The 115,343-nt window shown below is 42.5% G+C and carries 70 protein-coding genes and 2 tRNA genes (1 of these 72 running past the window's edge); 58 read left to right on the forward strand and 14 right to left on the reverse strand.

Annotated elements, in window-relative coordinates; all coding sequences use genetic code 11:
* Positions 1-341: 341 nt before the first annotated feature.
* From H6679_00030 to H6679_00050, 5 genes are all read left to right on the forward strand, one after another.
* Positions 342-1,463, forward strand: coding sequence for a carbohydrate kinase family protein (locus tag H6679_00030; GenBank protein ID MCB9492644.1), 1,122 nt, complete (start codon positions 342-344; stop codon positions 1,461-1,463).
* Positions 1,464-1,496: 33 nt separating this feature from the next.
* Positions 1,497-2,522: a hypothetical protein gene (locus H6679_00035; GenBank protein ID MCB9492645.1), complete on the forward strand. Its 1,026-nt coding sequence runs from the start codon at positions 1,497-1,499 to the stop codon at positions 2,520-2,522.
* 248 nt (positions 2,523-2,770) lie between these two features.
* Positions 2,771-4,636, forward strand: coding sequence for a 30S ribosomal protein S1 (locus H6679_00040; GenBank protein MCB9492646.1), 1,866 nt, complete (start codon positions 2,771-2,773; stop codon positions 4,634-4,636).
* 2 nt (positions 4,637-4,638) lie between these two features.
* Positions 4,639-5,046: a nucleoside-diphosphate kinase gene (ndk, locus tag H6679_00045; GenBank protein MCB9492647.1), complete on the forward strand. Its 408-nt coding sequence runs from the start codon at positions 4,639-4,641 to the stop codon at positions 5,044-5,046.
* Positions 5,047-5,134: 88 nt separating this feature from the next.
* Positions 5,135-6,196 carry a hypothetical protein gene (locus H6679_00050; GenBank protein ID MCB9492648.1) on the forward strand — a complete coding sequence of 354 codons (1,062 nt, stop codon included), beginning with the start codon at positions 5,135-5,137 and terminating at the stop codon, positions 6,194-6,196.
* A gap of 70 nt (positions 6,197-6,266) precedes the next feature.
* Here H6679_00050 and H6679_00055 read toward each other — a convergent pair whose 3' ends face one another.
* The 3 genes from H6679_00055 to H6679_00065 form a co-directional block, all read right to left on the reverse strand.
* Positions 6,267-6,983 carry a superoxide dismutase gene (locus tag H6679_00055; protein MCB9492649.1) on the reverse strand — a complete coding sequence of 239 codons (717 nt, stop codon included), beginning with the start codon at positions 6,981-6,983 and terminating at the stop codon, positions 6,267-6,269.
* A 158-nt stretch (positions 6,984-7,141) separates the two neighbouring features.
* Positions 7,142-7,555 carry a DUF2177 family protein gene (locus H6679_00060; GenBank protein ID MCB9492650.1) on the reverse strand — a complete coding sequence of 138 codons (414 nt, stop codon included), beginning with the start codon at positions 7,553-7,555 and terminating at the stop codon, positions 7,142-7,144.
* A gap of 48 nt (positions 7,556-7,603) precedes the next feature.
* Complete coding sequence (locus tag H6679_00065) at positions 7,604-8,557, reverse strand: RluA family pseudouridine synthase (GenBank protein MCB9492651.1); 954 nt, start codon at positions 8,555-8,557, stop codon at positions 7,604-7,606.
* Between the two features lie 199 nt (positions 8,558-8,756).
* On the opposite strand from H6679_00065, the gene mgtE reads away from it, so the two are divergent.
* The 6 genes from mgtE (at position 8,757) to H6679_00095 (ending at position 13,407) form a co-directional block, all read left to right on the forward strand.
* Positions 8,757-10,121, forward strand: coding sequence for a magnesium transporter (gene mgtE, locus H6679_00070; protein MCB9492652.1), 1,365 nt, complete (start codon positions 8,757-8,759; stop codon positions 10,119-10,121).
* A 132-nt stretch (positions 10,122-10,253) separates the two neighbouring features.
* Positions 10,254-10,329: transfer RNA gene (locus H6679_00075), tRNA-Lys, on the forward strand.
* A gap of 17 nt (positions 10,330-10,346) precedes the next feature.
* A tRNA-Glu gene (locus tag H6679_00080) sits at positions 10,347-10,423 on the forward strand.
* Positions 10,424-10,592: 169 nt separating this feature from the next.
* On the forward strand, positions 10,593-11,876 hold the full coding sequence (locus H6679_00085) for an ankyrin repeat domain-containing protein (protein ID MCB9492653.1): 1,284 nt from the start codon (positions 10,593-10,595) through the stop codon (positions 11,874-11,876).
* Between the two features lie 84 nt (positions 11,877-11,960).
* The gene (locus H6679_00090) at positions 11,961-13,004 is read left to right on the forward strand and encodes a beta-lactamase family protein (GenBank protein ID MCB9492654.1); all 1,044 of its coding nucleotides are present in this window, start codon (positions 11,961-11,963) and stop codon (positions 13,002-13,004) included.
* A 133-nt stretch (positions 13,005-13,137) separates the two neighbouring features.
* Positions 13,138-13,407 carry a hypothetical protein gene (locus tag H6679_00095; protein MCB9492655.1) on the forward strand — a complete coding sequence of 90 codons (270 nt, stop codon included), beginning with the start codon at positions 13,138-13,140 and terminating at the stop codon, positions 13,405-13,407.
* Positions 13,408-13,459: 52 nt separating this feature from the next.
* Here H6679_00095 and H6679_00100 read toward each other — a convergent pair whose 3' ends face one another.
* Positions 13,460-14,134, reverse strand: a complete 675-nt coding sequence (locus H6679_00100; GenBank protein ID MCB9492656.1) for a hypothetical protein — start codon at positions 14,132-14,134, stop codon at positions 13,460-13,462.
* Between the two features lie 278 nt (positions 14,135-14,412).
* Here H6679_00100 and H6679_00105 point away from each other — a divergent pair, with 278 nt between their 5' ends.
* The 10 genes from H6679_00105 (at position 14,413) to H6679_00150 (ending at position 24,758) form a co-directional block, all read left to right on the forward strand.
* The gene (locus H6679_00105; GenBank protein ID MCB9492657.1) at positions 14,413-16,887 is read left to right on the forward strand and encodes a valine--tRNA ligase; all 2,475 of its coding nucleotides are present in this window, start codon (positions 14,413-14,415) and stop codon (positions 16,885-16,887) included.
* Complete coding sequence (gene ybeY, locus H6679_00110; protein MCB9492658.1) at positions 16,887-17,339, forward strand: rRNA maturation RNase YbeY; 453 nt, start codon at positions 16,887-16,889, stop codon at positions 17,337-17,339. Before H6679_00105 ends, ybeY begins: the two co-directional genes overlap by 1 nt.
* Positions 17,340-17,347: 8 nt before the next feature.
* Positions 17,348-18,097 carry an RNA methyltransferase gene (locus H6679_00115; protein ID MCB9492659.1) on the forward strand — a complete coding sequence of 250 codons (750 nt, stop codon included), beginning with the start codon at positions 17,348-17,350 and terminating at the stop codon, positions 18,095-18,097.
* A 94-nt stretch (positions 18,098-18,191) separates the two neighbouring features.
* Positions 18,192-18,839, forward strand: a complete 648-nt coding sequence (locus tag H6679_00120) for a hypothetical protein (GenBank protein MCB9492660.1) — start codon at positions 18,192-18,194, stop codon at positions 18,837-18,839.
* Positions 18,840-19,002: 163 nt separating this feature from the next.
* Positions 19,003-19,845, forward strand: coding sequence for a hypothetical protein (locus H6679_00125; protein ID MCB9492661.1), 843 nt, complete (start codon positions 19,003-19,005; stop codon positions 19,843-19,845).
* Positions 19,817-21,064 (forward strand): cell division protein FtsA, encoded by a 1,248-nt coding sequence (gene ftsA / locus H6679_00130; GenBank protein ID MCB9492662.1) that lies wholly within the window; start codon positions 19,817-19,819, stop codon positions 21,062-21,064. The genes H6679_00125 and ftsA overlap by 29 nt, the downstream gene beginning before the upstream one ends.
* 25 nt (positions 21,065-21,089) lie before the next feature.
* Positions 21,090-22,442, forward strand: coding sequence for a cell division protein FtsZ (gene ftsZ, locus H6679_00135; protein ID MCB9492663.1), 1,353 nt, complete (start codon positions 21,090-21,092; stop codon positions 22,440-22,442).
* A 132-nt stretch (positions 22,443-22,574) separates the two neighbouring features.
* A complete protein-coding gene (locus tag H6679_00140) occupies positions 22,575-23,183 on the forward strand; it encodes a class I SAM-dependent methyltransferase (protein MCB9492664.1) in 609 nt (202 codons plus the stop codon).
* Positions 23,180-23,950 (forward strand): class I SAM-dependent methyltransferase, encoded by a 771-nt coding sequence (locus H6679_00145; protein MCB9492665.1) that lies wholly within the window; start codon positions 23,180-23,182, stop codon positions 23,948-23,950. Before H6679_00140 ends, H6679_00145 begins: the two co-directional genes overlap by 4 nt.
* A gap of 34 nt (positions 23,951-23,984) precedes the next feature.
* Complete coding sequence (locus tag H6679_00150; GenBank protein MCB9492666.1) at positions 23,985-24,758, forward strand: methyltransferase domain-containing protein; 774 nt, start codon at positions 23,985-23,987, stop codon at positions 24,756-24,758.
* 54 nt (positions 24,759-24,812) lie between these two features.
* Here the strand turns inward: H6679_00150 and H6679_00155 are convergent, their stop codons facing one another.
* Positions 24,813-25,739, reverse strand: coding sequence for a DMT family transporter (locus H6679_00155; protein ID MCB9492667.1), 927 nt, complete (start codon positions 25,737-25,739; stop codon positions 24,813-24,815).
* 141 nt (positions 25,740-25,880) lie between these two features.
* Here H6679_00155 and H6679_00160 point away from each other — a divergent pair, with 141 nt between their 5' ends.
* From H6679_00160 to pgeF, 4 genes are read left to right on the forward strand one after another with little or no spacing between them, the layout of a single operon-like run.
* Complete coding sequence (locus H6679_00160) at positions 25,881-26,777, forward strand: A/G-specific adenine glycosylase (protein MCB9492668.1); 897 nt, start codon at positions 25,881-25,883, stop codon at positions 26,775-26,777.
* A gap of 5 nt (positions 26,778-26,782) precedes the next feature.
* Positions 26,783-28,153, forward strand: coding sequence for a hypothetical protein (locus H6679_00165; protein ID MCB9492669.1), 1,371 nt, complete (start codon positions 26,783-26,785; stop codon positions 28,151-28,153).
* A 27-nt stretch (positions 28,154-28,180) separates the two neighbouring features.
* Positions 28,181-29,326: an ankyrin repeat domain-containing protein gene (locus H6679_00170; protein MCB9492670.1), complete on the forward strand. Its 1,146-nt coding sequence runs from the start codon at positions 28,181-28,183 to the stop codon at positions 29,324-29,326.
* A 54-nt stretch (positions 29,327-29,380) separates the two neighbouring features.
* On the forward strand, positions 29,381-30,130 hold the full coding sequence (gene pgeF, locus H6679_00175) for a peptidoglycan editing factor PgeF (protein ID MCB9492671.1): 750 nt from the start codon (positions 29,381-29,383) through the stop codon (positions 30,128-30,130).
* Here pgeF and H6679_00180 read toward each other — a convergent pair.
* Positions 30,121-31,404, reverse strand: a complete 1,284-nt coding sequence (locus H6679_00180) for a serine hydroxymethyltransferase (protein MCB9492672.1) — start codon at positions 31,402-31,404, stop codon at positions 30,121-30,123. The two genes, pgeF and H6679_00180, sit on opposite strands and share 10 nt — an antisense overlap.
* Before the next feature lie 160 nt (positions 31,405-31,564).
* Here H6679_00180 and H6679_00185 point away from each other — a divergent pair, with 160 nt between their 5' ends.
* From H6679_00185 to H6679_00315, 27 genes are all read left to right on the forward strand, one after another.
* Positions 31,565-31,996, forward strand: coding sequence for a hypothetical protein (locus tag H6679_00185; protein MCB9492673.1), 432 nt, complete (start codon positions 31,565-31,567; stop codon positions 31,994-31,996).
* Between the two features lie 23 nt (positions 31,997-32,019).
* On the forward strand, positions 32,020-32,670 hold the full coding sequence (locus H6679_00190) for a hypothetical protein (GenBank protein MCB9492674.1): 651 nt from the start codon (positions 32,020-32,022) through the stop codon (positions 32,668-32,670).
* Positions 32,671-32,688: 18 nt separating this feature from the next.
* Entirely contained in the window at positions 32,689-32,937 is a 249-nt protein-coding gene (locus tag H6679_00195; GenBank protein ID MCB9492675.1) for a hypothetical protein, read from the forward strand.
* Positions 32,888-33,250 carry a hypothetical protein gene (locus tag H6679_00200; protein ID MCB9492676.1) on the forward strand — a complete coding sequence of 121 codons (363 nt, stop codon included), beginning with the start codon at positions 32,888-32,890 and terminating at the stop codon, positions 33,248-33,250. The genes H6679_00195 and H6679_00200 overlap by 50 nt, the downstream gene beginning before the upstream one ends.
* A 57-nt stretch (positions 33,251-33,307) precedes the next feature.
* On the forward strand, positions 33,308-33,730 hold the full coding sequence (locus tag H6679_00205; protein ID MCB9492677.1) for a hypothetical protein: 423 nt from the start codon (positions 33,308-33,310) through the stop codon (positions 33,728-33,730).
* A 12-nt stretch (positions 33,731-33,742) separates the two neighbouring features.
* On the forward strand, positions 33,743-34,108 hold the full coding sequence (locus H6679_00210) for a hypothetical protein (protein ID MCB9492678.1): 366 nt from the start codon (positions 33,743-33,745) through the stop codon (positions 34,106-34,108).
* Positions 34,109-34,468: 360 nt separating this feature from the next.
* Entirely contained in the window at positions 34,469-35,968 is a 1,500-nt protein-coding gene (locus H6679_00215; GenBank protein ID MCB9492679.1) for an FAD-dependent oxidoreductase, read from the forward strand.
* A 125-nt stretch (positions 35,969-36,093) separates the two neighbouring features.
* Complete coding sequence (locus tag H6679_00220; protein ID MCB9492680.1) at positions 36,094-38,604, forward strand: hypothetical protein; 2,511 nt, start codon at positions 36,094-36,096, stop codon at positions 38,602-38,604.
* 3 nt (positions 38,605-38,607) lie between these two features.
* The gene (locus H6679_00225) at positions 38,608-40,203 is read left to right on the forward strand and encodes an ATP-binding protein (GenBank protein ID MCB9492681.1); all 1,596 of its coding nucleotides are present in this window, start codon (positions 38,608-38,610) and stop codon (positions 40,201-40,203) included.
* Between the two features lie 407 nt (positions 40,204-40,610).
* A complete protein-coding gene (locus H6679_00230) occupies positions 40,611-42,074 on the forward strand; it encodes an AAA family ATPase (protein ID MCB9492682.1) in 1,464 nt (487 codons plus the stop codon).
* Between the two features lie 72 nt (positions 42,075-42,146).
* Positions 42,147-43,415, forward strand: coding sequence for a hypothetical protein (locus H6679_00235; GenBank protein ID MCB9492683.1), 1,269 nt, complete (start codon positions 42,147-42,149; stop codon positions 43,413-43,415).
* Entirely contained in the window at positions 43,412-44,869 is a 1,458-nt protein-coding gene (locus H6679_00240) for an AAA family ATPase (GenBank protein MCB9492684.1), read from the forward strand. Before H6679_00235 ends, H6679_00240 begins: the two co-directional genes overlap by 4 nt.
* A gap of 115 nt (positions 44,870-44,984) precedes the next feature.
* Positions 44,985-45,593 carry a hypothetical protein gene (locus H6679_00245; GenBank protein ID MCB9492685.1) on the forward strand — a complete coding sequence of 203 codons (609 nt, stop codon included), beginning with the start codon at positions 44,985-44,987 and terminating at the stop codon, positions 45,591-45,593.
* Between the two features lie 148 nt (positions 45,594-45,741).
* Positions 45,742-46,017, forward strand: coding sequence for a hypothetical protein (locus tag H6679_00250; GenBank protein MCB9492686.1), 276 nt, complete (start codon positions 45,742-45,744; stop codon positions 46,015-46,017).
* A gap of 368 nt (positions 46,018-46,385) precedes the next feature.
* Positions 46,386-47,336: a hypothetical protein gene (locus H6679_00255; GenBank protein ID MCB9492687.1), complete on the forward strand. Its 951-nt coding sequence runs from the start codon at positions 46,386-46,388 to the stop codon at positions 47,334-47,336.
* A 261-nt stretch (positions 47,337-47,597) separates the two neighbouring features.
* Positions 47,598-57,506 carry an ankyrin repeat domain-containing protein gene (locus H6679_00260; GenBank protein MCB9492688.1) on the forward strand — a complete coding sequence of 3,303 codons (9,909 nt, stop codon included), beginning with the start codon at positions 47,598-47,600 and terminating at the stop codon, positions 57,504-57,506.
* A gap of 43 nt (positions 57,507-57,549) precedes the next feature.
* The gene (locus H6679_00265) at positions 57,550-61,188 is read left to right on the forward strand and encodes a hypothetical protein (protein MCB9492689.1); all 3,639 of its coding nucleotides are present in this window, start codon (positions 57,550-57,552) and stop codon (positions 61,186-61,188) included.
* 260 nt (positions 61,189-61,448) lie between these two features.
* On the forward strand, positions 61,449-65,420 hold the full coding sequence (locus H6679_00270; GenBank protein ID MCB9492690.1) for a hypothetical protein: 3,972 nt from the start codon (positions 61,449-61,451) through the stop codon (positions 65,418-65,420).
* Between the two features lie 222 nt (positions 65,421-65,642).
* Entirely contained in the window at positions 65,643-68,255 is a 2,613-nt protein-coding gene (locus H6679_00275) for a hypothetical protein (GenBank protein MCB9492691.1), read from the forward strand.
* A gap of 291 nt (positions 68,256-68,546) precedes the next feature.
* Positions 68,547-69,602, forward strand: a complete 1,056-nt coding sequence (locus H6679_00280) for a hypothetical protein (GenBank protein MCB9492692.1) — start codon at positions 68,547-68,549, stop codon at positions 69,600-69,602.
* A 45-nt stretch (positions 69,603-69,647) separates the two neighbouring features.
* Positions 69,648-72,428: a hypothetical protein gene (locus tag H6679_00285; protein ID MCB9492693.1), complete on the forward strand. Its 2,781-nt coding sequence runs from the start codon at positions 69,648-69,650 to the stop codon at positions 72,426-72,428.
* 17 nt (positions 72,429-72,445) lie between these two features.
* Entirely contained in the window at positions 72,446-75,763 is a 3,318-nt protein-coding gene (locus H6679_00290; protein MCB9492694.1) for a hypothetical protein, read from the forward strand.
* A gap of 38 nt (positions 75,764-75,801) precedes the next feature.
* Positions 75,802-79,662, forward strand: a complete 3,861-nt coding sequence (locus tag H6679_00295; GenBank protein ID MCB9492695.1) for a hypothetical protein — start codon at positions 75,802-75,804, stop codon at positions 79,660-79,662.
* A gap of 65 nt (positions 79,663-79,727) precedes the next feature.
* The gene (locus H6679_00300) at positions 79,728-80,489 is read left to right on the forward strand and encodes a hypothetical protein (GenBank protein ID MCB9492696.1); all 762 of its coding nucleotides are present in this window, start codon (positions 79,728-79,730) and stop codon (positions 80,487-80,489) included.
* Positions 80,490-80,629: 140 nt separating this feature from the next.
* Positions 80,630-81,703 carry a hypothetical protein gene (locus H6679_00305; protein ID MCB9492697.1) on the forward strand — a complete coding sequence of 358 codons (1,074 nt, stop codon included), beginning with the start codon at positions 80,630-80,632 and terminating at the stop codon, positions 81,701-81,703.
* Positions 81,704-81,787: 84 nt separating this feature from the next.
* Positions 81,788-93,205, forward strand: a complete 11,418-nt coding sequence (locus tag H6679_00310) for a hypothetical protein (protein ID MCB9492698.1) — start codon at positions 81,788-81,790, stop codon at positions 93,203-93,205.
* A 93-nt stretch (positions 93,206-93,298) separates the two neighbouring features.
* On the forward strand, positions 93,299-94,450 hold the full coding sequence (locus H6679_00315; GenBank protein ID MCB9492699.1) for a hypothetical protein: 1,152 nt from the start codon (positions 93,299-93,301) through the stop codon (positions 94,448-94,450).
* A 36-nt stretch (positions 94,451-94,486) separates the two neighbouring features.
* On the opposite strand, the gene H6679_00320 is transcribed toward H6679_00315, so the two are convergent.
* The 4 genes from H6679_00320 to hflB all read right to left on the reverse strand — a co-directional run bounded on the left by H6679_00320 (position 94,487) and on the right by hflB (position 97,695).
* Positions 94,487-95,080: a VOC family protein gene (locus H6679_00320; protein ID MCB9492700.1), complete on the reverse strand. Its 594-nt coding sequence runs from the start codon at positions 95,078-95,080 to the stop codon at positions 94,487-94,489.
* A gap of 82 nt (positions 95,081-95,162) precedes the next feature.
* Positions 95,163-95,441, reverse strand: coding sequence for a 30S ribosomal protein S20 (gene rpsT / locus H6679_00325; protein ID MCB9492701.1), 279 nt, complete (start codon positions 95,439-95,441; stop codon positions 95,163-95,165).
* A 31-nt stretch (positions 95,442-95,472) separates the two neighbouring features.
* Positions 95,473-95,670 carry a 50S ribosomal protein L28 gene (gene rpmB, locus H6679_00330; protein MCB9492702.1) on the reverse strand — a complete coding sequence of 66 codons (198 nt, stop codon included), beginning with the start codon at positions 95,668-95,670 and terminating at the stop codon, positions 95,473-95,475.
* 99 nt (positions 95,671-95,769) lie between these two features.
* Complete coding sequence (gene hflB, locus H6679_00335) at positions 95,770-97,695, reverse strand: ATP-dependent zinc metalloprotease FtsH (GenBank protein ID MCB9492703.1); 1,926 nt, start codon at positions 97,693-97,695, stop codon at positions 95,770-95,772.
* A gap of 420 nt (positions 97,696-98,115) precedes the next feature.
* Here hflB and H6679_00340 point away from each other — a divergent pair, with 420 nt between their 5' ends.
* On the forward strand, positions 98,116-99,693 hold the full coding sequence (locus H6679_00340) for an ankyrin repeat domain-containing protein (GenBank protein MCB9492704.1): 1,578 nt from the start codon (positions 98,116-98,118) through the stop codon (positions 99,691-99,693).
* 223 nt (positions 99,694-99,916) lie between these two features.
* Complete coding sequence (locus tag H6679_00345) at positions 99,917-100,228, forward strand: hypothetical protein (GenBank protein MCB9492705.1); 312 nt, start codon at positions 99,917-99,919, stop codon at positions 100,226-100,228.
* Between the two features lie 206 nt (positions 100,229-100,434).
* Here the strand turns inward: H6679_00345 and H6679_00350 are convergent, their stop codons facing one another.
* From H6679_00350 to H6679_00365, 4 genes are all read right to left on the reverse strand, one after another.
* Complete coding sequence (locus H6679_00350; protein MCB9492706.1) at positions 100,435-101,787, reverse strand: hypothetical protein; 1,353 nt, start codon at positions 101,785-101,787, stop codon at positions 100,435-100,437.
* Between the two features lie 11 nt (positions 101,788-101,798).
* Complete coding sequence (locus H6679_00355) at positions 101,799-102,587, reverse strand: hypothetical protein (GenBank protein ID MCB9492707.1); 789 nt, start codon at positions 102,585-102,587, stop codon at positions 101,799-101,801.
* A gap of 196 nt (positions 102,588-102,783) precedes the next feature.
* Positions 102,784-103,203 (reverse strand): biopolymer transporter ExbD, encoded by a 420-nt coding sequence (locus H6679_00360; GenBank protein ID MCB9492708.1) that lies wholly within the window; start codon positions 103,201-103,203, stop codon positions 102,784-102,786.
* 9 nt (positions 103,204-103,212) lie between these two features.
* Positions 103,213-103,908, reverse strand: a complete 696-nt coding sequence (locus H6679_00365; protein ID MCB9492709.1) for a MotA/TolQ/ExbB proton channel family protein — start codon at positions 103,906-103,908, stop codon at positions 103,213-103,215.
* 518 nt (positions 103,909-104,426) lie between these two features.
* Between H6679_00365 and H6679_00370 the strand changes: the two genes are divergently transcribed.
* The 4 genes in view from H6679_00370 to H6679_00385 are tightly spaced (at most 56 nt apart) and all read left to right on the forward strand, a layout consistent with a single transcriptional unit that may run on beyond the window.
* The gene (locus tag H6679_00370) at positions 104,427-106,748 is read left to right on the forward strand and encodes a hypothetical protein (GenBank protein MCB9492710.1); all 2,322 of its coding nucleotides are present in this window, start codon (positions 104,427-104,429) and stop codon (positions 106,746-106,748) included.
* 43 nt (positions 106,749-106,791) lie between these two features.
* Positions 106,792-110,439, forward strand: coding sequence for a hypothetical protein (locus H6679_00375; protein ID MCB9492711.1), 3,648 nt, complete (start codon positions 106,792-106,794; stop codon positions 110,437-110,439).
* A 56-nt stretch (positions 110,440-110,495) separates the two neighbouring features.
* A complete protein-coding gene (locus H6679_00380) occupies positions 110,496-113,948 on the forward strand; it encodes a hypothetical protein (GenBank protein MCB9492712.1) in 3,453 nt (1,150 codons plus the stop codon).
* Between the two features lie 45 nt (positions 113,949-113,993).
* On the forward strand, positions 113,994-115,343 hold the 5' portion of the coding sequence (locus tag H6679_00385) for a hypothetical protein (GenBank protein MCB9492713.1). It continues 453 nt past the right edge of the window; only the first 1,350 of its 1,803 coding nucleotides appear in the window; it begins with the start codon at positions 113,994-113,996; its stop codon lies beyond the right edge, outside the window.

Here is a 115,343-nt window from a genome sequence, read left to right on the forward strand (position 1 = left end):
AACTCTCCATATCTAAAATTGACTAGGATCCTTTATTCAGGAATTTTCCATATATTTCAAAGATAATTTAATTTTTTCGCCTCTCATTTGCTGAACATGGGATAAATGATACACCCATATTTTGGAAATTACAATACCCAATTTAAACTTTTTTAAAATTTCTTACATCTTTCCCTTAAATACATACATTTTAGTCCTCACTGAAAATCAAAAAGCTCAGTATGGGTAACTCCATAATAGCCTCTAGTAAAGCAAATCCAAAAAATCGTTTATCAATGATACACCTTTATGCTACACATAGAAGAAACATTATTTTTATTAAAACTTTAGAAAGAAAAACTATGAAAGTTCTAACAATCGGTGGAGCAACGCGAGACCTTTTTCTGGAATGTGAGGGCACCGACATCATGACAATCAGCAGGGAAACAGAACGTCGTCATTATATGCTTTTTGAATCCGGACAAAAAATAGAAGTTGATAACATTGCATACCATACGGGTGGCGGTGGAACCAACTCAGCGGTCTCATTTGCTCGCCTCGGGTTTGATGTAGCCGCTTTCTGCTGTTTAGGTAATGATTATGACGGCAAAAAGATAACCCAGACATTAGAAGAAGAAAATGTCTCTTCAGAGTTTATCTGTATTTCCGACCAATATACAACGGGACGCTCATTCATTATTAACTCACAACAAGGTGAACGTACAATCTTTGCACATCGTGGAGCAAACAGTTTTTTAAAACTAAGTGATATCCCTAAGGACTACTTAAAAGAATGCACCCAACTCTACATTACCTCTTTAAGCAATGAATCAGCAAAGCTGCTTCCTGAAATTTGTACATTCGCCAAACAACATAATGTTCCCATAGCCATAAATCCAGGAACAAGCCAATTAAAATATGGTCTATTTACCCTTAAAGACTCACTTACAAATATTGACATACTCATCATGAACGGTGTTGAAGCAAAACTTTTCATGCTCGCGCTAACCGAAACTGACAACTCATACAAACAGGCCCTAGAAAGCTCCCATCCTCGTCCATCGAGTTACTCCGATCAAAATAGAAACGAGCCCTATCTTGTTACACAGCCACTTTTATATGAAGACTTTTGCTTTAGCACACACAAATTTTTCAAGCAAGTCATGAACTTTGGCCCCAAAATAGTTGTCATAACCAATGGCTGCAATGGGGTTTATGTAGCAGCAGAAAAAACAGTTTTTTTCTGCCCAAGCCTTGAGATTGATGTAGTAGACTCTGTCGGGGCAGGAGACTCGTTTGGATCAGCTTTTGTTGCAAGCTTGATGTACAAGCAAAGCATTGAAGACGCACTCCGTGCCGGAATCGCAAACAGCGCTTCAGTCTTATCACAATTAGGCGCAAAAACCGGACTCCTAACAAAAGACGAACTACAACAAGCAACACAAAAATTGCCTAAACAAAAAGTACAAACTTTTGACCTGTAAACTTTGATGGCCATATTCAGTTATATCAATTCCTTGATAAAGACACTCAGCAATAGAACTTACCTGTACATCACCATCTCTGATGACAAGCTTGCTATCTATCACCTACTCAGACGCAAACTGTCGCTCACCACACATAACCACCAAATAATACCTTTAAATAATACTCAAGTTTATGATGAGAAAATTTACAACCTAACAAGCCTAAAGGATTATGTTTCAACCTTTATAATCAAAAACAAACTCAACAACCCCTGTACTTTCGTCTTTATTGATACACACAGCAAAGCTATGCAACTGCTGACCCTTCAGTTAACACTTATGTTGAGCAAGGCGCCTCTTAACCTAGAATTCATAACAACAACTCCAATCATGACAAATGACAAGCCCGGCTACCTCTCTTCTTTGTCACAACAAAAAAACTTACTTCAACTACTATGTCCCTCATGGCATACCCAGATACTGCCGTGGGCTACCAGCTTTGTACTAACACTGACCATTGGCCTGACGGTATTACACAACGTCAAAAAGAACACAAAAAAGCAACATGATCAAACAATTGAATTGCTCACACAAAAGCAAACTGAGTCAGATCCATTACGCTCACAACTCTCAGCATTTCATAAAATAAAAAAAGAAAACACCGAGTTAGAGCAACGCCTGAGCAAGGCACAACGTATTAAAAAAAAGATGCTCACCCATCTGCAATTCTTGATTGATATTGCCCAACAATTGCCAGAAAGCAGTAGGCTAATCTCTCTACAAATCGGAAGAAAACAAATAGTTACAAAAAACAAAAGTACCAAGCCCCACTGTCATCACTATGACCCGACAAAAAAAGAAAGCCAAGGCGCCCTAAAAGCCAAAAAAGCTCACGCCAACACTCCCTTTCTTATTGAAGGGTATGCCGCCTCTTCAACCACACCCGCTCAATACGCAGATAATCTAGGATCGTGCAAATCCATACAATCCTGCGAACTTATAGCGGTGAAAAAACAGAAAGGAAAGTCCCGCCCAAATCAATTCCGCTACAAACTCTCTGGCAAACTTGTGGCATAAGAAACAAAATCCTCTGGAAAATCAAGCCTGATTAACGACACTTTTTATTTGTACAGCCCCATTGCTGCTTAACGTTTTTTCTGCTATCATGGTGCATGCAAATAGCATTTTGACAACACATGAAGAAGGTGCAAAATAATACAAAATGCACAGCATAAACAAAGTAAGTTTAACCCTTTTACCCAGAACGATGCTTTCAGTGCAGTAAATTCGCATACTGCAAACATCGTGCTGCAAAGGACCTTTTTATGTTGAAAAACAAAAACATCATGTATCAAACACTGCTCATGCAAGAGCTGGTGGACAATGAACTCAACCTCAGCAATGACAAAAAAGCTGAACTCGACCAACTCTATGAAGATTTTGGTCAAAAATTTCAAGTAGGAAAAATCATCACAGGTAAGGTACTATCCAAAGAAGGTAACGGTGTTACCGTTAGTATCGATTACAAATCTGATGGCTTAATTCCCTCATACGAGTTTTCTGACTACGAGATCAAAAAACTTGGTATTGGTAACGATATTGAAGTTATTTTGGATCGCCTTGAAGACGAAAGTGGCTCTGTTGTCCTTTCGTACCAGAAAGCAAAATCACTCAAAGCTTGGGAAAAAATTGCAACACTTGCAAACAACGATGAACCAGTTCGTGGCATCGTTACACATAAGGTTAAAGGCGGTTTAAGTGTCGACATTGGCATCCCAGCATTTTTGCCTGGCTCACAAGTTGACACACAACGCGTAACTGACTTTGATCAGTTTGTTGGTCAAGAAGTTGTATGCAAAATCCTAAAAATCAACAAGAAACGTGGCAACGTTATAATTTCACGCAGAAAGTATCTTGAAGAGCAACGCTTTGAAGATCGCAAGAAAGCACTCGAGTGCATTAAAGAAGGTGAGATTGTACAAGGTATTGTTAAAAACATTACCAGCTACGGTGTATTTGTTGACGTTGGAGGAATCGATGGCTTGCTGCATATCACCGACATGTCGTGGGGCCGCATCTCTCACCCAACCGAACTTGTTAAAATTGGCGACAACATCAGTGTCAAAGTCATTTCATTTGATAAGCAGAATGAAAAGATTTCACTAGGTATGAAGCAACTAACCCCAAATCCTTGGGAAAATGTTGCCCAGAAGTATCCGATCGGCAATAAAGTTAAAGGTCGCATTTCAAGCGTCACTGACTACGGCTTGTTTGTTGAAGTTGAAAAAGGTGTTGAAGGCCTCGTTCACATTTCAGAAATATCATGGACTGAGCGCATTGCAAACTTATCTAAGTATTACAACGTTGGTGATGAAATAGAAGCACTCGTTGTAGCTCTAGACAAGGATAATCGCAGAATGTCACTCAGCATCAAGCAAATGAAAGAAGATCCTTGGAAAGCGATTAGTGAGCAATTCAAAGTTGGCGATAGCATTGAAGGTAAAATTACCAACATTACAGACTTTGGCTTGTTCGTACAGCTTGCAGAGGGTGTTGATGGCCTTGTACATATTTCAGATATTTCATGGACTGATCACGTTTCACATCCAAGCGATCGCTACAAAAAGGGCGACACAGTAAAAGCAACCATCTTAGCTATTGACTCTGAAAATCGTAAAGTCTCGTTGGGCATCAAGCAACTTGAGCAAAATCCATGGACACAGGTTGCCCAAGACTATAAAGTTGGCGATATGATTGAAGGTACCGTTTCTAAAATTACTAACTTCGGCGCTTTTGTAAAACTTGAGCCAAGCGGCATAGAAGGCCTTGCACACATCTCAGAACTTGCAGATAAAGAAATTGCAAAAGTAGAAGACATTCTTAAAGTTGGACAAAAAGCAACATTTAGAATCATCAAAGTCAGCCCTGAAGAACGCAAGCTTGGTCTCAGCCTTAAAGAGCCTAAAGCTCAACAACGCACATCAGAAGGTGAGCAGGTAGCTCAAGAGAGCGAAATCGTTGCTAAGCCTAAACAGACAAGAGCTCCAAAGGATGACGTCAAAAAAACTGCAGCTGCAAAAACAACTGCTCGTGAAGGTGTACGTGGCACATTGCAACAAGCACTCGAAGAACATGCTGCAAAGATGAAAGACGACGTCCCAGCTGATTCTGAAAAGAAAGACGAAGAATAATGATGGAAAATACACTTGCAATTATTAAGCCTGATGCGGTTAAAGCTAAAAATACTGGCAAAATCATCGACCGTATAGAACAAGAGGGCTTTAACATTATCGAAATGAAAAAAATGCATCTGCAACGTAAAGACGCTGAAGCATTTTATGCGGTGCACAAAGATCGCGGTTTTTTTGGTGAACTGGTTGATTTTATGTCATCAGGTCCAATTGTAGTCATGGCTCTTGAAAAAGAAAATGCTATCGCCGCGTGGAGAGACTTGATGGGGGCTACTGATCCTGCAAAGGCCGCTGACAATACAATTCGTAAGTTGTTTGGCGCCAATGTTGGCGAAAATGCAACACACGGCTCAGACGCACCAGATACAGCAAGAGAAGAACTCAATTTCTTCTTTCCTAATCTTAGCTAAATAAAAAAAGGCCCTCCAAGTTTGGAGGGCCTTTTTTTATAGGCAATTCAATCAAATAATTCGTAACAAATAAAAAGGAGAAAAACTCATGACCATGACAAGAAGTTTAATCTTGCTCACCTCCTTACTACTTTTTATTCCCGATGCTCAATCTGCCGAAAAGCGTAAGTCAAATAAAAAGGATCACCCTTCTGTAGGCGCGACAATCAAGCGTAAGTGTATACTCAACGGCGCGCCACTCCTACCAAATACCAGTTATCAAGCAACTCCCAAAGAAGCCCTAAACAAAGCAGCTCATGTCCTTGAAAGCCTCTTTAGTGAATGCCCAGAGTGTACCTTCTCTCAGTACAACAGGCACCCTCACACCGTAGTACCATCTGAAGCTAATCTCGTATGCACGGGGTGCCGTATAAAATTTACAAAAGGGGACCTTGTAACACTCACTGCACGATCGATCATCAATAACCTGAGCATACGATCAAACGAACCACATGGTATTTATTGCCAAAGATGCTGTGAATTCAGACATACTGGCCTTGAATCTGTTCAACACTGCATCCTGCACTACTCCCCCCAAGATCTAGTACTGCTGCAAGAAGGTAAAACTATAGAATATTTTGTAGATTTATTTAATAAAACTCGAAAAAGTATCTGTCGGCATTGTATGATGCAGGCATACCTTTTATTACAAGACTTCCTTACTGACATCAAAAACTATGGGTTCATTGCGATTCTTTCAGAATCAATCGCCTTTTGTGCAAGAGGGGGTAATCTGTCAACATACCGCCCAGGCATTGAGCACCTGCTCACCATTCCGGGTATTAGCTCGACTATAACAGGGCTTCAAAATGTAGTACTTAATACCCCAGACCTCAACTGCAAAGATCTTTCCCGTAAAGCTACTCATGCGTTGCTAGCAATGGCTATCACATCATCATATGTGGCAGCAGGCTTCACCATTCAAAAGCAAAAAAATCCTCTACCAACGCCACTAACCATACTTGTAGCATTTGGTTTATGGCTTCATCAAACAATGGTACAAGAAGACCTCAACGGTGAATTGCACAAATTTTGCTATGCAAAAATACAGCTCTTGCTGGCTATAACCGCCACATTTTATCTACTGGGGCTAGGTACATTACTCTCTTAGACATATAAAAAAAGTCCCCCGGGTTTTCTTTCGGGGGACTAAAACTAGAAGATACTATTATTAAAAAAAGCTACTTACAACCACACGCTTCTTTTGCAAGTTCATAATTTTTTTCAACCTGTTTCCAGTCAATAACACTCCACCATGCGGTGATATAATCAGGACGCTTGTTTTGATATTTGAGGTAATAGGCGTGCTCCCAAACATCTAGTCCCATTATTGGAAAAAGTCCATCCTCAAACGTCGCATCTTGATTTCCCGTCGAGCTGACCACTAGCTTACCATTGCTGTCTACACATAGCCATGCCCAACCACTACCAAATCTACTTTGTGCAGCTTTATTAAATGATTCTTTGAGAGCATCAAATGAACCAAGATCCTTGTCAATTTTGCTCGCAAGTTCGCCAGATGGCTGCCCACCTCCATTGGGACTCATTACTTTCCAAAAGAGGGAGTGATTAAAATGTCCGCCACCATGATCACGCACTTTACTTGCAAGCTCTTCAGGCATGCCGCCAAGTGAACTCAGCAATTCTTCAAGTGTCTTACCATGATACTCAGTGTGAGGCTCAAGTGCTTTATTCAAATTACTAACATAAGCCTGATGATGCTTTGTATGATGCAACTCCATGGTTGGTGCATCAAGGTGAGGCTCAAGTGTGTCATACGCGTAATCAAGCTGTGGAAGACTATATGGATATTTATAATCTGAAAAGTGCTGTTTTTTAAAGCACGTCTTGCAAGACCATTTGGTCCAACATTTTTTGACAGGACAACCACCACACATAAAATAAAGCGCTGCCCACAAGCCTACAATACCTACCACAAAACCAATTAAAAACGGGCACATTTTCATAAAATCCCCTCACAGAAAAGGTTACCTAATAAACAATTACTGCAAGTGAATATAGAATCAATAGCGTGCAAATGCAACTTAAATTGGTTTCAATATAGATATTTTATCAACAACGCAAGTCCCAGATTAAACATACATCCCCAGACAATATCTACTGTTAATAATGAAATGTTTGAGTGGGCCATAACCGCAAAATTTGTACATGCATAAATCCCATACGTGATCAATCCCCAAAATAGTCCATACATGCACGAAGTAATCCAGGAACATCTCTTCAGATATGGAAGCAAAAAGACAAGCTGACCAGAAACTACCAGCACCCAAACAGCCACGGCTGCAAACCAATGAAGCGCCCCCATCTGGGTAGCTGGACGCATTAACGGCCCATAATTTGTTTTATAAAAATCGCTAGCAACAACACCAATCCAAACCAGCTCAACGGTCGCTGCAACACAACAAAGCGCTAAAAATCTGATACCAGCATAAAGAAACGTCATTCTCATACGAACTCCCTTTTTTATTTATCGTATAAATGACTGAGAAAGAAAAAGCTAGATTTTTTTCATTCGGCCAAGCAACGCCTGAAAGTCACGTGGTAATGGACAGGTATAATGATATTTCTTACCACCATATTCAAACTCAAGCGTTTGAGCATGCAATGCCTGACGAGCAATAAGTTTTGATTTGCTACCGTATAGCCCATCACCTACGATGCTATGTCCCAGCGCAGTCATGTGAACACGAATTTGATGGGTCCGACCAGTTACAATTTTTGCCTCTACTAAAGCAAAATCTTGAAAATATTCAAGAACCCTGTAGTACGTTAACGCAGGCTTGCTTGCAAAACCCATATGTGACATACGTTGCGGTTGCATTGGATTTCTACCAATCGGATAATCAATTTTACCTTCTTGAGGAGGATTTCCGTGAACAAGCGTGACATATGTCTTATTCATGGCACGGTCTTTAAACATGGCTGCCAAGTCAGTTTGAGCTTTGCGGTGACGTGCAACCAGCAAAAGCCCGGACGTCTCTCTGTCAAGGCGATGCACAATCCCAGGACGAGCAGGATCATCAAAGTCACTAAATTCCTTGTACCGCGCAAGCAAACCATTAACTAAAGAAACCTCATCTTTGCTACTTCGAGCTTGGTGAACAAGAAGCCCCGCAGGTTTGTTAACCACGATAAAGTCTGGCTGCTCATCAATAATTTCAAATTTAACGTCTGCTGGCTCAGAGTTTGGCTGCCAGTAACGAAACTCAATAGTGACGTGATCATTTAGTCGGATGGTTGTACCCGTCTTGCTGACAATCCTTTTGTTGACACTAACGCATCCTTCTTTAATCAAATCTTGCAAATAAGAACGTGAGTGGTCGGGAAATTTACCAAGCAAAAACTTATCCAGACGAAGTCCAGAATCTTGCTCTTGATCACAAATAATGAAACTTGGTGTTTTCTGAGCACCATTAATCATAACTACTTCACCATAACTAAAGATAAACATATACTGGTTACTTTCCCGTGGTTGCGGGATAAAGCCCCATACCCAAAAAAAGTAATTGTCTTTTATTATACATAATTTTATATTAGTTGTAAATTTAGCAAGCAACAAAAAGTGTGCTATAATCGCATTTGTATACCAACATCACGTCCAAAAACACGAGAGTATCAGCGTTAACGGCTAGTCTAGAGCGAGGCCTTCTATGTTAAAAATTACTGAAATTATTAATCAAATTGTCGATAATATTTCAAGCATCCTCAAAGAGGATAGTCCTCTAGGCAAGGACCTCTGGAGAACGCTGACCCAGCAACACCCTGCTGATATTGCCATGATCATCAGCAAGCTGGACGACGACAAGCAAATCAAACTTTGCAAAAAATTACCCCGTGATTTACAGGGGGTAGTTTTTGAAAAAATTCCTTCTACGCTGCAGGCAGAATTACTAATAAAATTTAATACTGACGAAGCAGCCTTTATCATGAAAGGCCTTCATGCCGATGATTTGATCGACCTTTTTGAACATTTATCAGATCACGATTTAATCAAATACCTCAAGCTACTGCAGACCAAACAGCGTAGCCAGCTTATTTCGCTTCTGAACTTCCCCCCAAATTCCGCCGGCTCTCACATGCACAGTGACGTCATCACGTTACAGGAAAATTTTACTGTTAAAAAAAGTATCGCTTTGCTTCAACGTATGGAGCTACAAACAGAGCTTTTTGAGCGAATTTATGTAACCAACAAAAATAATATTTTGATTGGCTATATCACCCTTGAACAACTTGTTTTAAATAAACCAGAAACCCCCCTTTCAGAAATTATCCATCTCAACGAGCTTCAGGTGTATGCTTACGAAGACCAAGAAGAAATTGCAAGCCAAATGCGCCACTATGATTTGCTGTATGTACCTGTAGTAGACGAAAAAAATCATTTCTTAGGTGTCATAACCGGGGACGATGTTTTTGACATTATCGAAGAAGAAGGCGAAGAAGATTTATATAAAATATCTGGGCTTTCTCCCGCAAAGGACGGTTATTTTGCTACACCTGTTACAACTTTAATCAGACAACGTAGCGCTTGGCTCGTGCTACTCCTAATATTCCAAAGCTGCTCAAGTTTCATTCTCTCACAATACCAAGACCTACTTAACAAATATGGCATGATAGCGGTATTTCTAACTATGCTCATTGGTACTGGTGGAAATGCTGGCAACCAATCCGCAACATTAGTCATTCGTGGTTTTAGCACACGCGAAATGAATCGACGCAATACATTACAAGTGCTGCGACGTGAGTTTGGCATGTCTTTAGTTATTGCCTCACTTCTTGTATTTGTAAGCTTTGGCCGTGTTTATTGGGCATACAACAATCTATTAGGCGCTTTAACTGTTAGTTTCTCTTTATTCCTTATTGTCATCACATCAATGACCCTAGGGACCCTAATACCTATCCTACTTGAACGTTTCGATTTTGACCCAGCCCACTCTGCTGCACCTTTTTTAGCAACCCTTATGGACGTACTTGGTGTGCTAATTTACTGCTTTATTTGCAGTAAAATACTACAATAGATAGGCTAGTAAGCTTTATCCACAACCTTGTGCTTTCAATACTACCTAGAACTCAAACAAATCTTTATCTTTTTTCTCCTTTTTTTGTTGACAAAGCTCGGCCAATCCTATAAATTTCTTCACATGGTGAGCGAGCCGCTAGCTCAGTCGGTAGAGCAACAGCCTTTTAAGCTGTGGGTCGTAGGTTCGAGTCCTACGCGGCTCACCATTCTTTTGAAATTGTACGTCCCCATCGTCTAGTCGGCCTAGGACTCAGGATTTTCATTCCTGCAACAGGGGTTCGAATCCCCTTGGGGACGCCATTTTACGTCATCGGCGTACTCTAGTGTCATAATTCAAATAGTTTTTTGTATATCACAGACGTATTTTTTACTGCCTAAATTCTGTAAATAACTAATAAATTCAGTTATAAAATTTTGTTTTAAAAGTTAGAATTTTATTATTTATAAACGCTTGATTGAAGGTCTCATAATGAAATCTATAAAAAATATTACTTCATTAATGATTGTAGGATTGCTGCTCGTTGATACAAGCTTTGCATATACCGATGCTGAGCTTCGACTGGCAAAATGTATTAAAAAATTCGACAGATCTGATTCAAAATTAATACAAACAGCTGAAAAAGGTAGTTTGAAGGATCTGAAAATCGCTTTAAATGATTCCGGAGTCAAGATTAACGAAGTAGGTCAACTATCCGGCATGACAGCATTGATGTATGCTAGTAGAAATGGTAATAAAGATATGGTTGCATTGCTTCTTAATAAGGGCGCTTGTCCTCATGTTAGAAGTCGCTGGGGTGATAATACAGCTTTAAGAGAAGCCGTAAAAGGAAACCATAAAAAAATTGTAAAACTACTACTTGATACACCTTCTAAAAATAGTGATCTACTTAGGCTTAGCCTTGGATATGCTTTGATAGAAGCCGCTAAAAATGGCTATCAAGATATAGTAGAGTTGCTTCTTGCTAATGGCGCCGATCCTAACGTTAAAGGTGATCCTGACGCCCAGAGTTGCATAACATCCACTACGGCTTTGATAGAAGCTTCTGGCCAAGGCCATACAAACATTGTCAAGCTGCTTCTTTCTAAAGGTGCCAATCCTAATATTGAAACGAGTGCAACATCCACTACCGCTTTACACCAAGCCTCTAGCCAAGGCCATACAGATATCGTCAAATTACTTCTTGCCAATAATGCTGATCCTAACATTAGAAATATATGGGGCGCTACAGCTTTGGAACTTGCTAAACGTGAAAAACATAAAAAAATTATTGCACTGTTTAAAGGATCTACCGTAGCTTTAGACGATGCACTCATGAGTGCCATAGTAAATGGCGATGCCAAAGCTGTTAAAGCTCATATTGATGCGGGCGCTAACGTTAATACTAGGGATGGGAATAATAATCCTGCTCTTAATAAAGCTGCGGAAAAAGGCTATACCGAAATTGTTCGTATTCTCATAGATGCAGGCGCAGATGTTAACGCTACGGACGCGTTCGGTTTAACAGCACTCTTTTTTGCTATAGACAAAGGCTATGTTGAAACTGTAAAAATTCTTATGGCTAAAGGCACGGCTCAAGACAGCAAGGGCTTGGAAGATGCTTTTATGAGTACTGTATACAGAGGTAATGCTGAATTGGTGGAAGCCCTTCTAAATGAGAGGGCTAGTAGTATGCGCAAAGATACTCTAGAAACAGCCTGTATGATGACCAGAGACAAACGAATTATTAATGCTATTAAAGAAGTTCTACAATAATCAAAGCTGGCCTGTTTGAAACAGATTACCAGTAGGCCAGCTTTTTTGTTATTCATGTGACTTCGTCTTGGTTTTTAGATGCTTGTGAAGAATAAACTATTACTCATTCTTTTCGCTGTTATTCAAACAACCTCAGCATTCAATAACAAAAAGATAGCTGAATATTTGCAAAACAAAAAAGATTTCAGCGGAGCAATACTTATCTCGCATAAAAATTCAGTTATTTTCAAGCAATATTACGGATTTGAAAATCGAGAGCTTAAAATAGCCAACAACAGCAAAACACAATTTCCCATAGCATCTAATACCAAAATTTTCACAGCAACCGCTATTATGCTTTTGCAAGATAAAAAATTATTGCAAGTAACCGATAACATAAGCAAATACATTCCTGAAGCTCATAATTTTACATCTGTAACTATACACCATTTATTAACGCATACTTCTGGCATACCCTGTTATTATAAAAAATGGGCTGATATTTGCTCCTGTAAAAATTTAGACAACATAATTAGGCAAATAAGCACATGGCAACAAGAATTTATACCGGGCTCATCATATCAATACTCAAACACCAATTACTTATTGCTAGCTCATATTATTGAAAAAGTTTCTGGACTGCCATACTATGATTTTTTGATGAAAAATATGTTTCATCCATTGAATATGCACAACACTAACAGCGTCAGCACTGATGACATTACCAAAATAGCTCGTGGATACATCTCAAACAACAATAATATTACTAAATCACCCCTGATCACAAGCCCACTAACGTTAATCGGCAATGGGGACTTATGCGTCAGTTTAGATGACCTGCACATTTGGCTAAAAGCACTCTTCTCATCAAAGATTATCACCAAACCGAGTCTTGATATTTTAGCAGCAAAACAAACAGCACTCAGTCAACACAGTACCCGTGCTCATGGTTATGGCTGTTTTATTGATAAAAAAGACAATAAAACGGTTGTTGAACATACAGGGGCTTTAATTGGATTTTTATCAAAGTTCATGGTTTTCCCTGATGATGATATCATGATCATCATTTTGACAAATGTAGAAAATTTAGAAATATTTTCTGAAATTGAAAAACAGATTCCTAATATGCTTTTTTCTGATGGTGAATAAAATACTGCTCAAGGTATTTTGATCAGCAAAAATCAAACACTTGAATTATCTCAAGCTTTTTTGCTACCGTTGACAAAGTCAAGCATATGACTTTTAAAATTGTCTTTAAAGTAAAATAAGGGGAGAACCATCGATGGAAAACAATAATAATAAAAATAACAAAAACGATAACAAGCCGTCATCAATGTTTACCATGCCAAACACCTCTATGCTGCAGGGCCTGCTTGCATTTATTTTTGGTGTTATTTTAATCGTTATGTCATACAAAATCATCTTAAATATGCTTTTTTTCATTGCCGGATCAATGTTCGTCTATTACGGGCTCGTACTTCTTAAAATTGACAATGCTACACACTTTATTGATAGCTGCATGCAAAAGCTTAGAAGCTTTATTAACCGCTAAGAAAAGGGCCTTCTCCTGAAGGCCCTTTTCTTAGTCAAATTCAACTCTAGTTTTAACTTCTTAATTTCATATCATATACCGCAAGAAACGCAAACAAGGTCATAAGAACCAGGTGCGTCTTAAAACGGGCCGTTGCATGACGCATCATAATAGTGTTAGAACCCAGACGGGCAAGAGCTCGAACCACGTCGCACGTAAGCTTTTTCTTTGTATCAGTCTGGAATGTGCGCACTATTCCCGCGCCCGAAGACAACAAAGGTAAATAATAGCTAACAAGGGCATCAAAGGCTTGCTCACACTCAATCTCAACCTCCTTGGACATATCATCACCACCTTGCAATTTTGATTTGCTCGCAATAGATTGCCAAATCGACTCTCCCAATATGGTACCAGCCAACGTGTTACACAAGCAAACAATGGCATACAAGCTACCAAAGACTTGGTAGTGGACAAAATCATTAGTATGATCACGATTGTAATATTCAAGCCCGTGAATACCAACACGCAATGAATTCACAAGCGTATCAAGCAAAGCCGCAAACTTTTTATCCTCATTCTTTATAAGAACCTTATTTGTCTCAATGCTCAGCGGTAGCTCAAGGAACGCCACTATCCTTCCTACAGCCTCCGTTGTAGTCAACTGGGCTTGGATGGAACTGCCCACAAGAGAAAATAAAAAAATGGTAGAGCTAAAAACATACAAAGCTCTTTTTCTATAGATCTTCATAATCAAGCTAGAAATCCCTTTATACAAAACACACTCTGTTATTACAGACCCTTCAAGTCAACACAGAAAAAATACTTTCGTCAAATATCACTCGCTCAGTAGGTGTTTTGTTGATTAATAATTTCAAAATGAAAAAAATACCATCATGCAATTAATATGCAGCCTTCCACTCACGTAAGCCATTCAAACCCTTTCAAATATATGGTAATTTGAGTGTATGCAAAATAACAAACTCAAGAATAGAGATTTATCCTTATTCAACGACGAGGACCCAATCCATGAGCATGGAAAAACAATACAAGAGTGCTGATTGCGAGCAAGAGATAAAAGATTTTTGGCAACAAGAACGTGTTTATGCATTCACCCAAGATGAAACCAAACAAACTTTCAGCATCGACACCCCTCCTCCCACTGTGTCGGGGGTGCTGCATATCGGCCATATCTTTTCATACACTCACACTGATTTGATCGCTCGCTACAAACGAATGAGTGGACACAATGTTTTTTATCCCATGGGTTTTGATGACAATGGTCTACCAACAGAACGCTTCGTAGAGAAAAAAAATAATACTAAAGCCTTTTTAATGCCACGCTCAGAATTTATAGCACTTTGTCTACGTGAAACACATGCGGTAGAGAAAACATTTGAAGAATTATGGCGCTCAATGGGACTCTCGATTGATTGGGACAAAGTATACTCAACTATTTCAGAAAAAGTACGAAAAATATCACAATACTCATTTGTCGATTTGTACAATAAAGGTATTGCATACAAAAAAGAAGAGCCTGCACTGTATTGCACGACATGCCGAACCTCCGTTGCCCAAGCAGAGCTTGACAATATCGAACAAGCATCAACATTCAACGATCTTATTTTTACTTCAGAGGATGGTGATCGCTTAACCATAGCAACAACACGCCCAGAACTTTTACCGGCATGCGTCGCCATTTTCTTTCACCCTGATGATGAGCGCTACAAACACCTGTGCGGAAAATATGCGGTTACACCCGTTTTTGAAAAAAAAGTTAAAATTCTACCTGATGACAAAGTTGATCCCGCAAAAGGAACCGGCCTTGTTATGTGTTGCACGTTTGGGGACCAAACTGACATTTTCTGGTTTAAAAAGCATAACCTTGATTATGTATACCTTATCGGGATGGATGGCAAATTTACGCGGGAAGGTGGATTCCTACACGATAAACGTGTACCAGAAGCACGCAAACTAATTATTGAAGAACTTAAAAAAGAAGAGCTCTTGCTTAACCAAAAAAACATAACACACAGCGTCAATGTCCACGAGCGCTGTAAGCAAGAAATTGAATATGTAATTTTAAACCAATGGTTTATTAAAATTTTAGATTTTAAGGACATTTTCATCGCTCAGGCTGATAAAATTAATTGGTATCCCGCTTACATGAAAGCCCGCTATATTGACTGGGTTTCAAATTTAAACTGGGATTGGTGTATTTCTCGTCAGCGTTTTTTTGGCATTCCCTTTCCTGTTTGGCACTGCCTAGATTGCGGCCATGTTATTATGGCTAATACAGATGACCTTCCTGTCGACCCACAAGAAACCCCGGTCCCAGGTGGAAAATGCGAAAAATGTTCCAGTACAAATATTCAACCCGAAACCGATGTTATGGACACCTGGAACACTTCAGCACTAACACCACAAATTAATGCCAACTGGCCAGAACAAAGCCCCGATAACTTAAGCATACCAATGAGCATGCGCCCCCAAGCTCACGACATCATCAGAACCTGGGCATTTGATACCATCATCAAGGCACACTTCCATCAAAATACAATTCCATGGAACGATATTGTTATCTCAGGCCACGTACTTGCCGGCAAAGAAAAAATATCCAAGTCAAAAGGCAATAGCAAAATGTCGCCCGATGCACTGCTCTCAGAATATCCAGCTGATGCTGTTCGTTACTGGGCTGCTCATGGTAGATTAGGCCAAGACACTGCATTTAGTGAAAACCAACTAAAAGTTGGCCAGCGACTTTTAACAAAACTGTGGAACGCATTTCGCTTTTGTGAGCAAAGCTATGAACAACACTATACAAGCCACAATGAGCACTATATTAAACAACACAGCACACTCAGCCAATGGCTATTGCACGAGTTAAGTAAATCATATAAAAGCTATCAACAGTTTTTCCAAAATTATGAATATCACTTTGCACTTGAGACAGCAGAAAAGTTTTTTTGGCATATCTTTTGCGATAACTACCTTGAACTCATAAAAGATCAGATCTTCAATCCTGACCAATACTGCCCAGAAATTATAGCCAACACTCACTATGTGCTCTACGAGGCTGGCTTTGCAATACTACAGATGTTTGCTCCTTTCACACCATACATTACTGAAAATCTCTACCTTCAATTTTTCAGCAAGCACGAACAGGTGCGTTCTCTACATCTCACACAATTTGACAATACACGATATGAGTACAGCTTTGAAAAGAGTACGGGTGTCATGAACAAAATACTAGATATTGTCGGTCAGGTCAGAAGACTAAAAAGCGAAAACCAAATATCGCTCAAGCAAGAAGTTGAACAGTTAATTCTCTACTGCAACGATCAAGCACTACTGGAAGAAATCGCACAGCATGAAAGACTTATATCCGGTATTAGTAAGGCAAAAACATGTCTGTACAAAAACAGCACCTGCGAGGGATCTCTCATGCAAGAAGATAACCAAAAGTATACTGCTCACATAAAAATTGACGGCCCTGCACTATAATGATCACCATCAAAAACTTTCAACGAAAATTCACTGTCAATAGCAAGGATGTACAAACAACTGTACACGCAATGCTGGAAGCTATCGGTTACGTCGACTTTGACCTGAGTATTGTTTTTGTAAGCAAGAAAAAAATTCGAGAACTTAACAAACAATACCGCTGCAAAGACAGAGCAACCGATATACTCTCTTTTCCCTTTCACGACATCAAAGCAGGAGAAAAAATTACCATCCAGCATGAAGATGAAAAAAACTTGGGCGACTTAATCGTCTGCCCAGAGTACACGGCACAGGATGCTGCAACAAACTGGAGCTGTAGCTACCTAGAACGTCTCCCAGTGCTCTTGGCGCATGGTATAGCTCATCTTCTTGGCCATGACCACATAAACGACGTTGATTACAAAAAAATGCAAAAAATAGAACATATGATGCTCAAAGCTGTACGTAACTGAAAGACCCAATGAAAAAACAAGTAAAGAAAAAAATTGAAGGCGAAATCCTTTATGGTGCGCATCCAATAATTGAGATGCTCAAAGCAAAAAAACGTAAACTCATTTCAATTTATACAACAAAAAAAGTACCCAAAGCTTGGGACCGCATTGCGCCCCACCTACCAAAACGTGTCCCAAACATCCAGTATGTCGAACGCAGCGTCCTGGATCGGCTTGCCGGAAGCACGGAGCACATGGGTGTTGTCGCATGGGTAACACCTTTCAGATTTTGCAAGGCAATTTTTACACCTGACAAAAAACCTTTGATCTTACTTCTTGATGCTGTTCAAGACGTACGCAACTTTGGAGCTATCCTACGCTCAGCCTACTGCATGGGAATCAATGGCGTTGTCATTTGTAAAAAAGACTCTGCACCGCTTAATGCTTCAGTTTTTAAGGCGTCTGCGGGCTTGGCAGAATATTTGGATATTCATCTTGCACCATCAATGGCACATGCTGTTACCCAGCTCAAACAAAATGGCTACGAAATGTACATGGCCGTACTTGATGGAGTTGATGCAACACAAGTCAGCTACCACAAGGGAAGCTGCCTAGTTATCGGCAACGAAGCGACTGGCATTGCAAAAAACATACGCAAAGAAGGCACACTCATCACCTTGCCCCAGCGCAATCCAGAAATATCTTACAATGCATCTGTCGCATCAGCTTTATTGATGTTTACTGTCGCTCAAAAAATGAACATTTTACCTAAGATTTAACCGTTACTTTGCTTTTCCCAAATTGTTTTACTATCCTTGCCTTCACGAGTTTATGATGATCGATTTTTTGACACTGCAAGAAAAAAGAAAAACTATGATCAAATGTAAGAAAATACTGTTGTCATTGTTGTTTGCCGGTAGCGTATTTATACATTCATTTTGTAGTGGTACCAACACAATGCAAATTGCTCATTTTGGCTCAAGCGTTGCTGCCCCCGCATGCAACCTAGCTGTAATGTGGGGCAGGAATCTTCGCCCTCAAAAGGCAACTGTCCTAAAATTAGTAGCCTGTTTTTTTCGCATTAGTGAACAACTCGCCGCCATAAACTTACAAAAAGGTAAGAGTCCAAGTATTGACCAACTTTACTGGATTACGCATTACCTGATTTCCGCTTGCCAAACAAGCCATGAACTGGCCACAAAGGATTTCACTCAAGCCCCAGATCTTAGTGATCCGAGAGTAGCTTTTTCCAATAACATTTTAATTAAGCTTTATATGAGCAATCTGTTACTGCTAGAAATGTGGCTTGCTAAAAAAAGCTGCGAAGCCCAAGCAGAACTCCTATGGAGCAAAGACTTTGAAAATCGTCCAGACCTTGAGTTCTTACTATTGATGCTCCGCAATCTAAGTGAAACCGCTATTAATGCGGACAAACCTCTTGAGCTCAATATGCTTCATCTTGGCATCGTTCTCTCAATCATTTCATGGATGCATCAAGTAAATAAAAAAACCATGAACTAGTTCAGCTGCTCAGGCACTATAAAAAAATTAAAAGTCCCTAGTTTTGGTGATTATTAGGGACTTTTGTCTTAAGAGATTTGCTTTTTTCTCTCACATTATGCTAACGTTTGAGGGTAGAAATGGAAAACGTAGTACTAATGAAGTGTTTTAGCTATGGACAAAGATGGAAAAAAGACGGGTCTATCAAACAATCAAAAAAGGGCTTGTACTGACAATTGTCACCGGCACAATTGCCCCACCCGTTTTCCTAATCGTTAAAAAAACATTTAATGATCAGCTCGAACGATTGTACCAGCACTTCACACCCGTACGCGTAGCATTCAACTTTTCTGACTTATACAACCAAGAAGTAGCCGACGAACTTATCGAACTCATTAATCAAAAGGCCACAACAACCAGCTTTATAAATTTAGACAAACAAGAACTTTGTAACACGATTAAAGAAAAGTATCCTATAGTCAATCACATAGAATGGTCATTTAATTCAGATCGCACGTTACAAGTAATTATCAAAGGCCTGGTTCCCAAACTTGTAATTAATAATAAATACATTTTAACTCAAAGTAGATCTCTTTTTGCTTTACACTGGTTCAAGGATTTCGACCTTGAAAACAGTCTACACATTACGCTTGATAACAAGCTTATCAGCGAGCAGGTATCACAAAAATTATATGCCTTTCTTACAACCCTGAGTTCACAAATCCATAGTGAATTCATGGTAGAGTATAATGACCCTTCTCAGATTTTTTTATTTCCCAAGAAAGACAATCCTCAATATCACATCCTTGTCGATGAAAAAAGCATAACGGATCATGCTAAATTAAAGTTTGCTCATACAGCCTTTGAGCAATATATGCATGACCATTTTAACAAGACAAAAACTAAGCCTTTTGTAGCAATTGACGCACGCTTTAAAGATCGCGTGATTATAAAAAAATTAAAGGGAGCCAAAGGGGGAGGTAAGCATGAAAAGAAAAATGCTTGCAGATCACTTCACAGCAATTGACATTGGCACCACCAAAATTTGTGTACTGATCGGCAAAGTTGATTCAAAAAATAATATAGAAATACTTGGCATAGGCCACCATCCGTCGTACGGCCTAAAGAAAGGTGTCGTAACAGATATTGGACAGACAGTAAATTCGATTAAAAGCGCCATAAATCAAGCAGAAGAAATGGCAGGCGTCAGGGTTGAGACAGCAACCGTTGGAATTTCTGGCGGACATATTAAATCATTTAACTCTACAGGTGTTGTTGCTATCAAAAACAAAGAAGTTAGCCAAACCGACATTGACCGGGTCATTGACGCTGCCAAGGCCATTCCTATCCCCGAGGATCAATACATCCTGCACATATTACCTCAATATTTTCGCATCGACGGCCAAGAATATGTTTTCGACTCGCTTGGCATGTATGGGGTACGACTTGAAGCACAAGTTCATATCGTTACTGGAGCAGTCTCTTCGGCTCAAAATATCATTAAAGCATGTGAGCTTGCTGGCATAATCGTCGGTGATATTGTGCTTGAACAAATTGCATCGGCTGATGCGGTCCTTACACAGGCAGAACGTGAAATGGGCGTTGGTATTTTAGATATAGGCGGCGGAACTTCAGATTTTGCAATTTATAAAGACGGCCGGATTCGACATTCAAAAGTTATTCCTTTAGCTGGTAACCACTTCACTAACGACATTGCCGTTGGCCTCAACATACCTTTTAAAAAAGCAGAAGCACTAAAACGCATGTACGGATCAGCATCGCAATATACTTCCAAAGAACAACCACAAAATGAATATCTAAAAATTAATCTAGGCTACGAAGGAGGCATCAAACATATAGCCCGTCATGATATTGACCAAATTCTTTACTTTCGAGCTGAAGAAATTTTAGATATGCTTGCAGACGAAATCGTACAATATCGTCTCAAAGCATTTATGCCATCTGGCCTTGTGCTCACCGGTGGAGGATCCCTTCTTGCCCATCTAAAAGATCTCGCCTCACAAAAATTATCCATGGCAACTAGAATTGGAACACCCGAGTCACTACAAGAAGATATGCAAACAGCCATCCCTGATGTAATTAAAAGTCCAATTTATTCGACGGCCTATGGGCTCTTGCTGTACGCTATTAAAGATGTTGATGGAAAAGAAATCATTAAAAGTGACCACTCAGTCTTTACCGGAGTTATGAAAAGAATGAAGTCGTGGATTTACGATTTTTTTTAAATGAAGAAATAAGAAGGGGAAAGGTATGATCGAACTTAACCTTGAAGAAGAACTAGTTGACACATCGGGCGTTAATTTAAAAGTTTTAGGTATCGGAGGTGCTGGTGGCAATGCTGTAAATAGTATGATAAGCAGTGGAGAACTTGACCATGTTAAATTTATTGTTGCTAATACAGATGCACAAGCACTCAATCTCTCGCAAGCCAAGCAAAAACTCCAGCTGGGTAAAAAAATTACTAAAGGTCTTGGCGCAGGTTCAAACCCCGACATTGGAAGACGTGCGGCCGAAGAAGATATTGAAACAATAACGGAACACATTGCCGACTCAGACATCTTATTTCTCACAGCTGGCCTTGGCGGTGGTACCGGCTCAGGCGGCATACCTGTTGTCGCACACATTGCGCGTGAAATGGGTATTTTAACAGTAGCCATTGTCACTAAGCCTTTTGTCTTTGAAGGCAAACGCCGCATGCGCCAAGCAGAAGCAGCACTCGAACAACTCAGACGAGCAGTAGACACACTCATTGTCGTACCCAATCAAAAACTTTTACAAATCGTTGACCAAAAAATTTCTATGCTCAATGCGTTTGCACTCTCAAACGATATCCTAAAACAAGCAATTAAAGGTATCTCTGACATCATCACCAAAGCTGGCCACATCAATGTTGACTTCTCTGACGTAAAGGCAATTATGAAAGACACCGGCATTGCTATGATGGGAACCGGCAAAGCCTCAGGCCCTGACAGAGCCGCTCAAGCAGCGCGTCACGCCATTAGCTCACCACTACTTGAAAACGTTGACATTAATGGTGCAAGCGGTGTCCTGATCAACATCACTGGTGGACAGGATCTTGGATTATATGAAATTAACGAAGCTGCATCTCTCATTTATGAAATGGCAAGTGAAGATGCAAACATTATTTTAGGCTCAGTCATTGATGAAGCTATGGAAGACTCCATCATGATTACCGTCATAGCAACAGGATTTGATGGCCAACATCAAACACAACAGACGGAACAAGAAATTTACTCCACAGCTCAACCCGTCACACGCGAGCCACAGCCAATACACCAAGCACGTCAACCATCCCATACACCACGCACCCAGCAAGAAGTTGTTCATGAGCTAACTAAGCCTCAGGTACACGTTCAACACACTGAGCCGACCAAGCAAGAAAGCCCAAAGGGTTACGCCCAATCAACTACCATCCCTGAAATGCATATTGATTTACAAGACTACGATGTGCCAACCTTTTTACGCAAAAAGGCCCAAGAACAACAAGAAACAAAATCTGAGCAAAGACTTGAGCAAGCAGAACAGTCAACCCCCGATGAAAACGCAACAACTCTAACAGAAACGCAGCAATTGCACGAATAATTTGAGGGCGCATTCTTGCGCCCTTCTCTTTTATCGCATTGCTATTTTTTTGCATTTTTTTTCTTTCATTTTTAGACTCAGCTTAACGGTTGTAATAATTGAATGTAAATTTTACAAAGCTAAGGTTCTATCATGAAAAAAATTTCACTCCTGTCATTATCCCTGCTCACTTTTTTAACCATGCAAGCTGCAGAACACCTCCTTAGCCAAAATCAAAAACTCAACAGTGTAGATCCAATTGTTCAAACGTGGCTACAAACAGTAGAAAATAAAAATGTTTTAGTAGTAGGCAATGAAAACAATCTTCTTTCAATTCAAGCTCTACGTAGTGAAAAGCCAGCATCAAGTGTCGCTCTTTTGATTAAACCAACAGATAAAATCGACATTTTATACTCTATGGAGCGCAACCTACAAATACATAAAAATGATTTCTCACGTCTTTTATTAGAAGAAAACAGCTTTGATTCGATGATTATAGTAGATGAAATAACAGAATTAACCCATGAACAAACAAGAACCTTTTTAGATTGCATGCTCAAAGTTCTCAGACCATCAGGAACAATAACCATCATTGTGTCGCAAGAAATTTTTTATTCAAATCTTAAAGATACCCTAAAAAAAGCCCAGTTTAAAATGGAACAAAAAGTTAACCGATATCGAGCCGAATACAAAACAAACAATTCTGGCATTAGCTGCTTGCGCTACGCAATTACCGCAAGCAAACCTGACTTAACTCAATGAACAAACTAGCTAAAATACTGTTAGTGGGATTACTACTCGCTCAGGCGCAATTGTTAAACGGTTCTGAAAAAAGCTTCAATCAAATGAATACACCAAAGAGCACGGGGTTTAATATTTGCTGGGGTAGTACATACTGCGAGCAGTGGGTCAAGCAGGCTCAAAATAAAATGCTTCTTGACCTCAGCTACTGTTTTAGCCCTTGGTCGCTAAAAGCGCTTGAAAATGGAGCCGAACATGTAACTTTTATCGACATTACACAAACTGATTTACGCGACATGCAAGATCGTGCTTACGCACAAGATTTTTCTAAAAAAATATCATGCGTATATGCGGACTTTACCCAAATAAGCTTTTTTAGAGACAGCTTTGATTCTATCTTAATGTCACATATTCTTGCATTTCTCAACCCAACAATGATCCAAAAAACTTTGAATAATGCTTATACCTGGCTTACACCGGGGGGCACACTGTTTATAATCACTACATCGGCCGAAGCAATAGCCCTGAAAAAATACAAAGCTCTTTACGGTAAGCGAGAAAAGGGCAAATTCGCTCAGATTGATTTATCAAAAGAACTTTCGCAAGTAAACCACATCCCCACCGTACACAGCATTATTGCATGTGACGATTTAGTTGCTATGCTAAAATCTATCGGATTTGAGATCATCACCAATGAAAAATTTTCAATATCACACAAAACCGAAAAAATTTCTGGCGTAATTTCAGAGTTTTGTGCCGTTGTCGCAAAAAAGCCAACGGAAAACTAACATCCATATTCCTTACTCAAAAAAGGGAGATCTAATGAAAAAAATAGCTATCGCGATGTTTTGTTTAGCAAGCATTTCGTTAAGCGCAGCAGAAAAGCCAACGAATACACAATCATTCGAAAGTGGCCTGCACCAGTTCACACCAACAGACAATAAAATTGGTTACTTTATCCATGGCCCTAATGATATTTGCAATCAATGGGCGCTCTTTTCCAAAGGTAAAAGAGTAGTGGACGCTGGCTGCGGAGACGGCTACTGGACTTTAGAAGCATTGCGACAGGGCGCAAAAAAGGTTTTTGCCATTGACAAGTGCCAAAGCCACATTCATAAAACGCAGGAAACTACAAAGTTGTACTACACGCAAGTCACTTACCATCACGAATCAATAATGGACATAGATCTTCCAATTGACTCGGTTGATGCAATACTATTTTGTCATGTTTTAGCATACCTGAGCCCAGCTGAAATTAAAGAGCTCATACTTAATACAAAAAACTGGCTAAAGCCCGGGGGGAAAATATTTATTGTCACCACATCAATTAACACTGAAGGAAACGAACAATTTAATGCTTGTAAAAAAGAGTACGAAGAAAAAATCGTAGCAAACCCATTGAGCTTTGTTGCAATTAATTTTCACAAATATATGGAACAAACAAAAAATATTCTTCCTGAATGGCACAGCCTAACATCACCAAGAAGCCTTTCTATGATGCTTCAAGATTGGGGATTTGAAGTTGAAGCATGTCATGACATTACCATTGGCATTAGATCAAAATTCTGTGGCGCTATCGCGGTCAAACCAAATTAAAAAGAAGGCCCCGATTTTCTTCGGGGCCTTCTTTTTAAAAAAACAAATTCTAATCTATCGTTGCCTATGCAACATACGCTCGCGCATCAAACTAGCAAGCTCTTCTTGGTAAAACAAATATACACCAAACAAAATAACCATCGCCGATGTTACTAGGTTTGTTGTTAATCTTTCATGTAAAAATGTATATCCAAAAAAGGCCACAAATATTGGTACTGAAAAACCCGCAAGTGAAACGAAATTTGCCGAGTGAATTCTTAAAAATGTTGCATACATGGTGTATGCAATAATGTTACCAACAAAAACAGTGTAGGCAAAAAGCAAAATCCACTGCCAAGAAAAACTAAAGCTAATGGTTGCGTAATTATCAACAAATGTCGATAAGCACAACGCCAGCACACCTGAAATGCTCATCATAACACCATTAAGCTCTGCTGGTGCATAACGCTCTCGCTTAAGCATGCTTTGTGCAAGCAGCCAACCATATCGCCCAATAGCCATGGCAGCAAAAGCTGCAAGCTCAGGAAACGAGAAAATTAGGAATGCATGGAACCCTTGTTCTGACGTGTAGTTTGAGTAACACAAGATCATAGACCCAGAAAATCCAACCAAAATACCCAAAATCTTTTTAAAGTTGAGTCGGTCGCTAAATAAAAAATATGAGTAAATTGCTGTTACAAACGGATCAAGACTGCCAATAAATGCAGCCTTACCAGACGGCATGTATTTCAGAGCAAAGGCTTTACAAAGCGAAGGCACACACGTCGTAAAAAGTGCAGCCAGCATAATCTTGAAAATATCATCCTTTAAATATTTCCAACGTAGACGAGGAGAGGTCCGGTAGTACATAAACCACAAAATGAGACCCGCCGTAAGCATACGAATGCCAACAAAAAACGTCGGAGGAACACTTGCAAGTAATACCTTATTTGCTGAAATAGCGCTTGCCAACAAAGCAAAGCCCAAGAAGATGAAATACATACTAGTCCTAACATTTTTAAATTTATGCGATAGACTATCCACACAAGAAAACTTAGTTTACAAAGCTTAAGTAGTTTGTCCAAAAATAATATCGTAAAACAATCGTCTTAACAAAAAAGATTTACATTTCATTGAAAAAATATGCAATTGTCATTTTTTAAAGAAAAAAAAGCCAGTAGGCCTGAAGCTCACCTTACTTATCAGTTTAGAAGTGAAGGCCTCTCTGAAAATATCATCAAACAATTTCAAGAGCTCATTTACAGTTTTTATAATCAAAGGCGACGCTCTTTTGCCTGGCGCGATCATATCGATCCATACCATGTTGTCGTCTCTGAAATAATGCTACAACAAACACAAACAGACAGAGTAACTAAAAAATTTGAGCAATTCATAACCACTTTTCCATCGTTTACGCTACTTGCTCAAGCATCATTTGACGAGGTGCTACGAGTTTGGAAAGGACTTGGATACAATCGCCGAGCCCAAGCACTACAAAAAATTGCACAAAAAGTTGTCTCAGAATTTGATGGACACCTACCATCTGATGAGCTTGTACTTGAAACGTTTCCCGGTATTGGCAGGGCAACCGCACGCTCAATTGTGTCTTTTGCCTATAACAAGCCCGTTAGTTTTATAGAAACGAACATCAGAACTGTTTATATCTATTTTTTCTTTCATGATCAGCTCGGTGTTAGTGATAAACAACTCATGCCGCTTATTGAAAAAACCTTAGACCATGAAAATCCACGCGACTGGTATTACGCACTTATGGACTACGGGGTAATGCTAAAAAAAGAAGTTGGCAACTTGTGCAAACTCAGCGCACACTACACTAAGCAATCCAAATTCGAAGGTTCTGATAGGCAAATTCGTGGTCAAATTTTACAGATACTTCTTGATCACGGTTCACTCAAACAAGCAAAGTTGATTCATGCGATAGGAAAAGAAAAAGGGAGAATTATCAAAATCATTGACCAACTCATACAAGAAAAATTTATTCTTATCGATAATGATACCTTAAAAATTCAATCCTCATAAATTTTATGAAAAATTTTATACTTACCCTTCCTGCGATGATGCTACTATTTCTTTGTATCCATGCGACAGAAGATCCTTTATGTAAATATCCTACTGGGGATACTCTAAAAAATATCAAAGTACTTGAAGCTGTGGAACACTCATTGGAATCTATTCAAGATAAAAAAATCCTCAGCACAAAAGTTTTTAACTATTTTCGGAGCTTCCCGGACAACGCAATTACAGCTGTTTGCTTGGGGAATCTACAAACCACTCTCGAGGAAAAACTAACTTTACGTAAGATACTCGATGATTTTTTAACTGAAACAGGTAAAAATGCTTTGCTTAGTAAAATCATCTCACATGCATCATCTGGCGGCGCAAATACAGTAGCTAAATGCTTATATGATTTACACGAAGAGTGTTATATAACAACTAGCCAACTACCTATGACAATCACTCTAATCAAAAACCCTTCCGTTGATCCATACTATCGTGGATATTTTTTTTGTTTGTTAGATGAGTCAGTAGCACATAAAGTTTTGGCTTGCGATGTATATTTAAATACTGAAACGACAAAGTTTATAAGAGGAATGTGTCGTGCAGTGCCTTTTACCGATTGTCATAACTTTTTATACCTGGCTCATGATATTATTCGCAGAGCTTTACAGCAATCTCCTCAAGATTGTGCACAATGTTTCATACTTTTTAACAAAAATATGTATTTTCGGTTTTACCTGGACAAGCTTATTCAAGATTGGCAAAATCAGATTGTAGATCTTATAGACAATCCAAGCCTAACCCCATACAACCGAGGTTATCTGTTTGGGCTACTAAGCGCACACGGAATCTACAACATCCCAGAACCTCAGCTCTCTCATGCCTGGTGGGGTGTGAAAGAAGATGAAATAAACTTTGCCCACGGCTTTATCGCAACCTGTGACAAAAACCAACCACTAACTAACTTGAGCGAAAAACTCTATCTCGCATTATTTGAAGTAACATTATCTTACGCAAAACTACGTAACTTTGTGGTAACACCCTACAATCAATGGTTAGATCAACCCACATTCCAAGATCTCTCCAGCATTCCCGTTGACGCCATTTATGGTTATATTCATGATGCAATAAACTTCAAAAACTTAGAAGCCTTAGAATTTCTGTTAACCCATCCAAAGCTGAACATCAATAAACAATTTGCTAACGACCGTGAAGAAACTATTCTGCATGAGACAAGAGATCCTATTTTTTTTATCTATTTGGTCAAACAAGGAGCCAATCCTCATGCAAAAAACATCTATGGCAAAACACCTTTAGACACAATTAAGTACTGGAGTCCGTGCAGTTATGCAAGCTTAAAGCTCGCAGTAGAAAAACTTGAAACAGAACAACTATGAACCTACAGTGAAGGCCAATAATCGACTATGATTGGATGCAATATGCCTGTAAAAAGAAAAAAATTATTTATTGCTGCGCTGTTCTTTTTAACTGAGGCTCATCCAGCAGATCATTTTACACACCCAACAACAAATTTTAGCAAGCAGTCACCTCGCTTAACTCGACAGTTACGGGCAACTATTAATAAATATTACATACCAATTTGCTCGTCAGAAGACGAGCAAATTAAGTCTATGCAGACAATACTTGGCCGTGTTGCAACGCTAAAAAATAATAACCTCATAAGTCCCGACTGTTTTGAATTATTCACTCATGATCATCAACTGGCAATTTCCGGTCTCTTAAGCGGAAAACTAGCTATCTCACAAAGTTCTATATCTGAAAAATTGTACCTGTTTTACACAATAGCACCATTTTTAACACTCAACGGAAAAATTAACTTCATAACACAAATTATCGGAGAAATGTACAACAAATGCCGCAATCAAACTGCTGAGTGCTTTGTTTTTTTAAAAAAATACTTTCTTTTGAACAAAGAGCTTGCAATGCACTTTAAAGAAACCATTGTTCGTCTAATTGGTACAAACAGAGTGTATTCCTACAACAGAGGCTTTTTGCTCGGCATGGTTGATCTGCTCGACTTAACAGATATTCCAGAACCCCAGCTCTCCCCAATAGAATTTTTCTCAAACGTTGCAAGAATGAATATTGCAAAAGGATATCTAGCCGCAACCGACTACAAAAAACTACGTACATCTTATTCTAACGACCTTACGCTTGATTTATCCTCGGTAGAAGAATGCCACCAAAGTATTGAAAAATCTATCAGAGAACACACAGTAATAAATCTATCCCCCAGCTATTTAAGACAATACCTTAACATTAACGGACCTCACGACTATGTGGCAGAAGCCGTAAACTACTCTAACCCCACAGCTCTTAAGCTTTTAATAGAACTTGGAGTACCTCTGAACAAACCCGATCCAAACTGGCAAACACCACTGCACGTAGCTGCAAGCCATGGCAAAATTGAAATTATGACACTGCTATTAGGACATGGAGCAAAACAATACTTGCGTGACATGAATGGAAAAATACCGGTAGAACTTGCAAAAGAAAATGGTTACCTAATTTATTGGCTGGAGGCAATGAAAGGAGTTGGAAGGAACTAAAGTCATTTGCTTGTTATCTACATTTAACGTATGATTTTTTTATAGGGCCAAAACATGCTACAAAAACAAACAGAAAAAATTATGTGTAGTTTTACCAAGCCACACTTTTCAATTTTTTTCGGTACAAAGCAAAATTGTAATGCAGCATACAATTCTCCCGAGTTTCAAACACAATGTCAGAACCTAAAAGAAGAGTTTAAACTCAAACAAGTAATTTTGCTCAAACAAACACACTCTGTTCAGGGCGTTGTTGTTGAAAAGGAAAAGAAGAAAGATAAAGAGATTATTCTCTTTGAAACTGAAGGCGATTTTTTAGTCACTAACAAACCAAATGTAGGCATCGGCATCATTACCGCTGACTGTCTTCCCATCATTGCCTGGTCAGAAGAACATAAGGCCCTTGGCATAGCGCACGCTGGTTGGCGTGGCAGCATGCAACAAATTGGCAAAAAAATGATTGAGCGCATGCAAGATCGTTTCAATATAGCACCGCAAGATCTAAACATTTATTTTGGGCCAAGCGCCAAATCATGCTGCTATCAGGTGCAAAAAGATTTTTTAGATTATTTTGACTCAGTCGACACACAAAAAAAATGCATCGTCGAACGCAACGGCAACTTCTTTTTTGACCTGCCAACACTCAATAGAATGCAACTAACTAGCATGGGAATAGATCCAAAGCAGATCAACACCACACAAAACCTGTGTACACTGTGTCACAAGCAATACCATTCATATCGTCGAACCAAAGAGCAATACTCACGCCAGGTCAGCATGACCTGGCTTCATGACGCTTATAACTGAGCCTGTATTGTGGTCGCTTTACCCGGAATAATGTTTTTTTGGTAGACGGGGAACTGAGCACAAAATGCATCTACTTTTTGAGCTATCTCATCGAGGTACTTCTGGTTTTCCCTGTGCTCAATAGCCTCATTAATCCAGTAAGCTAGTTCACGTGCCTCTTGTTGCCCAAACCCACGTGTCGTGATGGCCGGAGTACCAATTCTAATCCCACTTGTAACAAGCACTGATTTTTTATCAAAAGGAATCATGTTACGGTTCACAACAATACCACATTGCATCAATGTTGCTTCAACCTCTTTGCCGGTCAACGCCTCATTACCCTTTTTACTTGTTACATCAACTAAAAACAAATGAGTATCCGTACCTCCAGAAATTATGCGATAACCGCACTCGTGCAGTGTATTTGCCATCGTCTGAGCATTGACAACCACCTGCTTTTGATAATCTTTAAAATCTTGGGTCAACGCCTCCTCAAATGCGGCGGCCTTAGCTGCAATAATATGCATAAACGGTCCACCCTGAGTACCCGGCATAACTGCCTTGTCAACCTTAACACCCCATTCAGCCTTACTTAAAATAATGCCCCCACGCGGGCCACGCAGTGTTTTATGTGTCGTGCTGGAAACAACATCGGCGTGTGGCACTGGGCTTGGAATAACACTTGCAGCCACAAGCCCCGAAATATGTGCCATATCAACAAAAAGAATAGCACCCACCTCACAAGCAACACACTCAAGTCGGGCATAGTCAATTAAGCGGGAATAGGCAGATGCTCCAACAACAATCATTTTAGGCTTATGTTGATGCGCAAGACGAGCAATACCGTCATAGTCAAGTTGCTCAGTTTCCTGATCAACGCCGTAAGAAATGAAATTGAAGTATTTACCTGAAAAATTAACGGGATGACCGTGAGTTAAATGCCCTCCAGCACCTAGGTCCATACCTAAAACAGTATCCCCAGGCTTAAGAAAGCTGAAATATACGGCCCAATTAGCACTCGATCCAGAATGAGACTGCACATTGGCGTATTCTGAACCAAATAATCTATTTACCAGATCAAGGGCATGAGACTCGACTTCATCAACAACATGACACCCTCCGTAGTATCGTTTTCCCGGATATCCTTCAGCATACTTATTTGTAAGGACTGATCCAGAGGCACTCATAACACGCTCACTGGCATAATTTTCCGATGCAATCAAATTAATTTCGCTCTCTTGCCTGATTCTTTCCCTACTAATCAGTGTTTCAAGATATCCAGAGAAGTCTTTCATTGCTCACCTTTTTATCACGTTACATAGATCATTTTTTCGCTTTTACCGTCTTAATTTATTGACTATTGGTAATTAAAGATAGTATCTTTAAGAGTAGTTATACACACAATTAGTCAACGTATTTTTGTAGTATACCATCTCTTTGAAAACGGAGAAAGTCATGAAAAAGCTCATTCTTACAGTTCTCAGCTTGGCACTATTAAGCCCTCACTTTGCATCATGTCGACATGGCGGAGCAGCCGTTGCCGGTGCTTTTGGGGGACTGGCTCTAGGAACTATGCTTGGCACCGCCGCTGCAAACTCCAACAACTCATCCAGAGCTGAACGAGAAGCTATTAGAGCACAAGACCGTGCTGATCAACTACAACGCGAGCAGCAACAAGATCGTCTCGATCAACTTCGCCGCGAACTTGACCAGCAAAACAAAGACCGCCAAATGCAAGAGCAAAAATTGATACAAGAGCAGCTGATGCAAAAACAACAAACCCAACCAGTCAGCGACACGATGGTCATGATGCTTATGTTTGTGGCCTTGTTGCTTTTCTTCGCAGTTGTAGGCCTGAGCATTTTGGTTTTAAGAAAACGAAAATAATTTAAAAAGGTAAGAGAATAATAATGGTGAGTATCATCTCTTTTATCAAAAGCACATTTCACACGCTTGTCATGCTACCAACAACTGTTCCATATGCTTTCTACTCACGCAACGCCTATAATTTAGCAATAGTTAGCTCAAGTCTTTTAATGACAATCACCCCGCCGCTACTTTTGCTATTTATTTTTCTGGTTTTTACCAACACGATTACACTTCAAGCAACAACGCCTGCCGCTACATATTCTCGAAAAAAGTTCATTGTCCTAACAATCGCTAACATTATCTGGTTTGGCACATTGTGTTCTATCTTTTTTTACCAACTAATGAGCACTGGCACCAATATTGTTCAGCGTTTTGGCGTTTTTTTATGGAGCATGAGCTCGATTGCAACTAGCGCAGTCATCGCCTTCATTTTAATCAATTCAGTACGCAAACAATTTAGCGCAGAAAGTGAACGATACAAAAATATGAGCTTGCTCATATTAATTATCGGATTCTTTATCTGGGTAAGTAGTTCATCATTTTTCCTCTGGCACGATATACACGCACAAAATAATCCAGGACTTGTAAAAATTTTGGCTACATCCGGCATGATGAGTGCTGCAGTACTCAGTATTGCACTCTTGATTATGCTGACCCAAGAAAGAAGAAAGAAAACCATAACAACCGTTTAGAAAAGGAGTTTATTTACCATGTTTACGGAGATGTTTGGCGGCTGCACAATGTGCGGCGTTAATTTTTTTATCGTCATCCCAATACTTGTGGCAGCCCTTGGACTTTTCATGTGGTGGTGTTGCTGTAAGTGCAAAAAAAACAACACGCCTATGCAAAAAGGAAGCGGATCAATTTCTAACAATTCAAACGTGCCTCATGCAGGCAGGGAGCAAAAAAATGGTTGTGAACAAAAATGCAACAACAAAAACGACAATAACTGTCAGTAAAATTCTCCTGGTCCTGTGCTTTTTAGGTGTAGCGCCACTACAAGCAGGACGCGGCGGCGACTCATTTGCCGGCGGATTTGTAGGTGGAACAATGGGGGGGCTGCTTTCAGGGGCTATGGTTAACGCAGGCAGTCGTAGCAGCGGTAGTGGTTCAGAAGCAAAAGCTGACGCTGCGCTGCAAGCAGTAAACAGACTCGAAAGCGCTATCAAAATAGACCTACAAAACCTGAGCAATCAGATAAACAACCTTGCAAACCAACTCAGAGAAGCTGAAAGAAAAATATACAAACTAGAAGCAAAACTTAAAGAGTAACCAAAAATAGGCTGTTTTTTTGACAGCCTATTTTTCATATAAATAACTGGGAAACGTATGAAAAATGTAACAAAAAAGCTACTGGGGTTGGGGTTCTTTGCACTGTTGTGCCTGAGCAGTTTTTGCCCTGACCTTGAAGCCCGCCGCAGACACGGTGGATGGCGTCGAGGTCACGGTGGAGGATACCACTCAAGAGGATACCATTACGGGCGTAGACACGATGGTGGATATGCCGCTGGCTTTGCACTGCCTTTAATGTTTGGGGCAATTGCAGCATCTGCTGCAGCTTCATCAAGTGCAAGCAGCGCATCAGAGGGTAACGTTGAACTTGAAATATTCAAAAAAGATGTCGAAATAGCCAGCGAAAAGCTCAACGCTTTTTTCCAGTCAGTTAAAAATAGCCTGGAAAACATCGACAAGCGAACAAAAGACTTAGAAGACGATATGAACAAACTCGTCGCTAAAATTGAAAAAAAGTAAGGAGAATAAACAATGAATAATACGCTCAAAAAAATATTCTGCTCAAGCATACTCGGGTTGTGCTTGCTCACATCAACCAGCAACGCCGGCTTTGGGGTCTATTTTGGCTCAGGCAGTTACGCTCACCCATACTATGGCTACTACTATGGTTACCCATCCTACAGCCTTGGCTGCAGCAGATTCTCTTATCCAATTTTCACTAGCTACACTGTAGACTCATCTTCAATCAGTGACCTCAAGTCTAAGCTGAGCAGCATGATGTCAAAGACAGCCGATTTTGCTGAAAAAGTAAAAAATGATTTGGAGTTTTTGGACAAACGAATCAAAGGCCTTGAAGAAGGTATGACTAAATTAATTGAAAAGGTAGAAAGTAAGTAACACCGTCTTCTATCTTTTTAAGAATAGGCCTCGTTTTTTAACGGGGTCTTTTTTTTTATCTGTGACTATCATTTTTTATACGCTAGCAAAAAAAGATAGCTGAGTGCTATAGTTCTTGCAAAAGCTTCCTGCATTGCCTACATTGGGTCAATGCTGCTATAAATTCTATGATTTTACAGCAGCATAAAAACTTACAAACATGTTACGCGTCGCCCCGGACTTGATCCGGGGGCCAGAACTAGGCTTCACCTTGATTTAGATCCCGGCCCGCAGGCCGTGATGACGAGCTAAAAATCATAGCAATATAACAAACTTGAAAAAGAAGAAGAACACTGAACTTCCTGATGAAAAGGGATCACTATGAAAAACCTAAAAAACTCACATTTTTTAAGCACTCTGCTTCTAATTCTACTTCTACCAGGCTGCCTACAGTCATCTGAAAAAATTGAAACAGGCCAGGACCAGGCAGTTCCAGCTGTTGTACTAGGTGGAGGCATTGCCGGCCTGACAGCAGCTGTGTATCTAACCCAGGCAAATATCCCAACACTTGTAATCGAGGGTCCAAAGCCCGGTGGTGCATTAGCGCAATCACACTCAGTGCGTAACTGGCCGGGGGTGCTCGATGCGCCAGGAGAACAAATTACAAACAATATCAAAAAGCAGGCTGAAGCCGGAGGCGCACAGATCATGCAGGAACGGGTCATCAGTGTTGACTTCACACAACGCCCGCTAACCATAACAACACAAAACATCGCAGATCCGAACAAAAAACGTACCTTTACCACACATACATGCATTATTGCAACAGGTACAGAGCCAAATTTACTTGGAGTCCCAGGCGAAACTGGCCACGACGGGTACTGGGGACGTGGCGTTAGCAACTGCGCAGTATGTGAAGGGTCTTTGTGCAAAGGTAAAAAAGTTGGCATCGTTGGTGGCGGTGATGCAGCCATTGTCGAGGCAAACTACCTTGCCGATCTTGCCAGCGACGTTACCATCTTTATTCGCAAAGATCACTTCAGAGCAAAAGATGTAAAAGCAAAAGATCGTGCTCTTGCCAACGATCATGTCAAAGTACGCTTTAACACGCGTGTACAAGAAATGCTTGGCAGCCAGACTAAACTGACCAGCGTCACACTGCAAGACACACAAACGGAACAAACCGAAAACTTCGAACTCGACCAGCTTTTTCTTGCCATCGGCTCACAACCAAACACTGCCCTTTTTAAGGGCCAGCTTGACATGGACGAACGAGGCTTTCTCAAACTTGTTGATCATCAACAAACCAGCGTGCCAGGAGTCTATGCAGCTGGCGATGTTGCTGACGCAACCTTTGTCCAAGCTGTTACTGCCTCTGGCGCTGGCTGCAGTGCAGCGCTGATGGCACAAAAATACCTTGAACAACACGAGGTTGACTTACTTAGAGGAGCACGAAACTTACAACAAGTAGTATCAGCTCATCCCCGACATTTTCTAAAAAACAAACTTCCAGAAATTGGTAACAAATCAGATTGGCAAAGCCTAGTTATCAATGCAAAAAAAATAGTACTCGTCGACGTTTATGCAGACATGTGTACATCATGCAAAGCAATGCTACCGGTCATAGAACAACTTGCATTCAACTACACTCAAGACCTTAATGTTGTCAAACTCAACATCAGCTCAACAGAACTTGACTGGGCTCAAGCTTTTGAACAACTTGGCGCAAATGAACTTGACTCAGTCCCAACCTTTCTGCTTGTCAATAACGGCAAACTCGTGGCGCAGCTTGAAGGCGAGCAGCCTAAACGTGCCTTCCAGGATCTTATTGACAAAATTATTGATAAACAGGGGGGAATAGATACACAAACCGAAATCTAAAAACCCATCAAAAAACGCCAAAATAATTTTTTTTGCTTTTCATTTCTTTGTCTATAGACTAGTCCTACTTTTTTTAAAATTCAAAAAAGCTTGATTACCATATAAAAAAACAATCGGGAAGGTTCATGCAAAAAACGTACAAAGCACTTTTTGCTTGCCTCTTTTTTAGTTTTCTATCACTAAGCAAAGCCTTTTGTGCTGAAAGAAAGAAGCCACACACTGCAACGCCAATTACAAATGCTTTTACCGCTTGGGCTAAAGACTCGGCAAAAAGTCTCATTTCCAAGGATAATGAAGCTGAAGGCACAAGCTATGAAGATGTCCAGACAATAATAGGACAACAAACCCCCGCAAGCTTGATTGAGGAAATTAAGCAGCATGCTCGCTCAGGTAGGACTATTTCTGAAGAAGATCGAAACAAGTTCAAGCAAGAACTTGCAAAAGATGGCTTGGGTGTCTTATTACTCTTGGCTTGGGACAAATTAGAAAATTTAGACGAAACAACGGTAGCAACATTAGTCCCCTATCTTGAAAAAATCTCAGCCCCACTTGGCGACGGCTCAAGCTACAAAATTGCTGAAAAACTCCCCTCACTGCAACGCACCTTAACAAGGTTATCACAAGAAAGCGTCGAGAATAAAGCCTTAATCGCACAGTTTATACAGGAATTGTATCAAACAACACCTCTGTGTGGTGACGCAAAAAAAGCAAAAAAATTACCCGAAGGCCAAACACCAGCTCTGGCACGATACACATTAAAAGAATTGTGCGATAAAGCTGCTGAAGTCGGCTTAAATCGCACAACCCTTGCAGACACAATTGCTGAGCTTGATTTAGACGACTTTGCACAAATTGCTGTAGGTAAAGAACTGGCACGGGAAATAGGAAAAATTAGTTCTGCCGATCTCAAGAATCCCCATAAGCGAAATGAATTAAAAGAAAAACTAGAAAAACGCAAACAAGAACTTGAAGTGGACCTTAAGCCAATTTGGGAACAAGAAAAGCAAGTCGATGATAAGATCAAACAAGCAGTCACTGAACAAAGACAGCTAAAAAAAAGAATTGAAAGTCTCAAGAGAGAAGCTAACAGGCTAAGATGGCAAACATGGAGGAGTAGAGATTCGCAACCTATAAGAGACAGAATTAATGAAATTGATTCGCGTGATATACCTGAATGCGAGCGTGAAATTGCCAGTCTCGAGAGGCAGCTGAATGGAAACGGGTGGGAGGAAGGCTTAAAATCCACGGCCAAAAGACTCTCAGAGCAAGAACCTAGAGCTCGAGCCCTTTTAAGCCAAATTGGCTCTTTCGAACAATATATAGACCTTGAAAAAAGAAAGGCTATAAAAGAAAGCGTCATCCAGTTTATCAGACCAGCAGAACCAGAAGACCCAAAAGCCTTGGATTGCTCGATAACTGAGGAAGAAGAAAAAGAAATTAAGCAGCTGCTTAAAGAGTGTAACAAAGATCTTCGTCAAGAAATTGATGATCTTATCACCAATAAAAAACAACAAGATTTTAATAACACCACGCTTGCAAGCCTCACACTAGAAGATGACAATGCGAGTTTGCGCTTAGCGCTTAAAAACAGTGATCTACTCAAGGCTGGTTTTTTGGGCGCTGAAGTATGCACTGCATTTTTTGCTTTTAAAAAATACGTCGCACTCCTCGACCAACACTTTCTATCAAAACTGCAGTCAATGCCAGACGATGTTTTAGATAACCTTGCAAGACTAGCTGAACTGCAAGAAGAAGAGTTTCAGATTGATTTTTATAACACTGAACGCTTATTGTTAGCGACGAAAATGCTTTCCTACTTCGAAGTTCCTCCGCTTTCGTATCAAATGATTTTTATCGGTGCAAGCAGTATTTTACAAACAATATTACTTGAACGCTCAGAACAGCGCCAGAAAGATGCCCTTGTCGATCGTCTTGGACAAGCCGCAGGTAAGAATAAACTCATGGCAGCCTCAATCAAAAGCATTATGGATGGGAAATTGGACATAGTGAGCAAGGACTCATTTAAAACATTAGCCCAATATGGCATGCCAAACCTGCTCCCTAACTCTAGCTTTGATGATAAAGCCATAGAAATTTCACTTTTCGATCTGTTTGAAATCATAAACCCCTTGTTTTTATGGCCAGACAAAATTGTCTATCGATCATGGAAGCAGATCAACAGCATTCTTTTATTTGGACTTCAAATATGGGAGCAAGCTGAGCAAGACAAAGACTTTCTTTCTTCTTTCACTCCCTACTTGCTTTCTCTGGCCGAAATGGCACTTTCAGACAGAGCTGGTGATGTATTACAAACATGGGGATTTTTGAAAGCAGCAGAACAACATAATCAACGTTGTAGCACAGCACTTATCAACCATATACTGAAAAATTATGCCGGCTACAAAGAGTTTTTACAAAAGCAATCTGTTGTTGACCACAAACAAAGAAGCCTGGCAAAAAAACACTTTATTAAAGCAGTTGAAAAAACCACACATGTTCCATTTATGACCTGGTTTACTCAATATAACTTGCAAGCAACAGGTCATCGAAACCAAGGGAATCTTTTAGCTACCCTTATTTTATTTGGATTGATAGCAAAAAATATTTATAAATATAAGACCAGCAACGGAAGGTAAAAAATGAAAAAAAGTCTAAGAATTATTTGCATACTTGCTCTCTCATTTACATCTCCACTGTTTTGCGCAGATAACAGTGCCTTTTGGAAAGCTATTGGAAAGACTGTAGGCAAAGTCATTGATGCTGGTGTAGAGGCTGCTGAAAAAATGACTCAGGGTCCTCAGGATCAAATTGATAGATTAAATAGAGAAATAGATAAACTCAAGCATGAAGCCGCAACTCTTACAGAAGGAACGCCAGCACACAACAACGTTCTAGAGCAAATAACATTAAAAATGGCTGAGATTAAAACTCACCAAAATAATTTAGCTCAACGCAGCGGAATGGTAAATACAATGATGGGCTCTTTAACGCAGGCGGCATCATCAAAAATTAACGACCTTGAAAAAGAGCGTGATAATCAGCGTGAAATTACAAAGCAAGTAGCTATCGCTAAGAAAAAACAAGAACTTAAGCAACAAGGCGCTATGGAGCGTTTGCAGTTTTTCCTCCAACCTCAAAACCTGAGCCGAATTGCATTTCTTACAGGTATGACTGGTGGCGCACTCATTGGAACGTACTTTATGACTAAGTTTTTATACGTTTATCTTGAAAAACAAATCGGCCGACCAAAGCTTGTACGTGAGTCATCAATCTATGACCACACCCTCTGGACAATGTTTAAAGAAGTTATGGGCATTGAAGTTAAAGCAATGAAAGATGAAATCTTTTCATTTGACAACTTGATTATGGACCCAGAACTCACACGCAAACTCAAACTCTTTGCCGACATGACCAAAAACAAACGCTCCATTGGTCTGCCGTACCAACACCTTATGCTGTACGGTAAGCCAGGAACGGGTAAAACTATGTTTGCTCGAATTTTGTCGTACCACTCAGGCATGGACTACGCCATTATGTCTGGCGCTGATTTTGCACAGTTTAAAGAAGGTGAAGACATCACTGAACTGCACAACCTGTTTGACTGGGCTGAACAAAGCAGTAAAGACGGCCTGATCATTTTCATCGACGAAGCGGACGCGGCACTCAGAAGCCGTAGAGAACTTAGTGAACGCGGTGTTAAGCTTGTTAACGCATTCCTTTCGCGCACAGGTACTAGCTCTAAGCACTTCATGCTTATTTTTGCAACTAACTACCCTGATGACATTGATGCTGCAGTACTTAGCCGTGTTAACAAAAAAATCAACATTCCGCTTCCAGGGCACAATGAACTGATCGGGATTTTGAACTTGTACATGAAAAAATACCTTATCGACGACATTCGCGTCATCACCATCGATGATGAAAAACAAGAATGTGGTCTTGAACTTGATCCTGAAATCACTGCTCCAGAGTTTGTTTCTTTTGTTGCAAAGCAGATGAAAGGTTTTTCTGGTCGTGAAGTTGAACAGTTTGTTGATGAGGTACGTTCATGCGCTTACGCTACTCCAGACCTAACGCTTACAAAAGCATTGTTTGTTGACTGCATGCACGATAAGGTTGCGCAACACAAAAATGCTTCACGTTGGGACAAAGCAGGGCAGGCATCGTTTGAACAGCATGTTTATAGTGAGCCCAGCGCTACTACAACAACACCCGTAGCCGCAGCTGCTGCATAAATAATCAGAGCTAACTAGTTGAGCAGCCCTCCAAATTGATCATGGAGGGCTGCTTTTTTTTGATGTCCTAAACCCTCGTTACAACACTATTTTTTCAGAGGCGTCATCTCTGACTCCGATCGGGGATCCACGATTAGGCTTGGTCTTTGGGAATTGCCCCTGGATCAGAGTCCAGGGTGACGAGATTGAAAAGTCAAATACACCTTATTTTAAATACAGCTAGTAAAAACATTACTTACTCAACAACTAACTTTTTGCACACTTTCAAGCGATTTTGCATTTCTGGCCGTTATCTATAGACTATTGCTACTTTTGACTTCAAGGCCGCACAATGGCTCGATAGGCAACGTATATTTAAGATCTACTAATCAATTTAATGTATAAAATATATAAAATAGAGAAATCGTATGAATATAAAAAAAACAATTTTGTTTAGTATACTTTGTGCAGTCGCCTTTACCGGTACAACATCAGTTGTTGGCTTTGAAAGAATCCCGGACTCAGTTTGGCAAGTGCGTCTCAAAACGAAAGAAGAGTTTGTCAAAGAATATCACTTAAAAGTGTTAGAGCTTTCAAAAAAGCAAAATCGCACAGATGCAGAAGAAGTCGAACTGGCAAGCGCAAAAAGAATGCACGAACACTACGAAGACGAGGTCAAACAATACAAAAAAATTGCAGCAAGCGGTATGGACGACGATCTCGAGCGGGACAGAAGAAGGGCTCAAAATCAAGATGCTGCTGATGCATTTGCTGACAAATACTTTAGAACAGACAATTTACTTAAAACCGGCGCTCTTATCACCATGACCGGGGGTGGCCTATTTTTGCTCTACCACCTATCAAAGTTCGTCAATCACTACCTAGAAACAAAGCTTGGCAAACCAAAGTTGGTTAGAGAAACTTCCATGCACAGCCAGAGCGTATGGAGCATGATTGCAAAAACTTTTGGCTATGAAATGGCCATTACACCAGACAAGCTCTACACGTTTGACAATATCATCTTCCCCCCAAATCTTTTCAAAACACTTAAATCATTTGCAGACATGACCAAAACAAAGCATGAAGTTGATCTACCCTACCAAAACCTGCTTCTGTACGGACCGCCTGGTACAGGTAAAACATTGTTTGCAAAAACATTAGCATACTATGCAAATGTTGACTACGCCCTGGTAAAAGGTCCTGACTTTTTTCAATTTGAAGAAGGCCAAGACATTCTCGAATTTAACAACCTGATGGACTGGGCTGAACAAAGCGAGCGTGGCATGATTATTTTTATCGACGAAGCAGATGCTGTGTATGGCAGCCGAACGGCTGGAAACCACAGAGAGCGTCGTCTAGTTGAAGCATTTTTGTCTCGCGTTGAAAAGGGGCACAAAAAATTTATGTTTGTGTTTGCGACCAATCACCCAAGCAGCCTTGATGAGGCAGTACTTGACCGTATTCATCAAAAAATACCGGTGGCGCTACCTGGAGAAAGTGAGCGCCTGAGAATGCTTAAACTCTACATCAAGCAGTATTTGAGAGAAGATGTACGCCAGATTTTGATTGAAGGCAAACGCCAAGAATGCGGACTTAACGTCTCACGTAAGATAAACGACGAGTTCTTACAAGGCATTGCCCAACAGTTGGAAGGCTTTTCTGGCCGTAACATTAACGATCTTGTCGATGATGTTAGGTCACATGCTTATGCCACAACGCACAAGAGTGTTACCCCAGAACTGTTCAGCTTGGTCACTAAAGAACGCATTAGGCAACATCAGTCCAAACAAAATTGGGAAACAAAGCCAGAATATTTTGATCCAGACAAGCTCAACGAGCTGGGCATAACCCCAGAGCAAGCAGCTGAACCAACAGCAGCCCCAGCTGCATAAACAACAAGCTTTTGATGAGGGTGGAACTAATGAATGCCACCCCCAAAATCCCTTAAAACCAAACACCCCCGTATGGTTACAAAAAAAAGAAACGTTTTTCTAACACTCCTTTTTTGTCTTTTTTTATGCCTCAAGCCAATTCATTGCAGTGATGAAACTATTTCTGCATACGACATAGAGTCAGTCGATACAGATAATCTTGATCGAGAAATAGCACGTCTTACGCACGAACTCAACACAGCAGACTACAAGCAAAAACTTGAAGACAGCATCTGTGGCAGTCAGCAGCAAAGTTTTAACAACACCATCCTGGCAAGCAAAACTTTTGACGATGGCAAAACCCGCTTAACCCTTGCACTCAAAAACAGTGATCTCATCCTTGGTAGTTTTTTGTTTGCTGAACTAGCTTTTTCATGGCTTGTACAGCAACAGTTTACGCAAATCATGCAACAGCAGCTGATCACCAAACTCATAGCCTTACCCAATGAACTTGAAACTGATCTTGAACACCTTGCTGAGTTACAAACAACAGAAGGCAATGATGAAACCAAAAACCATGTAACTGAGAAACTAGCGACATATTTTTTGCCTGAGTTCTACTCAAAAGAGTATGCTTACACGATTGGCGCAAGCATTGCAAACACACTTTCACTTCGCCTCTCTCAGATATGGCATGACAATTTTCTGCTTACACGAAGCAGCAAGGCGGAACATCTTGGCTGGGTGGCGTTTTTATCTGTTATCCAAGCAGCAATAAAAAGAGCCGACCTAAAAAAAGAAAATCTACAAGAGAGCATTCGCTTTGTTGCACCGGCTCTCATGCCCCACATTCAGGAACTTGATAGTGTTCATATCTCGTGTTTTGACCTCCTGCAAATACTCTGTCCCGTACAACTCACGCCCACCAACACCATGGTCAGACTTTGTGAACTGCTTAACAGCAAGCTCTGCCCAGAAGACAGCCTATTGCAAGTTTTTAATAGCACGTTTGTTAAAGATATGATTCAAACGTGTGGTTTTGTGTGGTCAATCCAGACACAAAATAAACAAAGTGTTCAACGCTTTATCCAAGATATAACGCAAAATTATCCCACCTATCAAGGGCTTTTAAAAATAATTCATACCAAAAATGCACCTACCAAAGCATTGGCGTTACATGAACTTTCCCACATCGTTGAAAAAACCCTAAATAAGCCGTTTTTTGCTTTACTTGACCAACAAAACAGAACCGCCTCCCTAGGCAAAGTTCTCGTCCTTGGACCAATAACACTGATCTTAATTCTTCCAATTGTTATAAAAATGATACCAGCAATTACATCATACCTGAGGCAACTAACATGAAAAAAATGACGCTCACGATTCTTATATTTTTTAGTCCTTGTCTTGCCAGTGAAGGAACCATCCAAACGTTGCTTCGCGGCTATACTGATATGGTCACAAGAAAAATAGAACAAAAAAAAGAATATCAAAAAAAAATAGAGGATCTCGAAAAAAAAGGTAATGCTGATAAAGAACTTGACCAAGCAAGAGAGGAGCTACAAATCATCTCAAACTGGTTGGTACACTGTGACGAAACAGTCATGCAAAATGGCACCAAGTACCTTGAAAACCAAATAGGTATAAGCGAAAAAAAGATTGAAGGTGATATCCGAATCAAGGAAGCTGTGGCAACGCAGCGAGAAAAAAGTAGAGAATCACTAGAATTTTATAAACTATTGCTTAAACCTAAAAGCCTGGGCAAAATATCGCTTTTTGCCAGTCTGTTAGGTGGCAGTTTGATCAGTGCCTACTTCGCGAGCAAATTTTTACATACATACCTTGAAACACAGATTGGTAGGCCAAAACTCATACGTGACTCATCCATCTACCAGCACACAATCTGGAGCATGCTCAAAAAAACATTTGGCGTTGAAGTTGAGCAAGTCAGGGATGCCATTTTCTCGTTCGATAATCTCATTCTTCCCCAACAACTTACGCACCAGTTAAGGCATTTTGCACAAATCACCAAGAACAAACATCTTTTAGGCCTGCCTTACCAGCACATCATGCTTCACGGCAAACCTGGAACAGGCAAAACTATGTTTGCACGGATTTTATCCTACTTTTCAGGCATGGACTATGCCATTATGTCTGGCGCCGATTTTGCACAGTTTAAAAACGGCGAAGATATTGCTGAACTTCACAATTTATTTGACTGGGCCGAACAAAGCAAAAATGGCCTCATCATTTTTATAGACGAGGCAGACGCGGTGTTTAGAAACAGAAAGTTTCTTGATAAACAGGGCATAAACTTAATTGACGCATTCCTATCTCGCACTAACGCAAGCTCCAAACACTTCATGCTGGTATTTGCAACAAATTACCCTGAAGACATTGACTATGCAGTTTCAAGCCGTATCAACAAAAAAATTAACATTCCACTCCCCGGTCATGACGAGCTTGTACGTATGCTCGAGCTCTACATACAAAAATATTTACGCGACGATATCCGTGTTGTTGCCACGGAAGGACAAGAAGTAGAATTTGCCTTGACTATTGACGCTGGTATTGATCATGAATTTATCGTACAAACGGCTAAGCTTATTGAGGGCTTTTCCGGTCGAGAGGTTGATCAATTTATCGATGAAATCAGATCAAATGCCTATGGGACTGATGATCTGACGGTAACAAAAGAACTCTTCATTGAAGCACTTTATGACAAGCTCTCACAACACAACGAAAGTATGGCTTGGCAAGAAAAAACAACACATATTCAATTGCCTAACATTTTACCATTAGCACCATCAGCAGCATAAATCTATTGTTTTTTTAAGACCCTCGTGGTACATTTTTTACATGAGGGTTCACACTCATAACATGGTTGCGTTCGGCACAAGGCACTGTTTATTTTTTCAGGAGGAGAGGAATATTATGAAAAAGAACAGAGTAATCTACTGCACACTTGCAATATCTGCATTAACAAACATTAATACCCATGCAAACATGTTTTCCAATATCCGGGAGCAAATCAATCAAGAATTTGACCGAATTGAAACGCTTATCGAATCAGAACTTAATGCCCTAGAGCAACGATCTATCGTCCCCGAACGAGAAAAAACTATATCTCTGGCTGCTTACAAACCGCAAGAGCAATGGGATCAGGACCAATCAAATCTGACGATCAGCATCCCACTCCCAGGCTTCAAGCAAAAAGATATTTCAGTTACCATCAGTGAAACGCTTGAAAATGAAACAGTAACCAAACGTACCCTTGACGTATTAGCTAAGGGTAAGGTAATAACCCAAAAGCACGCGATTTCCAACAAAGACGGACACACCACGCAAACCCATGCAGAACACCATGTCTCCGCGAAAACTTCTTTCTTGACCAGTGATGGACGCTTACAAAAAATTTGCTACACAGACGGCAATGTACAGCTTAATCTTCAGCTCCCAGAAGGTATAAACACCCAGGGGTATGAGATGTCTTTTGAAAACGAACAACTAACGTTGCTATTTAAAAACATCAACAATACCTAAACCAAGCCATAAATAAGCTCTACATTCTGTACAAATCATTGCTTTTTAAATACCAAATTGTGTAGTCTAAAGCCATAACAAGACTTAGGCCAAACAATTTTTCACTCACTTACCAGTAACCCTCAGCCTTTCAAAAAAGGAGTATCTCATGCAGAAACTACGCGGAACGTTTATGGCACTACTCGCAGCACTAAGCCTTTGCTCACCCCTAGCGGTACGAGCAGAAGCTACAAATGATGAACTTATGGATAAACTTGAAGAAATGCACAATGATATAAAAGAGATCCGTAATCATCAACAAGAAATGAAGAAAAAATGGGAAGAGAAAAAGGAAAAGTGGAAAGACAAAAAGGGCAAACACCACAAGGCTAAAGGTAAGGGCAAACACCGCAAAGGCAAGGGCAAAGGCGGATCCTCAGACTAAAAACCGACCACTCATTCTCAAAATTGGTATAAGCCTCAGGGAAATCTCTGGGGCTTATTTTTATTGGTACCCTCCCCTCATCTCTGTTATTTACCGTATTCGGGAACCAAATACGCCCATTTTATTTAAATTTCTTATTGAAATTATTGACTTTAGGGTCTGAAGGTATGGTAAAGTCTTATTAGAGCAGTAGAAACTATGTAAAAAGGTAAAGGAAAATAACGATAGGAGGGCTTTATTATTTAAATACTATTTATTACTAAATGTTAATAAATAGGGGGAGAATAATAACCTCCTGCCGTTTCTGGAAAATTAACGTTTTAGAAAAGAAGTATATTAAAATCCCAAAATAATAAGGGGGGAACCTTATGAAAAACGTACGCAACATTATAACACTACTCGCAAGCCTTGTGCTTTTTGCAGGCAGCGGGCTCAGCGCAGCAGAAGCAGTCACTAAGGCTGACTTTGATGCACTTGCCAGCCAAGTACAAAGCCTTGAAAGCATCATTGAAAAATACCATAAAGAAGTAGAAGGCTTTGCAAAAACTTTTGAGTCACAACTGACTGACTTTAACGAAAGCGTCGATGAACTCCAAAAAACTGCAAGCAACATTGAAACTCAGGTCGATGAAGTTCAAAAAGCTGCTTCAGAAATCGAAGCTGCACCATCTTCAGCACCAGCAGCGGCCCCAACTCCTGAAACACCTGCAACCGCTGAAACACCTGTAGTTCCTGAAACACCTGCTGAAGCTGAGAAAAAAGAAGCTGCAGCCAAAGAAGAACAAGAGGAAGAAACTGGCCGTGGTCGCAGACGTACTAGCAGACGCGGAGAACGCGCAAGCAGCCGTGGCGAAGCCGGAGCAAGCGCACGCGCTAGTTCTCGCGGCAGCCGAAGAGGTGCTCGCGGCGAAGCTGGCGAAGCAACTGGACGCGCTAGCAGAGGCGGTCGTGGCAGACGCGGTGGTGAAGAAGCTGGTAAAACTGAACGTGCCGGCCGTGGCAGCAGAGGCGGTCGTGGCGCAGCTCGCGGTGAAAGCGCACGCGGTAGCCGAAGAGGTGCTCGCGGTGGTGACGCTGGCGAAGCAACTGGACGCGCTAGCAGAGGCGGCAGAAGCGCACGCGGTGGAAGCGCACGCGGTGAAAGCGCACGCGGTAGCAGACGTGGCGGACGTGGTGAACGTGGTGGCGACAGCGGCAGAACTGCTCGTGGCAGCAGAAGCAGCGGACGTGGCAGCAGAACCAGAACTCGCGGCGCAGCAGCAGAACCAGCAGAAGAAGCCGAAACAAAAGAAGCTACAGATATGCCTGACGAACTATAATTTAGATTTAAAAAGCTACACTTGAAACACACTCTCTACACTCAGAACGGAGGTCGGTAATTTCTATCGACCTCCGTTCTGTTTTTTGTATTGGCATAATCTCGACTTTAATCGGTAATTTATTTCTAGATAAGTTCTTTAACACACCTTCCCCAAGCAACATAAACAGTCAAACACTTGACCATATGGCAGCATCTTTTGCTAAGGTGCAGAAAACAATCTGAAACAAAATTAAGTGTTTATCTATATAAGGGGAAATGTATGCTTCACACAGGACAAAAAACAAGGTTCTCAAGCATCCTTCTTTTGCTTTTTGGTTTTCTTTACCTACCCACAACAGTTTTTGCCCAAGAAGAACTTAACGAAAATCTTTTGACGGCTGTTGTTCGCCAGAGACTGAGCGGGGTCCAACAGGCGCTACGCGCTGGCGCTGACGTTAACGCGTCAAACAGAATTGGCTCTGCACTCGTTAATGCAGCATTTTTGGGCGGTGATGATATTGTTTTAGAATTGCTTAATGCGGGGGCTAACGCAAGCGCGGCAGAAAGCGGTACCAACATTAGTGTGCTCGCACATGCTTTTACCGCAGTACTACCTGTCAGTACTCTTGAACGTATTTTACAAGCAGGCGCTGATGTTAACATGCAAAATACCATCAACGGATCATCGGTCATGCACTTGGTGATGAGATACGGTCAAAACTACTACGGTGATAATAAAGATGCAGTTTTAACCGCAATTCTTGCACAAAACCCCAACCTCAACATTTTTGATAACCAAGGAAAGACCCCACTACATATTGCCTTTGAAAACGAAAACGCTGGAGATTTTGCAACATTGATCAGTAACGGTGCCGACGTTAATGCTAAAGCTCAAACGGGCCAATCAGTACGCGAATTATACGATGCACTCATACAACAAGGCAGTACAACCCTAACCCCTAGCACACAACAATTTCTAAAGGCAATCGCCCAAGATATGACACGTCAGGCACCTGGCAGACCACAAAAAACTCCAGAAGAATTAAGTCAGGACTTGCTAACTGCTATCAATGTAGGAGATCTTAATCTTGTTCGACAAGCACTTGATGATGGCGCTGATGTCCAAACAAGTGATCGTTTTGGCTCTGCACTTTTTAATGCTATTCTTTCACCAAACCGTTCAGACAACATCATCACTGAAATCATCAACCGAGGTGCCGATACCAATGCGCGCCGCCCTCGCTCTGAAGAGTCTGCTTTAATGCTCAGCCTACTTGAGGGAATTTCTATTGATATAATCAGACTTTTACTCGCTAACGGTGCTGATGTCAACTACCAACAATCACGCTTCTTCAAAGAAACTGCCCTACACATTGCTGCAAACTACCCTCAACTCAATATTTACCCAAATAATAATCAAGAAATAATTCAACTGTTGCTCAATAATAATGCAAACCCCAATGTTTTTGACCGATCAAAAAGTAGCCCACTACACATTGCTTTCTACAACCGAGACATACAAACATTCTCGCTTTTAATGAACAATGGGGCTAATCTTGACGCCAAAGCCGAACGTGGCTTATCAGTACGCGAATTATACCAAGACCTCGTTGCCCAGGCACCTGCAGACGCTAACACACAGAGCTTTTTAAAAGCTATTGCTCAACATTTTCCATCACCAAGAACCCCTGAAGAACTTAGCCAGGATTTGCTGCAGGCAATTGAAGATGGCAACCTTTCAGACCTCAGACAAGCCCTCAATGCTGGTGCAAACATTGAAACAGCAGACTCAGATGGCACTGCACTACTTAATGCGATTACTTCCCCAAATATGTCACCAGACATCATCGCCGAACTTGTCAATCGAAACGCAAACGTCAGAGCAGTTGTCCCTCACACGCAAGAGTCTGCACTCATGCTTGCGCTCCTTGAAGGGCTGCCTCTGGCAACCATCAGGCTGCTCGTAGAAAATGATGCTGACCCCAACTATCAACAACCAAGTTTTTACCGCGAAACAGCCTTGCATATCATTGCAAACCATGAACAACTCAACATTTATCCAAATGATAATAATGCTGTGCTTCAGCTTTTACTCGATAACGGTGCAAACCCCAACGTCTTTGACCGCTCCAATAGCACCCCACTGCACATCGCCTTTTACAACCGAAGTGCTCAAACTTTTTCCGCGTTGGTAACTGGCGGTGCCGACCTTGACCAAAAAGCTGGACGTAACTTGTCAGTACGTGAGTTGTATCAAGACCTTGTTGCACAAGGCCCAAGACGACCTCAAGAGCAAGGATTTTTAAAGGCTATTGCATCACACTTCCAGGCACAAGCACCTCAGGCTGTCCAAAAAACACAAGCTGAACTTGATCAGGCACTGCTTGATGCCATCAATGCTGTAAATATTAATGATGTCAGACAAGCACTTAGTGATGGCGCAAATATTGAGGCAAAACGTAATGACATGCCTGCTCTTTACTACGCCGTCAGCATTGCACGCAGCAAATTCCAAAACAACCAAGACCACACGGGCATGGATGCAATCATCAGTGAACTGATAACGCGCGGTGCAGACGTTGATGCAATGGAGCGTGGCTCTGGTTATTCAGAACCATACTTAATGAAAGTCGACGACAGTTACGGAATCGTCCGAGAAGGCCCTATTGGTGCCGCTCCAAGCACACTCGCCCTATTGCTTAATCGGACCACAATAATCAACACATTCTTTCAAGGTTCATTCTTAATCAATTTCGTTCGAAAAAATGAAACCCTTTATACCTCCGCCCAAATCGAACAAATTTATGATCTCATTTTTGCTTCAAGCGTTAGTCCAGCGGCCAGCCTCAACCTTTCTGATAACTCTGGCATAACAGCACTGCATCAGGCCTTTAGAAACAGAAGCGTAATTAACGTCAGAAAACTAATAGAAAAAGGTGCCGACATTAACTACGCTGTAGGCCAAGGAAGAATTCCACCAGTACTTGATCTTTACAACCAAGACCGTCAAAGCACTGACCCTGCTGTGCAGACATTTATCAAAGCTGTTGCACAGTACTTCCCTGCTCCACAAAGAACTCAAGCCGAGGTTAACAAAGAGCTTCTTGATGCTATCACACGCAATGACTTAAACACAGTGACAGACCTATTTGCAGGAACACCCGCTCCAGAAACCGAAACAACCAACAATGTTGGAACTGCCCTTGCCAACGCCGTTACACAGGCGGTAGCTCGCAATGAACAAGGCAGATCTGTTGCTACTCTCAATCAAATAATTCAGCTCCTTATAGACAATCGTGCTAACGTCAATGCAGTTCACCCAACATCACAAAAATCTATTTTCCTGCTGGCATTTGGTGCACCTGAAAGCACGCTTAAAAAACTTGTAGATGCTGGTGCCGATGTTAGTTATCAAAAACCCCAACGACCTGGCAACACCTTTCTGCACGAGCTCGTTAAACGTGGAGTTGTCCAATATTCCTTCTACGACTTTCCTCTCATCACCGATCGTCCAAACAGAGCAAACGTTAAAGCATTTTATGAAACTGAACTTGGTAAGGTGTATAAACTTCTTTTTGATAACAACGTTAATGTCAATGTCCAGAATCAAAACACTCCGCCTGAGACTCCGCTATCAATAGCCATCGATAGACGCTCACCACTTATTTTTGAAGAGCTTTTAGCCTATGGAGGCCAAGTTGGCCAAGTAGAACGTGACCTGTATGATGAATATCGTCGGGATGGCATTGCAACATCGTTTTTAGATATGATTGCATCACACTTCCCTGCCCCGCAAGACGCTCCAACAGGCTGGCATGTTGATAATGGGCGAGCAATGTACAATGACGTTGACGCCACAGGCCTTGCACCTGGTTTTGCAAGAATAGAAGTAGCAAGCGATGGAAGAGTTTGGGGACAAGGCACTGATAGCAGAATTTATGCTCGGCTTGGCATCACCTCAAGTAGTCCACAAGGCACTCGTTGGCACGAGGTTGGTCGCAACATTGATGCTAACTCACTTGTCATTAAAACGGTAGGTGGTGATGAAGTATTTGGAGCCACACACAATAACACCAACATCGTAGCTGAAGCAGGAAAAAATATGCAGCCGGGGTGGACTGAAGAAAGTAATTACAAAAATACCTCTAGCTTTACATATCCACCGGTAACATACATCACAGAGAGCAAAACAGGTCCTTATCGCTGGCAGCTGACCACCAATGATCGAAGCGTTATCGCCTTTACCTCTGACCAAATGGCATGCAGAGTTAATCTTGCTACAGACGCATATAATACGGAAAATCGTTATGAAATTTTCCTGAATACCTACTATCTAAATAGATATGTAAACATCATAATGAAGTATACCGCTGGACGAGGTTCACCTGAGCAACTTATGATGACCGACAGCAATCCGAACTCATCAGGCCCCCACAATCTCTGGATAGCACCGATCGTTTCAAATAATACGCTTCAACTTATCATTGGCCAAGGTAATAACCCAGGCGATAGTAATGAAATCATTGCACGCGTTACTGACGATAATAATCCTCACACCAATGCTCGCTATTTTGCCCTTACTGGTGAAGTAAATTCTCAGCCAACACGATTTACAAATATCAGGCAAGTTACAACAACAAGCCCATTAGACTTCTCTCCGGTAGTACCAGCAGGCCCAGATGAACTTTTCAACGCTATTGATGCAGGAGATCTTGCAGCAGTTAGACAAGCGCTTGATAGAGGTGTCGATATTGAGGCAAAGCGTAATGGCACCCCTGCACTTTACTACGCAGTAAACATCGCTCGCGATAAGTTCCAAAATAATCAACCATACAATGATGTGGAAAACATTATTCGAGAATTACTCAGTCAAGGAGCTGATCCCGATGCTGTTGATAATGCCTCCTCAGGTATAAGAGAGCCATTTATTGTCAAAACAACAGACTCAACTATAACTGTTGGGCTTCCTGGTGGTGTGCTTGGTGCTGCACCAAGCACTGTTGAGCTCCTGGTTGACGCCGTCAGCGATATTAATGTAACTGACTCTACAAATCAAAGAAATAGCTTCATGACAAATTTTATACAAAAAGGTGAAGATCTCTACACGCCTGCACAAATTCAGGAAATTTATAACATACTTTTCGACTCAAGTATTGTTAATCCCGCTCCTAGTCTTGAAATAACTGGTCGTTTTGGAAGAACAACACTTCTGCACACGGCTTTTTTCAACGGAAAAACCGTTCACTTTTTACAACTTATGAGTCATGGAGCCGATGTCAACGCCACAAATGCGCAAAACATGTCGGTCCTTGACTTGTACCGTGATTATCGCGTCCAGGGAAGAGAGACCGCTTTCTTAGATTCTATCGCCCAACACTTCCCCGCTCCACAAAGAACTCAAGCCGAGGTTAACAAAGAGCTTCTTGATGCTATCACACGCAATGACTTAAACACAGTGACAGACCTATTTGCAGGAACCCCCGCTCCAGAAACCGAAACAACTAACAATGTTGGAACTGCCCTTGCCAACGCCGTTGCACAGGCGGTAGCTCGCAATGAACAAGGCAGATCTGTTACTACTCTCAATCAAATAATTCAGCTCCTTATAGACAATCGTGCTAACGTCAATGCAGTTCACCCAACATCACAAAAATCTATTTTTCTGCTGGCATTTGGTGCACCTGAAAGTACGCTTAAAAAACTTGTAGATGCTGGTGCCGATGTTAGTTATCAACAACCCCAACGACCTGGCAACACCTTTCTGCACGAGCTCGTTAAACGTGGCGCCGTTCAATATTCATTCTCGGATCCATCACTGCTTAGCAACCCCACAAGTGACGCTAATCTTAAAGCATTTTACCAAACCGAGCTTGGCAAAATTTACAGACTTCTTTTTAGTAATAATGTTGCAATCAACACCCAAAACCAAAATACACCACCAGAGACGCCTCTTTCAATAGCTATAGAAAAAAGATCACCTCTCATTTTTGACGAACTTCTTGCTAATGGAGGGCAAATTGGACAAGTAGAACGTGACATGTATCAAGACTACCGCACCAACAACATATCAACAGCATTTCTTGATATTATTGCATCACACTTCCAGGCACAAGCACCTCAGACTGGCCAAAAAACACAAGCTGAACTTGATCAGGCACTGCTTGATGCCATCAATGCTGCAAATATTAATGATGTCAGACAAGCACTTAATGATGGCGCAAATATTGAGGCAAAACGTAATGATATGCCTGCTCTTTACTATGCCGTCAGCATTGCACGCAACAAATTCCAAAACAACCAAGACCACACGGGCATGGATGCAATCATCAGTGAACTGATAACGCGGGGTGCAGACGTTGATGCAATGGAGCGTGGCTCTGGTTATTCAGAACCATACTTAATGAAAGTCGACGACAGTTACGGAATCGTCCGAGAAGGCCCTATTGGTGCCGCTCCAAGCACACTCGCCCTATTGCTTAATCGGACCACAATAATCAACACATTCTTTCAAGGTTCATTCTTAATCAATTTCGTTCGAAAAAATGAAACCCTTTATACCTCCGCCCAAATCGAACAAATTTATGATCTCATTTTTGCTTCAAGCGTTAGTCCAGCAGCCGACTTCAACCTTTCTGGCATGTTCGGAAGAACAGCGCTTCATCAAGCCTTCACAGACAGAAGCGTAATAAACGTCAGAAAACTAATAGAAAAAGGTGCCGACATAAACTACGCACTTGGTCACGGCAGAGGTCTACCATCCGTACTTGATCTTTACAACCAAGACCGTCAAAGCACTGACCCTGTTGTGCAAGCATTTATTAAAGCTGTTGCTCAATATTTCCCAGCACCACCAAGAGCCCAAGCAGAACTTGATCGTGATCTAATCGGGGCATTACAACAAAATAATCTTACAGATGTCAGACAAGCATTTTCTGATGGCGCAACTATACAGGCAACCGATGGTGATGGTTCAGGTGTTGTTATCAATGCAATCAGAGGTATTGTTCTTAAAGTCATTAACAATGACGCTAGCGATAACCAAGTACTTCGAGAAGTTCTTGATCGTGGAGGCCGTCCTAATGAACTCGAAGCTGGTAGCAACTACTCACCACTCATGCGTGCTCTAGGCGCACCCGCTAGCACATTTCAAATACTCCTTGACGAACAAGCTAACATTGATTATCAACTCCCAGCTAGTGCAAGAAGCCAAGCAGGCATGAATATCATGCACATGATGTTTGAAGGCAGCGAATACTATGGCGATAGAGAGACAGATGAATTAGCTGTCTTTGATCTCCTTGTTGCTCGTGGTGCGCAAGTTAACGTTCTTAATGGCCGGGGCGAAACACCTCTGCACTTAGTGTTCAAGATGAATATGGATTTGTATCCTAACAGACGCCAAATAATTTTTGACAGACTTATCGCAGCTGGTGCCGACATTAATCTCAAAGCATCTGGCGGACAGTCCGTTGCTGATCTGTACAACGCTGACCGACAAGCCGGACGTAGAACAGATTTCTTAGACTCAATCGCGCAACATTTCCCTGCAAGCCGCGGCTCGAGGGGCGTCCCTGGAGGAGGTGGGCCACAAGCAGCTGCTAACTTTGCATGGACGGCAACCAACGGCAGTGGCTGGAGCTTAAGTGACGATGATGCGCCAACAGTCACTGACGTTCACAACACGCGCTATGACAAACTTGATGGAACAAGCCTTGACATAAGCGATTATGGAGGTGGCAATAAAAGAATTATTTATACAACAGATGCAGGTAATGACGTTGATCTGACTGACTCACGAAACAACCCTGGGCTGGTAAATTTATTTGTTATTACCGATACTGACACGTACGCAAAAAAAGTCTGGGGTCAAAATAATAAAGGACAGATTTTTGCTCGACATGGTATCACTCAATCTAATCCACAGGGTACCGGTTGGATCATGCTTGGCACCTTTGAACCAGGCTCCTTGCAAGTCAGAACGGTCAACGGTGATCAACTATTTAGTGCAAATTATGTTAGAGCATCACGTGCGGATTGGCGCTCACCTCTAGTACTTACACAAATTGCAAACCCTCCCGTCATCGTTGCCGAAACAGGACGATCAACACAAGCAGACTGGGTCGACATACAAACATATAAGAGTTCAAACGAAATAAAACTTTATCCAATAAAATACTGGCAAATAAGTAGTGATGCAGGACCCTACCGTGATGCTTGGCAAATACCTGCAACAGGTAGTCACCAAATAACGTTTACCTCAAATACACCTCGATGCTTGCTTCATTTTGTGGAAGAAAAATTTCAACTAAATAAACAATATCTGATCAGCTCACTTGGATATGGCCAAGACGCTGGAAACATAAGAAAACTAGACAGTGGTTACATAGACAATGACTTTACTGCAGACGTCAGACTCCACACCCCATCAGGACAAAACGAATATAAATTTTGGATTCAAATTTTGCGACAAAACAATTCGCTTGAAATTGTTTTTGGTCAAGGTGAAAATCCTGGAGACATCAATGAAGTAATCGGCCGTAGTACCGATAATAATCCACTCAATATTAGACACTTCTTCTTTGAAGGACCCACACCACTAACGAATGATATTTACCACTACACAAATATTGCCGTCGAACCTGTAACAACTCCTACACCGTCCACACAAACAACAGCTACAAACTTCGTTTGGACTGGAGCTGACGGTAGTGGTTGGAGACTTGGCGACACACTAGGATCAGACGGAGAACGAAACATTATATATCGTACTACCGCTGGCAACGAAATTGATGTTACCAATAATTTGGCAAGAATGGGCACAGGACTCAAAAGCCTATTTGTTGTTAATGATGGACAAACTGTCTGGGGGCAAAAAGCTGATGGTAAAATTTTTGCACGCTTTGATATAGCCAGTCAAAAACCTGAGGGTTCAGCATGGGGGGGACTGGGTGAACAGTTTGAGCCTGATTCTTTAGCGCGCGACACTATTAATGGTAACGATGTATTTGTTGCACGTTATAATGGCATCGATATGGTCGCAGAAGCTGGAACAAGTTTTCATCCTGGTTGGGTAGAACGAACAAACTATCAAAATCAAAATACAGTCACAGTATATCCAATCGGACACGTTTACAAAACAACCGAAGCTCCGTACCGCTGGCAACTTTCAACTCGAGCTAGAAGTTTTATAACATTTACGTCAAGTAGTCCACGATGCTTCGTCAGTTTTTGCGATCAACAGCAGGCAACCCTCACCAGATATCAAATAGACATAAACAGCTTTGAGCAAGGCGTAAACAAAATATACATTACCAAGACACGTGCACCGGGGCAAATACCAACATTTCTTGCCATTGTAGATGGAGGCAACACCCAACTGACTGGCCCGCAAAACTATTGGGCTGGAGCAATTGTAAAAAGAAACTCAGTCGAGCTCGTCGTCGGACAAGGCAATAATCCCGGCGATCCAAGCGAGGTAATTGCACATACAACTGATGATGACAATCCGTACACAAACGTCAGGTACATCTCATTTGGACTACCTCCACTTAGCACAACGCCGATAACCTTTAGTAATATTTCTGAATACATAAGCCCTCGCGCAATTAATTTTTCACAAACTGGCCCACTCAGCAGCTATACCTATCAACTGCCTGCTCCAGGCGAACGCCCAGGCTTTGCACCTTATCAATGGGAACTAACAGGCAATGTTGTAACGCTCTCTTTTGAAACAGATCAACCAAGCGTTCGAGTTAATCTTTCTCCAGACCAAACTGATGATCAAATATATCAAGTACAACTCCCTGGTGCAGGGCCTACCGATGCTGCAAGCATTATAAAATATGACGTTAATGCACCAAGTAATCCCGTCGCTATGTTATTTGGCCCCCGACAAGTAGGCCACATGACTCCAGCAGAAGTGTCTTCTGGAAATGCAAAATACTGGATACGAATTGCAAAAAGCTCCGGCAGCATAGACATTCGTGTTGGCAAGGGTGACGCTGGCCGTGGAGAATTTATGAGCGGTACCGATACTGACAACCCATTCGATGTAAACTGGGCTGCACTTGCCGGCTACGGGGCAAGGACAAACTTTACCAACATAGAACTTACTGAAATTACAAGAGGTAGAGGATCAACAGTCAGAGGCGGCATTCCACTAAGAGGTGGCACCCAACTCGGTATATAATATACAACTTATCCTTCAAGTATTTTAATAGAGGAATCAATCTATGAACCATCACGCTATTACGTATAAAAATAATTTGTTGACCATAATAATTTTATACTTATTTTCAACGTTTATCTGCACACTGCAAGCAAATCAGCAGCTCGGACTTCAGCGGTTCGGGCCAGCGGCAAGTCAATTACTCACCACACGACCAATGCCAATGCTGCTCACATATGGAAGTACCATAAAAATAAAAAACTCTGCATTGGTTGATACAACACTACGCAGTTTTGGAAAGGCCTATTATCACAACTACAATTCGCCGGGAATAAACAATCCTGACAACAATTTACGTACCTCATACCAAATGAGCGTTGGGGGCTCGCTCTCTTCAGACCAAACTGAGCAAGGCGCTGACGAATGGAAAATTAAAGCAGCCCATGGTCAAACAAAAAATGATGGTGAGATTGTACAGCATGGTGACGTTATTAGACTCGAGAACGTCAAATACAAAAAAAATCTTCACTCTCACTGGCTACCAGCAGCAGGTCTTAAATATAATCAAGAAGGTGGTTTTTCTTTCAATAATGATTTTTACCATGATGAGTTTTCAAATTATTTAACCTCCGCCTTTATCAACGCCAGCCATAAACCTCAAGAGGTAACGCTGTTTGGAAACAACGGGGAAGGCGATGGCAATGACAACTGGACCATAGAATATGAAGGTCAGAAGATCAAACTCAAACACGGTGGGGATCGTTACCTATATATTCCCGGTGTTACATTTGGCTATGACGGACAAGATAGCGACAATACCCGCAAACTCGAGCTTGTTGTTGCAACCGTCCGGAAACAAGATCTCAAGAATTTTTTGTCTAGTGATGTGTCTTTTGCAGGACTAGCAGAATTTGATGTTGAAGTTGTAAGATCAGCAATATTTGCACCTGCCATACAACCTCAACCATTAGCAATACAACCCGGGCTACCACTTGGTCAAATGGAACCATCACCAGCCATGCTTGAAAAGTTGCTAAAAGCCGCCACTGCTCAGGAAAGACTTACTCCTCAAACATTTACACAGCTCCCATCACTTGGATTTAACATTGCCGGAGCATGGTACGGCCTGGAAGGCGAACAAAACAATGTTGATATTGGATCAATGTTACAACAATTACTAGTTTTGAACCATCAACTTAGTATCCCTAGTGACCTTACTAAAGGACTACAATCTGTAGCCTTGGAACCACTCTCTGACCCAGCACCAGGAAAACAAAAAATTCTTGCCTACAATCTACAGGTTGGTGATAAATCTCTACACTTTAGAAACCCTGAAGGTATTAGCTCTCATCTAAAAACCATCTCCATTAACACAACTCCAGAAGACTTAAAACCTAATGTATCAGCCAGCAACATTGCACAAAAGGGTCTTCCTGCTGGATTTCCACCAATGTTTGCTCCAGCACCAATGCAAATTATGTGGGCATGGTATGGAACTGAGCAAAATAACACTGGCGCGGTAAAAGAAGTTGTTGCAAATTTAGCGCGCTATGGGTTTTTGTATATGCCAGACATTAAAGAAATGTTTAATGACACTGACACAACACCCAAAGAACTTGCTATCCATCTGCGTATGAAAAATCAAAGTAACTCATCAGAAACTTTTGATGTACATCTACGAGCCAACAACAACCAACCATTTCTTTTTTATCCTCTGGGCGACATGTCAGTCACGCTCCAAACAGAACTCAGACAAAGATTTGTTAAAACACTAAGAGATCCAAACTCAACCATGCAGGACATCGCTAATCTTATTAATCAAGGTGCTGATGTTAACTCCATCAATCCAACAACAAAAGAATCTGTTCTCATGGAAGCCATTGGCGCAACGCCAGGAAAAATATTTATCCTACTCAGCCAAGGTGCCGATCAGAACTATCAGCAACCAAACGAACCTAAGAAAACATTTCTCCATCTTTTAGTTGAGCGCGGTTATCAACTCTACCCAGACAGCAAACAACACGTTGCTGTGTACAAAATGCTACGTGATAATGGCCAATCCCCAACTAATCCCGACATACTTGATGCCAGCGGTAAAACACCACTACACGTAGCTTTTGAAAATAACCGCGACAAACAATGCAACATACTCTTTGAGTATTTTCGCCCAAGCATTGATGTTAAAGCACCTGAAGGACAGTCTGTACGTGAGCTGTATGATGGCGCTCGTCAAAATACAGACAATAACGTACCAGAAAGAAACACTTTACTAGAAGCAATTGCCAAGTACATTACTCCACCACTCTCACCTCAAGTTCAGCTGAACACAAATTTGTTTAATGCCATTTACCGCCATGATCTTGCTGGCGTCAAAAAAGCGCTAGATGACGGCGCTATGGTTGATGCAAGATACTCGTCAGGAACAGCACTCATGTATGCTATAGAGGGGACTCGTGCTTTTCAAATTCCTCCAAAAAGAACAACTCACATAATGTTTGATATCATTCTAGAACTCATAAATCGTGGCGCAGATGTTAACTTAACTCAAGCTCCCCATGATGATTCTATTTTAATGTTATGTATCAAAAAAGGTATGCCCACAAACATCATCAGCTCTATCATCAACCATGGTGCAAACATTGACTACATACATAACATTGGAATAAACAACACTGCACTCCATACGCTCCTTTCACTTGAGGAAGTTGAAACCAGCTATGGACGTGGAAATAATAGAAGCGTAAGTTACATAGACATTTATGAAGATGGTGATGAATACGTTGGCCGCGTCAACGATATACTCAACACCTTACTCGCCAATAATGCACAACCAAACATTTATAATAGGTATAACCAAACACCACTTAAACTTGCTTTCGACGTTGAAAACGCAACAGCATGCAACGCCCTGGTTGACGCAGGAGCCCGTATTGACGATCCTGTTGGCTTTGACGGCCGCAGCATGCGTGATCTTTTCCAAGCTTTACCAAACAGCGAATTTAAATTAGATATTGCTAAAACTTTTGGTCGTCCAGCAGAGACGCAATCTCCAGAGCGCCGCCTATTAAATGGAATATTGGCAAGCAACATTAGACTCGTCAGACAGGCAATTGCTGATGAAGCTGACATTAACACTCAAACGCATACTGGCCTTTCAGCATTGCAAGAATCACTTCGCGTTGCAGGCAACCTACATCGCCTTGGCAGATCTGACACTCAAGCAAAAGATATCGTTGCAGAAATTTTAAATAATGACCCAACACTGCCCGATGACATCGTAATAAACGGCGTCAAACTTGGAGCAAGTACTGATGTACTACACCTTCTCCTTGCAAGTGGTGCTGACATCGATGCACAGCCAAGTGCCTTTCCCAATACCGCGCTCATACACTTGATCAGTGACGGCTTACGCGTATACTCACGTGAACAAAAAGATGACATTCTTGATTGGTTTTTTGAAAACGATGCAAATCCAGATCTGATCAACAACCAAGGAGTCACTGCACTACACGCAGCACTCTTCAATCGAAATGTGCAAGATTTTGCCCGCCTTCGTCAAGCAGATGCAGACGTTACTGTCAAAGGCGACGGGGAACAGGCAAAATCAGTTAAAGACTACTATGATATGATTAAGAACTCTTCTAACAAGGCCTGGAGGGACTTTGCTCAAGCAATTGCAGAATACATGCCACCACAAAACTAAATCGCCACCTTAAACGCCAGAGTACATAAAGGGCGGGATGGATTGATCCATCCCGCCCTTTATAATTTGTCATAACCAGCATACTGCATCGCAGTGTCTCAATTCCCCAATTTTTAAAAAACCCTTTATTTTTCCATATTATTTCCATATTGAAATATTGACTTACATTTGTCAATGCATGTTATTATATATGTATAGTTATTAAAATTCATATTTTGATATAAAATTTATGCGTAAATCTTATGAAAAAGGAGAAGCAAATGCAGTTTATTACAGCATATACTAAGCCTATCAGACGTATTTTCAGTTTATTTCTTATACTTACCGTGGCTCTGGCACCATCAGTAAAAGCATTAACTATCACCGGTGCATGGTATGGCCTTGAAAATGGCCGCAACGTTGATGTTGCACCGGCTATGCGAGAAAAATTAAGCCAAGATGGTTACCTCAAATTAAGCAGTGACATGCTTGGGCAACTTAGAAATCGACAAGCCTATTTAGCTGAGATAGGACAGGTTAGATCCCCCGATTTCCGAGATCCAGCAGTAGATCAGCATAAAATAACTGCATACCAACTACGCACACCTCGTAATATTGTATTTAACTTTAGACACCCTGATGGGGTCACATCGCACTTAGTTCGACTCCAGGCAATGCCTTCACCAGACCCTCTTACCCCCGAATTAACTCAGGACGAGCTGCGAGCAAAAAATTTGCCCGCAGACTTCCCAACTATGTATGCCCCAGAACAAATAGAGGTGGTAAACACCTTTTACTATGGACCAAGTGGACATGGCCCGGCTCTTACCGAACGTGTTAGACAAAATGTAAAACAATATGGCTTTTTATACATGCCTAATCCAAAACAAATAACGCAAGACACAGGAACTGACGGACAACTGTTTGGCATACACTTGCGTATGCCCCATGCAAACAATCGCTCAGAAATCATTGATGTTTACGTACACCTTGTGGACAATGAACCTTTCATGTTCTACCCACTTGGTGATTTATCATTTTCTCTGCAACCTGCACAAACGCAAGCTCCCGTAGCCTCTGCAGAAGAAGACTCACAAACCGCCGTTGTAAGCGAGCACCCCGTGGGAGAAGAACTACGACAAGAAGAAGTTGGATCAACGCTGCCGGGTATCGGCTCTGCGCCACTCCCAGATGACGTCTCTGGTAATTTGAGATTTTTAGCTGGGTGGTTTGGCGTCGAACAGGGACAAGCCAAACCTATACCTGGGCAAAAACTGATCAATCGAGAAACCTCAATACTTGGTATTACTAACCCAAATCTCAGTCAGTATTTTGGCTTTGGGCCAACATCGAATCCCAATGAAATACTCGCCTATGCCCTACAAGCAAATGATATAATTTTAAATTTTAGGCTACCAAACGGCTTTACTACTAACCTTGTCCGTTTAGAAGGTCAAACTACCTCTCGGCCATTTACTCCGACAGCTGATCCTACAACCAAAACATTGCCCTCTGGCTTTCCTGCAATGTACGCGCCAGCTCCAATACAAATTCTAGGAGCCTATCATGCAGGTAACAATGTCACAGACCAAATAATCAACAATGTACAACAACACGGCTTTATTTTTATGCCCCAATCTATAAAAGCGACACTTTCAGATCCTGAAGATCGAAAAATTCTTGTCGTTGATCTACGCATGGCAAGTCACACAGATCCAACACAAAATCTTGATGTTAGAATATATGCGCATGACGATAAACCCTTCATATTCTACCCATTCTCAGACCACACAACGTTACCTGCAAGCGGTACACCAAAAACATTTTTCTCGGGCAACTTTAGCATAGAAGCAGCATACCATCGCGATGATTACAACTACCATCAAGGCATCGAATATGATTTTAGTGACCACCCTTGGTTTAACCAACCCGCGCGATATGGAGAAATGGCAGGCCACAGCGACGTAGCTCCACCACCAAACCCTGGTCACTCTATCCTGTACAGCATCCGAGATATACTTTCCCATCGAGGCTTTTTAGAATTTCCCGTCAATCTTCAAGGCTCACCAGTCTCACGCTTTAGTAACACGCTAATATCCTGTCACCTGCGCACGACAAATGGGATAGACCTTCACCTGAAATTACCTGCGGATATTACTTCTCACCTCGTAAGGCTTGAAGCTCAACAAGCACAAGGTCCATTCGTCGCTGATGTTGATCCTGCAACAATACGATATTTACCGGCAGGACTACAAACCGCTATAACAGCACCCGCCGCTATGCAAATCATAAACGCATGGCATGGCACACCACAAAATAACACTGACGTAACAGCTCAAATAAGAAGCAACTTACAACAAAACGGCTTTCTTTTTGCTCCACAAAGTTTTAAGCAAATTGTTGGAGACAGCGATCAAACACAAAAGTTGGTCAAAATTACTTTCCGCATGCAAGCCCAAGATCGCTCACAACAAACATTTGATTATACTGCCTATTTTTACGATGATAGACCATTTATGTTTTGCCCAATTAGCAGTACCATTGGAGGCTTTATAACCGAACGCCCACAAAATCAACAAGTCGTACAACAAGAAGTCGTACAACAAGCAACCCCAGATTTTACGACACCAGGACGTGGAGGCATTTCTTTTGACGTAGAGCGAAGAACAAACAATCCAGCAAATATCCAACTCATTTTCTCGACGCAACCACAAGGCCAAGGTGACTCGCTTACTGTAACACTTAACCATGATGGAATAATTCAAACTGACCATCAATACCCATCAGCTCAACTTAGCCGCGACACACAACAACACAGAAAAGATGGCTTATTCCCTGCTCAGAACCAAACAGGCAACTATGTAGTCACGGTAGACGGAGGCGGAACTCGTTATACAATAAAAAATGGTGTTAACATGTTTCGGTACCAGTTACCATGGGATCGATCTAACGTCGGTCAAAGTCAAGGCTTTCCTGTGCAGTATGTTACACTTAATGTATCAAGCAATACTGATCTTACGTTCAAGCAAAATCCGATAAAAGCAGCGACACCTGAAAACCTACCAGCAGCCACTCGTTCTTTTGCTCAGCCAGGAAAAGGTGGTATTTCGTTTCAAACAGCGTGGCCATTTAGTCTCAAGCTTGCAAGCACAGAAAAAGATGCTCGAGAAATTTATCCGACAAATAGCAAAGAAGCATGCATTCTGCACGTTCGAGAAGATCGTATAAAAACGCGCCTTGATGACTTTAGAGCTGATACCTATGATCCATATCAACACGATCTATTCGCCCCAAACAACAGCGAAGTCAGAAACTTTTTTATCAAGTTTGATTATCCCCACGCTATTATTTACAGCCAAAAAGGCGATGGTAGCTGGACTCTGCATAAAACCTTTGTTGACGCTGTAGACCCTTCCGGTGATGGTCAATTTATGATCCGCTTAAATGGCAACTGGCAACCTTCGCCAGCACAGCCTTCATTGCAAAACAAACTCCACTACGTTGACGTTGAACCCAACCTTATGCAAACACTCAAAGTATATCAAACCGTTGAGGAGCTTGAACGCGCAATGCCAAAGATTGCAAAAGTTGATGAAGCACTTTATACGGCCATTATCAATGACGACCTATGGGACGTTAAAGCTTCGCTTGCAGCTGGTGCAGATATTAGTAAATCTCCAAGTCGCTTTCAGGCGCCAATTATTGATGCTATAGTTGTAGCCGTTATGAAAAAATATCGCAACCAACCACCTTCTACCAAGATTATCAAAGAACTCCTCAACCGAGGCGCTAGCCTAGACGTAACATATCAAGGTAGTCCAATTCTCTCACTCTGTGTACAAGCTGGCCTACCTTTAATCGTTCTTGAAGAACTCATTAAAAATGATACTGCAAACTTAAATCAAACAGATTCCTACAACGCCACCTTTTTGCACAAACTCCTAACATTTAAAGATAGGCACTACCCAGAAAAAGATCGTCACGAAATAGAGGCTATTGGAAGCTTGTACCAAGCGCTTCGTGCAAAACGAATTGACGTCAACGTCTCTGATGATCGAGGTTATACCCCACTTCACATGGCCTTTGAAAAAGGTGATCGGAATGCATTTGATTTTCTTATGAGCAAAGATGCTCGCACAGACATAAGAAACGCTAGCGGCTACACCGTTCGCGAACTTTACGGCAAAGAGCAAGTTAATTCAAGACCCGAGCGTCGAGTGTTTATTGAACATATTAGTCGATACCTTAGATAAACAACCATGGGCAGAGGTTTCTAATCGCCTCTGCCCCTTCCGATTCAAACTCTTGCCCACATCAACAAAAAAGCCTAAAAACCACCCTTATGTGTAAAATATCTATTTGAAATTATTGACTTAACCATATCTATCTATGCTAAATTGGTACTATACATAGTAAAATAGCTATTAGTATGCCTATAAAAAGGTTTTTAAAATCTCTAAAACAGGGGGAAGGCAATGAAAACATTGCACAGAAGCATATCATTACGCATATTGGGCATGATCTTGGGCTTGTTGGGGCTCTCGTCATTTGCTCAAGCTGAAAATGTCCAATATGGCGATAAATTTGTGATTATACACACTATGCAGAGTGGTCGCGAGGCAGAATGGCCCAACAGAGAGATTGGCCTGCGAACATGGGGCTATGGTTTTGACGGCCGCGCAAATGCTGATTTTCAACAAGTATCCGGCTCACAGGGCACAGCAGAAGGTGACCTAATGCAAATAAAAGGTCCGAATGGCAATGAAAACAAGTCAGGTATTGTAAAAAGCGGCGATATAGTACAACTTTATCGTCCAAATGCTAATCGTTACCTATACTGTGATAGTGCCAGAACAAGTACAAACGAAAGTACGGCTAAAGAGGTTAGCTTTGTTACCAACCAAAGCGAAAAAACGAACTGGCGCGTTATTCTTGAAGGCAAAAACACGGGCGACGATTGGGTCAACAATGCTGGTCAATTTGTAAAGTTTCAACACGTTGAAAGCGGTGCATACCTCTACATCCCAGCTAGAAAAGTTTTTGACGTAAGACGTGGCACTAACCAACCAGGTCGAGATCGACACTACGTTATTGTAGCAAGAGCAGATAAAGCCGATGACAATGAAAGCAGATGGAAAATTAAAGAGCTACAAAAAAGCCCTACTCCTCCAGGCCAAGACACTCCACAAATAGTAACAAGACAAAGGCAAACACCACGCACTGATCCTACCGTTTATGCTCACAATCCATCGGAAGATAAAAACAAAATTAACTATGACTCAACGAATTGGGTCATTCCTGCCAGTGGAAACTGCCGCATCACTTTTGAAGTTGGCAAGGGACAATTTGATTTCTATGTAGCACTTTCAACAAGTTCACAACAATCACAAGGTGAAAATACAGATGGATACGTACTTGTTTTTGGTGGCTACGGAAATCAAAAATCAGTTATTGTCAAAGATGGTGATCCCTCAAATCCAATACACGAGGCAAGAGGATCCCTGGCAAATCCAGCTGACAAAAACAAATTTTGGATCGACTACCATAGTGACGGACGCATCAGGGCAGGTAAAGGCAACCCCGAAGAACAAGATTTGATCTTTGACTTCACTGACCCACAGCCTAAACAAAATGTCAAATATGTTGGCTTTGGCGGATGGGACCAACAAATCAATTTCAGCAGTATCACAGTTTCAGACATCCCATCAGGAGGTCCCGTTCTCCTGCAAACAAGAAGTCGAGCTCCAAGAGAGTCTCATGCAAGAACCGCTCAAATTCAGCCAGCAACAGCTGCGCTTCCTGAGCAGGGTAAGGGTAGTATGTCAATTGACGTTACCCGTGTTACCGATGGTCCTGCATCACTTGAGATTACTATCTCAGAAAACATCGCCAACAACACCCCAAGCGGCCTGATGTACAAAATCCTTGTTGCTCATGATGGAAAAATTACCTTTGAAGAAGCTGCAATGCTCGTCACAAAAAATGTACAAAACTTTTACCCCGCAGCTGCTGGTGATACAGGCACATACAATGTTACAATCGATGGCAACAAGCTAACCTTAGGCTTTGGGGGACAAACAGTTACACACCAATTTGAAGCAAGTTACCCAGTCCAGCACATTATTGCACGTTCAACAGACAGCAATAATCTGACCCTTGGCACCAGCATACAAACGGCAGCGCTACCAACAACTCCGGCTGACTTTACAACACCAGGTGAAGGTGGCATCTCATTTGATGCTAAACGCTTACGTGAAATGTCATCAATTGAACTAAGATTTTCAACGGAACCCGAAGGTCAAGGTGACTACTATACCGTCTACATTGATGACATGGAAGTCTACTTTGCTCAAGAGACAGGCGAACAATATGGTGGAGAACAAAGCTACGAACGAGGAGACTTTTTTCCAGCAGCGATTGATGAAAGTGCAAAGTATATTGTCAGCATCGATGGAGAAACAATTTCTGTAAACTGTAATGGCAGGTCACTCGAACATACTTTTAGCATCACAATCCCAGTAACTCATGTTGCCCTTAGCACAGATGCTGTTGAAGCCAGCAACGTTGTAAAGGCTGCAACACTTGCAGCGCTTCCAACACCACCACTTGACCCAGAAGCAGCCGTAACATTCTCACAAACCGAACAAGACATGAAAGATTTACAAGACTCTATGCAAACAAACTTGCAAACACTGAGCACACGTCTTGATAGCCTACGCAAAGGATTTATCAACACCGACACAGGCAAACCTGTCCAAGGCTTTGGAGAGTTTAGCGATGAACTACAAAGCGTGCAAAAACAAATCGGTGAAATAAAACAGTCAGTGCACAAACTGGTTGCAAGCCAAGCTGACAAGGTACATGTTGCTGAACTCGCCGATAACATAGAAGAACTTGATAACCAGATTGACAACATGGTCGTCAGAGTCGAAGCACGTATGCAAACAGCTGACCAAGAGCTTGATGCTATGCAGAAAAAGTTTAGCGACTCTATGCCTGACTTAGAGCCAATTAAGAGAAAGATGAAAGAATTAAAAGATAGACTTGGCAAAATTAATCTATCCAGACCTGCAACGCCAACTACATAAAAAATCTTATAAAAAAGAGGCGGTGACTACAAAGTCACCGCCTCTTTTTTGTTCTCAAAGCCAAACCCATTTCACCACCCTACTCATACCGAACCTATACCAACCCACTCGCTAAAGCCTCTGGCGACATTGACTAATGCCTAGGTTACTCTCACTTTTTAACAATATTTCTTTTTGTAAAATATTGACTTCAAGGGCTTATAAAATGGTACATTGGTACTAGGATTATAGTATACAAATGGTAAAAATGTAAAAAAGTACTTAATTTCACCTCTAAAAAGGAGAGAAATCATGATTATGTCGTCATTCTCGGGGCTTGGCACGAGACTTGTCTTACTCTTTGCCTTTACCTGTTGCCTGCAAATAAGTATGCACGCAGCAGAAGTACTTACAACTGAAGCTGCAGATGCCATCATTGCAAAACAGATTGAAGAGCAAAATCTGCTTACACAGCAGGACTTTGACACCACCATAGGACAAATGAACAAAGATCTTGATGCTGCAAAAAAGGCCTTGCTTGAAAGAGAAGACAATGCACCGGTATTCAAGGAAATCAACGACCAAATCACGAGCTTAACAACCACTATGAGTGCCGTTGTCGATAAGCTTGAAGACATGGATCAACGGCATGAGTCACTCTCCGGTGAGGTTAATGAAATGAAAAAGTCTATTCAAGCTCACCGTGAATTGATGGCAAAAGTTGAAGAAGAACGGGGTGAAATTTTTGAAACCAAAGAAACACTCCGTCGCGCAGGCCGCGGTGCCCGCGCAGTACTCGGCCAACAACGAGCAAGCGGCCGCGGCAGACAAGCAATAGCCGCCCCAACAACGAGTACGGCAATTGCGCCAACTACACCTGAAACCACTACAGCTGAGCAAACCCAACCAGAAGTCCCTGCAACTGTAGGTCGTCGAGGACGTGCAGCAAGAGGTGCAGCTGTAGCAAGAACAGGCGCAGCACCAACGACCAGAACAGGTCGCGCTGGGGGTCGAGCAGCCCGGGGTAGACAAGTAGCCCAGCCAACTCCAGCCGTCACAGCTGGCACACCAGCTCAGGCCGCGGTAGCTAGTCAACAAACTAGCCCTCGACGTGTAGCTCGTAGACGCCCTACAGCAAAAGCAGACACCACAACAGTGCAGGCTGCTGCTAGTGCAACACCGCGTGCAGCAGGACGTACCCGTGGGGCAGCACGTACCGCAACCCGTCAAGCTGGAGCCGCCCAACAGGCAACTCCAACCCGCGGACAGGCAACGCGTGGCAGGGCCCAGGCAGCGGCAACACGTGGTCGCACCCAAGCAAGACAGGCCGGTGGTGTACGCCAAACAAGACGGCAAGTAGCGCGCTAATAATGAAAGTAGCAAAAAATTAAGTAAACCGGTGAGAGGAAAACAATGAAGTCATGGTTATCAAAAAACATACTCTTCATCTCTATGTTAACTTTGGGATCACTATGTGGCCTGAACCTCTCATCTGCTTTCGCGCAAACAAATCCTGTTGTTTATGGACAAGAAATTAGCCTTGCCCTGACAACACGCCAAGACGCTGGTAGAAACATCATGTTAACCGGATCAGCAGAGCAATATACACATCCTAACTCATCAGGCCTTGGTCAAGTTTTTGGTAGCACAAACCCACAAAATAATGATGATGTGTGGATTATAGAAGCTCCACGGGGGAAAACACTCAACGACAGAAATCCTGTGACAAATACAGCTTACCGCGGCAGCCCACTCAAACACGCCAACGTCTTTCGATTAAAACATAAAAACACCGGCAAAACTTTGCATTACAAATACTTTGCAAGCAAGAGCCCAGACGGACAACATCCAGAAGCATGTCTTGATAGTGCAACAGGGGGAACCGCAACTGACGATCTTCAGCCTGTCGTTAACTGGGAGCAAAACGGACAAACAATTAATCAGTCAAACTTGCAAAATATCCCATGGCTTGAACACTATGACAAAATCACTATCAGACCCAAAGATATGCCCCAGTACTTTTACTATCCCACAACAAAGTACACAAACAACCAAGGGCAACAATACGTAGCATCGTGGATACACTCACATAACGCGCGAGGATTTTCACCATTTCCATTTTTTAAAATTACACAAGCTAGTCCAGCACCTCAACAACCCGTTACTCCTCAACCACCAGTAATGCAACAACAAGCACCTCAGCCAACGCCACAAGCACCTCAGCCAACGCCACAAGCACCTCAGCCAACGCCACAAGCACCTCAACCAGCACCATCAGCACCGGAACCGGTAACACCAAATCAACAGGTAACTCCGGCACCTATCACAGATGAAATTTTTGCTAACGTTTGGGCAATAGATACTGACAATAAAGTTCTTTTCCGTGAAGGCATTAGCCAGGACGATCCAATTGGAACCTCATGGTCCGAAGTTACCGGTCTACTGGCAAGCGATATCAGTGTAGGGCCAGACGGGAAAGTGTGGGCACTTGATACAACCAACGGTGGAGGAGGACACCAAATCTATTTCCGTGAGGGAATAACTGATAACAACCCTAAAGGTACAAGCTGGGCAAAAATTGATGGAGCGCTTGTTGTTATTGGAACCGGTCAGGAAGGACAGTTATGGGGTGTCAATGATGGAGATACGTTATTTTTCCGCGAAGGTATTACGCAAGATAACCCTAAAGGTACAAGCTGGAAATTTGTAAATCAAAACTTCAAATACGTTGATGCCGGAGCAAACAACAGTGTTTGGGCTACTGGAACATTTCCTGGCGTTGTCTACAGACACTGGGGCAATACAACAACACAACCAGGATCTACATGGTCACCTGTTGAGCGCTATGAAATCAAGCAAATTGCCGTTGGCCCCAATGGTCAAGCATGGGGTATTAACGCAAGCAACGAAGTTGTCGGGCGAGAAGGAGTAGCCAACACAAATCCTAAGGGCACAAGTTGGAAATCATGCGCAACCGACGCAAAGTTTGTTGGTGTAACAAAAGACAATCAAATTTGGATGGTTAAAAATGATAATAGCATTTGGGCATCCCAGACAGCTGATGTCAATGACATGCAGTGGGAGCAAGTAAGCGGAAGACTCATTAAAATCACTGGTGGTGGTATGCCTACTGGCTATGCTCCTCAATCAGTGCCAACACCAGAGCCCACCCCTGCCCCTGAACCTGAATCAAAACCCGAGCCAACAGATCCTACACCTGAAGAGCTCGCTGAAATTGCAACATTCCAGTCCGAACTAAAAAAACTCGATAGTGAGTCAAGATCACGCCAAGGACGTATTAGCGAACTTACCAAACAAGAATCATCACTTGAAAAACAACTTGATGAACTTGAAGAACAAATAGAAGAAAAACGTAAAGAGCTTGAAAACATCCTTGACAGCATCGAACAAGCTGAGAAGCGCCTGGAAGAACTTGATGCATTAAGGGATGAAATAACTGAAAAAACAGCTGAACTAGCAGGCCTTGAACAGCAACGCCAAGACAAAGAAAATGAACTCACATCACTGAGTAAGAAAGTCAAAGCAGAGGAAGAAAATCTGACTAATCTGGTTAGATCAAGAGACCTAAAACGTAGTAAGAATGCTCTTGAGGATGCTCTTGATGACCTTGAACTCTCTCTCGCTCAAAAAACCATCGAGGGCTCGGGCTTAATTAATAACTTACAAGCTGCCTTTGCTCAGCTGCAACCTACAATGGCTCAACTCCATCAACAAATCAGTGCTATAAACTTAACATACGCAAACATTGGCATACGTCTGCAAAGCACAAGAGGAATACTCATACTGAGAAATGTTAAGCAAACATTTAATACATCGTTTCCAAAACTTGCAGAAATCAAAAAAATATTAACAGCGCTCAAGTCTAAATTGGCAATTTTACAACAACCAGCCCTCGCGCAATATAAAGCGATACCAACACAGAGACTTGCACGCCCTACAGCAATCCAAAGTCAAATTAGTAGAACACGTGGACGTGGAGCCAGGGGAATCACACAAACTCCTAGACCAACAGCATCACGCCCAAGCAAAGCACGTAGTCAGCAAGCAAGACCAACTCGTGGACCCCGAAGTACACAAACAACAAGCACAACATCGCAACGAGGAGGACGTCAAACAACGCGTAGACAGCCTACAGGCAGGCAAACAACTCAACGTAAGAGAGCACGATTTTAAACCGTAAGGGATAAAAAATGAAAATAAAAAATGTATGTTACAAAATCATTGCCCTACTCTGCTTCACGTTGACAGGAACAGCAGTACAAGCAATGCAATTTGATCCCAACTTAGACAGGGTCAAAACTGATGCTCGTGGTAATGAATGGACTGTAAGTGTACAATCACGTTCTTACGGAGAGGAAACCATTAATTATTTACTCTTTAAAAAATCAGGTACAGAAAAGTGGCACACAGTTGGACTCACGCAAAACTTTATTATCCATCCAACAAAAGACCAAGTCTGGATCAATACCGCAGGAAACGTAGCTGCTCGAGGAGAGGTAAACTTTGTTGGTGATCGAGCAACAATAAAATGGGAAAAACTCGATATTGATACCGCAAATGACCTACGAATCATCGAAGTCGATGGAGAGCAACACTACGCCTTCACCAATACGTATGACAATAAAACATATTACTCGAAAACAGATGACCCTACAAATCCAATACTAACACCTCTTAATGCTCCAGTACTAGGAGCTGCGTGGATTCTTGGTTGGCCTAACAAAATTTATTTTAAAGAAGGTATCACTCCAGAAAATCCAAAAGGAACAAACATTTTCACCCTTATCCCCGATGTCAAAGCAAACGACATTAGTGTGAATATTCATGGCGAAACATGGGTTGCAGGCAAGGACGGCAACGTTTATCGAAGAAATGGCGTCACGCCACAAAACCCCAAGGGTGAAAGCTGGACAGAAATTACAAGCCCAACATTTACTCATATTTCTGTTGGCAAGGACGACCTCGTCCTGGCAATAGAAACAACAGTACCATGGACCAACAAGGATGATGTGGGTGAAACAAAGTTATATTATCGAGATGGCATCACTACCAACAACCCTACCGGCACAACATGGGTTGAGTTCCCAGACCAAACAATTAAATTAAGAGACACTGCAATAACACCATCCGGCAATATTTGGGGGCGTGCTCTAAATGGACAAAAACTTTACATTCGAGAAGGTGTATCAGCTCAAAATAAAATTGGTACAAGCTGGCGCGAAATTGAGTTACCTCAAGGTGTGAATAGCTCATTTGGCTTGGCCGCAGGTGGCAACACAGTCGTCTGCATTGATGGCAATGGTATTTATCGACGTACAGGCATAACAGCACAAAATCCTGGGGGTACAGGGTGGAGCAAAACCGCAGCAAATACATTGCGATACATCTCTGTTGGATCAAATGGTGATATCTGGGCATCAAACGTTGGTGGCATGGTCTACTATATTGCAGCTGACACCCTGGATAATCCAAAGTTTGAACAGATTTCTAACCTTAAAAAGGGCAAAGTGCAAAGAGGCGTTGGTGCTCAGGTAGCAATGTACAAATTATCTGTTAGCGGACCTCAACTTACACCAAAACCTGGGCAAAGACCTATCACAATGGCAGCAGCGCAATCAAGACAACAAACGCCCGCCACTGCAGTAAGCTTACAGCTGCCACCGAATCAAACAGCGGCAATACAGCTTCAAGGCCAAGATCAAACACCTGCACAGCAGCCTGACCCTGCCTCGAAACCGGCACAAACTCCAACTGATGCTGATCAAGAACCAGCTCAAAAGCAAAGCCAAGATCAAACACCTGCACAGCAGCCTGACCCTACCTCGCAACCAGCACAAACTCCAACTGATGCTGATCAAGAACCAGCTCAAAAGCAAAGCCAAGACCAAACGCTTGCACAGCAGCCTGACCCTACCTCGCAACCAGCACAAACTCCAACTGATGCTGATCAAGAACCAGCTCAAAAGCAAAGCCAAGACCAAACGCTTGCACAGCAGTCTGACCCTGCCTCGCAACCAGCACAAACTCCAACTGATGCTGATCAAGAACCAGCTCAAAAGCAAAGCCAAGATCAAACGCTTGCACAGCAGTCTGACCCTGCCTCGCAACCAGCACAAACTCCAACTGATGCTGATCAAGAACCAGCTCAAAAGCAAAGCCAAGATCAAACACCTGCACAGCAACCTGATCTTGCCTTGCAACCAGCACAAACTCCGGCATTGCCAATAGCCATATCAGCTCTTGATAAGGAAATTGAAAACGTCAAACAAGAAAAAGCTGATGTTGAACAGGAACTTAAAAATTTAGCCACAAAACATACTACCCTTGAAAAAAAACTCGTAGGACTAAATGCGCTCATTGCTCAACGCCGTGGCGAACTTAAAAAACTCAAAGCCGACATCACAGCTGCCGAAAAAAGATTAACTGAATTGACCGCAAAATATGAAGGTGATATTGCAGCAAAAGAGGCCGCTATTACCGAGTTACAAAGTGATGCAACAGCAACACAAGCTAAACTTGATAGTATAGCTGCACAAGCTGCACAACTAAGCAGACAAGAAGATTTATTGGCACTTGAGAAAAACCGACAAATACTTACGCAAAGACTGAACGCTATCGACTTTGCTAATGCTCAAGAGCTGGAAGCGGCTCGAACCGAATTAATGGCAAAGCTAAAAGAATTACAAGATATGAAACAAACTCAAGAGAATGCAGACGAACAACAACTCATAGCCATTAATGGCCAACTGCAGTCCTTTGGCACGATGCTTGCCAATGTTGAGCAAGCAATCCAAACACTAGAGCAAAAACAAGATGCCTTAAAAACAGAAATAACCCCTACACAAACAGCACAAACTGAAGCTACTCCCCAAGCAACAGAGGAAGCAACCACGCTTGTAGAAACCACACAACCAACAACCCTAACTCCCGCTCAATCAACAGCGACAGAAACAATCCCGGCAATAACTCATGCTGAAGAAAGTACAAAACAAGCAGCTCCTAACACCATGCCACAAACACAACCACAAACTGTAACTACCCAGGCTGTCGCTGCTGTTCAAGAAACCGCTACACAAAATACGACAACGACACCTGAAGCGTTTTCATTTACTGATGGAACAGGTCTTGAACTCGGCCAGGAATATGATCCAACCGCCATTCCAACCCTTGCGGTCATGCCTGAACAATCAGATTTTATTATTGTCGAAGAATATGAAACTGATCCTGTTACCGGTCAAACCGTCGTACGTAAACGTCTTGCCCGCAGACCTGAACGAGGCAGACAAGCGACAACAACGCCGACAGAAGCAGAACAAGTAATACCTCAGACTACCACAGGACGAGCTCGTACATCGCGTAGGCAAGCCCAACCTACCCAGGCAACAAGGGCTACACGGGGAAGACAGACAACACAACAAGCAACACGTCGTGAACCAACCCGACAACCATCACGACGACAAACGCAGCAACCAACCCAACGACAACAAAGAAGTAGAACTAGATCTTAAAAGCGTAAAAAATAAAAACAGATAAAAGGGAGAAAGCAATGCAAGCATTATTTCGTACCAAAAAATTCCAGGCCGTGCTCCTTGGCGCACTAGGTCTGCTTCTTTTGGGCACTGCCTACGTCAAAGGCGAAGCGCAGGTACAACTGACCGCTGCAAGTGGTTCTGCCATAGATTTTTTGTATGATCGTTATGGCGCACGACTTGTTGTTAACGGACCCGTCAAGTACGGTGATGTTGTTCGCCTGGTCTCAGAAAACAAGAAAAGTAATACGGATGATCCATCGGTACCATTCGGCTCCAAAAAAATACGATACAATGGTCGAGACATCGCGCTTCACCACACCGGACTCAAGTACGGACCATTTCAACCAATACCGTTGGGTCAGGTTTCTGGTAACATTGCCCAGGATATGAAAGATTTTTGGATTGTTAAGCCGCCACACGGCAAGACGCTTGATGATGTTTCTCCCGAATCAAATAAACCATACAAGCAAACTGACGTAACCTCAGGAAGCACTATTCGTCTGACACATCTAACGACACAAACAAACTTGCACTCAAATGCAGGTGTACAAGCACCAGATAGAGAGAACCAACAAGTTGCGACTTCCGGAAAAGATGGCATTGGCGATACTGGAGACAACTGGGTACTTGAAATTGATGGTGGTAGTGTATGGGATAGAGCAACAAGCACCGTAAAACTCAAACATAAGAGAAGTGGTAATTACCTTTTCTTCCCAGGAACCACGTGGAACGCTGGTTACTACTCAACCCAAGACACCGGCTATCATTACATTACAGCTGCAGCTCCAGAAAGTGACATTACAAACAATTCTCACATCCTAAAATTTAAGATCGAAGAAGAAGATCTTGCTGGCCTCCCTGCAGAATTTAACTTGGTTGATGACGCCTCAACACCAGCCATTATCTATGGCCAACCAATTCAAATTGCAAACTCGTATAGAAAAGAAAATGGTAAAGATATTTACCTACATAGAACGGGCATGAAATTTTCAACGTTTGATCGACGAGGTTCTTCGCCAGATGATGAACAGGTTACCGCTTCGTTTAAAGACGATGATAAAGACTTTTGGGTAATTTTACCAGCAAATGGCATGAGCCTTGACAGTACACATCCAAAGTCTGGCAAACCATATTCTCAAAGCCCTATTTATAATGACGACGTCGTTCGCATTCAACACCAGGGCAGCGGCAAATATCTCACATCACTGATTGGCATTGAAGCACCCTTTCCCGCTGATCTTTATCAGATTATTACCACGACTGATCAAGATGACGATAAAAATAACTTTGTCATTGGCCTAACAGGCAAAACAGCCGATGATGTTTGGCGCACAGGGTTTAATGGCGTAAGCTTTAGGCACGCTCAAACCAACAATACACTTTTCTTTCCTGGTGACAAATTCAATATTTTCTTCTGGCCATGGATCAAAAATACCATACCACGCCAAACAACACTTATGCCTCACGAAGAACACTTCATTGTTGCAGGAATACGCACACCTGACCTTTCAAGAATGATGGGTAATCCAGACCTTAAATCGATTGCACTAACCCACCTTTTCCAAGCAAAAATAGGAGAAGGCGACTTGAAGCGACTTGCAGAACTTGAGCTCAAACGCAAAGCAGCAGAAATTCCACCGCTACAAGAATCTGTTATTGGTGTAAACGGCCACACATGGGCACTTACTGTCGATGATGCACCAGACTCACCAGGGAACAAACGTGTGTATCATAAACCTACTGACGAATGGATTGAGGTCACTGGTAGAGCTCTCAAACAAATAGCTGTAGGACCGAACGGTCAACTTTGGGGTGTCAATACTGACGACGACATCTATGCGCGCGAAGGTATTACACCTACAAGAACAATCGGCCAAAGTTGGACTAAGGTACCTGGAGCGCTTATCAACGTTACCATCAAGGATGATGGCTCTGTAGAAGGTCTTAACAGGGATGACCTTTTCTGGGTCTCTGATTCTGGAGATTCAAAAAATCCAGAATGGCGTAACGATCCATTTGGCTATCAACCGGATAGCTTTGTTCAAACAGTAACCGGACCTAACGGCCATGAATGGGGGCTAACCGCCAGACGTGAGGGTCCTAACTACCACGTCTATGTTAAAAAAGATGATCGATGGATGCGTGTTAAAGATGGAGCTCTAGAGCAACTCGCAGTTGACGCAAATGGTAACATCTGGGGTAGAAACAACGAAAACACTATCTTCTACCACGCTTTTGACATTCCAGACAGCGGACAACCAAACTGGATCAACGTAGCCGGCGCACAACTAACTCGTGTGGATATTGATAGTACAACAGGTCAAGTTTCTGGACCTGGCGTTGATGGCGAACAATATATTTCTCAAACGGGCGATCCTAGAGATCCACAATGGATCACCGAAACGGAATTGAAACGTCGTAAAGAAGACGCCGAACTTAAGAAGACAGAAGAGGCTGAACCTAAGACAGAAACAGAAGAGACTAAACCCAAGAAAGTAGAAGCTATCGAGAAGAAGGTGGAAGAAGTCGCACGTAAAGCCAGAGAAGCAATACTCAGCGAGGCAAAAACAGAACTTGGTACTCTTACAGCCAGCCGAGATGCTCGACAAGCAAGCGTAACAACACTTGAAGGTGATGTTAAGGCAAAAAGCTCAGAACTGAAATCCCTCGAGGCCGAAATCAAACGTGAGCAAGCACGCCTTGATGGCTTACTCAAAACAATCGAAGCTGAAGAAGACAAACTTGGTGGCGAGCTGGACAAACTCAACGAAGCACTTGCAGCAGAAAGAAAACGTCTAGGTGAACTTGAGGGCGAACTTAAAGGTGAACAAGCAAAACTCAGCCAAGCTCAAGAGCGTACACAAAAACGAATTTCAGTAGAAAATCGAGAGTTAATTATCAATCGCCTCACAGAACAAAAACTCTTAACACAAGAACAGTTTGCAACTTCACAACAAGCAATTCAAAACAAAATTGCAGAGCTAGACAAGATACAGAGCGATCAGGCAACAAGAGACCGAACAGCACTCACTAATATCTTAAATCAACTACAGGCACTTACTCCTGCAATGGAAGGCATCCAAGAAAAAACTGAAGCCATAACTGGCAAGCAAACGACCATAACAGAACACATGCAAGAGCTTGACAAGAAAAAGGTTGCAGCCGAGGAAGAAGCGGTTACACAGCAAGCTGAACAACCTACACCTTCAACCACGGAGCCAGCAGCACAACCAACGCCTCAAGCACCAATACAAACAAATGTCATATCAGAGCCAACAGCAACAGAAGCAACAACCCCTGACACACCGGTTCAAGCAGCTGTAGAACAAGAAGCTACAACCGAGCCAACAACAGAAGAAATAGCAGCACCCGCTGCTACAGTTCCCGCAGTCGCTGCAGCACGCACAAGACGTGGTAGAGTAACTCGCACCCCGGCCACGACAGAGACTGGCGCTGATACCACAAGCGAGCAACCGGCACAACCGACAGCAACAACACGTAGAGGGCGAACCTCACGCAGTCCTGTTGCAGGGGCAACCAGAACACGTGCTGCCACAGCGCGCCGAGGCAGGCAAGCAGTCTCAACAGATGACCCAGCGCAAGCAGCAGTCGCTCAAAGTGATTCAGCAACCCCGACCCGCGGTAGAGCAACCCGTAGCAGAGCCACCCAAACGACCGGTACTGCTACAACACGTAGAACCCGAGCAACGGGCAGACAAGCGGTAGCTCAACCAGCTGGCGCAGCAACAACTCGTCAAGCAGCCCGTAGCCGAGGCGGCGCTCGTAGACAAACAGCTGACCAACAACCAACCAGAAGACAAGCACGCACTCGTCAAGCCACAGAACAAACAACACGAAGAAGCAGAACCAGATAACATAAAGAAGTAAAAAAAAGGTGGGTAGAATTTAATTCTACCCACCTAAATAAAAAAGGGGAACCATGTTGCACTTTATAGCGCCCTCCAAACAAGCTCCACGCTCTCTAAAGATCGGGCCTCTTATTCTCGTAATCTTTTCTCTGCTTGTACTGCAAACTTCAAAAGCGGCCATCGCTGACGATATTAGTGCGCTACAAAAGCAACTTACGCAACTAAAACAAGACTACGAGAGTGCAATGATGTCTCTACAAGGCCTAGTTGACAATCGGGTTGCACAACAAATTCCAAATTTCACTCAGCCATTTGAAGCACAACTTGTACAACTTAACGCAGAGCTTGACGCTCTCATTCCTACCTTAGCAGAGCAAGTAACACCCGCTATCAAACAAAAAGTACAAGATATTATTAGCGATGAAATTAACACCCATATCCAAAACAGTGTCGATCAGTCGGTAAATAGTGCATTTTTAAACGAATTCCAAGGAACTATTGATACCGAAGTGCTAGGACAAGTTAGGCAAATTGTGCAAGAACGCATAGAGCCAATATTGCAGGACGTCCAAGCTATACAGGCAACACTTACACCTGAGTCAGCATCCACAGTTGATATCACAACTCCTCAGCGTGCACAGCAGGCTCGTGGTCGCGGTCGTGCTCCTCGTGCAACGCGCACGTCTGGACGCGTAAGAACGGCTCCACAAGGTCGTGAGGACAGAACGACGTCCCGCGCTAGAGCACAAGTCCAACCTACACGCTCGACAACTCGCAGCACTGAACGACAAACAACATCTACAGACCGTACTCGTCGCAGTCGGGGATCTTAAATATAGTGGAGGTAGTACAATTAAATTATTTCTTATTTGAAAATATTGACTTATAGGGAACTGTCTGTGATAAAGTGATATTAGAGCCTTTATAATTGATACAATATACGTAAAAAAACCGTATACTTAGGGGGAACAGAATGAACGCCTACAAACTCATTCAAGTAAAATTGGCAAAAAGTTTATTATTTTTTGCCCTGCTTATTGCAGGATCATCACAACTTGCCTTCGCCGCAGAGGCAGAAGAAACAGTTGCAGTCACGCCTGAACAAGTAGTTACAGAACAGCTTGCAAAGCAGAATTTGGCAACAGGAGCAGACGTTGATGGACTTATGAATAATGTACTTGCCAATTTAAAAGAAGCTGGGCAAGCACCAGAGGTTCAGTCAGATCAATTGAAAGCTGTCTTTGATCAACTTAACTCCTTCAATAGCGCAGTCGGAAACATCGCCCAAGCAATAAAACAAATAGATGAATCACAAAAAGCAATCGAACAACAGGTTAACACCATTCGGCAACAACAAGAAGAAAAAAAAGGTGGCCGTATGGAAAGGTTTGCACAGCGTATGACCGAGCAAGCAGAACCAGGTGTTACTGAGACGGCAACCGGGCAAACCCCGACCGAGCCAACAACCGCAACTCAAGTAGCGCAGGTAGCGCAAGCTCAACGAGGTCGCGCATCACGCCGTGCAGGCGGAGTCGCACGAGGCAGACGAGGTGAACCTACACCTGCAATCGTCCAGGCAGATCAAGCAGCCGATCAAACGGCGGGTCAAGCAGCTGCAGCTCCAGTAGCGACAAGAGGCCGTGCTCGAGTTACACGCGGTGCCACAACAAGACAAGCAGCGGCCGGCACACCAACACGCCGCGGAGCTAGAGGCACTCCAGCCGCTAGTCCAGCACAACCTGCAACAACCCAGGAAGCAGCAGCTCCAGCTACCCCGACACGAGGCAGAGCAACACGCGCAGCAGGCGCAGCTCCAACAGCCAGTCGTGCAACACGTGGGCGAGCTACACGGGCCGCTGGTGCAGTCTCACCTACTCGAGGCCAAGCAGCAGGCAGACAAGCAGCAGCTGATGCAACACGAGCCACACGCGGACGTCAAGCTCAAGCAAGTGGCGTACCACGTACCCGTCAAGCCGGACAAACTCGTCGCCAGGCAGCAGCTGGCGGTGGTGGAGCTCGTCAAACAAGAGCAACAGCACGTGGATAAATTTTTTTTAGATTAAAAAAGTTAAATAACTCATTTAAAAAAATAGATTTTAATTTAGTTACTACCTGAGGGGGGGAGTAAAAAATGAAGCAGTCGATCGGAGGCACGATTGTAGTAAAAATACAATCGACAGTGTTCTGGTCGATTGCTTTTTTACTATTTACGCTGCATGGAACTACAAACGCAGCAAGTATAAAATATGGCGATCGAGTAAGAATACACTTCTCAAGTAAAACTAACACATCTGGCAGCGGAAAGGTATATCTCAGCGGTTCATCAGACTCAAAAGCATTTGCTAGCGAGGCAACATCTACTGCAAGCGACAACTGGATTATTGAAGGAGGAACTGTTGGCCAAGCCGTAACGACAGGAAACATTATACTTAAACATGAATCAACCGGAAAATATCTTGCAGAAAACCAAGCCAATCAACTCAACTTCGGTCTTCCTGGCTTCTTTTTTGAAGTAAGACTGCAAAGCTCAACATTCAACTGGTTTGTTTATAGCGACGGAGGCAGCAACGCTCTTGACAGCACAAAGCGTTTTTTACTTTCTCCTGGTGGAAACCAATCTGCCTATAGACTCGGAATATCAAACTCACTTTATTCTTCAAGCGATCCCAAAAAATATATTATCACAAACTATCATCATGGCTACGGCGCTAATCCATTTGGAACATTTCCATGGCTTAGCACTGAAGCTGCTTTACCGCCGGCTGCACCTGCACCAGCGCCTGCTCCCCAGCCAGTGCCTGCTCCAACATCTGGCACCATTTATGGTAACGTATGGGGTATAGGACCGACTAATAAAGTATATTTTCGTGAGGGTATTAGTAACGCTAATCCAACCGGCACGTCATGGTCTGAAGTCACTGGACTTTTAGCAAGCAATATCACAGTAGGACCTGATGGAAGAGTATGGGCACTAAATACGACTGCAGTTGAAGGAGGACATCAAGTTTATTACCGTGAAGGGATCACTGCATCTAACCCCAAAGGAACTAGTTGGTCAAGAGTTGATGGTGGTTTAGCTCTGCTGGCAACAGGCCTTGGAGGACAATTATGGGGCGTTAACAACAGTGACAATTTATTTTTCCGTCAAGGCATAACATCAGGTAACCCTAAAGGAACATCATGGCAACATGTAAACCCATATTTTAAATATATTGATGCAGGCTCAGATACATACAACAGCGTTTGGGCAACCGGATCGTATCCCGGCGTTGTTTATCGACATTGGGGCAACACCACAACCCAGCCAGGCACAACTTGGTCTCCTGTAGAAAGTTATGAAATCAAGCAAATCGCAGTTGGCCCTAATGGTCAACCGTGGGGTATAAACGCGAGCAACGAAGTTGTCGCTAGAACAGGTATAACAGGCCAACAAAAAGATGTTAAAGGTACTGGCTGGCAAGCATGTGCTACTGGTGCAAAATTTGTTGGGGTAACTCGAAGCAACCAAGTATGGATGGTCAAAAATGATAACTCCATATGGGTATCTGAAACGGCCGATATGAATAATATGGCATGGCAACAAATAGACGGCTCACTGACAAAAGTTAGTGGTGGCGGCATGCCAGCGGGCTATGTACCCGGACCTTCATATCCTAGCGATGAAATACAATACGGTCAGGACATCCGTCTTGTTTGGTCAACATATCCCACAGCAGAAGTTGCTATCTCCGCATCTGCGGAAGGAAAACCATTTGGCAGCACTACAAAAACAAGCAACGATATCTGGACAATTCTTCCAACAAGCGGACAGACTGGAGTAGTAAAGCATGCTCATCAGTTTTATCTCAGACACAAAAATACTGGAAAATTCCTCTGTTACAATGGTAGCAACGCCACGCTTGATGATGGAAATCCTACTTTAAGTATTGTAATTGATAGCATGCAAAATGGACAACACATTGATACATCAGATCAACAAAACATACCATGGCTCAAAAATTATGACCGCATTGCTATCAGAACACCATCTCCCATTCGTGATTTTTTCTACTTTCCGGGAACAAAGTATACCAACCAACTCGGCCAGCAATACAACGCAGCTTGGACGTTTATAGAAAACGCACAAAAGGAACAATATTTTCCCTTTTTCAAAGCAACACCAACCACAGGACTTTCAACTCCACCTGAACCACAACCCGCACCACAGCCAGCACCTGAACCACAACCTGCACCTACCCCAGTAAATCCTACCGACAATGTGTGGGCTGTATCTGAATCTGATGGTAAAGTCTGGTTTAGAGAAGGTGTAACTGCAACAAAACCTGAAGGTACAAGTTGGACTGAAATCCCGGGCCTACAAGCCCGATGGATCAACGTCAGTCCCCGTGGAGAAGTATGGGCTACTACAAGAACTTCTAGCCCCGTCCCCTATTACCGTACTGGCATTACACCTGAAAACCCAAAAGGTACCAGCTGGACTCTAGTTGACGGTGGCAATATCATGCAAATCGGTGCTGGCCTAGAAGGACAACTCTGGTGCAAAACCTACCTAGGAGAACTTTTTTACCGCACGGGAATTACCGAACAAAATCCTACGGGTAATGGATGGACAAAAATCACAGACGGCAATGTAAATGCCTATCGTTTTGCTGTAGGCGCGAATGGTGCCGTTTGGGCAACCGACTCTAACCAAGAGGCAGGTACAGGCTTTAGACCGGTATACAGAACAGGAGTCACCACAAGCAGCCCTGGTGGTACCGGTTGGCAAACTGTTACTGACGGCTTTAACGTCTCAGCCGATCTTGCCGTTGGCCCACAGGGACAACTCTGGACCATTAACACCGTATTTCAAGCATCTGCACGCTTGGGCATTACTCCATCAAACCCTCTGGGCACATCATGGAGTAACTACTTTACCGGCATGAACTCATCACTTATGTCAGTATCACCTAACAACAATCTCTGGCTGATTAATAGAAGTAATCAAATCTTTATTGCAAAAGACCCAACGCCTGGCTCTCCTTCATTTACTGGTGTGGGAGGTGCACCATCACCACTTACCGTTATCAGTGCTGGCGGTTATCCAGGAACAATACAAACACAAACTTTGCCTCCGCCAGATCCTGACAAATACTTTCTCTATGACCCTGCAAGCACGCCAAATAAATACGATAATAAAACATATCGCGATGCATGGAAATTGCCTGAAGCAAATCGTGGTATTATTCAATTCCGTGCTCGAGGATTAAATGACTTGCACGTCAATCTTGGACCAGACAAAAACAACACCCATGGACAGATGTATGAAATTTTAGTTGGCGCAAACAACAATGCAGCCTCCTACCTTAAAAAGCAAAAAGTCGTCCCACCGTTTTTAAGTCCCGTAAATGCGTCACAATTTCCTCAAGCAGTTTTAGAAGGCGGTAAGCCAAGTGGACAAGGCGACATTTGGAATGACTTCTGGATTATCGTAGATCAGCAATTTATCCTCGTTGGGAAAGGAACCAGTCCAGGAATACCTGAAGAAATTATTTTGTGGCATCAAGATCCATACCCACATACTGTCAACTATTTTGGTCTTGGTGGTTGGGATGCTCGTGTTGAATTTGATAACATTCGAGTCGCTCCGCTCACCAATCCCCCTAAAATCACTGACTTAACCAAATATACTCGTGCTCCAAATACTCAAACAATTTGGGAAAAAGCAGATCTTAAGTATCACCCTAACTGGAAACTACCAGTGCAAGGATCTGGCTCAATTACCTTCCGCGCAAAAGCTGCTAACAATATAATTGTCAGCATTGCACCAGGACTGTCTAGCTTTACTCAGGGTGATATCCCACCCGACTATGATGGAGCAACCTACTTCTTCAACTTTGGAGCTAGTAATAATACACTAAGTGGTCTTTACAAAAATAACATCGACAGTGCACCAATTGAATTTAACAACTCTGCAAACGCACGTATCAACAACGCAAATGCTTTTGAGGACTACTGGATTTCCGTAGAACCAGACGGTACATTACGCGCAGGTAAAGGATCTCCTGGCAATGCACCGCTCATCACACACAAAGATGCAAATTTTGCAAACAACATCCTGCAAGTTGGTTTTGGAGGTAAGGGCGCCACAACTGTGGAATTCACCAATATAACCTTTGGCCAACCACTTGAAATTGTACCTGAAATTTCCCCGCAAGAACAAGCTCAATCAATTAAATATGGAGACAAGGTTGTACTTGGCATACACAGTTCTGTGGCAAACCTGACAAAAGGTAAACCTAATTCACTTGTTGTTATTGCAACTGGTTCTGGCGAAGTAAACCCATGGTACAAAGATCAACAAGTTGCTTATGGCTGGGAAAGCGCAACAAATCTTTCAGAGTTTACGGTTCTTGCATCACACGAAGAAGGTGATAATGCACGCCTGGGTCAAGCAGTAAGAGCTGGTGATACTATCAGGCTAAAAAGTATTCCAACAAATTTATTCTTGCACTCGCACGCAGACAGAAACACCTGGAGTTCCGACACACCACCATCAATAAAACTACAAGAGGTAACAGGCTATCCAAATAGAGATAGCAATGATAACTGGGAGCTAATTGTTAAAGACAACAGCTACTCATATTGGAACAAAGCAGCTGAAGTTACACTGCGCCACAAAGCAACACAAAAATATCTACACGTTATTGACTACCGTTGGTGGTGGGGCCCAGGAGGAACCGACGCGTGGGCACTAGCATATAGCGTCGGGGCTAAAGATGCCCCAATACAACAATACTTTATTACCAATGAAGGCAGAGCTCTTTTTGAACAACAGCAAATTAGAGAAAAACTACAGCCAGAAGGCCAATGGATTATTGACCGCCACGGCAACACCTGGGGTACTACCGATACCGACCATCCGCAATCTGCTGGCAACAAAGAATTATACTTTAGGAAAGCCGGTCAAGAAAATTGGGAACCTATCGCAGGTGCGATTACCATGCTTGCAGCACATCCACAAAAAGACCAGGTTTGGGCTATAAATAAAGACGGTTCAATCTTTGCACGTCTTAATGTAACAAGCGGAAATCCACAAGGGAACTCATGGGCCGGTGTACCTGGTAATCTAACGCAAATTGCAATCAATCAAGACAATCACTTTGCTGGTACTGACTCTGCAAATAAAGTGTATTTTTCACCTACCGATGACCCTGGCAATCCTTCATGGATGTTACTATTACCACCACTGCAGCAATCTGATACACGTCCATGGGAATTGAGCATTGATGATCATCCACTCTTTACCGGTAATAAACGAGTATTTTTCAATACACAAAACGGCTGGATAGAAATTGAAGGCGCTATGAAGCAGCTAGCACGGAGAAGCAATGGCCATGTTTGGGCAATAAAAAATGACAACAGCATCTACTTTAGAGAGGGAGTAAACACTCAAAACCCGATGGGTTCAAGCTGGAAACCAGTTGCAGGCTCACTAACAAGTATTGGGGTTAATCAACAGGACACCATTATTGGAACAAACCAACTGGGCGATAATATATTCTCATTAACTAACGATCCGAATAATCCACAATGGCGAAATGTTGTTCCACCACTTCAAGAACCATATGTTGTTGGTCCACAAGGACACACATGGGCTTTGAGTGTTAACGACCATACAGAGTTCCCTGGTAATAAACGAATTTTCCACAAACTACCTGATCAATGGATTGAAATTGATGGAGCATTAAAAAAACTGGCCGTCGGTACTAACGGACAAGTATGGGGTATCAATAGCACTAACACCCTTTTCTCTCGTGACGGCATAACTGCACAAAACACTGCAGGATCAGGCTGGATCGTTGTTCCCGGCAATCTCAAAGATATTTTATTTGATAGCCAAAATAATCAATTCATCGGTATTAACGAATTTGATGAGGATGTTATCTCTCAAACCAGTGATCCAAATAATCCTGCGTGGATACCATTCCTACAAACACCCGATGGCCGCTGGACTCTGAGTGATGTTGATCATAAAAATTCTCTAAATAATAAATACACTTTCTTCAAAGAAAATAACGGCTTATGGAATCTGGTCGAGGGAGCTTTGTCCCAAATCAGCGTTAGCCCAAACAACGAGGTATGGGGCATACAGGCCAATGGCAATGTCTTCACTCGTCAAGAAATTACTCCACAAAACCTTAAAGGGTCAAGTTGGTTACAAGTTCCTGGGCAGCTATCAGAAATCGCCGTTGGCAACGATGGCATTGTATACGGCAAAACACTTGCAAATAAAGGCGTGTTTTTGGCAAACGAAGACCTCGCAAATCCACTGTGGCTTGAAGTACTACCAGCACTTCAACAATCAAATACCCGCCCATGGGAACTTAGCCAGGCTGATCACCCGCTTGTTCCTGGCGAAAAACGAATTTTTTATAACCTCGGCGATAAGTGGGTTGAAGTCGGCGGCACGCTCAAACAACTTGTGCTCAGACCTAATGGTGATGTTTGGGGAATTAATAGCGAACATGAAATCTATTTCCGCGACGGTATAACACAACAAAATCCATTAGGCACTGATTGGGTTGTTGTTCCAGGAAAACTCGCTGACATTCGTCTTGACGGTAACGGCACCATCAACGGGACAACCCCAGAAGGTCAAGATGTGTACTCAATCACCAACAACCCTATTGATCCAGCATGGAGAAATTTAACACCACCGCTGCAAAGTCCTGTTACTGGCCCTGACGGCCACACATGGGCTCTAAGCATTGCTGACCATCCACAATCACCGGGCGACAAACGAATTTTCTTCCAAGAACAAGATACTTCGTGGAGCGAGGTTGATGGAGCTCTCAAACAAATTTCTGTTGGACCTGGAGGCCAAGTCTGGGGAACAAATATAAACAACCAAATTTTCTATCGCAATGGTGTAACTGAACAAAATCCTAAAGGAACGGACTGGATTCAAACACCTGGTATTTGCACCGTATGTACCATTAATCCGGACGGCTTTGTAACAGGAATAACGCCTGACGGTGACACAATCATCTTTAATGGTAATTTTACAAATCCTAACTGGGTACCAGCCGATAGCTTGCATAATTATGATCCTGATAAACAAACTCCTGGCTCATTAACATTCAAACCCGAATGGGGCCTACCGCAGCCAAGCCGTGGTAACGTACTCTTCAAAGCAAAGGCACAAGCCAGCATTGCCATCGGCTTAAGTCCAATTGACCGAACACTTCCTGGCAACATGTACCAACTAAGCATTGGTGGTGACAATAACACAAGCACCTTTATCACTGACGGTACCAGCAACAGACTTCAGAGTACTAACAACCAAGAAGCATTAATCGATAATCAAAACGTCTTTATCCCATACTGGGTCACCGTCTATGATGATACAATTGTTGTAGGCCGAGGTGTCATTCCTGGCGAAAATGAATTCTTCAGATATCAAGACCAGTCACCGGTACAAAATCTTACCAATGTTGGTCTTGGTGGTTTGCAAAATCCTGTTGAATTCAAAGACATCTCTATAATAGCTGCAACAAAACCAACGCTCCTGCTCCCTCCATTGCAAACACCTATTACAGATCCTACAACTGGCTCTACATGGGTACTGAGTGAAGATGATGATCCTAGCAATCCTGGCAATAAACAAATATTCTTTAAGCATCAAGACAGCGATGAATGGAATAAAATTGAAGGAAGCTTAACAGCTCTTGCAATTCACCCAACAAGCGGACAAATTTGGGGTATTAATGCAAACAATGATATTCTCGCCCGTAATGGTATAACAGCACAAAACCCAGCAGGAACAAGCTGGTCCACAATCCAGGGCAAACTTAAAACTATTGAAATAATTACATTTGGTACCATGCCACATTTTGGGGGAACTAACCTTAACGACCAAAGCATATTCTCACAAACCGATGCTCCTAATAATCCAGCATGGATTGAACTCAAACAAGCACAACAACAAGCAGCACAAGAAGCTGAACAAAAACGCATCAATGATCTGTTGCCACCTGCCACCGAATGGATTCCCGACACACGTGGCAACAATTGGGCGCTCAGCACACAACAAGATTCAACTGGAAACAGAGAGGTATTCTTTCAACACGCCGGACAACTATGGCAAGCATTGCCTGACACTCCTCTCAAGAATCTGATTGTCGACAATAATGGAAACCTTTGGGCCATTACCGGTAATAGCACGGTCTACACCCGTGATGGTATAACCGACCAAACACCTCAAGGAACAACATGGACTCAAATACCTGGCGCACTTGAGCAAATTAATTTTGAGCAAGACAAAAACCTAGTCGCAGGTATAACGCCTGATCAACAAGGTGTTTACTCTCAAACCGGCACACCACAAAATCCAGCCTGGATACCATACCTTAATCCAGTTAACAATCGTTGGGCACTGAGCCGAGATGACCACCCTGCTCAGCCAGGTAACAAACGTATCTTCTTTAAAGAAAACAATAATCTATGGACAGAAATAGATGGAACACTTTCTCAAATGAGCGTTGGCAACAATAATCAAGTTTGGGGCGTTGATAACAATAGCAACGTATTTACCCGAGAAGGTATAACGCCAGAAAACCTTAAAGGTACTAACTGGAAACAAGTTCCTGGCAAACTAACCACGATCGATATTGATAACGATGGCATTATTTTTGGTACCACTCCAGAAGGTAAAGAGATCTACCTTGCAAACGATGATCTACAAAATCCGGTATGGCTTGAAATATTACCGCCACTACAACAATCAGATACTCGTCCGTGGGAGCTCAGTCAAGCAGACTACCCAGGCTACCCCGGTGACAAACGAGTATTTTATGAGCTACCAGATGGTTGGACTGAAGTAGGTAAAACACCGCTCAAAAAACTTGTAGTAACACCAAATGCTCAAGTGTGGGGTATTAATAATAACGGTGACACTTTCTACCGCGAAGGCATAACAACACAAAATCCAACAGGTACCGGATGGGGAACAATCCCTAGAAAATTTGTTGATATAGAACTAGATAAAAATAATAACATTGTTGGTACTACACCTGAGGGTAATAAAATTTACACGCCAACAAACAATCCACAAAATCCTGAGTGGCGTCCCGTCGTTCCACCTCTGCAACCTCCACAAACAGATCCAAACGGCAACAAGTGGGCACTCAGCCAAGGTGACTCTCCTGACTCTCCAGGCAACAAAGAAATTTTCTTTCAATCGCAAGACAGTGATCAGTGGAATAAACTTAGTGGAAACTTAATTGATATTGCCATTCATCCAACAGGTGGACAAGTCTGGGGCGTTAACGCAAACAACGATATTTTTGCTCGAGAAGGCATAAGTTCTGCAGACCGCTCTGGTACAGGTTGGACAACAGTGTTTGGCAAACTTAAAGATATTTCAATCATCACATTCCAAAATGAACCACATTTTGGTGGTACTGATATCAACGATCGAATAATCTTCTCACAAACCGATAATGCACAAAATCCTGAATGGACACAACTTTCCCAAGCAGAACAAGAGGCACTCAACAATGCAGAACTAGAGAGAATCAGTAGCCTACTGCCACCGCCTGCTGAGTGGGTCATTGACGGACGCAATAATGCATGGGCACTCAGTATGCAAGCTGACGACAATGATAACCGAGAAATCTTCTTCAAAGGCACTAATAACATGTGGACAGCCCTTGACGGACAAAAACTTGCAGCACTTGTTGCAGATACTACCAATGTTTGGGGGATCGACAGCACAGCAAATATTTATACACGACAAGGTATAACTGATCAACTCCCACAAGGAACCAATTGGCTCGTTGTTCCTGGCCAACTAACCGAAATTCATTTTGATCCAACCAACAACGAAATTTGGGGGATAACTCCTGATGGTGAAGAAGTTATTTCACAAACCAATAATCCACAAAATCCTGATTGGCGACCAAGTATCCCGCCGCTACAAAACGAGCAAACTGATCCAAACGGCAATACATGGGCTCTCAGCAAAAATGATGATCCTGACAATCCTGGCAACAAGGAAATCTTCTTTAAACCTCAAGGTGGCAACAAATGGATAAAGGTTAATGGAGGCTTAATAGGATTGGCAGTTCATCCAACAGATGGACAAGTATGGGGCGTTGACGCAAACAATACTATTTTTGCACGTGCTGATATAGGACCTGCTCAAACGCAAGGAACCGAGTGGCTACCGGTTTCCGGTAAACTCAAGGACATTTCGATTATTACATTCCAAAACAACCCACACTTTGGCGGAAACAATCTCAATAATCAAATTATTTTCTCACAAACTGATGACGCAGACACCCCACAATGGACACTGCTTTCTCAAGCTGAGCAAAAGGCACACACACAAGCAGAACAAGAACGAATCAATAGCCTGCTACCATCACCAGCAGAATGGATCATTGACGGACGCAACAACACATGGGCATTGAGTACGCAAGCTGACGACAATGGAAATCGTGAAGTATTTTTCAAAGGGCTGGACAATGTATGGCTCTCGATTCCAGAACAAAAACTTGCAGCACTTATTGCAAATCCTGACAATGTCTGGGGTGTGGACGGTGCAGCAAATATTTATACACGACAAGGTATAACTGATCAGCTCCCTCAAGGCACCAACTGGCGTATCATTTCAGGACAGTTGACTGAAATTCACTTTGATCCAACCAATAATGAAATTTGGGGAATAACTCCTGAAGGAAGAAGAGTCGCCTCACAAACAAATAATCCACAAGATCCTCAATGGAAAGTAGTGCCAACACCTGAAGAAGCCAGCGCACAAGAACTTAGTCAACTCACCAAAGAGCTCAACGAACTAAGAAACAGAATTAACAATTTGGGCACAACGGTTAACACTGCCACAGACGGTGCTATAACCAATAAACTCCCAGCAGAACAAAATCAATTGCAAGATCAATTTAATGCGCTCTACGACAAGCTAGACAGCCTCGCGCCAGCAGTTGAATCAAGCATCAAACCTATGCTGGAACAAATAATTAGTGATGAGCTTAATACTCAACTCTTGGACCCCGCACTACCACAAATAATAAACCAAACAACTATTGATACAATCAGAAAGAAAGCAATTGACAGTATCAGCCAACCACTCTCTGAGCAAATCAATCAAGCAATAGACAGCGGAATAGATCAAGCACAGCAAGCCATCGCTCCATTTATCCCAGATGAATCAGTCATAGAAGAACCTGCAAGCACTCCCGAACCAGAATTAGAAACAGTAGAACGAGCGCGAGGTCGTCGTCCACGTCCTACACGTACTCGTAGACGCGCCGCTGCTGAACCAGAAACAGAGCGCGCCATTCGTCAAGTTGGAAGTGAAATGCTTCGAGAACGAGATAGACAACTACCTGAGATTGTAACGAGAGAACAAAAAGCGCTACAGCAAACAAGTTTCAGACAAGCACTCCCAGAAGCTGGGCCACGCCAAGATCAACAGGACACAAGCATCTTGCAACAAAAACAAGCAAAACCCACAACTCCAGTGCGCCGTACTCGTGGCCAACGATAAAAAAATTGTACTTTACAAGAACTGTTGATTTTTCTGTCTCCTTTATGTCTAAACTGCGACAAATGAAGCTTTGTTAAAAAAAGGAGACACAAGATGAAACAATATCGACCAAGTATTATATTGCTTACAATATTACTATTTTGCCTAAGCAGTGCGAATGCAATGGTACCGGCTCCAGTGACAGCAACGCCACCAGTACCACAACCAGTGATGCAACCTCCTATGCAAGCACCATCACCAATGAGCGCCCCCGCTAACACCCCTGCCCCTGCACCGGTTTTGCCAAAACCAGTAGCACCATCACCGGTAATGGGGGTACCCGCCGCTAGCCCCATGGCACCCCAAGGCGCCGTACCTGCGGCTGTTTCCCAACCAGCTCCAATCAGGCCGGCCATGCCTGCCCCACTCGTTCAACCAGCCCCTTCAATAGCAGCACCGGTAGGTGCCACAGCTGGATCATTTACTTTTGACAAAAAGATTTTATATAGACCTGAATGGAAATTTGATTACGCACAAAACAAACGTTCGGTGACCTTTGAAGTCGATGCTTCAAAAGGTGGTGTACACGTCGCGCTCTCACCGCAAATGCAAAGCACACAAGGTCAAATGTACCATCTCATCTTTGGTCTTCGCACTAAAAAAGGTCCGATATCTGTACTGGGCAAAGGACTTGGTAAAATTCCTGGGACTGAAGATCGCTACCCTATCCTTGCCAAGGCTCCCGGCATGGGCTCTGGCACCTATACCGTTACTTTTGATAACGGAAAAATCACTTTGGTACGAAATGGACAAACAATCCCTTGGACGATAAAGCAAGGTGGACAAAATACACAGGTAACCGAATGGCGTGACCCAAGCCCCGTTCCAAACATTCAATACGTAGGATTTGGTAACTTTAGTAAATTTCCAGTTACCTACAAATCGGTCGAAATCGTGACAACACAGGCAGCTGCTCCGAGCGCTCTGGCAACACCCGCCGTAACACAACCACAACCAATTACGCCAACCGTAACTCCGGTGGCCCCTGCTCCTGTTCGACCTGCAATACCAGCAGCACCATCTCCTATGGCACCTCGACCAGCAATACCAGCGCAACCTAGCCCAGTACCACTAACACCTTCTCGATCAGCGCTACCAACATTACCAGGGCGTCAGACTCGTCAGCGTATGCTCCCTCAACCACGCCCAACAACAACACGCCCGGGAACAAGTGCCCGTCCAATGCTACCAAGGCTAACACGATAAAATATAAAAAAGCCCCTGGTTTTGCCAGGGGCTTTTTTATCGCAATGCTTCTCGCATCTGCTTAAACTTTTTCTTTACAAACTTTCTAGCCGTTCGCCTCAGTAAACCAAATGGTTTTATCCTGTCTACAATTTGCTCGTGAAGCCTGTTCTCTTGCTCAGTAGACAAACGCAAATCGTCACGAGAATAAACACCACCTAAAAAAACAACTGACTGTTGCTTGCTCACTTCGCGTGGCTGAAAAAATGTTACTTTAAGTCCAAAAGGATCTTTGATTGTAAAAGAAGACATTTCATCATCGTGCTCAAGCTCACGAATAACCTTGATGTCACGCTTACAGCAACGATCAAAATATTTCCCAAGCCCAGTACGTATTTCAATGGTTATCGAAATACAACGCCCAGCACATCGTTTGATAAAACTAAACTCGGCAAGTTCTTCTACACTCGGGCTTTTGAATGTAACAAAGCACTTCCCTTTTTTTAGACGCGCTGACACAACATGTGCTTTTTCGTATTCCGATTGCTTAATGTCAATATCAACTACATCAAATGCAAGTTTGTCTGTATAAAAACGTAGTGCCTGTTCAACACATTCAACAACGACAACCAGCTCGCCTGCTTTTTTCATGCAGAGCCCCTTTTATGTTTGTTCGCCCAATCACAAGATGCGCCCACACACATCTTACCCAAATTTCACGTATTAAAAAAAATTATGCGCTCGCTTGACCTTCTAAGCGTGCAACCTTTTTTGCAAGTCTGCTAATTTTACGGCTTGCAGTATTGCCCTTCAAAAGACCCTTACCTTTTGCGCGCGCAATTTTTGACTCAGTTACTTTAAACAATTCACGCGCAAGTTCGGCATTGTTGTCCTCAACCGCTGCCAAAACTTTTTTGGTAAATGTTTTAAGATCAGATTTACGTGCAACATTAACTAAACGTTTCTTCTCAGTTTGACGCGCACGTTTTCTTGCTGACTTAATATTAGCCATGTATCAAATACCTCAGTAAACAAATCTATTGTTAAACAACTTTTTCGACTTTACCACCTTTTACACACTTGGTGCAAACGCCTCCACGTTGGACGCTTGATTGCCCTTTAAGCTTGAAACGCATTGTGTGAACATTTGGATATACCCAACGTTTCACTTTATTATTTGCGTTACTGACCAAATTGGCAACGCGTGGTCTTTTGTCGCAAATTTTGCAAATATTTGCCATTTGTAACATCCTTTAGCCATTAAGAGAATAATTTTCAGCGTTTATCAAATTAGTCTAGCAGGAATTTATGTTTTTTAAAGATGCAATGCGTAAAAAGCTTTATACCGCACCACTTCCTTGACCTTGCACTTCATCATCTGATGGCACATCAACATCATTACCCTGCTCCTCAGACGGCGACTGATCGTCATCATGAAACGAATGTGACTGACGCGGCTCAATGCCAAGCAGTTCATACACTTCAGCTGCATGTAGCGTTTCTTTTTCAAGCAACGCCTTAGCTAACGTCTCAAGCTTGTCTCGATTTTCTGTCAGTAATTTTTTACCACGCTCGTAACACATGGTAATAATCTTTTCTACTTCCTTATCGATACGTTGCATAGTGCTTTCAGAAAATTCACGCCCCGATTGGATGTCCCGACCAAGATATGGATGCTCACTTGAAATATTATATTCAATTGGACCCAATGCAGACATACCATAACGAGATACCATGGTGCGTGCAATCTTTGTCGCCTTTTCAAGATCGTTTGAAACACCACTGGTTTGATCATTAAAAATCATTTGCTCGGCAAGCAACCCGCCAAGGCAAACAACAATGCGTGCCTCCATTTCACTCTGCGTTTGTGAATATTTATCACGCTCAGGCAATGACCATGAAACACCAAGCGCTCGTCCACGAGGAACAATCGTCACCTTATGCAGCGGATCAGTTTTTTGCTGCAACAGGGTCAACATTGTATGCCCTGCTTCATGGTATGCAGTCATCTCTTTGTCTTCTTGAGTAAACTTGATTGTTCTACGCTCTGCACCAAGCATGATTTTGTCACGCGCAACTTCAAAATGTCTCATCTGAACGGTCGTTTCATGTTCTTTTGATGCAAGCAATGCCGCTTCATTAATTAAGTTTTCAAGGTCAGCACCAGAAAACCCTGCAGTACCTCGTGCAATTTTTTCAAGATCAACCTGATCATGCAGCTTCACCTTACGTGCATGCACATTTAAAATTTGCGTACGACAAATCAAATCTGGAAATGGCACTTCAATGGTTCGGTCAAAACGTCCCGGACGAAGCAATGCTTTGTCCAACACATCTGGACGGTTGGTTGCTGCAAGGACAATGACTGAACCAGCCTCTGTGGTAAAGCCATCCATTTCTGCAAGCAGCTGGTTAAGTGTTTGCTCGCGCTCGTCGTTGCCGCCACCCATGCCAATACCACGCTGACGACCGACAGCATCAATTTCGTCAATAAAAACAATGCAGGGTGAATTTTGTCGTGCTTGTTTAAACAAGTCGCGCACGCGTGATGCACCAACACCAACAAACACTTCCACAAAATCCGAGCCACTGATACTAAAAAACGGACAGTGTGCTTCACCCGCAACCGCTTTTGCTAGCAATGTTTTACCATTACCAGGCGCACCAGTTAGCAAAATACCACGCGGTATTTTTGCCCCAATTCGCGTAAATCGCTCTGGACTTTTAAGAAAGTCGATAATATCGAGCAAGTCTTCTTTAACCTCCTCAACACCTGCAACATCTTTAAACGTTACATTAATTGAGTTGGGTGAAAAGAAGCGCGCTTTGCTGCGGCCAACATTAAAGATTTTGCCGCCGCCACCAGCGCCACCTTGTGAATGCCTGAAGTATAAGAAAAAGAGCAATACAAACAGCATAAAAATGGAAAACAAGAAATAGTGCCCGTATGACTGTTTTTCCAGTGGCACGACCTCAATATTAACACCACGGTCCTCAAGCAAGTTCCAAAACTTTTGTGTTGGGGCAACATAGGCCTCAAACATCTTGTCGTCTTTGAACTTACCCTGTACGTGCTGGTCTTGAATGACCACCATCTTAACATCGCCATCTTTAACGTGCTGCATTAGCGTTGTATAATTGATATGGCTAACTTCACGATTTATGCTGTTGTACCAAAAAAGATACGCCAACCCCAAACATACCATCGCCAAAAGCAACCAGACTGCATTCGGCCCGCGGCCACCAAAGCCACCGCCTCTGCGCATATTGCGATTCATCATAATCTGTACCTATCTCATAATTTTTTAATAAACAATCTTGCTTAGCAAATAAACGATCCTATTATTCTAATAAAAATCAGCCTCTCTGACTAGTTTGGGCCCTGTATTTATTAAAACTCTAACCTTTTATGAGGTGACTTTTCAAAGGAATAGAAAAAGAGGCGCTTTTGCTTACAAATGTTAATATTTCCTGAGCTAGCAAGAACCTGCCCTCATAGACCACTAAAACGAACCTACAGGAAGATACTGGTATCTACTCTCGAATACTTAATAAATTGACCATTTGACAATACCTACTACGCGTGTTACCATACCTAAAGTAATATAAAAAACGCGCCCTACAGACGCCAAAACACCTAAGAACTCCCGCTCAGGGCACGAGTCACAATAACTATGGAGGTTATTATGAATAAAGCTACCTTATTGCTCATTGCAATACTTTCAACACACTCAGTTTTTGGTGCTGAGAGCACCTACACCCCAACTAACAACACACAAACCGAAGAGACTGAGCAAGCTCAAGAGACTGACTACTTAAGCGAACTCACAAAAGAAATGATGGGGGAGGTCATGTCGCATCTTGATACAAAATCACTCGGCTCACTCGCCCAAGTAAACCTGCTGTGCAATACTGCTGTCACACAACATCCACCATATGCTTTTCAAAAGCTCATCAAGCAGCTTCAGGCAATGCACTTGGTTACGCAAAACAAAGTACTCCCTGAAGTAGAAAAACAGCGCGTTACTGCCATCGTAAATAAAATGCTTGTACACATAGGCTTTACACCAATACAAAAACTCAGCAATCTCATTCAGCTCGAGCAAGTCACAGGCAACATTTTTGATATTACCCTGTTCACCAAGCAAGTAATTGAACAAACCACAGACAGCAACAAAAAAGTTGAGCTCATTATCTTTGCCCATACACGACAACTTTTAACCAACCAAGACCTTCTAGATAACTACCGAGGCCTGTTACACGATGAAAATCTTAGCCATAAAGGCAAAGGCTACTTGTGGTTGGTGTGTAAATATCAAGATGCAAGCTTTTGCCAAGATACCCCATGCAACATAATCACCAATAACAACGATGAACTACAACAATTTGCACGCGGTGTACTGTCTGCATGGTATCAGGCAAGAAAAAAGAATGATAAACAAATACCCACTTTTGTAACTTCTCAAACGGACTTATATACTCAGCTTCAACATTATTATCAAGCTATCGACAATCAACTTTTTACCAACATCACCACAACAACAGCAGAAGATCTCATCACTCAAGACGCTGACGTCAATGCAAAAGACGCTCAAGGCAACACCCCTCTGAGTAGAGCTGCTTTGAATAATCACACTCAAATGGCCGAACTCCTCATTAACAATGGTGCTAACGTCAATGCAAAAGATGGTGAGGGCTGGACGCCTCTGCATGCGGCTGTAATCAACAACCCCGACAATACAGAAACCACTCAACTTCTCATCCAAAACGGCGCTAACATCAACGCAAAAAACAACCATGGCTGCACCCCTCTGCATAACATTGCATTTCTTGCCGACAATACAGAAACCTCTCAACTTTTCATCCAAAACGGTGCTGACATCAACGCAAGAAGCAACCATGGCAAAACTCCTCTGCATTATACTGCACTAACAACCACCCACACCAACATAAAAATCGCCCAATTTCTCATCACAAACGGCGCTGACATCAATGCACTGGACAATACGACATTCGCGCAGATTGCTCAAAATCTACAACCCTCCTTGCTCGACGAGGATGTACGAGCTGCTTCCACACCCAACAGAGAAAGTAATACAAGTCCAGTCATTGAAACAAACGACAGTGATCAGCCTATCCACAACGTTGTTGCTCCCCACAATCAACAAGGCCATTCGGATACATTAAGAACTGCCCTGCTCTGGACAACATTTAGCGGTATTGCAGGCTACGTCGCATTCAAAGTGTTTAAACCATTTGGGTAAATATTATTATGGGGCATCGCTGCCCCATAATAACTAGCCTCATTCTGATAAATTCAAAACTGAATAAAAAATATCAATATAAATAAACCAACTTGACCATTTTACAATAAATGGCTCAAGTGCTATGATATCTAAAGCAATGTAAAAACGTTCTACAAAAGACTTTAAAACCTTATAGATACGGCTTCAGCGCATGAATAACAATAACTGGTAGGAAATTATTATGAATAAAAAAATTTTATTGCTCATTGCAATACTTTCAACACACTCAGTTTTTGGTACTGAGACTTGCACCCCGGATTACAGCACGCAAAAATTAGAAAATGGTAAAACCCCCAATGAATTAACCCCAACAGCACCCTCTAAAGAACTCTCCAATCTAAAAAAGACTACCCTCTTCCTCATCGGATTCGCTCTTGGATGGACCCTTGTATCTAAATTATTACGAGCCTATGCGAAAGCTAATTCTTGGATTTATTATCGTGATTTTGGACCTGTAGCTTTTGGTTGTTCTATTACCTATTACAAAAATTAATTTGAAGTAATTTTTTTGGAATGGAGCCACGTGTGTTTCTTGCACACCTGGCACGCACCACGCAGCAGAAGCGGTTTTCTTTGTCTTACGAACTTTTCATTCAATTATATAATATCCAATAATATTATTCTTTCATCCTTTTCCCACTTCAGACTGGCAATTATCTTGGGATTGATTAAACGGGGAGCAGTACTACTCCCCAAAAGCTAGACGTGATACAGTGGCTTGCTCGTCCAACGAGGAAAACTCTTGTGCTCTTTACCCACCGTTAATGTTTTGATTTTACCACTTGCACGGTTGTACAAAGCAATTTGGCTGTCTAAAATGTGCAGACCTTCTCTATGCTGCTGGGCAAACACAATGTAACGCCCACACTCAGACCAACTCGGCTCAACCTTGTCAGTCCCATCACTGGTCAACTGTACTTCTTTGCGCTCAGCATCAGACAAACTCATCATGCACAGCTGAAATGTTTTACCCACACGGCGTGCGTACACAATCGCATTATTTTTTTGACAATAAGACGGTGAAGAGCAAATGCTCTTGCCATCGGTAAGCTTGCTGTGCTTGTTTGTTTTCATATCAAGATACATAATTTGCGGGCTGCCAGTGAGTGCGTCTGAGCAATACACGACATTGCCATCAGGCAGCATGCATGGAGAAAAGTTATTTCCCTTGTTATGCGTTAACTGTTTGAACACACGTTTTTGCAATTTATTACACAGACGTGTGTCGTACAAATACAGCTGCGCATTGCCAGATCCAGATAAACACAAAACCGCTTGAGAGCCATCGCTTGAAAATGATGGTTGCATCGTGATACCGTCATAGGAGCAAACAATTTTGTGTTGTCCTGAATGTAAGTCGTACGACATTAAACGACTGTTTACTTTGGTAAACTGTGAGTAAAATAGCATCGGTGCTTGCGAATGCCAACTTGGTGCAATATTAATTGTCTTGGCACCAACAACAGTTTTTTCAACATGACAGGCATAGTCTGAAATACAGACTACCTTGTGATTGTTGCTCACCTGTTTACAGTAAGCTAGCGTGCTGAGCACTGGAATTTGTTGGGTGGTCAGCACAGGAATCATTTCATGCGCAAGCATGTGTGCATCAAGCACCCACGTCTCTTTTTTGCATACATATTTTTTGTCAAATACCGTCTGGTCTGAGTCAAGATCTTTGATGAGCGCACGCACTGTTATTTTTTGATCTTTTTTCTCTTTGACTGGTTCAAGGTATAGACACAACGAAGTACCACGATCAAAAAGTTTTTTTGCAACATCTGAGCTTAGATGTTTGGTTGTCTTTTTTAAATCAACAGCAAGTTGGTCACTTAGCTCAAAATCATCACGTACAACTTTTGCAATGTGTGACAAAAATGGATTATTACCAACACACAACGCAAGAACATTTATTTTTTCATGCTCTTGATTGCCTTGCGCTTGTAGTTGCACATTGTCGGCAATGTCTGGCACGAGCAACGCTTTATCAACGTGTGCATGTAAGCTCAATGAAATAAGAACGGCACTTAATACACTATATATTTTTTTCACGCTTTTCTTTCTTATGTCTGTGCAAAATCAATAGTAAATGACTTGCCCCACAAAATACGATTGAATGCAAACTTTTTAGCAACCTTGGTTACGCTCAAATCATAAATGAGCACACCCGAAGAACTAATCAACTTAAACTCACGAACTTTGCCATCAGTACCGATGCTAAAAAAACCACTGCACTTGACTGACTTGTCAAAACCTACTGGTGGCCGCCACAACCGCGACACTTCCTGCTGCACACATGCGTGATACATATTTTCAGGTGTTTGAGCTGTAGACTGCACACTCATTTTTTCAGGCATCTGCTCTTCAACTTTTTTTTCAATGACTGGCTCTTTTTTAATAGCCGTTTCCTCTTTTGGCTTTTCAACTTTTTTAGGCTCAGCCTTCTTGGTTTTTTCAGGCTGTTTTTTTTGCTGCTCAGCCTTTGATTTTTCTTGTTTCACTTCTGGCTTTTTAACCGTTGTTGCAGGTGGCTTAGTTTCTTTTTTCTTCGGCTCTGGCTTTGCTTGTTTTTTAGGTTCAGTTTTTTTTACTTGCTGCTTGACCTCTTGCTTGACCGTCTTTTTTTCAGGTTGTTTGGGCTCACTCTTTTTGGGCGGCACAATGGGCAAACGTTTTGGTGGCTTGTGTGGAGGCACAAATTCAACGAGCATGTTTGGATCACGCTTTTGCCCAAACACTACAAATGTGCTTACATGCTTGCTTTTTGTATCGCACAACAAAAGTGCAAGTGTAACAAAACAATGTAAGCCAAATGAGTAGTACAGATATTTTCGGGCAATTAATAGTTTCATAAGTTCGATGTGCTAGGGTTAAAACAAGCGTTAAGATTTTTTAGAAATGAGGTCGCGATTACTCAGTGTCGTGCTGAATTTATTTCAGCATCCAGATAATGATTTTTCCTATCTCTGGATCCTGAAACAAGTTCAGGAAGACAGTGCTTGCTAGATACCCATACTCCTTTGTAAAAAAATTCTTCAAATAATACCGTTAAGCTGCATTCGCCGACGGCTGACGAGTTGCCATAGCAACGTATTTAACATGGGCCTGCTTAAGCTCTTCAACCAATTCAATCACCCTGCCATACGCAACCGCTTGGTCAGCCTGTACAAACACAGGAGCATCCGGCTTACCTTCCAAAGCCTTTTGCACACCAGCAACCAACTCTTTACGCTCAACGCGCGTGCCATTAAAAAAGAGTGCATCATCCTTGTCCAAACTCACGACAAGTTCCTGCGTCTGCTCGGCCTCCTTGCTCTTGCCTTCTGGCAAATCAAGCTTAATACTGTTCTGCACCATGGGTGCAGCGATTATAAACACCACCAATAAAGTAGCAAATGTGTCGATAAGCGGCGTCAAGGAAACCTCAGGCATGTGAACGCGCTTCATTTTAATTTTACGAAAACGCATGACCTCTCCTTACTTTAAGAATGCTTTTGTCGCAACATTCAAAAATCGATCTGCTATTTGAACCAAGTAAAATTCCATTTTACGCAACTCATTTGCAAAGTAATGAAACGCAATCATGGCTGGAATTGCAACAATCAACCCTGCAAGTGTTGTGGTTAATGCCTCGGCCATCCCCGGTGCGACCGTAGTAATATCTGCCGAACGCTCTTGAGCAATATCAACAAATGCATGAATCAGCCCCCAAATAGTTCCAAACAATCCAACTAAAGGAGCAACTGCAGCACTGGTACTCAGCACCGGTAAATATTGCTCTTGCTCCATAACAACAACATCAACAGACTGGGAAACCATCGTCCCAAGCTGCTCAAGGTCTTTTGTCGCCAGCTGAGCTTTGCCAGCATCTGCCCCACCTTGGTCAAGCACAAGCTTAAGATCGGTCAGATTATGGTGTAAAAATCTTCCGCCAACGCTGTCATGATGGTCCTTGCTGATTGCTATGACATCATTAATCGTCCGAACACGCTTCATGCGGCCCAAAACATCTTGTAAATCTCTTTTATCCCGCTGCATATTAACCAGTTTAAATATGACAATCGCCACACAAAAGACTGATAACATAAAAAGTCCAAGCAGAATAAGCTTACTAACAAAATCAACATGCATTATCAGCTGCCACACAGCCGTCTTAAAAAATGCAACCTTCATAAAACACACTCCCTGAAATCGGCGCCTCACAACAATAACAACAATATCACGTCAGTATAAAGAAAAACAAACCGTAAATAAACGATCTCTGCGTCAAAAAAAGGCACCTTTGCTTAATTGGTCCGATTACTAAGCTCTTTTCTTATTTGACATTCGACTATGCTAGCGCATTACCCTGGGTCGCCACCAAGCCTGTACTCTGTCTAGATCAGGGGCAACCTTGCTCCAAAGATTTTTCACGCTTCACAGCTAACATAAGAAAGCTCGTCATACCGGCCCCCGAGCCGGAGTGACGAGCTTTGCACACAAACACTTCCCCCTTTAACCCCCCACCCCAAAAAATACCCTGGAACCACGGGCAAGATTCGACAGACCAGTCACATATCAATAAATTTCAAATATAAATAATTGACTATCGAGAGCTCGCTCTGGTATTTTTAAGTAAAAGGCCTATATATTTATAGAAAAGGCCTTATATAATGAATATTTAAACTCACTTAGGGGGGAGGAGACCCATTATGAATCACTCAAAATTAATTACTAATGCAAAAAAATGCATTGCGGTGATTGCACTCGTCGTGGCATGGCTTGTACCAAGTACTGCTCAAGCTGCTGAAAGTGAGCAGCTTGTTTTTGAACACGATGTTGTTCGATACGGGGATATTATAAGCTTTGAAGCTTTTAAAGATCCAAAGGCACCACTGCACGGCCATGACCAAAACTACCAGGACACAGACCGCCAACAAGTTGTTGGTCTCAAAGATGATCAGAGTAGCGCAAAAAAACGTAAAAATAACTGGTGGCTTATCATGCCTGAATACGGCAAAGACGTTAGCAAACTCCTCGGACGTCCAATAAGACAAGGAACCACAATCAGACTTCGTCACCTCATGACAAAAAAATTCCTCCACTCAAGCAATGAGTTTACAAGTCCTAAAAGCCTGGGCCAACAGGTCTTTTGTTTTGGCGAACAGGGTACCGATGGAAACTGGACCATCATCCTGGATGCTGACCGCTCAAAAGCTGTTTGGAATATCGAAGACCGATTTGTACTCTTCCACAAACCAACCAGCAGCAACCAGGATATTGAACAAACAAGCGGCAAAAAATTTCTCACACTCTTCCCTGAAACCTCTCAAGACATTGGTGATCAGTACATTATTGCAGCTGCTGATGCACCTTATAGCTGGAAACTTACCCAGTTTCACCCAGAAACAATCAACAATCGCCCGATGATTGAAAAACTTGAACGCACACGACGTATCAAAAGAGCAACACAGCTCGCTAAAGATGCTGACGCAGAAGAAAAGAAAGAACTGCAAGATAATTTACAGGAAGCACTTGAAGAATTGGCTGAAGCAAAAAAAGATCGCGAAAAGATGGCTGAAAAAGCACAGGCTGCCGAAGATGAACTTGCAAATCAAATTAAGAAGACAGAAGAAACAAAAAAAGAATACATAAAGATTCAAGAAACACTGCGTGACCTAACCAAACTTTCGCAAGATGCACTTGCAGAACAAAACCAAAAATTAGATGACGCACTTAAAGCTCAAAAAGAGGCTGAGCAAGCGCTTGAGCAGCAAGAAGATGCAACGGATGATGAAGTAGCAGCCCTTAAACAAAAGCTCAAAGACGCTCTTAAGGCTCAAGAGAATGCACAAAAAACAATAGCCGAAATTCAAGCAGACGCTGAGAAGGCCAAGGATATTAAAAACCAAGAGGCAGACAAAGCGCTCGCTGAAAAAGAAAAAGCTCTGCAAGAAACCATAAAAGCAAAAGAAAAACTTGAAAAAGAAAAAGCGCTTACCAAAGCAATCATAGAAAAAGAACGTATTGAAATTGTTGAAATAGCAGAACAAGAACGCTATGAAAACCTAGTTAAAGAAGTTTATCCGCTCATTGCTGAGCAAGACCGCAATGAAATGACTGAACGCAGCGTAAAATACGGCGATAAGATCTACATTAAGTTTGCCTATGGCAACATTCAACTGCACTCAATTTATGGTCTTGGGTACAACGAGCTTGAGGACGACTCTGGCAATCAACAAGTGATGGGCTACACAGGCAAAACAGGCAACAGCGTATTTGTTGTCAAAACTGCTCACGGGCAAGGTGCCGGCTCAGGCGAAGTCAAACATGGTGACATCATACGACTTGAACATTTCAACTCGGAAAAGAATTTGCACGCTGACAAAGAATCCACAAGTCCTGCCGGATTTGGCGGTGAAGTAAGCTGCTTTGGTAAAAATGGACGTGGTGATGAAGGTGATAACTTCATGATCATGATCGCACAAAATGGTAACCCAAACAATCCTGCTCCTCTTGGCACACCACTTAAATCAAATCATACATTTATGCTTGCTCACGTTAGCAGCAGCGAAAATACAAAATCAAGCACCGTCGATGGAAAAGAATTTGTATGCCCTATCCTCAACAGGCAATTCGATATCTATCGAGTTCATGACATTACCGATAATGACAGCGATTTTCACTTTGTTATCGCACTTTCACCGTCAGAGTGTCACTGGTTTGTTAATGGCTTTCATGACAGTACCACAACAACTGCAAAAGAAAGTCCTAAAGTCGCACAAAAACGGGTATTGAGTAGCACCAGCCATGAAGAGGAAGATGATGATGATCAGACCCGTGTTGGCCGACGACAAGATCTTACCGATCGTCGCAAAACACGTGGACGCTACAAACGTAAAAAACGCGCTCCTGCAAGCAGGCACAAAAGAGAATACAAACGCTATCGCGTGGCACCTAAGGGACAAAAACGCCGCGGTCCGCTTGGCAGCAAAAAAGAGCGTCGTCAAGTAGAACGTAGCGAACGAGGTTAAGCACAAATTGAGAGCAATAAATAAAAAAATTGGGAGACAAACAATGAATGCCTGGAAACAATATAAATTTGTCGTCCTGCTGACACTTTTGGCAGGTAGTATTCTTGGTGTTGAAAAGGCACATGCTCGTCGCTATGCTTCTTCACCAATGGTGTCTGTTACACAGGCTGGTGATTTTACCTACAACCCTTCACAGGGACATCACAAAGTAGAGTTTCGCGCAAACTGGAAGCTCCCAGCACTTGACCGAGGTGCAATTAAGTTTCGCGCTAAAGTAGCATCACATGACATTCATGTCATTTTTTCTCCTGAACTGCGCATTGTCCCTGGACAAGGCTACCAGTTTATCATTGGTGGCTGGGACAATACTAATACCGTTATTCGTCGATCATATGAAGATGATAACACAAGACTGTTAACCGTTACCCGAGATGAAAACCCAGAAGCAATGACACAACGCGGCAAGTGGGAAACATACTGGATCAGCATTGATGAAGGAATCTTACTACTGGGCCGAGGAGACAACGTTGGAGACAACATTGTTGTCGCTTGTGCTGACCCCAACCCACACAAAGGGCTTATGTACTTTGGCCTAAGCGGCTGGGACAATCCGGTAGAATATGCCGACATACAAATTATGCCGTTGGGCGAAGAGTACGTTCAGGCATCACCTGTTTCTGGTAGTACCTCATTTACCTACCGCCCGGCAGAAGCGAGCAGATGGAATGAGGCAACCTTCCGTCCAGAATGGACCATGCAAGAAACTGACAAAGGCTCAATTGTCTTTCGTGCAAAAACAAGTAATGACGTCATCGTTCAGATGTCCACACAACTTTCAGCTAATGAAAACAATGCATATACCGTTGTAATCGGTGGAGGTGGGAACACTAAAGCATTCTTACGACGCGGTACTAATGGGGGAACAAGGCGTACAATTACCAAAGAGGAAAATCCAGATGCTATGGTTGTTGCAAACACCTGGCAAGACTACTGGGTAAGCTATGAAGACGGCCTACTCGCTTTTGGTCGCGGTAGACTCGTTGGCGAAAACACACAAGGGCTATGGCACGATCCAAAGCCTTTGACCGGCATAAAATATTTCGGTCTTTCAGGTTGGGACAAAGCTGTTGAGTATGAAAATATCGCAATCGCAGGCCCAATGCCATCGGGTGAACCTCAAATGACAAAACCAGTAACATCGGGCGACAGCGTTAATTATGGTGACACCGTCAGAATCACAACACACCAACAATTTGATGGCAACAACCTACAACTGCATACCTGGGGCGTTCCATTCACTCACGCTGGCACATCCGGCCAATTTCAAGTAAGTGCATGGCAACATGAAAATGATAGCGACCTTTTCAAAATTATGGGCCCAGATGGCAGCAGTGATGATTATAAACTTGGCCAACCAGTAAAAGCTGACGACATTATCCGCCTCAATCAAATCGATGCCGGCCACAACCTACACTCACATAACACGCATCAAAGCCCCGGCAATCATGGTTTTGAAGTTACCCTTTATCAACACGGTAAAGATTCAAATGACAACTGGCAGCTCATGCTTGATGGTCAAGGAGCTGGCAGCGTTTGGAATAAAGACGCACGGTTCATGCTTAAGCACGTTAACTCACAAGCAACGCTCTACGTTCCAGGCCCAAAGTATGATGTGCGTAAGGGAACAGGATTTCCAGGTACAGACTACCAACACATTGTAGCTACAAAAATTGGAGCTCCAACACAACTATCTAAGTTTTTTGTTAAAGAAATTACCAAAAAAGCACCTGTTGCTCAGCAAACAGAAGACGTTGCAAAACCAGTCACCATCGTTAAAGGCCCTGATGGGCATGAATGGGGACTTGGTGCCAAAAAAGTTCCTGGTGGTTCAATCACCATGTGCAAAAAAGATGACAAATGGATGGAAGTTGATGGCGGCCTGGTACAACTCTCAGTTGGGCCAAAGGGCATTCTATGGGGCGTCAATGAAAATGATGATATTTTCTACCGCGATGGCATTAACTCAGACAACCCAGAAGGTACTGGCTGGAGCCAGGTTCAAGGCAAGCTCAAAGAAGTGTATATCACACCATTTGGCTCAACAGTCTACGGTAAAAATAAAGCTAATGAATTTTTTGTCTCCGCAAGTGGTAATCCAAAAAACCCTGCATGGGAAAAACAAGACCAAGACGATACTCAAGTTACCTATGCTCCAAACATTCAAGGCATGAACACAAAAGTGTACGACACCGACTGGGCGTTACCTGAAAAAAATAAAGGCAGCATAACCTTTGCAGCTCAAACAGTAAAAGACGTTCATATCAACCTTGCACGCAGTGCGGTTGACGAACCAGGCAAAATGTATGAAATCATTATCGGCGGTTGGAACAATACCCAGTCAGTCATTAAAGATGGTCCAAACAATTACCTGTTTAAAACCAAAGCTATTGACGCCATGGTTGACAGCGGCATGGGTAAACGCGACAAACCAGAATGGCACGGCTACTGGATAACCATCGATGGTGGCAAGATTGCCGTTGGTAAAGGCGATAAACTTGGTGAAAATGTCATTATGGAGACCGACGACAACAGCCCACACAAAAATATTCGCTACGTTGGATTTGGCGGCTGGGACGAAGTTGTCAAATTCCGCGAGATCAAAATCGTTGGTCCGCAAAAACCTGAAGAAAAAGAAGTTGTAGAAGTAAAAGCAGAAAAGAAAGATCTTGATAAAGAGTTCTTTGCTCTCACCCGCGACAACTTCTATAAACAACTCATCAAAAACACACAAGAAAAACATACCATTAACTACGGCGACATCATCGAACTCAACCATGTGTACGGTAACATACAAATACATGCTAACAACGCATTTAAATACAACAACACGGGTGGGTCAGGTCAAGTTCAAGTACAAGGCTGGCCAGTTCCTGGTGACGAAAGCAACTACTTCATTGTTAAAGGCCCAGACGGCCAAGATGATAAAACAGGTCCCGTCAAGAGTGGTGACACCATTCGCCTTGAACACAAAGTATCTAAGATGAATCTTCACTCACATGCATCACATCAAAGCCCAAACAAACTTGGTTATGAAATTACGTTGTTTGGCGAAAACGGCAAAGGTGACAGCAATGACAATTGGGTTGTCATGCTTATGGATGATGACCAGTTTGGTAACCCAGCACGAATCGGCTCAGAGTGGACAACTCGTGATAGCGTCAACTTATTTCACGCAAACAGCAGTGACAACAACCAGGCAAACACACCAACAGGCAAACGATTTCTTGCTTGGGGCGGACCAAACCAAATGTTTGACGTTTGGACAACCAACGACAAAAACAGCACAAAACGACACGAGCAATATGAACTTGCTGGCATGCCACAAGAAAGTCACTGGTTTGTTAGTGGATTCCATAAAGACAGCCCTGAAAAGAAAGAAATGAGTACCGCCGAGCCTACAAAAGTAACACCTGATGAGAAAAAAGAAGCTGAAAAAGAAAAAGAAGGCGACAAGAAAAAAGAAGAAGAAAAAGTTGTTGAGAAACCACGCGAACAAAGACGACGCAGAACAAGACGCCGCACGGAAGATAAACTGAGCCGTCGTAGCCGGCGTGATCGTGGTCAAAGGCGTGAACGCGGCAGCCGCAGTAGCCGTAGCGCTCGCACTCGAAGCAGTAGAAGAGCACGATAGAAAGAAACAGTTAAAGGAAATAATTTAAATAACAATCCTTAGGGGGAGCAAAAGACATGAAATATTCACTCTATCATTCAATCAAACACTGGCTTGTGAACATACTTGCCTTAGGCCTTGTATGCTCGTCAGCACACGCAGGACATGGTTTTAAAGATGTTGCTGGCGCGTGGTACGGGCTTGATAAAGGTAACAAAATCAATGTTACCTCCAAAGCAAGCAACCAAGTAAAAAAAGAGGATTACCTGAAAGCCCCCGCAAATATGAACGAGTACTTTGGGCAAGACCCGATTCCAGGCACAGTTAAAACAGCAGCGTTCCATTTGATTTTTGACGATGGCTATGATCTGCATCTGCGCTGCCCTGAACATCATTACACAAACTTTTATGCTATTTATGCTCAACCATCACAAGACCCTAAACACCACGGCGGCAAACTGACCCCCGACAACAATCCTGATATCAGACGTATCCCCCCAAATTTTCCAGCATTGCCAGCACCAGCTGAAATGGAACTTGGCAGAGTTTACACCAGTAGCGACAAGCAACACATCAACGACATTCACAATAATCATGTCATCCCAAAGCTCAAACAAATTCTTAAAGAATACGGCTTCATCTACATTCCTGATTGGAAAGCTTTCTTAGGTGAACAAAACTACCAAACATTTCAAGCCGAAGGTGAACACGCCGTCTACATCCATATCTTTATGAGAAACATCGAAAACAAATACGAAATTCTAGATTTCAAATTTGTTATGAGCATTGGAACCGACCAAGTTATTATCTACCCTACCACACCCGAAAACGCTGCAAAACACTTAGATGGCACAGAAAAGCAGCCAACCGAACCGGTTATGCCGGCAGTAGCAGCAACGCCGGTATCAGACTCGACCATTGCCTATGGTGACGTACTACGTATCAACTTTAGAGCTCTGGATCTTCGCCTACATGCGTGGAATCAACCATACAGACATCCAGGCACGTCAGGCCAGTTCCAAGTAAGCGCATGGGCTTATCAAGATGACAATGATCTGTTTAAAGTACTAGGCCCAGATGGTACAGACGAAGACTACATGCTTGGCCAGCCAGTGAAAGCTGAGAGTACTATACGTCTTAAGCATATGGCAACCGGACACAACCTACACTCACACACACAACACATGAGCCCAGGCAACCATGGCTATGAAGTTACACTCTTTCAACACGGTAAAGATTCAAATGATAACTGGAATGTCTTAATCGATGGTAAAAGTGCAGGACAAAACTGGGACAAAGCTGACAATTTCAGACTCTTTCACGTCAATACCAGCAGCTACCTCTACCTCCCAGGTCCTAAATTTGACGTACGCGAAGGTACTGGTCTTGGTGGCTCAGACTTGCAATACATCATTGCTGCAAAAGCTACAGCAGGAACACCCTCTATTGAAGTTGCACGAATTATCTCACAGTCTCCAATGTTTGTAAAAGATATTACTCAACGTGCATCAGCTCCGGAAAAACCTGAAACTACTGATACTAAGCAAGACACACCAACTACGGTGGTTAAGGGCCCAGAGGGACATGAGTGGGCACTTGGCTCTAAAAAAGTACCTGGTGGTTCAAATATCTTGTGTAAAAAAGATGACAAATGGATGGGGATTGATGGCGGACTAGTAAAACTAGCGGTCGGTAAAAAAGGCATCTTGTGGGGTGTTAATGAAAATGACGACATTTTCTACCGCGATGGCATCAGCGCAAGCAAACCAGAAGGCACCGCATGGATACACGTACAAGGTAAATTAAAATCAATCTTTATCACACCATTTGGCACGGTCTACGGAAAAAATGCAGCAAATGAGTTTTTTGTTTCCTTCAGCGGTGATCCTAAAAATCCAGCATGGGAAAAACAAGAGCAAGACGCAACCAAATTTACCTATGCCCCTGACATACAAGGTCTTGACGTCAAAACATATCATTCAACATGGAAGTTACCAGAAAAAGGTAAGGGCTCTGTAATATTCAAAGCACTTTGCTACAAAGACGTTCACGTCAACCTAGCACCAAACCAGGTTGATGAAAAAGGCAAAATGTATGAGCTTGTTATCGGTGGCTGGGAAAATACACAAACAGTTGTCTATGAACCAGAGGCTCGAGCACAAAACAAACAAGAGTTTATGTTTCAGAGCAAAGCCGTTGATGCACTCATTGAAAGCGGCCTAGGCAAAAGTGACAAGCCTGTCATGCATGAGTACTGGGTCAGCTATGACAATGGCAAGATTACCGCAGGACGAGGCAGCACAATTGGCGAAAACACCTTCATAGATGTTAAAGATGACACACCGTTTGAAGACATTCAGTACATCGGACTGGGTGGCTGGAACAACGTTGTTAAATTTCAAGACATCAAAATAGTTGGTGCTGCCCAAGAAAAAGAAGAAGCCAAAGAAGAAGTAAAAGAAGCTGTTAAAGCAGATCCTCTTGATCAAACCTTCTTTAATTACACACGTAGCAACTTCTTTAAACAGCTGATTAAAAATACTCAGCAAAAACATACCATTAACTATGGCGACATCATCGAACTTAACCACGTGTATGGTAACGTTCAAATTCACGCTAACAACGCCTTCAAATACAACAATGAAGGTGGCTCAGGACAAGTTCAAGTTCAAGGCTGGTCGGTTCCTGGCGACGAAAGCAACTTCTTCATCGTCAAAGGCCCAGACGGCCAAGATGATAAAGAAGGTCCCGTCAAGAGCGGCGACACAATTCGCCTTGAACACAAAGTATCTAAGATGAACCTTCACTCACATGCTTCTCACCAAAGCCCTAACGATTTTGGAGCCGAAGTTACCTTGTTTGGCAGTGACAGTAAGGGTGATAGCAATGACAACTGGGTTGTTATGGTCATGGATGATGATCAATTTGGTAACCCATCAAAAATTGGCACAGAGTGGACGACGCGTGATAGCGTTAACTTCTTCCACCACAACACCAGCACAGACAAAAACGCAAGCAATGTCTCGAATAAGAGCTTCTTGACCTGGGGTGGACAAAAACAAATGTTTGACGTCTGGAAAACTAACGATAAGGACAGCACAAAGTCACACTTACAGTACGAACTTGCTGGCACTGATCGTGAAAGTCATTGGTTTGTAAGCGCATTCCACAAAGACAGCCCAGAAAAGAAAACAATGACCACTGCAGCAGTTCCACCGAAAAAAGTAACCCAAGATGAAAAGAAAGAAGCTGACAAAGAGCGTAAGGGAGACGAAAAAGTCGACCCACGTCGCGTTGTGCGTCGCAGCAGAACACGACGTCGTAGAGGCGAGGTGGCTGAGGTTGACGACCAAGCTCGTTCAGCTCGTAGCAGACAAGTACGTGACCGCGGTACAAGATCTCGTGGTAGACGTCGTGAACGTGGTGCTCGCGGAACAAGCAGACGTGAAAGCCGCTCAGTTCGTGGTAGACGTGGACAACGCAGCAGAGAAACGTCAGCACGTGATCGTCGCGGCAGATTAAGAGATTAAGTAAAAGGTTATTAAAAAAACAAAAGTAAACAGGAGAGAGCAATCATGAAAAATGCATTAACATTTTCGCATAGATCTGTACGGCTGCTGCTTGCATTACTTGCAATTATTGGTTTTGCACAAGCTAACGCGGCAACGGTCAAGTTTGGCGATACCATTCGCCTGACAGCTGATGTGAATGGCCAGGATTTTCAGCTCCATTCATGGGGAAAAAATTTTTCTCATGAAAAGACTTCCGGGCAACAACAGGTGAGCGCATGGAAAGCGCAAGATGATAACGACTGGTTTATCGTGATGCCAGAACACGGCCGCTCAGACGATTATAAAAAAGGTGAAGCAGTCAAAGCTGGTGATACACTCAGACTCAGACACAAGGAAACAGGCAAAGAACTTCACTCTCATGACATAAACGTCTATGGGCACCCTGCTCCAAACAACGAAGGACAAGAAGTAACCTGCTACGACCCAGACGATGCAAATGATAATTGGGTTCTTGTCATTCGTGGCAAATCTGACGGAGAATGGGAAACCGATGACAGTGTCAACTTCAAACACAAGGCAACTAAAAAAAGCGTCTTTTTAAACATTCCAGGCTCAACATTTGACGTCCGCAAAGGAACCGATGCACCAGGACAAGATTTTCAAAATGTTGTCAGTGCAAAAGAAGAAGACACCCCTTCTCAATGGTTTTACGTCAAAGACATTCAAGAAGTAGCCTCAGCTGAGCAAAAAGAGAACAAGAAAGAAGAAGCAAAAGAAGAGTCCAAAAAAGAAGATAAAGAGGACGATGACCAACTCGACATGGAGTTTTTTGCTCTGACCAAAAATGTAATGGCAAAGCAACGTCTTAAAAATACGCAACAAAAACACACCATCAACTATGGTGACATCATCGAACTTAACCACGTCTATGGTAACGTTCAAATCCACGCCAACAACGCATTTAAGTACAACAACGAAGGCGGTTCTGGCCAGGTACAAGTCCAGGGCTGGACAGCTCCAGGCCAAGAAGAAAACTTCTTCATCGTCAAAGGCGCAGATGGTCAAGATGATAAAGAAGGTCCCGTCAAGAGCGGTGACATTATCCGCCTTGAACACAAAGTTTCTAAAATGAATCTCCACTCACATGCTTCACACCAAAGCCCTAATGGCTTCGGTTATGAAATTACGCTGTTTGGCAGCAACGGAAAAGGTGACAGTAATGACAACTGGGTTCTGATGGTAATGGACGATGACCAGTTTGGTAATCCTGCCAAATCAGACACCGAATGGACAACACGTGACAGTGTCAACCTTTATCACCACAACTCGAGTGACAATAAATCTGTGGGTAATGTTTCAGGCAAGCGATTCTTGACCTGGGGTGGACCAAAACAAATGTTTGATGTTTGGACT

The organism is Campylobacterota bacterium (assembly GCA_020633995.1).
Lineage (GTDB): Bacteria > Babelota > Babeliae > Babelales > RVW-14 > JACKCO01.

What these genes read in the sequence shown, in the direction of transcription:
- H6679_00270 (MCB9492690.1), top strand. Translation starts at nt 61,449, where the DNA reads ATGCAGTTTATTACAGCATATACTAAGCCTATCAGACGTATTTTCAGT.
- H6679_00360 (MCB9492708.1), bottom strand. Translation starts at nt 103,203, where the DNA reads ATGCGTTTTCGTAAAATTAAAATGAAGCGCGTTCACATGCCTGAGGTT.
- H6679_00215 (MCB9492679.1), top strand. Translation starts at nt 34,469, where the DNA reads ATGAAAAACCTAAAAAACTCACATTTTTTAAGCACTCTGCTTCTAATT.
- H6679_00220 (MCB9492680.1), top strand. Translation starts at nt 36,094, where the DNA reads ATGCAAAAAACGTACAAAGCACTTTTTGCTTGCCTCTTTTTTAGTTTT.
- H6679_00275 (MCB9492691.1), top strand. Translation starts at nt 65,643, where the DNA reads ATGAAAACATTGCACAGAAGCATATCATTACGCATATTGGGCATGATC.
- H6679_00280 (MCB9492692.1), top strand. Translation starts at nt 68,547, where the DNA reads ATGATTATGTCGTCATTCTCGGGGCTTGGCACGAGACTTGTCTTACTC.
- H6679_00305 (MCB9492697.1), top strand. Translation starts at nt 80,630, where the DNA reads ATGAACGCCTACAAACTCATTCAAGTAAAATTGGCAAAAAGTTTATTA.
- H6679_00260 (MCB9492688.1), top strand. Translation starts at nt 47,598, where the DNA reads ATGCTTCACACAGGACAAAAAACAAGGTTCTCAAGCATCCTTCTTTTG.
- ftsA (MCB9492662.1), top strand. Translation starts at nt 19,817, where the DNA reads ATGCTTGCAGATCACTTCACAGCAATTGACATTGGCACCACCAAAATT.
- H6679_00115 (MCB9492659.1), top strand. Translation starts at nt 17,348, where the DNA reads ATGAAAAAACAAGTAAAGAAAAAAATTGAAGGCGAAATCCTTTATGGT.
- H6679_00095 (MCB9492655.1), top strand. Translation starts at nt 13,138, where the DNA reads ATGGAAAACAATAATAATAAAAATAACAAAAACGATAACAAGCCGTCA.
- H6679_00185 (MCB9492673.1), top strand. Translation starts at nt 31,565, where the DNA reads ATGAAAAAGCTCATTCTTACAGTTCTCAGCTTGGCACTATTAAGCCCT.
- H6679_00315 (MCB9492699.1), top strand. Translation starts at nt 93,299, where the DNA reads ATGAAACAATATCGACCAAGTATTATATTGCTTACAATATTACTATTT.
- rpsT (MCB9492701.1), bottom strand. Translation starts at nt 95,441, where the DNA reads ATGGCTAATATTAAGTCAGCAAGAAAACGTGCGCGTCAAACTGAGAAG.
- H6679_00150 (MCB9492666.1), top strand. Translation starts at nt 23,985, where the DNA reads ATGAAAAAAATAGCTATCGCGATGTTTTGTTTAGCAAGCATTTCGTTA.
- H6679_00120 (MCB9492660.1), top strand. Translation starts at nt 18,192, where the DNA reads ATGATCAAATGTAAGAAAATACTGTTGTCATTGTTGTTTGCCGGTAGC.
- H6679_00300 (MCB9492696.1), top strand. Translation starts at nt 79,728, where the DNA reads ATGTTGCACTTTATAGCGCCCTCCAAACAAGCTCCACGCTCTCTAAAG.
- H6679_00320 (MCB9492700.1), bottom strand. Translation starts at nt 95,080, where the DNA reads ATGAAAAAAGCAGGCGAGCTGGTTGTCGTTGTTGAATGTGTTGAACAG.
- H6679_00290 (MCB9492694.1), top strand. Translation starts at nt 72,446, where the DNA reads ATGAAAATAAAAAATGTATGTTACAAAATCATTGCCCTACTCTGCTTC.
- H6679_00265 (MCB9492689.1), top strand. Translation starts at nt 57,550, where the DNA reads ATGAACCATCACGCTATTACGTATAAAAATAATTTGTTGACCATAATA.
- H6679_00100 (MCB9492656.1), bottom strand. Translation starts at nt 14,134, where the DNA reads ATGAAGATCTATAGAAAAAGAGCTTTGTATGTTTTTAGCTCTACCATT.
- ftsZ (MCB9492663.1), top strand. Translation starts at nt 21,090, where the DNA reads ATGATCGAACTTAACCTTGAAGAAGAACTAGTTGACACATCGGGCGTT.
- H6679_00245 (MCB9492685.1), top strand. Translation starts at nt 44,985, where the DNA reads ATGAAAAAGAACAGAGTAATCTACTGCACACTTGCAATATCTGCATTA.
- H6679_00030 (MCB9492644.1), top strand. Translation starts at nt 342, where the DNA reads ATGAAAGTTCTAACAATCGGTGGAGCAACGCGAGACCTTTTTCTGGAA.
- H6679_00145 (MCB9492665.1), top strand. Translation starts at nt 23,180, where the DNA reads ATGAACAAACTAGCTAAAATACTGTTAGTGGGATTACTACTCGCTCAG.
- H6679_00105 (MCB9492657.1), top strand. Translation starts at nt 14,413, where the DNA reads ATGAGCATGGAAAAACAATACAAGAGTGCTGATTGCGAGCAAGAGATA.
- rpmB (MCB9492702.1), bottom strand. Translation starts at nt 95,670, where the DNA reads ATGGCAAATATTTGCAAAATTTGCGACAAAAGACCACGCGTTGCCAAT.
- mgtE (MCB9492652.1), top strand. Translation starts at nt 8,757, where the DNA reads ATGTTAAAAATTACTGAAATTATTAATCAAATTGTCGATAATATTTCA.
- H6679_00380 (MCB9492712.1), top strand. Translation starts at nt 110,496, where the DNA reads ATGAAATATTCACTCTATCATTCAATCAAACACTGGCTTGTGAACATA.
- H6679_00160 (MCB9492668.1), top strand. Translation starts at nt 25,881, where the DNA reads ATGCAATTGTCATTTTTTAAAGAAAAAAAAGCCAGTAGGCCTGAAGCT.
- H6679_00240 (MCB9492684.1), top strand. Translation starts at nt 43,412, where the DNA reads ATGAAAAAAATGACGCTCACGATTCTTATATTTTTTAGTCCTTGTCTT.
- H6679_00050 (MCB9492648.1), top strand. Translation starts at nt 5,135, where the DNA reads ATGACCATGACAAGAAGTTTAATCTTGCTCACCTCCTTACTACTTTTT.
- H6679_00345 (MCB9492705.1), top strand. Translation starts at nt 99,917, where the DNA reads ATGAATAAAAAAATTTTATTGCTCATTGCAATACTTTCAACACACTCA.
- hflB (MCB9492703.1), bottom strand. Translation starts at nt 97,695, where the DNA reads ATGCGCAGAGGCGGTGGCTTTGGTGGCCGCGGGCCGAATGCAGTCTGG.
- H6679_00235 (MCB9492683.1), top strand. Translation starts at nt 42,147, where the DNA reads ATGGTTACAAAAAAAAGAAACGTTTTTCTAACACTCCTTTTTTGTCTT.
- H6679_00065 (MCB9492651.1), bottom strand. Translation starts at nt 8,557, where the DNA reads ATGTTTATCTTTAGTTATGGTGAAGTAGTTATGATTAATGGTGCTCAG.
- H6679_00055 (MCB9492649.1), bottom strand. Translation starts at nt 6,983, where the DNA reads ATGTGTGGTGGTTGTCCTGTCAAAAAATGTTGGACCAAATGGTCTTGC.
- pgeF (MCB9492671.1), top strand. Translation starts at nt 29,381, where the DNA reads ATGCTACAAAAACAAACAGAAAAAATTATGTGTAGTTTTACCAAGCCA.
- H6679_00310 (MCB9492698.1), top strand. Translation starts at nt 81,788, where the DNA reads ATGAAGCAGTCGATCGGAGGCACGATTGTAGTAAAAATACAATCGACA.
- H6679_00230 (MCB9492682.1), top strand. Translation starts at nt 40,611, where the DNA reads ATGAATATAAAAAAAACAATTTTGTTTAGTATACTTTGTGCAGTCGCC.
- H6679_00165 (MCB9492669.1), top strand. Translation starts at nt 26,783, where the DNA reads ATGAAAAATTTTATACTTACCCTTCCTGCGATGATGCTACTATTTCTT.
- H6679_00250 (MCB9492686.1), top strand. Translation starts at nt 45,742, where the DNA reads ATGCAGAAACTACGCGGAACGTTTATGGCACTACTCGCAGCACTAAGC.
- H6679_00210 (MCB9492678.1), top strand. Translation starts at nt 33,743, where the DNA reads ATGAATAATACGCTCAAAAAAATATTCTGCTCAAGCATACTCGGGTTG.
- H6679_00355 (MCB9492707.1), bottom strand. Translation starts at nt 102,587, where the DNA reads ATGAAACTATTAATTGCCCGAAAATATCTGTACTACTCATTTGGCTTA.
- H6679_00040 (MCB9492646.1), top strand. Translation starts at nt 2,771, where the DNA reads ATGTTGAAAAACAAAAACATCATGTATCAAACACTGCTCATGCAAGAG.
- H6679_00190 (MCB9492674.1), top strand. Translation starts at nt 32,020, where the DNA reads ATGGTGAGTATCATCTCTTTTATCAAAAGCACATTTCACACGCTTGTC.
- H6679_00205 (MCB9492677.1), top strand. Translation starts at nt 33,308, where the DNA reads ATGAAAAATGTAACAAAAAAGCTACTGGGGTTGGGGTTCTTTGCACTG.
- H6679_00195 (MCB9492675.1), top strand. Translation starts at nt 32,689, where the DNA reads ATGTTTACGGAGATGTTTGGCGGCTGCACAATGTGCGGCGTTAATTTT.
- H6679_00180 (MCB9492672.1), bottom strand. Translation starts at nt 31,404, where the DNA reads ATGAAAGACTTCTCTGGATATCTTGAAACACTGATTAGTAGGGAAAGA.
- H6679_00125 (MCB9492661.1), top strand. Translation starts at nt 19,003, where the DNA reads ATGGAAAAAAGACGGGTCTATCAAACAATCAAAAAAGGGCTTGTACTG.
- H6679_00340 (MCB9492704.1), top strand. Translation starts at nt 98,116, where the DNA reads ATGAATAAAGCTACCTTATTGCTCATTGCAATACTTTCAACACACTCA.
- H6679_00365 (MCB9492709.1), bottom strand. Translation starts at nt 103,908, where the DNA reads ATGAAGGTTGCATTTTTTAAGACGGCTGTGTGGCAGCTGATAATGCAT.
- H6679_00370 (MCB9492710.1), top strand. Translation starts at nt 104,427, where the DNA reads ATGAATCACTCAAAATTAATTACTAATGCAAAAAAATGCATTGCGGTG.
- H6679_00255 (MCB9492687.1), top strand. Translation starts at nt 46,386, where the DNA reads ATGAAAAACGTACGCAACATTATAACACTACTCGCAAGCCTTGTGCTT.
- ybeY (MCB9492658.1), top strand. Translation starts at nt 16,887, where the DNA reads ATGATCACCATCAAAAACTTTCAACGAAAATTCACTGTCAATAGCAAG.
- H6679_00375 (MCB9492711.1), top strand. Translation starts at nt 106,792, where the DNA reads ATGAATGCCTGGAAACAATATAAATTTGTCGTCCTGCTGACACTTTTG.
- H6679_00200 (MCB9492676.1), top strand. Translation starts at nt 32,888, where the DNA reads ATGGTTGTGAACAAAAATGCAACAACAAAAACGACAATAACTGTCAGT.
- H6679_00060 (MCB9492650.1), bottom strand. Translation starts at nt 7,555, where the DNA reads ATGAGAATGACGTTTCTTTATGCTGGTATCAGATTTTTAGCGCTTTGT.
- H6679_00170 (MCB9492670.1), top strand. Translation starts at nt 28,181, where the DNA reads ATGATTGGATGCAATATGCCTGTAAAAAGAAAAAAATTATTTATTGCT.
- H6679_00225 (MCB9492681.1), top strand. Translation starts at nt 38,608, where the DNA reads ATGAAAAAAAGTCTAAGAATTATTTGCATACTTGCTCTCTCATTTACA.
- H6679_00085 (MCB9492653.1), top strand. Translation starts at nt 10,593, where the DNA reads ATGAAATCTATAAAAAATATTACTTCATTAATGATTGTAGGATTGCTG.
- H6679_00155 (MCB9492667.1), bottom strand. Translation starts at nt 25,739, where the DNA reads ATGTATTTCATCTTCTTGGGCTTTGCTTTGTTGGCAAGCGCTATTTCA.
- H6679_00140 (MCB9492664.1), top strand. Translation starts at nt 22,575, where the DNA reads ATGAAAAAAATTTCACTCCTGTCATTATCCCTGCTCACTTTTTTAACC.
- H6679_00295 (MCB9492695.1), top strand. Translation starts at nt 75,802, where the DNA reads ATGCAAGCATTATTTCGTACCAAAAAATTCCAGGCCGTGCTCCTTGGC.
- H6679_00285 (MCB9492693.1), top strand. Translation starts at nt 69,648, where the DNA reads ATGAAGTCATGGTTATCAAAAAACATACTCTTCATCTCTATGTTAACT.
- ndk (MCB9492647.1), top strand. Translation starts at nt 4,639, where the DNA reads ATGGAAAATACACTTGCAATTATTAAGCCTGATGCGGTTAAAGCTAAA.